The sequence below is a fragment of the Streptomyces sp. NPDC097129 genome (assembly GCF_055668065.1).
Window position 1 is genome coordinate 53,753 of sequence record NZ_JBVOQE010000001.1, and the last position, 114,246, is coordinate 167,998.

96 protein-coding genes, 1 tRNA gene and 1 pseudogene (2 of these 98 only partly in view) are annotated in these 114,246 nt (G+C 71.5%); 44 read left to right on the top strand and 54 right to left on the bottom strand.

Annotated features, from left to right (window positions below):
- Positions 1 to 953: the 5' portion of a heme o synthase gene (locus AC0B9F_RS00300; protein WP_471997925.1), read on the bottom strand. Its footprint begins 49 nt before the window's first position; only the first 953 of its 1,002 coding nucleotides appear in the window; it begins with the start codon at positions 951 to 953; the stop codon falls past the left edge of the window.
- Positions 954 to 1,412: 459 nt separating this feature from the next.
- Here AC0B9F_RS00300 and tkt point away from each other — a divergent pair, with 459 nt between their 5' ends.
- From tkt to AC0B9F_RS00330, 6 genes are all read left to right on the top strand, one after another.
- Entirely contained in the window at positions 1,413 to 3,500 is a 2,088-nt protein-coding gene (gene tkt, locus AC0B9F_RS00305) for a transketolase (protein ID WP_471997927.1), read from the top strand.
- Positions 3,501 to 3,534: 34 nt separating this feature from the next.
- Positions 3,535 to 4,653 carry a transaldolase gene (gene tal / locus AC0B9F_RS00310; protein WP_471997928.1) on the top strand — a complete coding sequence of 373 codons (1,119 nt, stop codon included), beginning with the start codon at positions 3,535 to 3,537 and terminating at the stop codon, positions 4,651 to 4,653.
- 4 nt (positions 4,654 to 4,657) lie between these two features.
- A complete protein-coding gene (gene zwf, locus AC0B9F_RS00315) occupies positions 4,658 to 6,202 on the top strand; it encodes a glucose-6-phosphate dehydrogenase (RefSeq protein WP_471997930.1) in 1,545 nt (514 codons plus the stop codon).
- Complete coding sequence (gene opcA / locus AC0B9F_RS00320; protein WP_471997931.1) at positions 6,199 to 7,323, top strand: glucose-6-phosphate dehydrogenase assembly protein OpcA; 1,125 nt, start codon at positions 6,199 to 6,201, stop codon at positions 7,321 to 7,323. The genes zwf and opcA overlap by 4 nt, the downstream gene beginning before the upstream one ends.
- The gene (gene pgl, locus AC0B9F_RS00325; protein ID WP_471997932.1) at positions 7,320 to 8,102 is read left to right on the top strand and encodes a 6-phosphogluconolactonase; all 783 of its coding nucleotides are present in this window, start codon (positions 7,320 to 7,322) and stop codon (positions 8,100 to 8,102) included. Before opcA ends, pgl begins: the two co-directional genes overlap by 4 nt.
- A 97-nt stretch (positions 8,103 to 8,199) precedes the next feature.
- Positions 8,200 to 8,757: a DUF7336 domain-containing protein gene (locus tag AC0B9F_RS00330; RefSeq protein ID WP_471997933.1), complete on the top strand. Its 558-nt coding sequence runs from the start codon at positions 8,200 to 8,202 to the stop codon at positions 8,755 to 8,757.
- 37 nt (positions 8,758 to 8,794) lie between these two features.
- Here the strand turns inward: AC0B9F_RS00330 and AC0B9F_RS00335 are convergent, their stop codons facing one another.
- The 5 genes from AC0B9F_RS00335 to AC0B9F_RS00355 all read right to left on the bottom strand — a co-directional run bounded on the left by AC0B9F_RS00335 (position 8,795) and on the right by AC0B9F_RS00355 (position 15,380).
- Positions 8,795 to 9,634, bottom strand: coding sequence for a carbohydrate ABC transporter permease (locus AC0B9F_RS00335; protein ID WP_471997934.1), 840 nt, complete (start codon positions 9,632 to 9,634; stop codon positions 8,795 to 8,797).
- Positions 9,631 to 10,992 carry an ABC transporter permease subunit gene (locus AC0B9F_RS00340; protein ID WP_471997936.1) on the bottom strand — a complete coding sequence of 454 codons (1,362 nt, stop codon included), beginning with the start codon at positions 10,990 to 10,992 and terminating at the stop codon, positions 9,631 to 9,633. The genes AC0B9F_RS00335 and AC0B9F_RS00340 overlap by 4 nt, the downstream gene beginning before the upstream one ends.
- A 6-nt stretch (positions 10,993 to 10,998) precedes the next feature.
- Positions 10,999 to 12,327 carry an ABC transporter substrate-binding protein gene (locus AC0B9F_RS00345; protein ID WP_471997937.1) on the bottom strand — a complete coding sequence of 443 codons (1,329 nt, stop codon included), beginning with the start codon at positions 12,325 to 12,327 and terminating at the stop codon, positions 10,999 to 11,001.
- Positions 12,328 to 12,359: 32 nt separating this feature from the next.
- Positions 12,360 to 13,973 (bottom strand): glycoside hydrolase family 13 protein, encoded by a 1,614-nt coding sequence (locus tag AC0B9F_RS00350; protein ID WP_471997938.1) that lies wholly within the window; start codon positions 13,971 to 13,973, stop codon positions 12,360 to 12,362.
- Positions 13,974 to 14,108: 135 nt separating this feature from the next.
- Positions 14,109 to 15,380, bottom strand: a complete 1,272-nt coding sequence (locus AC0B9F_RS00355) for an ABC transporter substrate-binding protein (RefSeq protein WP_471997939.1) — start codon at positions 15,378 to 15,380, stop codon at positions 14,109 to 14,111.
- A gap of 123 nt (positions 15,381 to 15,503) precedes the next feature.
- On the opposite strand from AC0B9F_RS00355, the gene AC0B9F_RS00360 reads away from it, so the two are divergent.
- From AC0B9F_RS00360 to AC0B9F_RS00370, 3 genes are all read left to right on the top strand, one after another.
- Positions 15,504 to 16,019 carry a PadR family transcriptional regulator gene (locus AC0B9F_RS00360; RefSeq protein ID WP_471997940.1) on the top strand — a complete coding sequence of 172 codons (516 nt, stop codon included), beginning with the start codon at positions 15,504 to 15,506 and terminating at the stop codon, positions 16,017 to 16,019.
- Positions 16,016 to 16,777: an ABC transporter ATP-binding protein gene (locus AC0B9F_RS00365; protein ID WP_471997941.1), complete on the top strand. Its 762-nt coding sequence runs from the start codon at positions 16,016 to 16,018 to the stop codon at positions 16,775 to 16,777. Before AC0B9F_RS00360 ends, AC0B9F_RS00365 begins: the two co-directional genes overlap by 4 nt.
- A gap of 775 nt (positions 16,778 to 17,552) precedes the next feature.
- Positions 17,553 to 19,835 carry an FtsX-like permease family protein gene (locus AC0B9F_RS00370; protein WP_471997942.1) on the top strand — a complete coding sequence of 761 codons (2,283 nt, stop codon included), beginning with the start codon at positions 17,553 to 17,555 and terminating at the stop codon, positions 19,833 to 19,835.
- Between the two features lie 263 nt (positions 19,836 to 20,098).
- On the opposite strand, the gene AC0B9F_RS00375 is transcribed toward AC0B9F_RS00370, so the two are convergent.
- From AC0B9F_RS00375 to AC0B9F_RS00425, 11 genes are all read right to left on the bottom strand, one after another.
- Positions 20,099 to 20,434, bottom strand: a complete 336-nt coding sequence (locus tag AC0B9F_RS00375; RefSeq protein WP_398981054.1) for an RNA polymerase-binding protein RbpA — start codon at positions 20,432 to 20,434, stop codon at positions 20,099 to 20,101.
- Between the two features lie 217 nt (positions 20,435 to 20,651).
- Positions 20,652 to 20,888: a preprotein translocase subunit SecG gene (gene secG, locus AC0B9F_RS00380; protein WP_471997943.1), complete on the bottom strand. Its 237-nt coding sequence runs from the start codon at positions 20,886 to 20,888 to the stop codon at positions 20,652 to 20,654.
- Positions 20,889 to 20,996: 108 nt separating this feature from the next.
- Positions 20,997 to 21,773 carry a triose-phosphate isomerase gene (gene tpiA, locus AC0B9F_RS00385; RefSeq protein WP_471997944.1) on the bottom strand — a complete coding sequence of 259 codons (777 nt, stop codon included), beginning with the start codon at positions 21,771 to 21,773 and terminating at the stop codon, positions 20,997 to 20,999.
- Positions 21,774 to 21,779: 6 nt separating this feature from the next.
- Complete coding sequence (locus tag AC0B9F_RS00390; protein ID WP_471997945.1) at positions 21,780 to 22,991, bottom strand: phosphoglycerate kinase; 1,212 nt, start codon at positions 22,989 to 22,991, stop codon at positions 21,780 to 21,782.
- Positions 22,992 to 23,137: 146 nt separating this feature from the next.
- Complete coding sequence (gene gap / locus AC0B9F_RS00395; protein ID WP_471997947.1) at positions 23,138 to 24,145, bottom strand: type I glyceraldehyde-3-phosphate dehydrogenase; 1,008 nt, start codon at positions 24,143 to 24,145, stop codon at positions 23,138 to 23,140.
- A 358-nt stretch (positions 24,146 to 24,503) separates the two neighbouring features.
- Positions 24,504 to 27,452: a M14 family metallopeptidase gene (locus AC0B9F_RS00400; RefSeq protein WP_471997948.1), complete on the bottom strand. Its 2,949-nt coding sequence runs from the start codon at positions 27,450 to 27,452 to the stop codon at positions 24,504 to 24,506.
- A gap of 157 nt (positions 27,453 to 27,609) precedes the next feature.
- Positions 27,610 to 28,599, bottom strand: coding sequence for a DNA-binding protein WhiA (gene whiA / locus AC0B9F_RS00405; protein WP_471997949.1), 990 nt, complete (start codon positions 28,597 to 28,599; stop codon positions 27,610 to 27,612).
- Positions 28,590 to 29,657, bottom strand: coding sequence for a gluconeogenesis factor YvcK family protein (locus AC0B9F_RS00410; protein WP_471997950.1), 1,068 nt, complete (start codon positions 29,655 to 29,657; stop codon positions 28,590 to 28,592). The genes whiA and AC0B9F_RS00410 overlap by 10 nt, the downstream gene beginning before the upstream one ends.
- Positions 29,654 to 30,661: an RNase adapter RapZ gene (gene rapZ, locus AC0B9F_RS00415; protein ID WP_471998967.1), complete on the bottom strand. Its 1,008-nt coding sequence runs from the start codon at positions 30,659 to 30,661 to the stop codon at positions 29,654 to 29,656. The genes AC0B9F_RS00410 and rapZ overlap by 4 nt, the downstream gene beginning before the upstream one ends.
- Before the next feature lie 2 nt (positions 30,662 to 30,663).
- The gene (gene uvrC / locus AC0B9F_RS00420; RefSeq protein ID WP_471997951.1) at positions 30,664 to 32,757 is read right to left on the bottom strand and encodes an excinuclease ABC subunit UvrC; all 2,094 of its coding nucleotides are present in this window, start codon (positions 32,755 to 32,757) and stop codon (positions 30,664 to 30,666) included.
- A 155-nt stretch (positions 32,758 to 32,912) separates the two neighbouring features.
- Positions 32,913 to 33,320 carry a Rieske 2Fe-2S domain-containing protein gene (locus tag AC0B9F_RS00425; protein ID WP_471997952.1) on the bottom strand — a complete coding sequence of 136 codons (408 nt, stop codon included), beginning with the start codon at positions 33,318 to 33,320 and terminating at the stop codon, positions 32,913 to 32,915.
- A gap of 205 nt (positions 33,321 to 33,525) precedes the next feature.
- Between AC0B9F_RS00425 and AC0B9F_RS00430 the strand changes: the two genes are divergently transcribed.
- Both AC0B9F_RS00430 and AC0B9F_RS00435 read left to right on the top strand, forming a co-directional pair.
- A complete protein-coding gene (locus AC0B9F_RS00430) occupies positions 33,526 to 34,554 on the top strand; it encodes a LacI family DNA-binding transcriptional regulator (protein WP_471997954.1) in 1,029 nt (342 codons plus the stop codon).
- A gap of 38 nt (positions 34,555 to 34,592) precedes the next feature.
- Positions 34,593 to 35,501, top strand: a complete 909-nt coding sequence (locus AC0B9F_RS00435; protein ID WP_471997955.1) for a carbohydrate kinase family protein — start codon at positions 34,593 to 34,595, stop codon at positions 35,499 to 35,501.
- 142 nt (positions 35,502 to 35,643) lie between these two features.
- Here the strand turns inward: AC0B9F_RS00435 and uvrA are convergent, their stop codons facing one another.
- The gene (uvrA, locus tag AC0B9F_RS00440; RefSeq protein WP_471997956.1) at positions 35,644 to 38,679 is read right to left on the bottom strand and encodes an excinuclease ABC subunit UvrA; all 3,036 of its coding nucleotides are present in this window, start codon (positions 38,677 to 38,679) and stop codon (positions 35,644 to 35,646) included.
- Positions 38,680 to 38,901: 222 nt separating this feature from the next.
- Between uvrA and AC0B9F_RS00445 the strand changes: the two genes are divergently transcribed.
- The 5 genes from AC0B9F_RS00445 to AC0B9F_RS00465 all read left to right on the top strand — a co-directional run bounded on the left by AC0B9F_RS00445 (position 38,902) and on the right by AC0B9F_RS00465 (position 43,077).
- Positions 38,902 to 39,657 (top strand): maleylpyruvate isomerase family mycothiol-dependent enzyme, encoded by a 756-nt coding sequence (locus tag AC0B9F_RS00445; protein ID WP_471997958.1) that lies wholly within the window; start codon positions 38,902 to 38,904, stop codon positions 39,655 to 39,657.
- A 48-nt stretch (positions 39,658 to 39,705) separates the two neighbouring features.
- On the top strand, positions 39,706 to 40,362 hold the full coding sequence (locus AC0B9F_RS00450; protein WP_471997960.1) for an MBL fold metallo-hydrolase: 657 nt from the start codon (positions 39,706 to 39,708) through the stop codon (positions 40,360 to 40,362).
- Between the two features lie 153 nt (positions 40,363 to 40,515).
- Positions 40,516 to 41,403, top strand: a complete 888-nt coding sequence (locus AC0B9F_RS00455) for an ABC transporter substrate-binding protein (protein ID WP_471997962.1) — start codon at positions 40,516 to 40,518, stop codon at positions 41,401 to 41,403.
- A 10-nt stretch (positions 41,404 to 41,413) separates the two neighbouring features.
- On the top strand, positions 41,414 to 42,328 hold the full coding sequence (locus AC0B9F_RS00460; protein ID WP_471997963.1) for an amino acid ABC transporter permease: 915 nt from the start codon (positions 41,414 to 41,416) through the stop codon (positions 42,326 to 42,328).
- Positions 42,329 to 42,348: 20 nt separating this feature from the next.
- Complete coding sequence (locus AC0B9F_RS00465) at positions 42,349 to 43,077, top strand: amino acid ABC transporter ATP-binding protein (RefSeq protein WP_471998968.1); 729 nt, start codon at positions 42,349 to 42,351, stop codon at positions 43,075 to 43,077.
- A gap of 117 nt (positions 43,078 to 43,194) precedes the next feature.
- Here AC0B9F_RS00465 and aroQ read toward each other — a convergent pair whose 3' ends face one another.
- Positions 43,195 to 43,668: a type II 3-dehydroquinate dehydratase gene (gene aroQ / locus AC0B9F_RS00470; RefSeq protein WP_471997964.1), complete on the bottom strand. Its 474-nt coding sequence runs from the start codon at positions 43,666 to 43,668 to the stop codon at positions 43,195 to 43,197.
- Positions 43,669 to 43,890: 222 nt separating this feature from the next.
- Between aroQ and AC0B9F_RS00475 the strand changes: the two genes are divergently transcribed.
- Positions 43,891 to 45,165 carry an MFS transporter gene (locus AC0B9F_RS00475; RefSeq protein ID WP_471997965.1) on the top strand — a complete coding sequence of 425 codons (1,275 nt, stop codon included), beginning with the start codon at positions 43,891 to 43,893 and terminating at the stop codon, positions 45,163 to 45,165.
- Positions 45,166 to 45,242: 77 nt separating this feature from the next.
- Here the strand turns inward: AC0B9F_RS00475 and AC0B9F_RS00480 are convergent, their stop codons facing one another.
- The 6 genes from AC0B9F_RS00480 to AC0B9F_RS00505 form a co-directional block, all read right to left on the bottom strand.
- The gene (locus AC0B9F_RS00480; RefSeq protein ID WP_471997966.1) at positions 45,243 to 46,343 is read right to left on the bottom strand and encodes a calcium:cation antiporter; all 1,101 of its coding nucleotides are present in this window, start codon (positions 46,341 to 46,343) and stop codon (positions 45,243 to 45,245) included.
- A 352-nt stretch (positions 46,344 to 46,695) separates the two neighbouring features.
- Entirely contained in the window at positions 46,696 to 47,697 is a 1,002-nt protein-coding gene (locus AC0B9F_RS00485) for a TerC family protein (RefSeq protein ID WP_471997967.1), read from the bottom strand.
- 223 nt (positions 47,698 to 47,920) lie between these two features.
- Positions 47,921 to 50,002, bottom strand: a complete 2,082-nt coding sequence (locus AC0B9F_RS00490; RefSeq protein ID WP_471997968.1) for a TerD family protein — start codon at positions 50,000 to 50,002, stop codon at positions 47,921 to 47,923.
- Positions 50,003 to 50,077: 75 nt separating this feature from the next.
- Positions 50,078 to 50,656: a TerD family protein gene (locus AC0B9F_RS00495; protein WP_471997970.1), complete on the bottom strand. Its 579-nt coding sequence runs from the start codon at positions 50,654 to 50,656 to the stop codon at positions 50,078 to 50,080.
- A gap of 177 nt (positions 50,657 to 50,833) precedes the next feature.
- Entirely contained in the window at positions 50,834 to 52,981 is a 2,148-nt protein-coding gene (gene uvrB / locus AC0B9F_RS00500) for an excinuclease ABC subunit UvrB (RefSeq protein WP_471997971.1), read from the bottom strand.
- A gap of 40 nt (positions 52,982 to 53,021) precedes the next feature.
- A complete protein-coding gene (locus AC0B9F_RS00505; RefSeq protein WP_471997972.1) occupies positions 53,022 to 53,888 on the bottom strand; it encodes an MHYT domain-containing protein in 867 nt (288 codons plus the stop codon).
- A gap of 291 nt (positions 53,889 to 54,179) precedes the next feature.
- Here AC0B9F_RS00505 and AC0B9F_RS00510 point away from each other — a divergent pair, with 291 nt between their 5' ends.
- Together AC0B9F_RS00510 and AC0B9F_RS00515 are read left to right on the top strand one after the other, a co-directional pair.
- Positions 54,180 to 55,052: a glycerophosphodiester phosphodiesterase gene (locus AC0B9F_RS00510; protein WP_471997974.1), complete on the top strand. Its 873-nt coding sequence runs from the start codon at positions 54,180 to 54,182 to the stop codon at positions 55,050 to 55,052.
- 65 nt (positions 55,053 to 55,117) lie between these two features.
- Positions 55,118 to 55,672 carry a methylated-DNA--[protein]-cysteine S-methyltransferase gene (locus AC0B9F_RS00515; protein ID WP_471997975.1) on the top strand — a complete coding sequence of 185 codons (555 nt, stop codon included), beginning with the start codon at positions 55,118 to 55,120 and terminating at the stop codon, positions 55,670 to 55,672.
- Positions 55,673 to 55,720: 48 nt separating this feature from the next.
- Here the strand turns inward: AC0B9F_RS00515 and AC0B9F_RS00520 are convergent, their stop codons facing one another.
- Positions 55,721 to 56,149, bottom strand: a complete 429-nt coding sequence (locus tag AC0B9F_RS00520; RefSeq protein ID WP_471997977.1) for a VOC family protein — start codon at positions 56,147 to 56,149, stop codon at positions 55,721 to 55,723.
- 98 nt (positions 56,150 to 56,247) lie between these two features.
- On the opposite strand from AC0B9F_RS00520, the gene AC0B9F_RS00525 reads away from it, so the two are divergent.
- Both AC0B9F_RS00525 and AC0B9F_RS00530 read left to right on the top strand, forming a co-directional pair.
- Entirely contained in the window at positions 56,248 to 57,156 is a 909-nt protein-coding gene (locus tag AC0B9F_RS00525; protein WP_471997978.1) for a pseudouridine-5'-phosphate glycosidase, read from the top strand.
- A 77-nt stretch (positions 57,157 to 57,233) separates the two neighbouring features.
- On the top strand, positions 57,234 to 58,124 hold the full coding sequence (locus AC0B9F_RS00530) for a carbohydrate kinase family protein (protein WP_471998969.1): 891 nt from the start codon (positions 57,234 to 57,236) through the stop codon (positions 58,122 to 58,124).
- Between the two features lie 50 nt (positions 58,125 to 58,174).
- Here the strand turns inward: AC0B9F_RS00530 and AC0B9F_RS00535 are convergent, their stop codons facing one another.
- Entirely contained in the window at positions 58,175 to 58,972 is a 798-nt protein-coding gene (locus AC0B9F_RS00535) for a methyltransferase domain-containing protein (RefSeq protein ID WP_471997979.1), read from the bottom strand.
- A 227-nt stretch (positions 58,973 to 59,199) separates the two neighbouring features.
- Here AC0B9F_RS00535 and AC0B9F_RS00540 point away from each other — a divergent pair, with 227 nt between their 5' ends.
- The gene (locus AC0B9F_RS00540) at positions 59,200 to 60,327 is read left to right on the top strand and encodes a magnesium and cobalt transport protein CorA (protein ID WP_471997980.1); all 1,128 of its coding nucleotides are present in this window, start codon (positions 59,200 to 59,202) and stop codon (positions 60,325 to 60,327) included.
- A 130-nt stretch (positions 60,328 to 60,457) separates the two neighbouring features.
- Here the strand turns inward: AC0B9F_RS00540 and AC0B9F_RS00545 are convergent, their stop codons facing one another.
- Entirely contained in the window at positions 60,458 to 60,877 is a 420-nt protein-coding gene (locus AC0B9F_RS00545) for a CBS domain-containing protein (RefSeq protein ID WP_471997982.1), read from the bottom strand.
- 191 nt (positions 60,878 to 61,068) lie between these two features.
- Positions 61,069 to 61,710, bottom strand: a complete 642-nt coding sequence (locus AC0B9F_RS00550) for a nucleoside/nucleotide kinase family protein (RefSeq protein ID WP_471997983.1) — start codon at positions 61,708 to 61,710, stop codon at positions 61,069 to 61,071.
- A gap of 261 nt (positions 61,711 to 61,971) precedes the next feature.
- Between AC0B9F_RS00550 and AC0B9F_RS00555 the strand changes: the two genes are divergently transcribed.
- From AC0B9F_RS00555 to AC0B9F_RS00565, 3 genes are all read left to right on the top strand, one after another.
- Positions 61,972 to 62,691, top strand: coding sequence for a DUF2293 domain-containing protein (locus AC0B9F_RS00555; RefSeq protein WP_471997984.1), 720 nt, complete (start codon positions 61,972 to 61,974; stop codon positions 62,689 to 62,691).
- Positions 62,692 to 62,846: 155 nt separating this feature from the next.
- Positions 62,847 to 63,326 (top strand): anthrone oxygenase family protein, encoded by a 480-nt coding sequence (locus AC0B9F_RS00560; protein WP_471997985.1) that lies wholly within the window; start codon positions 62,847 to 62,849, stop codon positions 63,324 to 63,326.
- 183 nt (positions 63,327 to 63,509) lie between these two features.
- Positions 63,510 to 64,997: a glutamate synthase subunit beta gene (locus AC0B9F_RS00565; protein WP_471997987.1), complete on the top strand. Its 1,488-nt coding sequence runs from the start codon at positions 63,510 to 63,512 to the stop codon at positions 64,995 to 64,997.
- 128 nt (positions 64,998 to 65,125) lie between these two features.
- Here AC0B9F_RS00565 and AC0B9F_RS00570 read toward each other — a convergent pair whose 3' ends face one another.
- The 3 genes from AC0B9F_RS00570 to AC0B9F_RS00580 form a co-directional block, all read right to left on the bottom strand.
- The gene (locus AC0B9F_RS00570; RefSeq protein WP_471997988.1) at positions 65,126 to 65,938 is read right to left on the bottom strand and encodes an SAM-dependent methyltransferase; all 813 of its coding nucleotides are present in this window, start codon (positions 65,936 to 65,938) and stop codon (positions 65,126 to 65,128) included.
- A 123-nt stretch (positions 65,939 to 66,061) separates the two neighbouring features.
- The gene (locus AC0B9F_RS00575; RefSeq protein WP_471997989.1) at positions 66,062 to 66,337 is read right to left on the bottom strand and encodes a DUF397 domain-containing protein; all 276 of its coding nucleotides are present in this window, start codon (positions 66,335 to 66,337) and stop codon (positions 66,062 to 66,064) included.
- Positions 66,338 to 67,198, bottom strand: coding sequence for a helix-turn-helix domain-containing protein (locus AC0B9F_RS00580; RefSeq protein WP_471997990.1), 861 nt, complete (start codon positions 67,196 to 67,198; stop codon positions 66,338 to 66,340).
- A 219-nt stretch (positions 67,199 to 67,417) separates the two neighbouring features.
- On the opposite strand from AC0B9F_RS00580, the gene AC0B9F_RS00585 reads away from it, so the two are divergent.
- A complete protein-coding gene (locus AC0B9F_RS00585; protein ID WP_471997992.1) occupies positions 67,418 to 68,089 on the top strand; it encodes an ATP-binding protein in 672 nt (223 codons plus the stop codon).
- Between the two features lie 32 nt (positions 68,090 to 68,121).
- Positions 68,122 to 68,529 (top strand): hypothetical protein, encoded by a 408-nt coding sequence (locus tag AC0B9F_RS00590; RefSeq protein ID WP_471998970.1) that lies wholly within the window; start codon positions 68,122 to 68,124, stop codon positions 68,527 to 68,529.
- A 306-nt stretch (positions 68,530 to 68,835) separates the two neighbouring features.
- On the opposite strand, the gene AC0B9F_RS00595 is transcribed toward AC0B9F_RS00590, so the two are convergent.
- The 4 genes from AC0B9F_RS00595 to AC0B9F_RS00610 form a co-directional block, all read right to left on the bottom strand.
- A complete protein-coding gene (locus tag AC0B9F_RS00595; protein ID WP_471999016.1) occupies positions 68,836 to 68,997 on the bottom strand; it encodes a hypothetical protein in 162 nt (53 codons plus the stop codon).
- A 169-nt stretch (positions 68,998 to 69,166) separates the two neighbouring features.
- Positions 69,167 to 69,811, bottom strand: coding sequence for a DUF899 domain-containing protein (locus tag AC0B9F_RS00600; RefSeq protein WP_471997993.1), 645 nt, complete (start codon positions 69,809 to 69,811; stop codon positions 69,167 to 69,169).
- Positions 69,812 to 69,867: 56 nt separating this feature from the next.
- The gene (locus tag AC0B9F_RS00605) at positions 69,868 to 71,952 is read right to left on the bottom strand and encodes an FUSC family protein (RefSeq protein WP_471997994.1); all 2,085 of its coding nucleotides are present in this window, start codon (positions 71,950 to 71,952) and stop codon (positions 69,868 to 69,870) included.
- Between the two features lie 380 nt (positions 71,953 to 72,332).
- Entirely contained in the window at positions 72,333 to 73,097 is a 765-nt protein-coding gene (locus AC0B9F_RS00610) for a nucleotidyltransferase domain-containing protein (protein WP_471997996.1), read from the bottom strand.
- Between the two features lie 135 nt (positions 73,098 to 73,232).
- Here AC0B9F_RS00610 and AC0B9F_RS00615 point away from each other — a divergent pair, with 135 nt between their 5' ends.
- Complete coding sequence (locus AC0B9F_RS00615; protein ID WP_471997998.1) at positions 73,233 to 73,355, top strand: hypothetical protein; 123 nt, start codon at positions 73,233 to 73,235, stop codon at positions 73,353 to 73,355.
- 28 nt (positions 73,356 to 73,383) lie between these two features.
- Here AC0B9F_RS00615 and AC0B9F_RS00620 read toward each other — a convergent pair whose 3' ends face one another.
- Positions 73,384 to 74,148, bottom strand: a complete 765-nt coding sequence (locus AC0B9F_RS00620) for a uracil-DNA glycosylase (protein WP_471997999.1) — start codon at positions 74,146 to 74,148, stop codon at positions 73,384 to 73,386.
- A gap of 71 nt (positions 74,149 to 74,219) precedes the next feature.
- Here AC0B9F_RS00620 and AC0B9F_RS00625 point away from each other — a divergent pair, with 71 nt between their 5' ends.
- Positions 74,220 to 74,918 (top strand): RNA-binding S4 domain-containing protein, encoded by a 699-nt coding sequence (locus AC0B9F_RS00625; RefSeq protein ID WP_471998001.1) that lies wholly within the window; start codon positions 74,220 to 74,222, stop codon positions 74,916 to 74,918.
- Between the two features lie 41 nt (positions 74,919 to 74,959).
- On the opposite strand, the gene AC0B9F_RS00630 is transcribed toward AC0B9F_RS00625, so the two are convergent.
- Positions 74,960 to 75,424, bottom strand: a complete 465-nt coding sequence (locus tag AC0B9F_RS00630; protein WP_471998003.1) for a DoxX family protein — start codon at positions 75,422 to 75,424, stop codon at positions 74,960 to 74,962.
- 275 nt (positions 75,425 to 75,699) lie between these two features.
- Between AC0B9F_RS00630 and AC0B9F_RS00635 the strand changes: the two genes are divergently transcribed.
- On the top strand, positions 75,700 to 75,966 hold the full coding sequence (locus AC0B9F_RS00635; protein ID WP_471998971.1) for a DUF6343 family protein: 267 nt from the start codon (positions 75,700 to 75,702) through the stop codon (positions 75,964 to 75,966).
- A 12-nt stretch (positions 75,967 to 75,978) separates the two neighbouring features.
- On the opposite strand, the gene AC0B9F_RS00640 is transcribed toward AC0B9F_RS00635, so the two are convergent.
- The 4 genes from AC0B9F_RS00640 to rpsA all read right to left on the bottom strand — a co-directional run bounded on the left by AC0B9F_RS00640 (position 75,979) and on the right by rpsA (position 79,891).
- Entirely contained in the window at positions 75,979 to 76,359 is a 381-nt protein-coding gene (locus AC0B9F_RS00640) for a tetratricopeptide repeat protein (RefSeq protein WP_471998005.1), read from the bottom strand.
- Between the two features lie 151 nt (positions 76,360 to 76,510).
- Complete coding sequence (coaE, locus tag AC0B9F_RS00645; RefSeq protein WP_471998006.1) at positions 76,511 to 77,116, bottom strand: dephospho-CoA kinase; 606 nt, start codon at positions 77,114 to 77,116, stop codon at positions 76,511 to 76,513.
- A gap of 45 nt (positions 77,117 to 77,161) precedes the next feature.
- On the bottom strand, positions 77,162 to 78,100 hold the full coding sequence (locus AC0B9F_RS00650; protein WP_471998007.1) for a PAC2 family protein: 939 nt from the start codon (positions 78,098 to 78,100) through the stop codon (positions 77,162 to 77,164).
- A 297-nt stretch (positions 78,101 to 78,397) separates the two neighbouring features.
- Positions 78,398 to 79,891, bottom strand: a complete 1,494-nt coding sequence (gene rpsA / locus AC0B9F_RS00655; RefSeq protein ID WP_471998009.1) for a 30S ribosomal protein S1 — start codon at positions 79,889 to 79,891, stop codon at positions 78,398 to 78,400.
- 313 nt (positions 79,892 to 80,204) lie between these two features.
- Between rpsA and AC0B9F_RS00660 the strand changes: the two genes are divergently transcribed.
- Entirely contained in the window at positions 80,205 to 81,122 is a 918-nt protein-coding gene (locus AC0B9F_RS00660) for a class I SAM-dependent methyltransferase (protein ID WP_471998010.1), read from the top strand.
- Between the two features lie 80 nt (positions 81,123 to 81,202).
- On the top strand, positions 81,203 to 83,710 hold the full coding sequence (hrpB, locus tag AC0B9F_RS00665) for an ATP-dependent helicase HrpB (protein ID WP_471998011.1): 2,508 nt from the start codon (positions 81,203 to 81,205) through the stop codon (positions 83,708 to 83,710).
- Between the two features lie 239 nt (positions 83,711 to 83,949).
- Here the strand turns inward: hrpB and AC0B9F_RS00670 are convergent, their stop codons facing one another.
- The gene (locus AC0B9F_RS00670) at positions 83,950 to 85,746 is read right to left on the bottom strand and encodes a lytic transglycosylase domain-containing protein (RefSeq protein ID WP_471998012.1); all 1,797 of its coding nucleotides are present in this window, start codon (positions 85,744 to 85,746) and stop codon (positions 83,950 to 83,952) included.
- 315 nt (positions 85,747 to 86,061) lie between these two features.
- Here AC0B9F_RS00670 and AC0B9F_RS00675 point away from each other — a divergent pair.
- Positions 86,062 to 86,814 (top strand): annotated as a pseudogene (locus tag AC0B9F_RS00675) (DUF4184 family protein).
- Here AC0B9F_RS00675 and AC0B9F_RS00680 read toward each other — a convergent pair.
- The gene (locus AC0B9F_RS00680; RefSeq protein ID WP_471998014.1) at positions 86,777 to 87,208 is read right to left on the bottom strand and encodes a hypothetical protein; all 432 of its coding nucleotides are present in this window, start codon (positions 87,206 to 87,208) and stop codon (positions 86,777 to 86,779) included. The pseudogene AC0B9F_RS00675 and the gene AC0B9F_RS00680 sit on opposite strands and share 38 nt — an antisense overlap.
- 312 nt (positions 87,209 to 87,520) lie before the next feature.
- Positions 87,521 to 90,247 carry a DNA polymerase I gene (polA, locus tag AC0B9F_RS00685; protein WP_471998015.1) on the bottom strand — a complete coding sequence of 909 codons (2,727 nt, stop codon included), beginning with the start codon at positions 90,245 to 90,247 and terminating at the stop codon, positions 87,521 to 87,523.
- A gap of 802 nt (positions 90,248 to 91,049) precedes the next feature.
- Here polA and AC0B9F_RS00690 point away from each other — a divergent pair.
- From AC0B9F_RS00690 to AC0B9F_RS00720, 7 genes are all read left to right on the top strand, one after another.
- A complete protein-coding gene (locus tag AC0B9F_RS00690; RefSeq protein WP_471998016.1) occupies positions 91,050 to 93,329 on the top strand; it encodes an FdhF/YdeP family oxidoreductase in 2,280 nt (759 codons plus the stop codon).
- Between the two features lie 80 nt (positions 93,330 to 93,409).
- Positions 93,410 to 93,901, top strand: a complete 492-nt coding sequence (locus AC0B9F_RS00695) for a hotdog fold thioesterase (RefSeq protein WP_471998018.1) — start codon at positions 93,410 to 93,412, stop codon at positions 93,899 to 93,901.
- Positions 93,902 to 94,533: 632 nt separating this feature from the next.
- On the top strand, positions 94,534 to 95,769 hold the full coding sequence (locus AC0B9F_RS00700; RefSeq protein ID WP_471998020.1) for a branched-chain amino acid ABC transporter substrate-binding protein: 1,236 nt from the start codon (positions 94,534 to 94,536) through the stop codon (positions 95,767 to 95,769).
- A 121-nt stretch (positions 95,770 to 95,890) separates the two neighbouring features.
- On the top strand, positions 95,891 to 96,823 hold the full coding sequence (locus AC0B9F_RS00705) for a branched-chain amino acid ABC transporter permease (protein ID WP_471998021.1): 933 nt from the start codon (positions 95,891 to 95,893) through the stop codon (positions 96,821 to 96,823).
- A 5-nt stretch (positions 96,824 to 96,828) separates the two neighbouring features.
- Complete coding sequence (locus tag AC0B9F_RS00710) at positions 96,829 to 98,655, top strand: branched-chain amino acid ABC transporter permease (RefSeq protein ID WP_471998022.1); 1,827 nt, start codon at positions 96,829 to 96,831, stop codon at positions 98,653 to 98,655.
- Positions 98,656 to 98,661: 6 nt separating this feature from the next.
- Positions 98,662 to 99,558, top strand: coding sequence for an ABC transporter ATP-binding protein (locus AC0B9F_RS00715; RefSeq protein ID WP_471998023.1), 897 nt, complete (start codon positions 98,662 to 98,664; stop codon positions 99,556 to 99,558).
- A complete protein-coding gene (locus tag AC0B9F_RS00720) occupies positions 99,555 to 100,271 on the top strand; it encodes an ABC transporter ATP-binding protein (RefSeq protein WP_471998024.1) in 717 nt (238 codons plus the stop codon). Before AC0B9F_RS00715 ends, AC0B9F_RS00720 begins: the two co-directional genes overlap by 4 nt.
- A 66-nt stretch (positions 100,272 to 100,337) precedes the next feature.
- Here the strand turns inward: AC0B9F_RS00720 and AC0B9F_RS00725 are convergent, their stop codons facing one another.
- Entirely contained in the window at positions 100,338 to 100,991 is a 654-nt protein-coding gene (locus AC0B9F_RS00725) for an ANTAR domain-containing response regulator (protein ID WP_361635311.1), read from the bottom strand.
- Positions 100,992 to 101,095: 104 nt separating this feature from the next.
- Between AC0B9F_RS00725 and AC0B9F_RS00730 the strand changes: the two genes are divergently transcribed.
- Positions 101,096 to 101,170: transfer RNA gene (locus tag AC0B9F_RS00730), tRNA-Leu, on the top strand.
- Between the two features lie 106 nt (positions 101,171 to 101,276).
- Positions 101,277 to 102,065: a helix-turn-helix domain-containing protein gene (locus tag AC0B9F_RS00735; RefSeq protein WP_471998025.1), complete on the top strand. Its 789-nt coding sequence runs from the start codon at positions 101,277 to 101,279 to the stop codon at positions 102,063 to 102,065.
- A 5-nt stretch (positions 102,066 to 102,070) separates the two neighbouring features.
- On the opposite strand, the gene pyk is transcribed toward AC0B9F_RS00735, so the two are convergent.
- Entirely contained in the window at positions 102,071 to 103,507 is a 1,437-nt protein-coding gene (gene pyk, locus AC0B9F_RS00740; protein ID WP_471998026.1) for a pyruvate kinase, read from the bottom strand.
- Positions 103,508 to 103,689: 182 nt separating this feature from the next.
- On the bottom strand, positions 103,690 to 104,391 hold the full coding sequence (locus AC0B9F_RS00745) for an SIMPL domain-containing protein (protein ID WP_471998027.1): 702 nt from the start codon (positions 104,389 to 104,391) through the stop codon (positions 103,690 to 103,692).
- Between the two features lie 170 nt (positions 104,392 to 104,561).
- Here AC0B9F_RS00745 and AC0B9F_RS00750 point away from each other — a divergent pair, with 170 nt between their 5' ends.
- A complete protein-coding gene (locus AC0B9F_RS00750) occupies positions 104,562 to 106,361 on the top strand; it encodes a bifunctional metallophosphatase/5'-nucleotidase (protein WP_471998028.1) in 1,800 nt (599 codons plus the stop codon).
- A 56-nt stretch (positions 106,362 to 106,417) separates the two neighbouring features.
- Here the strand turns inward: AC0B9F_RS00750 and AC0B9F_RS00755 are convergent, their stop codons facing one another.
- From AC0B9F_RS00755 to AC0B9F_RS00780, 6 genes are all read right to left on the bottom strand, one after another.
- Positions 106,418 to 107,824: a lysine N(6)-hydroxylase/L-ornithine N(5)-oxygenase family protein gene (locus tag AC0B9F_RS00755; RefSeq protein ID WP_471998030.1), complete on the bottom strand. Its 1,407-nt coding sequence runs from the start codon at positions 107,822 to 107,824 to the stop codon at positions 106,418 to 106,420.
- Positions 107,821 to 109,194, bottom strand: coding sequence for a pyridoxal phosphate-dependent decarboxylase family protein (locus AC0B9F_RS00760; RefSeq protein WP_471998031.1), 1,374 nt, complete (start codon positions 109,192 to 109,194; stop codon positions 107,821 to 107,823). Before AC0B9F_RS00760 ends, AC0B9F_RS00755 begins: the two co-directional genes overlap by 4 nt.
- Positions 109,195 to 109,398: 204 nt before the next feature.
- Entirely contained in the window at positions 109,399 to 109,554 is a 156-nt protein-coding gene (locus tag AC0B9F_RS00765; RefSeq protein ID WP_471998032.1) for a hypothetical protein, read from the bottom strand.
- Positions 109,555 to 109,760: 206 nt separating this feature from the next.
- The gene (locus AC0B9F_RS00770) at positions 109,761 to 110,252 is read right to left on the bottom strand and encodes an SDR family oxidoreductase (protein ID WP_471998034.1); all 492 of its coding nucleotides are present in this window, start codon (positions 110,250 to 110,252) and stop codon (positions 109,761 to 109,763) included.
- Between the two features lie 30 nt (positions 110,253 to 110,282).
- Positions 110,283 to 112,772: an aminopeptidase N gene (gene pepN, locus AC0B9F_RS00775; protein WP_471998035.1), complete on the bottom strand. Its 2,490-nt coding sequence runs from the start codon at positions 112,770 to 112,772 to the stop codon at positions 110,283 to 110,285.
- Between the two features lie 440 nt (positions 112,773 to 113,212).
- Positions 113,213 to 113,587 (bottom strand): chorismate mutase, encoded by a 375-nt coding sequence (locus tag AC0B9F_RS00780; RefSeq protein WP_471998037.1) that lies wholly within the window; start codon positions 113,585 to 113,587, stop codon positions 113,213 to 113,215.
- A 124-nt stretch (positions 113,588 to 113,711) separates the two neighbouring features.
- Here AC0B9F_RS00780 and AC0B9F_RS00785 point away from each other — a divergent pair, with 124 nt between their 5' ends.
- On the top strand, positions 113,712 to 114,246 hold the 5' portion of the coding sequence (locus tag AC0B9F_RS00785; RefSeq protein WP_471998039.1) for a zinc ribbon domain-containing protein. It continues 362 nt past the right edge of the window; the window shows 535 of its 897 coding nt (coding positions 1-535); its start codon is at positions 113,712 to 113,714; its stop codon lies off the right edge, out of view.

The following is a 114,246-nucleotide window of genomic DNA, read 5'->3' on the forward strand; positions in this document are numbered from 1 at the left end:
TAGGTGATGGACCAGTGGAACAGCCGCATCTCCTTCAGCTTCCCGCCCGTCACCTCGGCCTTCGCCCGGTTCTGCAGGGCGTGCGCCTCCCACAGCCACCAGCCGCCCGAGGCCAGCGCGACCGCCGTGTAGAACCAGCCGGTGTAGCCCAGCGGGGTCAGCAGCAGCGAGACGGCCACCATGACCCAGCTGTAGATCACGATCTGCCTGGCGACGACCTTGTTGGAGGCGATCACCGGCAGCATGGGCACGCCCACGCGCGCGTAGTCGTCCTTGACCTTCATGGACAGCGGCCAGTAGTGCGGCGGCGTCCAGAAGAAGATGACCAGGAAGAGGATGGCCGGCGCCCAGGACAGGGAGTCCTTCACCGCCGTCCAGCCGATCAGCACCGGCATGCAGCCGGCGATGCCGCCCCAGACGATGTTCTGCGCGGTGCGGCGCTTGAGGATCATCGTGTAGACGACGACGTAGAAGAGGAGGGCGCCCAGGGAGAGCCAGGCGCTCAGCCAGTTCACGGTGAGGCCGAACAGCAGCGTCGAGACCACCGCGAGGGTGATGCCGAAGGCCAGGCACTCCGGGGGGCTCACCATGCCCGTGACCAGCGGACGCTGCGAGGTGCGGTCCATCAGCGCGTCGATGTCGCGGTCGATGTACATGTTGAGCGCGTTGGCGCCGCCGGCGGACAGGTAGCCGCCGAGGCAGGTGAGCAGCACCAGCTTCAGGTCGGGCACACCCTGCTGCGCCAGGAACATCACCGGGACGGTGGTGATGAGCAGCAGTTCGATGATCCGCGGCTTGGTCAGCGCCACGAACGCCTTGACACGGGCCCCGAACGGCCGGGGGGTCGGGCGCTCATCACTCCCAAGCACCCCCTCCCCCAGAGCCTTAACGGCCTGGGAGGCGCCCCCAGGACGGGATTCAACGGCCGTCACGCACACCCCTGACAGAGACATCCCAGCGAGCCCGACCGTGTGAAGTGGCGGTAAAGGCTCACGCGTACCACGCCACTTTAGACGTTGCCCATACCCCGGCCGTCGCGGGGGTCGGGTCGTGTTGGCACGGGTGATCGTTCCAGTGGCGGCGCGCATGATCGTTCCGGGCCCGGCGCCGCCCCGCCGCGGGACGATCGTTCCCGGCCTCCTCCGCGCATTTGCGGAATGCGTTCTTCCGGGCGAACCGAAGCTCGATTGAGCGGTCAGATGAGCGCCTCCGTATTCATGTGCTGAATGCCTTACGGCCCAGTCAGGAGGCGGATCGCGCTCGGTCCCGGCAGTCTGTAATGACGGGGAAAAACGCACGTCTTTACGAGGGTAGGCTCGACAGCGGCCGGTGGGCGCCCAGTGCACCGGCGACCGGTGGGCATACGCCCGACCAGACCGGTATTCGACATGTGGAGAGGAGCCCTGAAAAGGGTGAGCACCAAGCCGACCACCACAGACTTCGAGTGGACCGAACTGGACCAGCGGGCCGTGGACACCGCCCGCGTCCTGGCCGCCGACGCCGTACAGAAGGTCGGCAACGGCCATCCCGGCACGGCGATGAGCCTGGCTCCGGCCGCCTACACCCTCTTCCAGAAGGTGATGCGGCACGACCCCGCCGACGCGGACTGGGTCGGGCGTGACCGCTTCGTGCTGTCCGCCGGACACTCCTCCCTGACCCTGTACACCCAGCTGTACCTGGCCGGCTTCGGCCTGGAGCTGGACGACCTGAAGTCGTTCCGCACCTGGGGCTCGAAGACCCCGGGTCACCCGGAGTACGGCCACACCACCGGCGTGGAGACCACCACCGGCCCGCTCGGCCAGGGTGTCGCCAACGCGGTCGGCATGGCGATGGCCGCCCGCTACGAGCGCGGTCTGTTCGACCCGGAGGCCGCCCCCGGCACCTCCCCGTTCGACCACTTCATCTACTGCATCGCCGGTGACGGCTGCCTGCAGGAGGGCATCTCCGCGGAGGCGTCCTCGCTGGCCGGCCACCAGAAGCTCGGCAACCTGGTCCTGCTGTGGGACGACAACCACATCTCGATCGAGGGCGACACCGAGACGGCCGTCTCCGAGGACACCTGCAAGCGCTACGAGGCGTACGGCTGGCACGTGCAGCGCGTGGAGGCCAAGGCCAACGGCGACCTGGACCCGGAGGCGATCTTCGCCGCGATCCAGGAGGCCAAGGCGGTCACCGACCGGCCGTCCTTCATCGCCATGCGCTCGATCATCGCCTGGCCCGCCCCGCACGCGCAGAACACCGAGGCCGCCCACGGCTCGGCGCTCGGCGAGGACGAGGTCGCGGCCACCAAGCGGGTCCTCGGCTTCGACCCGGAGCAGACCTTCGAGGTCGCCGACGAGGTCATCGAGCACACCCGGCAGGCCCTGGAGCGCGGCCGCCAGTTCAAGGCGGAGTGGGAGAAGTCCTTCCAGGAGTGGCGGGACGCCGACGCCGAGCGCGCGGCCGAGTTCGACCGGATCGCCAAGGGCGAGCTGCCCACCGGCTGGGAGGAGAAGCTCCCGGTCTTCGAGACGGGCAAGGGTGTCGCCACCCGCGCCGCGTCCGGCAAGGTGCTGCAGGCGCTCGGCGCGGTGATCCCGGAGCTGTGGGGCGGCTCGGCCGACCTCGCCGGCTCCAACAACACCACGATCGACAAGACGTCGTCGTTCCTGCCCGAGGGCAACCCGCTGCCCGAGGCGAGCCCGTACGGCCGCACCATCCACTTCGGCATCCGCGAGCACGCGATGGCCGCGGAGATGAACGGCATCGCCCTGCACGGCAACACCCGCATCTACGGCGGCACCTTCCTGGTGTTCTCCGACTACATGCGCAACGCGGTGCGCCTGTCGGCCCTGATGCACCTGCCGGTGACGTACGTGTGGACGCACGACTCCATCGGTCTCGGTGAGGACGGCCCGACCCACCAGCCGGTCGAGCACCTCGCCTCGCTGCGCGCGATCCCGGGCCTGAACATCGTCCGCCCGGCCGACGCCAACGAGACCGCCATCGCCTGGCGCGAGATCCTCAAGCGGTGGACGAAGGAGTTCGGCAAGGGCCAGCCGCACGGCCTGGTCCTCACCCGCCAGGGTGTGCCGGTCTACGAGTCGAACGAGGACGCGGCCCGGGGCGGCTACGTGCTGTTCGAGGCCGAGGGCGGCGACGCCCAGGTGCTGCTGATCGCGACCGGCTCCGAGGTGCACGTGGCCGTGGAGGCGCGTGAGCAGCTCCAGGCCGCGGGCATCCCCACGCGGGTCGTGTCCATGCCGTCGGTGGAGTGGTTCGAGCAGCAGGACCAGGGGTACCGGGACAGCGTGCTGCCCCCGTCCGTGAAGGCCCGTGTCGCCGTGGAGGCGGGTGTGGGTCTCACGTGGCACAAGTACGTCGGGGACGCCGGCCGCATCGTTTCCCTGGAGCACTTCGGTGCTTCCGCGGACGGCAAGCTGCTCTTCCGCGAGTTCGGCTTCACTGCCGAGAACGTGGCCGCCAAGGCCAGGGAATCGCTCGAAGCCGCTCAGCGCTGACGCTCACATACGACACGTAGGAGATGTAATTTCCATGACAGACGCACTCAAGCGCCTCTCCGACGAAGGCGTCGCGATCTGGCTGGACGACCTGTCGCGCAAGCGGATCACGTCCGGCAACCTCGCCGAGCTGATCGACGAGCAGCACGTCGTGGGCGTCACCACCAACCCGACGATCTTCCAGAAGGCGATCTCCGGGGGCGACGGCTACGACCAGCAGCTGTCCGACCTCGCCGCCCGCAAGGTCACCGTCGAAGAGGCCATCCGCATGATCACCACGGCGGACGTCCGGGACGCCGCCGACATCCTGCGCCCCGTCTTCGACGCGACGGACGGCCAGGACGGCCGGGTCTCCATCGAGGTCGACCCGCGCCTCGCGCACGACACCAAGGCGACCGTCGCCGAGGCCAGGCAGCTCGCCTGGCTGGTGGACCGCCCCAACACGCTCATCAAGATCCCGGCCACCGAGGCGGGCATCCCGGCGATCACCGAGGTCATCGGCCTCGGCATCAGCGTCAACGTCACGCTGATCTTCTCGCTGGAGCGCTACCGCAAGGTCATGGACGCCTACCTCTCCGGCCTGGAGAAGGCCAAGGAGCGCGGCCTGGACCTGTCGCAGATCCGCTCCGTGGCGTCCTTCTTCGTGTCCCGCGTGGACACCGAGATCGACAAGCGGATCGACGCGCTGGGCACCGACGAGGCCAAGGCGCTGCGCGGCAAGGCCGCCATCGCCAACGCCCGCCTGGCCTACCAGGCGTACGAGGAGGTCTTCTCCTCGGACCGCTGGCAGGCGCTGGAGAAGGCGGGCGCCCGCACGCAGCGTCCGCTGTGGGCCTCCACCGGGGTGAAGGACAAGGCGTACAAGGACACGATGTACGTCGACGAGCTGGTCGCCCCGAACACCGTGAACACGATGCCGGAGGCCACCCTCTTCGCCACCGAGGAGCACGGCGAGATCACCGGCAACACCATCGCCGGCACCTACGAGCAGGCCCGCGCCGACCTCGACGCCATCGAGAAGCTGGGCATCTCGTACGACGAGGTGGTGCAGCTGCTGGAGGACGAGGGCGTCGAGAAGTTCGAGGCGTCCTGGAACGACCTGCTCAAGTCGACGCAGGCGGAGCTCGAGCGCCTGGCTCCCTCGGAGGGCTGAGAACTTGTCAAGCAGCAACCCGCTGCTCTCGGGCAGCAACCCGCTGCGTGACCCCGCAGACCGACGGCTCCCGCGTATCGCGGGGCCGTCGGGTCTGGTCATTTTCGGCGTCACGGGCGATCTGTCGCGCAAAAAGCTCATGCCGGCCGTGTACGACCTCGCCAACCGGGGTCTGCTGCCGCCGGGTTTCGCGCTGGTCGGCTTCGCCCGCCGCGACTGGGAGCACGAGGATTTCGCCCAGGTCGTGCACGACGCCGTCAAGGAGCACGCGCGCACGCCGTTCCGCGAGGAGGTCTGGCAGCAGCTGATCCAGGGCATGCGGTTCGTCCAGGGCACCTTCAACGACGACGAGGCCTTCGAGCGGCTGCGCGGCACGATCGAGGAACTGGACAAGGCGCAGGGCACGGGCGGCAACTTCGCCTTCTACCTGTCGGTGCCCCCGAAGTCCTTCCCCGTCGTGATCCAGCAGCTGAAGAAGCACGGCCTCGCGGACCAGAAGCAGGGCTCCTGGCGGCGCGCGGTCATCGAGAAGCCCTTCGGCCACGACCTGAAGTCGGCCGAGGAACTCAACGGGATCGTCCACGAGGTGTTCGCCTCGGACCAGGTCTTCCGCATCGACCACTATCTGGGCAAGGAGACCGTCCAGAACATCCTGGCGCTGCGCTTCGCCAACCAGATGTTCGAGCCGATCTGGAACCGGTCCTACGTCGACCATGTGCAGATCACGATGGCCGAGGACATCGGCATCGGCGGCCGCGCCGGCTACTACGACGGCATCGGCGCCGCCCGGGACGTCATCCAGAACCACCTGCTCCAGCTGCTCGCGCTGACCGCCATGGAGGAGCCCGCCTCCTTCGGCGCGGACGCGCTCGCGGCGGAGAAGACCAAGGTGCTCGGCGCGGTCCGGCTGCCCAAGGACCTGAGCCGGGACACCGTGCGCGCCCAGTACACGGCCGGCTGGCAGGGCGGCGCGCAGGCGGTCGGCTATCTGGAGGAGGAGGGCATCGACCCCGCCTCCACCACCGACACCTACGCCGCGCTCAAGCTCGGCATCGACAACCGCCGCTGGGCGGGCGTCCCCTTCTATCTGCGTACCGGCAAGCGGCTCGGCCGCCGCGTGACGGAGATCGCGGTGGTCTTCCAGCGCGCCCCGCACTCCCCCTTCGACACCACGGCGACGGAGGAGCTCGGCCAGAACGCGATCGTCATCCGCGTCCAGCCGGACGAGGGCGTGACGGTCCGCTTCGGGTCGAAGGTTCCGGGCACCTCGATGGAGATCCGGGACGTGTCCATGGACTTCGCCTACGGCGAGTCCTTCACGGAGTCCAGCCCCGAGGCGTACGAGCGCCTCATCCTGGACGTGCTGCTCGGCGACGCCAACCTCTTCCCGCGCACGGAGGAGGTCGAGCTGTCCTGGAAGATCCTCGACCCGATCGAGGAGTTCTGGGCGGCCCACGGCAGGCCGGCGCAGTACGAGGCCGGCACCTGGGGTCCGGCCGAGGCCGACGAGATGCTGAAGCGGGACGGACGGAGCTGGCGCCGGCCATGAGGATAGACCTGACGGACACCACGGCCAGCAAGGTCAACAAGGCACTGGTGCAAGGCCGCCGCGCCATCGGCACACCGGCCGTCGGCATGGTGCTGACCCTCGTCATCGTCACCGACGAGGAGAACGCCTACGACGCGCTGAAGGCCGCCAGCGACGCCTCGCGTGAGCATCCCTCGCGCACGCTCGTCGTCATCAAGCGGGTCTCGCGCACCCCGCGCGACCGCACCCAGTCCCGCCTGGACGCCGAGGTGCGGGTGGGCGCGGAGGCCGGCAGCGGCGAGACGGTCGTGCTGCGTCTGTACGGCGAGGTCGTCGACCAGGCCCAGTCGGTGGTCCTGCCGCTGCTGCTGCCGGACGCGCCGGTCGTCGTGTGGTGGCCGGTGAACGCCCCGCTCGACCCGGCGAACGACCCGCTCGGCACGCTGGCGCAGCGCCGGGTGACGGACTCCTACGCGGCGGAGGAGCCGGTACGGGAACTGGCGGAGCGCGCCCGGGCCTACGCGCCCGGCGACACCGACCTGGCCTGGACCCGGCTCACACCGTGGCGTTCGATGCTGGCGGCAGCGCTGGACCAGGTCACCTGCACGGTGCAGGCGGTCGAGGTGGAGGGCGAGGGGTTCAACCCGAGCTGCGAGCTGCTGGCGATGTGGCTCGCGGACCGGCTGGACGTGCCGGTGAAGCGGTCGGTGTCGGCCGGCCCCGGGCTGACCGCGGTCCGGATGGACACCGACTGCGGTCCGGTCACGCTGGACCGCGCGGACGGCACGCTGGCGACGCTGTCCGTCCAGGGCCAGCCGGACCGGGCGGTGGCGCTCAAGCGCCGGGAGACCTCCGAGCTGATCGCGGAGGAGCTGCGCCGGCTGGACCCGGACGACACGTACGCGTCCGCGCTGCGGTTCGGGGTGGAGAAGCTGAACACCGCCCCTGCCTCCGCGGAACCGGCTGCCGCCGAGGAGAGCGCCGCCTCGGACGAGCCCTCCGCCGAGCCCTCCCCCGCGGAGGGTTCCGAGGACGCCGCCGCCGTCGAGACTCCCGTCGAGGAGGCCGCGAAGGCGCCGGCGAAGAAGGCGGCGGCCAAGTCGGCACGGAAGTCCCCGGCGAGGAAGGCGGCGGCGAAGTGAGCACTCCGCAGCTGGTCGTGCACCACGACAAGGAGCTGATGGCGCAGGCCGCCGCGGCCCGCCTCATCACGAAGATCGTGGACGCGCAGACGTCCCGCGGCTCGGCGTCGGTCGTCCTGACGGGCGGCCGCAACGGCAACGGCGTCCTCGCGGCGCTCGCCGCCGCGCCGGCGAGGGACGCGATCGACTGGGCCCGCCTCGACCTGTGGTGGGGCGACGAGCGGTTCCTGCCCGAGGGCGATCCGGAGCGCAACGTCACCCAGGCGCGCGAGGCCCTGCTGGACGCCGTACCGCTGGATCCGAAGCGGATGCACGCCATGCCCGCCTCGGACGGCCCGTACGGCACCGACGCGGACGCGGCGGCCGCCGCCTACGCGGAGGAGCTGGCGCGGGCGGCGGGCCCGGAGAACCATGGCCCCGTCCCGGTGTTCGACGTGCTGCTGCTGGGCGTCGGCCCGGACGCCCACGTGGCGTCGCTGTTCCCGGAGCTGCCGGGGGTCCGGGAGACCGAGCGGACGGTGGTCGGGGTGCACGGCTCGCCCAAGCCGCCGCCGACCCGGATCTCCCTGACGCTGCCGGCGATCCGGGCGGCCCGGGAGGTCTGGCTGCTGGCGGCCGGCGAGGACAAGGCGCAGGCCGCGGCGATGGCGCTGTCGGGCGCGGGCGAGATCCAGGCCCCGGCCGCGGGCGCCCGGGGCCGCGCCCGCACCCTGTGGCTCCTGGACACGGCGGCCGCCTCGCAACTGCCGAGGTCGCTCTACCCGCCGGCGTCACCGTGAGCGCGGGTTCCTGACACAGGACGCCGGGCGGGCCGGAGTACCGGCCCGCCCGGCGTCTTTTTCCCTGGGAAGGGGCCGACCGTTCTTGGAGAACAACATGTCCGGGCCTGCCACGGTGTACCTGCTCTCGCACGTGCACCACATGGCTGACGACGCCGGCGAAGTCCTGCACTTCCAGGGCCCCGACGACAACTGGTGCGACGACGGCGTCGACGACCGGAAGGACCTGGGCACCTACGCCGGCCGGGAGAAGGCGCTGCACCGCATCGAGCGGGCACGGCAGCTCCCGGGGTTCGCCGACGAGCCGAACTGCTTCCACATCGAGGAGGTCACCGTCGACGAGGACGACCGGCGGGACGGTGACGACACCACGCTGTCCTCCGGAAGCGTCTACGAGGTGTGGCACGTCCGCCACAGGGCCGAGGAGGACGGTGAGGTCCGGCACTTTCAGGACCCCGACGACTTCTGGTGCGACGAGGAGTTCGACGACGTGCGGCTGCTGGGCGTCTACTCGACCCCGGAGAAGGCGCGGGCCCGCGTCGAGCGGTCCCGTCCGCTGCCCGAGTTCGCCGACGAGCCGAACTGCTTCTCGGTCATCGAGGTGACGCTCGACCAGGACGACTGGACCGACGGGTTCATCACCGTGTGGTCGTGACCCGCCCGGCCCGCCGCGCGGACCCGCCCAGTGCCGCCTACTTCACCGACCCCGCCATCACGCCCTGCACGAAGTGCCTCTGGAAGGCGAAGAAGACCACCACGGGCACGATCAGGGAGAGGAACGCGCCGGGTGCCAGGACGTCGATGTTGCTGCCGAACTGCCGGATCTGGGACTGGAGTTGCACGGTCAGCGGCTGCGAGGAGCTGTCCGCGAAGAGCAGCGCGACCAGCATGTCGTTCCACACCCACAGGAACTGGAAGATGGCCAGCGACGCGATCGCCTGGCGGCCCACCGGCAGCACGAGCCGGGTGAAGATGCGCCACTCGCTGCCGCCGTCCATCCGGGCGGCCTCCAGCATCTCCTTCGGCATCTCGGCGAAGTAGTTGCGCAGCAGGAACACGGCGAACGGCAGCCCGTAGGCGACGTGGAAGAGGACGACGCCGGGGATCGTGCCGAACAGGCCGAGCTTTCCGAAGAGTTTGGCGACCGGCAGCAGGCCGATCTGCACCGGCACCACCAGCAGTGCCACCACCAGCAGGAACAGCGGTTCGCGCAGCGGGAAGTCCAGCCAGGCGAAGGCGTATCCGGCGAGCGCCGCGAGGACGACGACGAGCACCGTCGTCGGCACCGAGATCAGGACGGTGTTCCAGAACGCCTGGGTGATGCCGGCGTTCTTCAGCAGTGCCGTGTAGTTGTCGAAGGAGAGCTGGCCGGGGCTGGTGAACGCCGTCCACCAGCCGCCCTTGGCCGTGTCGGAGGCCGACCTGAGCGAGGACAGGAACAGTCCGGCGAGCGGTGTCACCCACACCAGGGCGATCACCACGAGGAAGGCCTGCACCGCGGCGCTGCCGAGGCCCCGCCTGACCGCGTTCATCGCTGACTCCTTTTGAAGCGGCGGACGTTGAAGACCATCGCGGGGACGACCAGGAGCAGCAGCAGGACGCCGAGGGCGCTGCCGAGGCCCTGGTTGTTGCCGCCGCCGAAAGACACCAGCCACATCTGGGTGGCGAGCACGGTCGCGTCCTCCTGCACCGGTCCGGGCGCGATGATGTAGACGAGGTCGAAGACCTTCATCACGTTGATGACGAGGGTGACGAAGACGACCGTGAGGACCGGCGCGAGCAGCGGCACGGTGATCCGGCGGAAGATCTGCCACTCGTTCGCACCGTCCATCCGCGCCGCCTCCAGCGCGTCACGGGGCAGCGTGGACAGCCCGGCGCCGATGAGGACCATCGCGAAGCCGGTCCAGATCCACAGGTAGGCGCCGATGATCGCCGGGGTGACCAGGGTGGGCCCGAGCCAGGAGACGCCCTGGTAGGGCGGGGCGAAGTTCGACTTCGGCAGCTTCAGGGTGTACGTGCCGTCGTCGAGCCCCGCGAAGCGGAACGAGCCGTCGGACCCGGTCGTCGCGCTCGCCACCGTACGGCCGTCGCGCAGCGCCTCGACCTTCATCCCGGGCAGGCCGCTCTCCTTGGGGTCGACCCGGCCCTGCCGCCCTCCCCCGCCGGGCGTGAAGTCGAGGTAGACGACGCCGCGCACCTCGTCGGCGGCGGCCGTGCGGGCGGCGGCCCCGTAGGCCGGGCGGACGTCCTTCGGCAGGTCCTTGGGCGCCACGCCGACCAGGCCGAGCGCCGCCGACTGTCCCGGCCGCACGCTCCCGGTCGTCAGGTAGGAGCCGTCCCGCCCCTGTTGGAGGCCCTGCCCGTCGCGGACGCGGGCCGTCGGGTAGGTGGAGGTGCCCGTGAACGCGTCGTGGACGGAGACGACGGCCGCGTTGAGGACGCCCTTGCCGGGGTCCTCGTCGTAGGCGAGGCGGAAGATGATGCCCGCGGCGAGGAAGGACACGGCCATCGGCATGAACAGCAGCAGCTTGAAGGCGGTGGCCCAGCGGACCTTCTCCACCAGCACGGCCAGGATCAGGCCGAGTCCGGTGAGCAGCGCGGGGGCCACCACCACCCAGATCGTGGTGTTCCGGATGGCCTTCAGGGTCGCCGGGTCGCGGAACATCTCGGCGTAGTTGCCGCCGCCGACGAAGCGGGTGCCGGAGGCGTCGAAGAAGCTGCGGCCGACGGAGAACAGCACCGGGTAGACGACGAGCGCGCCGAGCAGCAGCAGCGCCGGGAAGACGAACAGCAGGGCGACGATCCGCCCGCGCCGCTTCAGCCGCCGCGCGCGGTCGGCGGGCGGCGCGGTGCGCGGCGGGCCCGCCTCTTTCGTGAGGGTGGCGGTCATCGGTGATCAGCCCTGGTACGCCTTGGCCGCCGCGGCCTCCAGCTTGGCGGCGGTGCCCTGCGGGTCGGACGGGTCGCGCAGGAAGTCCTGGAGCAGCTTCCACTCGCCGACACCCTTGGTGCCGCCGAAGGAGGCGGGCGCCTGGTCGGACATGTCGAAGCGGACCGAGTCACCGGCGGCGATCAGCGACTTGGCGGTGGCGCGGGTGACGTCGTCGCCGTAGTCGGCGAGGTCGAGCTTCTTGTTCGGGGACAGGAAGCCGCCGGCCTTCGCCCACACGGCCGCGGCCTCCGGGGTGGCCAGGTACTCCAGCAGCTTCATGCCGGCGTCGGCGTTCTTGCCGTCCTTGAGGACGACGGCCGCGTCGCCGCCGCTGACGACCGGGGCCTTGCCGCCGTCAACTGAGGGGAACGGGAAGAAGTTCGCGTCCGCGCCGATGTTCTTGCCGAACTGGTCGTGCGCGACACCGGCCACGAAGTCGCCCTCGTAGACCATGCCGGCCTGGGGCTTGGGCCCGAACACCTTCTCCACCGAGCCGGGGAAGTCGGTGTTCAGGGCCTCGTTCTGCCCGCCGGCGATGAGCTGCTTGTCCTTGAACAGCTTGCCGAGCGTCCCCAGCGCCTTGACCACGCTCGCATCCGTCCACTTCAGCTTGTGGGCGGCGAGGGCGTCGTACTTCTCGGGTCCGGCCTGGGAGAGGTAGATGTTCTCGAACCAGTCGGTGAGGGTCCAGCCGTCCTGCCCGGCGACCGCGAACGCGGCGAGCCCGGAGTCGGAGACGGTGTGCCCGGCCTTGAGCATCTCGTCGTACGTGGCCGGCGGCTTGACGCCGGCCTGGGTCAGCGCGCCGGGGCTGTACCAGACGGTGGACTTGTGGGCGGCCTTGAAGTACAGGCCGTACAGCGCGCCGTCGACGCTGCCGTAGGTCTTCCACACAGGCGCGTAGTCGGCGGTGATGGTCTGCTGGGCGGTCTGCGACAGCGGCTTGAGCCAGCCCTTCTTCGCGAACTGCTGGAGCACGCCGACCTGCGGGACCATCACGACGTCGGGGGCGTTGCCGCCCTCGATCTTGCTGCCGACGACCGTGGAGACGTTGTCGCCGGTGGAGACGAACTGCGTCTTCGCGCCGGTCTTCTCGCTGAACGCGTCCAGCACCTTCTGGAAGTTCTTCTGCTCGCTGCCGGACCAGACACCGGCGACGGTGACGGTCTTGCCGCTGAGCGCCTTGTCGCCGCCGCCGGCCGCGACCGGTCCGCCGCCCGAGCAGGCGGTGGCGCCGAGGGCGAGGGCGAGCGCGGTGCAGCCGGTGAGCAGGGTGGTACGTCGTCGCATCATCGTTGATGTCCCTTCGAGGGGGTGAGCGGGTTTCAGAGGTCGGCGATCCACCAGGCGGCCGTGGAGCCGGGCAGTTCGCCGGGGACGGGGCAGGGGCCGCTGGAGAGCAGCGGCGTGCCGGGCGCCGGTGCGGCGGTCGGGGCGGTGGTGAAGTTGACGGCGCAGACCAGGCCGTCGCCGCGGGTGAAGGCGAGCACGCCGGGCGGGGTGTCCAGCCAGCGCAGCTCCCCCTCGCCCAGCTGCGGGAGGTCCTTGCGCAGCTGGAGGCCGTCGCGGTAGAGGTGCCAGAAGGAGCGGGTGTCGGCGAGGGCGCGGTCGGTGGCGTACTCGGCGAAGTAGTCCGGCTGCGGCAGCCAGGGCCTCGCGCTCTCGGCTCCGGAGGTGAAGCCGAACGGGGACGCCTGCCCGGACCAGGGCAGCGGCACCCGGCAGCCGTCGCGGATGCGGGCCCGGCTGCCGGTGCGGCGGAAGATCGGGTCGGTGAGCACGTCGTCGGGCAGATCGACGACCTCGGGCAGACCCAGCTCCTCGCCCTGGTAGATGTACGCCGCGCCGGGCAGCGCCAGCATCAGCAGCGCGGCGGCGCGGGCTCGGGCCGCGCCGAGGCCGCTGCCGTGCGGGGTGGGCTCTCCGTAGCGGGTGACGGTGCGGACCTGGTCGTGGTTGTTGAGGACCCAGGTGACCGTGGAGCCGGTGCCGGCGATGTCCTGCATGGCCTCGGAGATGACCTTGCGGAAGGCGTCGGCGTCCCAGGGAGCGCCGAGGAGGTCGAAGAAGAAAGCCTGGTGCAGCTCGTCCGGGCGCACGTACTGGGCGTGTTCACGGGCGGTGGGCACGGACACCTCGCCGACGAGGAGGCGTTCGCGCCCGTCGCGCCGCGCGTACTCCTCGCAGACGGAACGCCACTGCCGCCATACGTCGTGCACCTCGGGCTGGTTCCAGGCGAGCGGGTTGACCGAGTCGCGGGTGCGGGCGTCGGCCTCCGGGTCGTCGGAGTCGGGCAGTTCGGGGTGCTTGTACAGGCCGGCGGCCACGTCGATGCGGAAGCCGTCGACGCCCCGGTCCAGCCAGAAGCGCAGGACGCGCTCGAACTCGGCGGCGATCTCGGGATTGCGCCAGTTCCAATCGGGCTGCTCGGGCGTGAACATGTGCAGGTACCACTGGCCGTCGCCGGTCCGGGTCCACGCCGGGCCGCCGAACATGGCGTGCCAGTTGTTGGGCGGCTCGCTGCCGTCGGCGCCTCGGCCGTCGGCGAAGTGGAACCGGGCGCGGGCCGGGCTGCCGGGCGCGCTCGCCAGCGCCTCGCGGAACCACGGGTGCTCGCTGGAGCAGTGGTTCGGCACGATGTCCAGCAGGACCTTGACGCCGAGGCGCCGGGCGGCCGCGATCAGCAGGTCGAACTCGGCGAGGTCGCCGAAGAGCGGGTCGACGTCGCAGTAGTCGGCGACGTCGTAGCCATGGTCGTGCTGCGGCGAGGGGTAGAAGGGGCTCAGCCAGATCCCGTCCACGCCGAGCTTCTTCAGATACGGCAGTCCGGCCCGCACGCCCGCGAGATCGCCGATGCCGTCGCCGGTGCTGTCCAGGAAGCTGCGGACGTACACCTGGTAGATCACCGCGTCACGCCACCAGCGGTACTTACTCAACATGCATGCATGTTAGGTAGCCGTGTCGCGGAGGTGTCAATGAAAAGAACGGAGGCTACTGCCTAGTTGGTGCGACAAAAGCGGACAGATCAGGGCATCCGGCGGCCAGATGAGATGTCCGCGTTACCTAACAGGTAACTATCCGCGGGAGGTGGCGGCCAGCTCCCGGGCCAGTCGCCGTACCGCCGCGGCGGGCGTCTGGCGCCCGGTCAGCGCGTCGTGCACGACCGCCTGCACTACCAGGCTGACCTGGTCGTAGTGCGGACTCTTGGGGCGCGGCGCGGCGTTCAGCACGCTCTCGCGCAGGGTCGGCAGATAGGGGAAGCGCCGCACCAGGGCCGGGTCGTCGTACAGATCGGCGCGTACGGGCGGCAGCGCACCCTGCGTCAGGACCTGGCGCTGGACGCGCTCGCTGGTCAGGTACGCGATCAGGCGCTCGGCTGACTCCGGATGCCGGGCGTGGGCGTTGACGGCCAGGTTCGACCCGCCGAGGACACTGGTGCCGGGCCCGTCCGGCCCCGGCAGCGGTACGACGCCGATCTTCCCGGCGACCTTCGAGCCGGGCGCGGAGGCGACGGCGTAGGCGTAGGGCCAGTTGCGCAGGAAGAGCAGCCGGCCGTCCTGGAACGCCTGCTTGGACTCCTCCTCCTTGTAGGTCAGCGCCGCCTTCGGGATCCAGCCTTCGCGCAGGCCCCGCACCAGGAAGCCGATGCCCTCGCGGGCGGCGGCGGAGTCCACGGTGACCCGGGCGCCCTCGTCGCCGAGGATGGTCCCGCCGGCCGAGTACACCGCCTCGGCCGCGTTCACGGTCAGCCCCTCGTACGGCAGGAACTGGCCCGCGTAGCCGTCGAGGCCGTACTTCGGCGCGACCGTCTTCGCCTCGCGTTCCAGCTCGGCCCAGGTACGCGGCGGCGGCAGGCCCTCCTTGGCGAGGACGTCCTTGCGGTACAGCAGCAGACCGGCGTTGGTCACATACGGCACGGCGTACAGCCGGCCGTCGTAGGTGGCCGTGTCCACGACCGGCGGCAGGAAGGCGCCGAGCGGGAAGCGGGCGCGCGGCAGCGGGGCGATCCAGCCGGCCGCGGCGAATTCCGAGGTCCAGTCGACGTCGATGTTGAGCACGTCGAACCGGCCCCGGTCACCGCCGCGCAGGTCGGTGACCATCTGCGCGCGGGTCTCGTCGGCGGAGTCGGGCAGCTCGACGAGCGTGACCCTCTCACCGGGATGGCTGTCGTTCCAGCCCTTGAGCAGGGGGCCCAGATAGCCGGTGAGATCCCCGGCCGTGGCCAGGGTGAGCGGCCCGCGGCCACCCGCACCACCCTCACCGGCGCGGGCTCCGGAAGCGAGGTAACCGGTGAGTACGACGGCGAGAACGAGGAGGCCCCTACCGGCGGCGCGTATCCACCGCATAGGTTCCTCCCTGTACACCGGCCACGGGCACCCTCGCCCGGAGTCAGAGGCCATGTATACCTGTTAGGTAATGCGCGATACTAGGGCCTGGAGCACATTGGGCGAGACAGGAGGAGTGACGGCGTGCGCCTGCCCCTCCTGGCACTCCTGGCCCGTGGTCCGGCCCACGGCTACGAGCTGAAGCAGGACCTTGAGCAACTGCTGGGCTCCGCGTACCCTCAGCCGAACATCGGCCAGATCTATGTGACCCTCGGCCGTCTCGAGAAGCAAGGGCTGATCGAGGGCGAGGAGGTCGAGCAGTCCAGTCGGCCGAACAAGAGGATCTACCACCTCACCGACGCCGGTCGCGAGGCGCTGAGCACCTGGTTCGAGGACACCGAGGACGAGCCGCGGGTGCGGGACGAGTTCTTCATGAAGCTCGCGCTCGCCCCGCAGACCGGACTCGCCGACCAGATCGCCCTGATCAACCGCCAGCGACGCCAGTACCTGAACACCATGCGGAGCCTGTCGAAGCTGGCGGCGTCGGAGAGCCGGGAGAACCGTATCGCCCAGCTGCTGATCGAGGGCGCGATGCTGCATCTGCAGGCCGACCTCGACTGGCTGGAGCGGTGCCAGGAAGAGCTGGAGGAGCTGGAGTGAGCGAGGGTACGCAGACTTCGGCCTCCGTGCTGCGCGCCGAGGGGCTGGTGAAGACCCACCACGGCGAGGGCGCCCCCGCGCATGCCGTGCGCGGCGTCGACCTGAGGGTCGCGCCGGGCGAGTTCGTGGCGGTCACCGGGCCCTCCGGAGCCGGCAAGTCGACGCTGCTGCACCTGCTGGGCGGGCTCCAGCGGCCGGATCAGGGGAGCGTATGGCTGGGCGAGGCCCGCACGGACACCTGGAGCGAGGCCCGCTGGGCGGTGGAGCGGCGCAAGCGCATCGGCATCGTCTTCCAGTTCTTCAACCTGGTGTCCAACCTGTCGGTCGCCGACAACGTCGAGCTGCCCGCGCTGCTGGCCGGTGTGCCGCCGAAGCGGGCCCGCGCCGAGCGGGAGGAACTGCTGGGCGAACTGGGGCTCGCCGGCAAGGAGCGCAGCATGCCGGGCGAGCTGTCCGGCGGCGAGCAGCAGCGCGTCGCCCTCGCCCGGGCCCTGGTCAACCACCCGCCGCTGCTGCTGGCCGACGAACCCGCCGGCAGCCTGGACAGCAAGGGCACCCGTGAGGTGATGCGGCTGCTGTCCCGCTTCCACCAGCGCGGCCAGACGATCGTGCTGGTCACCCATGACGCCCGGCTGGCCAGCGCCGCGGACCGCGTGATCAGCTTCTTCGACGGCCGGATCGCGGACGACGCAACCCTGGACAGCACCCCGCCGGCCCACGGCCGCGGCACCTCGGGCGTACTGGAGCTGACGGAATGAGCCCGGTGAACGAACGGGTGAGCGACGAGGCAACGAGACGTCCCGTGCTCCAGCCAGCCGGGGCCGGGGCTCGGGTCGGGCGCCGGCCCGCCGGGTCCGTCGGAGCAAGGACGCGCGCCGGAATCCAGCCCGACGGGGCCCGAGTGCGGGCCGGATACCGGCCCACCGGGGCCCGGGCGCCGGTCGAGTACCGGCCCACTGCGGCGCGGGTACCGGTCGAGTGTCGGCCCACCGCCGCCCGGGTGCCGGTCGAGTGCCGGCCAACCGGGGCGCGGGTGCCGGTCGAGTACCGGCCCACTGCGGCGCGGGCGCGAGGCGGGCTCCGGCCCACTGGGGCGCGGGTACCGGTCGCGTGCCGGCCCACCCAACCGCTGACGCGAGCCTGCCTCCGGCCCGCCAGGGCCCGGAGGCAGGTGGGCTGTCTGCCGGCCGGGGCGCGAGCCGGGCTCCAGTCCGGCGGGGCCCGGGTGCCGGTCGAGTGCCGGCCCGCCGGGGCACGGGCGCGGGGCGGGCTCCGGCCCACTGCGGCCCGATTGGGGGCCGGGTGGCGGCCCACCGTGGCGCGGGTGCCGGTCGCCTATCGGCCCACCCGAGCACAGACGCGAGGCGTGCTCCAGTCCGACGGGCCCCAGGTGCCGGTCGGGGGCCAGCCCGCCCGAGCACGGACGCGCGCCGGGCTCCAGTCCGGCGGGGTCTGGGTGCGGGGTGGCTTTTCGGGCGGCGGGGCAGTGGTGCGGGGCGGGCTTCGGGCCGCCGGGGTGAGGGGCTGAGGGCGGTGCGAGCGACTCTGCGCTGGGCGCACTCCGATCTGCGCGCGCACCGCGGCGAGGCCCTGTTCATCGTGCTGGCCACCGCCGGGATCGTCGCGTCGCTGCTGCTGGCCACGGCCCTGTTCGGGTACGCCACCAACCCCTGGCAGCGCGTGTTCACCCAGTCCCGCGGCGCCCACGTGTGGCTGCACACCACCGCCACGGCCGACACCCACCGGCTCGCCGCGCTCGACGGCGTCGCCGCGGTCGCCGGGCCCTACGCCACCGAGTCGGTCACCGTCGCCGCCCGCGGCACCCGCGCCGCCGTCGAACTGCGCGCCACGGACGGACGCCCCGCGGTGGGCCGCCCGCTGCTCACCTCCGGGCAGTGGCTGCGGCCCGCGGACCCCGACGGCGTGGTGCTGGAGAGCCGGCTCGCCCACGCGCTGCTGGCCGAACCCGGGGACACGCTCACCGTGCCGGGCACCCACCGCACCCTGACCGTCGTCGGCGTCGCCGACAGCGCCGAGCCCGGCTACCGCCCCGGTGAGCGGCCCGGCCTGGTCTGGGCCCCGCCGGCCGCCGTCCACGCCCCCTTCGGACGGGTCGTCGGGCTGCGGCTGACCGACCCGGCTGACACGGACTACGCCGTGCAGCGGGCAGTGACCGCGCTCGGCGCCGGCACGGTCGGCGAGGTCGCCACCTGGCAGCAGGCGCGCGCCGAAGCGCAGGGCGGCACCCGGCTGCTGGGCCAGGTGCTGGGGCTGTTCGGCCTCGGCGCGCTGCTCGCCGCGGGTCTGGCGGTGCACGGCGCGCTGGCCACCCGTATCCGCGGCCATCTGCGGGACATCTCGGTGCTGAAGGCGATCGGCTTCACGCCCGCCCAGGTGGTACGGATCTTCCTGCTCCAGCACGTGGCCTACGCGCTGCTCGGCGCGGTGGCGGCGGCCGTGCTGGTGCAGGGCCTCGGCAACGGCGTGCCGGGCCGGCTGGGCGACGCGGTCGGCGTGTGGCAGGGCCTGCCCGGTCACACCGCGGCGCTGGCCGGGGTGCCGGTCGCGGCGGTGCTGTTCATCGCCGCGGTCACGGGGCTCGCGGCCTGGCGGGCGGGCCGCGTCCCGCCGGTGCCGGTGCCGCGCCCGGCGTCCCCGGCGGCCGGCCGGCTGACGGGCCCGGCCCGCCGCGCGCTGGGTCTGGGTGTGCCGCCCGGCCTGGTGCTGGGCTGGCACCGCGCGTTCACCCGGGGCCCGCGCAGCGCGGCGACGATCGCCCGCCTGACGCTCCCGCTGCTGCTGATCGTGGTGGCGCTGGGCGCCTGGACGACCATCGACCGTTTCCACACCGCCCCCGAGCGGATGGGCCTGCCCGCCGCACTGACCGTCCGCACGGACGCGAGGATGACCGACGCCGCCACGCGGGCCCTGCTGGAGCGCACCCCGCAGGTCGCGGCGGCCTACCCGGGGGTCGAGGTGGCGGCGCTGGTCCCCGGCCAGACCGCGACGATCGCGCTGCGCGGCCTGGGCACGCACGCCTCCCCCTACCCGTACACCCTCGCCGAGGGCCGCGCCGCGCACGGCCCGGACGAGGCAGTGGCCGGTCAGGGCCTGCTGGACCTGCTGGACGTCCGCGTCGGCGACTGGGTCCGCATGACCGTCGGCGACCAGCCGCAGATCCTGCACATCGTGGGCCGCAGCATCGAGCCGGAGAACGCCGGCCGGGTCATCTCCACGTCCCTGGACACCCTGCGCGAGAACGACCCGGGCCTGCGCCCGAGCCTGTACCAGCTCCGGCTGCGCGCGGGCGCCGACCCCGGCGCGGTCGCGGCCTCGCTGACGGCGGCCGGCCACGGCCATCTGGACGTGCACCGGGTGACGAACCCGGCGGACGGCCTGTCGCCGCTGCGTGGCGTGGTGGCCGGGCTGATCGCGATCCTGGCCCTGATCGGGGTCGTCGAACTGCTCACCGCGATCGGCGCCACGGTCCGTGAGAGCGAGCGGGACCTGCTCGCGCTGAAGGCGATCGGCCTCTCCCCGCGTCAGATCACAATGATCACGGTGACGGCGACGGCCCTCACCACCCTCACGGCGGTCCTGGTGTCGCTGGCCCTGGGCGTCCCGCTGTCCCACTGGCTGGTCGACGTCCAGGGCACGACGAGCGGCATCGGCGCGGGCATCGCCCAGACCCCGTCGCCGACGGTCCTGCTCCTGCTGACGGCGACCGCGACGGCGGGCGCCGTCGCCCTGGCCGCGCTGCCGGCGGCCCGCGCGGCGCGCCGGCGCCTGGCGGACACGCTGAGCGCGGTGGCGTAAGCGCCACCACCGCCGCACCCATTGCCTCGTGCAGGTCGGCGCCGTCCTCGTGGGACACCAGCCGTCCTGGTGGGACACCAAACGGAACGTCAACTCGCGCGCGCTGCGGGCCCGCAGCACCTGTCGAGCACCGCGTGCATCTGCGGTCGTCCGGGCGCGGCAACGGGAAGGTCCGGTCGGCGCGCGGGTGCCGGGGAGGCGGCCGCCGGGGCGGCACAGACGTCCGGCCGGGCGCCCCGAGGTGCCCGGCCGGTCGTCAAGTGCTAGATCTCGCCCCGCAGTTTGGCGAGCGCCTCGGCGAGGATCGCCTCGCCGTCCGCGTCGCTGCGCCGCTCGCGCACATACGCCAGGTGCGTCTTGTACGGCTCGGTGCGCGGCGGGTCCGGCGGGTTGTCCCGGTCCTGCCCGGCCGGGAAGCCGCAGCGCGGGCAGTCCCACATGTCGGGCACCTGCGCGTCGCTGGCGAAGCTCGGCTGCGTCTCGTGCCCGTTGGAACACCAGAAGGAGATGCGCAGCCTGGGCGCGGACTCGCCGCGCTCGGCCTCGCCCATCGGCCCAGCCCCGACCCGGCTTCCTCGGATCGCGTTGCCACTTGCCACGGTCGTAACTCCCTGCGTGATGGTGCCGCGAAGCGAGTCGGCGTTTCGCTTCGCCGCGAGCGCCTCAGTGTACGTAAGGCCCAACGCGCGTCCAGTGAGGGGAGTTACAGCCCCCCGGCACGCAGACGCAAGCCCCATGATAGGCCGCGCTCCGGGGCGCGGACCGGTCATGGGGCCTTACGTAGCGGAATGTGCGTGATGTGCGTGATGTGTACCGTCAGCTGTTCGACTTCATGACGATGCCGAGGACGATGATGCTCGCGAGCCACAGCAGACCGACCACCACGGTGATGCGGTCGAGGTTGCGCTCGGCGACCGAGGAGCCGCCGACGGAGGACTGCACGCCGCCACCGAACATGTCGGAGAGGCCGCCGCCCTTGCCCTTGTGCATCAGCACCAGCAGCATCAGCAACAGGCTGAAGACGATCAGGGCGATCGAGAACCCCAGAACCACGGCTGGACCAACTTCCTCGGAATCGGATGGACGACGGGGGCCGGCGGACATGCACCGGCCCCCGCAAGGGTACGACGAAACGCCGTCACCGCATACTCACAGCTCGCCTCACTGATCGCGGAAGCGCACGATCTTGACGAACTCGTCGGCGTCCAGCGAGGCGCCGCCGACCAGGGCGCCGTCGATGTCGGCCTGGGCCATGATCTCGGCGACGTTGCCGGCCTTGACGGAGCCGCCGTACTGGATGCGGACCTTGCCGGCCAGCTCCTGCGAGTACAGCTCGGCGAGCTTGGCGCGGATCGCGGCGCAGACCTCCTGGGCGTCCTCGGCGCCGCAGACCTTGCCGGTGCCGATGGCCCACACCGGCTCGTAGGCGATCACGACGGTCTCGGCCTGCTCGGCCGGGACGTCCTTCAGACCGCCCTCGACCTGGGTGAGCGTGTGGGCGACGTGGTTGCCCGCCTCACGGACGTCCAGTTCCTCGCCGACGCACAGGATCGGGGTCAGGCCGTGCTTGAAGGCGGCCTTGACCTTGGTGTTCACGATCTCGTCGGTCTCGTGGTGGTACTGGCGGCGCTCGGAGTGGCCGACGGCCACGTACGTGCACTTCAGCTTGGCCAGCATGGACCCGGAGATCTCACCGGTGTAGGCGCCGGAGTCGTGCGCCGAGATGTCCTGGGCGCCGTACTTGATCTTCAGCTTGTCGCCGTCGACCAGGGTCTGCACGGAGCGCAGGTCGGTGAAGGGCGGCAGGACGGCGACCTCGACGGCCTCGTAGTCCTTGTCGGCCAGGGCGAAGGCGAGCTTCTGGACGTGCGCGATGGCCTCGAGGTGGTTGAGGTTCATCTTCCAGTTGCCCGCCATCAGCGGCGTGCGAGTGGTCATACGGGGTCAGTCCTCCAGTGCGGCGAGGCCGGGGAGCGTCTTGCCCTCGAGGTATTCGAGGGAGGCGCCGCCGCCGGTCGAGATGTGGCCGAACGCGTTCTCGTCGAAGCCGAGCGTACGCACGGCGGCGGCGGAGTCACCGCCGCCGACGACGCTGAAGCCCTTGGACTCCACGAGGGCCTGGGCGACGGCCCGGGTGCCTCCGGCGTAGTCGGGGTGCTCGAAGACGCCCATGGGACCGTTCCAGAAGACGGTCGCGGCGTCGGCGAGCTTCGAGGCGTACAGCTCTCGGGTCTTCGGGCCGATGTCCAGGCCTTCCTGGTCGGCCGGGATGGCGTCGGCGTCGACGGTGGTGTACGTCGCCGGGGCCTTGGTCTTCAGGTCCGGGAACTGGGTGGAGACCAGGACGTCGACCGGCAGGACCAGCTCGACGCCGCTCTTCTCGGCCCGCTCCATGTACTCCTTGACGACCGGTACCTGGTCCTCCTGAAGGAGGGAGATGCCGACCTCGTAGCCCTTGGCCTTGAGGAAGGTGTACGCCATGCCGCCGCCGATCAGGAGGCGGTCGGCCTTGCCGAGGAGCTGGTCGATGACGGCGAGCTTGTCGGAGACCTTGGCGCCGCCGAGGGCGACGACGTAGGGCCTCTGCACGTCCTCGGTGAGCTTCTTCAGGACGCCGACCTCGGTGGCGATGAGGTAGCCGGCGTAGTGCGGGAGCTGCTTCGGCAGGTCGAAGACGGAGGCGTGCTTGCGGTGCACGGCGCCGAAGCCGTCGCCGACGTAGGCGTCGGCGAGCGCGGCGAGCTGCCCGGCGAAGGCGGCGCGCTCGGCGTCGTCCTTGGACGTCTCACCGGCGTTGAAGCGCAGGTTCTCCAGGACGGCGACCTGGCCGTCGGTCAGGCCCGCGACGGTGGCCTTGGCGGAGTCGCCGACGGTGTCCGTCGCGAAGGCGACGTCGGCGCCGAGCAGCTCGCCGAGGCGCGCGGCGGCCGGGGCGAGGGAGAAGGCGGGGTCCGGCGCGCCCTTGGGGCGGCCGAGGTGCGAGGCGACGACCACCTTGGCGCCCGCGTCGGCGAGGGCCTTCACGGTGGGCAGCACGGCGCGGATGCGGCCGTCGTCGGTGATGGTGTCGCCGTCGAGCGGCACATTGAGGTCGGCGCGGACGAAGACCCGCTTGCCGCTCACGCCGTCGGCGAGAAGTTCGTCGATCGTCTTCATTGCTGGGGACTCTCCTGAGGAGGGCTCGTGGTGCTCCGTGATCGTAAAGGGGGCCGGTCCCGTACGTGCGTCAGGGCCCGGCCGGTACGCGACGGTGCGCACCGACCGAGCCCTGCTGGCGCATCGAGATGCCTACAAAGAGGCGATCAGAGCTGGTTGCCGACGAAGACCGTGAGGTCGACGAGGCGGTTGGAGTAGCCCCACTCGTTGTCGTACCAGCCGATGACCTTCACGTTCTTGCCCTCCTGGACCATGGTCAGGGAGGAGTCGAAGGTGCAGGACGCCGGCTCGTTGACGATGTCGGAGGAGACGATCGCGTCCTCGGTGTATTCGAGGATGCCCTTGAGCTCGCCCTCGGCGGCCTTCTGGAAGGCGGCGTTGACCTCTTCCTTGGTGACCTCGCGGGACAGCTCGACGACGAGGTCGGTGACCGAGCCGGTCGGGACCGGGACGCGCATGGCCATGCCGTCCAGCTTGCCCTTGAGCTGCGGCAGCACCAGGGCGGTGGCCTTCGCGGCGCCCGTGGTGGTCGGGATGATGTTCTCGGCGGCGGCACGGGCGCGGCGCAGGTCCTTGTGCGGGAAGTCCAGGATGCGCTGGTCGTTCGTGTACGCGTGCACCGTCGTCATCAGGCCCTTGACGATGCCGAAGTTCTCGTCGAGCACCTTGGCCATCGGCGCCACACAGTTGGTGGTGCAGGAGGCGTTGGAGATGACGTTGTGGTTCGCCGGGTCGTAGGCGTCCTGGTTGACACCCATGACGATGGTGACGTCCTCGTTCTTCGCCGGGGCGGAGATGATGACCTTCTTGGCGCCGCCCGCGATGTGCTTCTCGGCGTCTTCCTTCTTGGTGAAGATGCCGGTCGACTCGATGACGATGTCGACGCCCAGCTCGCCCCACGGGATGTCGGCGGGGTTGCGCTCGGACAGGACCTTGATGGTCTTGCCGTCGACGGTGATGGTGTCCTCGGTGTGCGTGACCTCCTGCTTGAGGCGGCCGAGGATGGTGTCGTACTTCAGCAGGTGTGCGGTGGTCGCGGTGTCACCCAGGTCATTGACAGCCACGATCTCGATGTCGGCGCCCTGCTCAAGCAGCGCGCGGAAGTAGTTCCGACCGATGCGGCCAAACCCGTTGATGCCTACGCGGATCGTCACGAACCGATCTCCTCGCTGGGTACGCCGGCCATGCGGAGCCGGCGAGCTCTGTTTGGGATGTCCCCGACCACCCCCGACCCTACCTCTCCGAGACCCCCGCAGTGACATCGAGATGCCACATACGCGGGCAGGCGGTCCGTACCCGCCGGTAGGGGTACGGACCACGTGGATCGGCGATGGTTTTGCCGGGGTTTACTGCGAAATGCCTACCCCTGTTGACGCCGTTGTCACTCGTTCGTGAGCGCGTCGGCTCACCTGATGCGGCCCCTTTTCGTGCACCCCTGAGACGGGCTGCGCTCACCTGTGGAACAAGCGGGGCCGCATCTGTCAACGTTGCCTGCGTCACGCGCTCGAAACGTCAGCCGCGCAGGGCGGCGAACGCCTTCTTCACGAGCGCCGCGCGGTCGGCCGCGGACGTGAGGTGCTCCAGTCCGAAGCCCAGCAGCACGGTGTCCCCGGTGGTGACCGCGCCGTAGGTGCGGAACAGCGTTCCGGTGCGGGCCCAGTCCTTCAGGACGGCCGGGCTGCCCGCCGGCGGGCCGGCGGCCTTCCAGGCGCCCAGCGACGTCTCGAACCCCTCGGTCTCGCGCACGCTCCCGCCGGCGACGAGCTGCACGTCGTCGGCGAGCACGCCGTGGCCGCCGGTGCCCGGGTCGGTGACGTAGGCGAGCGAGACCTCGACCGTGCGCCCGGCGTAGGCGCTGAGGTCGAAGCTCACCTGCTGCCAGCCGCTGGAGGAACCGGTGAGACTGTTCCAGGTCCCGGTGGTGCCGGTGGCGGTGCAGCCGTTCCCCGTCAGGGTCAGGTAGTGCTTCAGCCACGGGTGCTCACCGACGTAGAACCCGCCCCCGCACTCCTCGGGCACCTTCTGGCTGGTCGCCCCGCCGGACTCCGGCAGCGTCGTCCAGTCGTCGGCGCCCACGCCGTGCGCCTCGACAAGCGCGTGGTCGTAGCCCGGTTCGGTGTCCCACAGCAGCCGCATGCGCAGGGCGGGCTGCTCGGCGGCGGTCACACCGGTGAGGTCGATGGTGCGGGTGAGCCGCTTGTAGGCGTCGTCGGTGTGCACGGCGGCCGCCATCGCCGCGCCCGCGTACGGCCCGTACGGGTTGACGGTCCCGGCGAACTGGCCCGCGCCCGCGCTCGCGAACTGCGGATAGGTTCCGACGGGCAGCTCTTCGGAGGTCACGCCGTAGGTCCCCGCCTTGTCCAGCGGGTTGCCGGGCGCCGCGGCCAGCGGACCGGAGATCCCGCTCAACGCGCCGGAGCCGGTGAATCCGGTGGCGCCCGGGGTCGACGTCCGCGAGTACGCGCCCAGGTAGTACTGGCTGAAGTCGTCGGACAGGGTGCCGCCGCCGAGGTCGACGCTGCCGCCGGCCTGCTCCCCCGCCTCGATCAGCTTGCCGCCCTCGTTGAGGTAGGCGCGCAGCTGGAGCCGGGTGGCGTTGCCGGGCACGGCGGCGCCCGTGTAGTGCACGACGGTCCGGAAGTGCTTCAGTACGCCGAGCGCGTCGGGGGCGCCCTGGGTGGCCACGTCCCAGACGGCGGCCCGGTGCCCGGCGGCCTTGAGGGCGTCCACGTAACTCTGCGCCTGCGTGGCCCTCGCGCCCTCCTCCGCGACGACGAGGGTGTCGGCGCGGGGCCGCTCGGCGACGGTGTAGGTGAAGTGCTCGCTCGACGTGGGCCTGCCGGGCTTCGTCTCGCCGGTGAACCACACCTCCACGTTGTCGCCCGGGTCGCCGTCCTTGACCGTGGCCCGGTACTCGTCGAAGTACAGGTTGTCGGCGCCGCCGTAGCGCTCGCCGCCCTTCCACGGCCGCAGCGCCATGTCGTGCACCCGGCCGCCGTCGACGCGGTACTTCAGCTCCTTGTCCCGCACGGACTTGCGTACGACGACGGAGACCTCCTGGTCCGCGCCGCGGGAGTACGACGTGGTGAACGGCGCCGGAGTGAAGTCGGCGGCGCTCAGGCCGACCGAGGACGACGGGCGGTCGGGGTGGGCGGCCGTCTCGGCGACGGACAGCGCGAACGGGACGTTCTTGGCGAACTCCTGCTGGATCAGCTTCTCGTCGTCCGGGAAGGTGAAGACCGAACGGCAGTCGGCCGCGTTCCAGGCGTCGTTCGGGTCGGCGTCCGACGCGGTCTGGCAGGTCGACATCTCCGGGGTGAACATCGCCGTGCCGTTGACGTTCTCCGCGTGGCCGTCCGCCTCGCCGTTGGTGGTGTACAGCTCCGAGGAGACCTGCGGGTGGTAGCCGGGGATCGCGGAGTGCTCCGGCGTGCCCGCGAGCGCCTTGTACAGGACGTCGTCCGGGGTGGGGGTGGCCACCTGCCAGCCGACGCCGTAGAGCAGCAGCTCGGCGGCGGAGTGGTAGTTGATCGCGTACCGGAAGCCGACGCGCTTGACGAAGGTGTCCAGGGCCCGGGTCTCGGGCTCGGAGGCCGGGGCGGCGCCGCGGTAGGTCTCGCTGGTGGGGTTCGGGGACGAACCCTCGTCGTCGTAGCCCCACTTGTAGGGGAAGTTGCGGTTGAGGTCGACGCCGTCGCCGGTGGAGATGACGCCGTCGCCGTTGACGTCCCGCAGGTTCTTGCGCCACAGACGCGTGCTCGCGTCCTTGAAGGTGTAGTCGTAGCCGTCGGGGTTGGCGGAGAGCACGAACCACAGCTCGGTGGAGTCGACGATGTCCCTGATGCGCCGGTCGGTGGCGTAGTGGTCCAGGTAGTGGTGGAGCAGCCGCCGGGTCATCTCCGTCGTGATCCACTCGCGCGCGTGCTGGTTGGACATGTAGAGCACGGCGGGCCGGGAGCCGTCCCGGGTGCGCTGCGCGTTCCTGGTGAGCTTGAGCGCGAGAATGTCCTGGCCGTTGACCGTCTTGCCGATGGAGACGACCTTGGTCAGGCCCGGGTGCTGCCGCGCGGTCCGCAGGATCTCCTCCTTGAGACCGCCGGGCCCGCTGTACGGCCGGAAGACGCCCTGGGCGGCGCTCTCGGCGCGCTGTGCGGCGCGGGCGGACACGATGTGCTCGGTGAGCGTGACGCCCTGCTCGCGCAGCTTGCGGGCCTGCTCGTCGGTGAGCTGGACCTCGACGGCGGTCCTGCCCCGCTGCGGGGCGCGGGCGCCGAGTTCGTGGGCGTCCTGTCCGGCGGCCAGCAGCAGGGGTACCTGCTCCTCGGTGACGTCGGCGCGGAAGACCTTGATCTGGTCCGTGTCGTGGGCGGGTGACGGTTGTGCCTGGGCGACGGGTGCGAGGCTCGCTCCGCCGAGCAGGAGCGCGCCGGCAGCGAGGATCGATCTCGCTCTGGGTCTCATGAACCCCCCTAGCAGTGGTTCGCCACAGCGACGAATGGTTGCCAGGCTCATGTCACTGCATGATCGAGTCAAGAGCGCGGAAGAGACACGCGAACGCCGGTGCCTTGGCCCCGAACGGACCAAAACACCGGCGTCCCGCCGCCTTGTTGACGGACCGTCAGCCCACGAGGTTGTCGGCCAGCTCCTCGCTCAGATTGGCGTCCGTGCCCGGGATGCCGAGGTCGGCGGCCCGCTTGTCCGCCATGGCGAGCAGCCGGCGGATACGGCCCGCCACGGCGTCCTTGGTCAGCGGCGGGTCGGCCAGCGCGCCCAGCTCCTCGAGCGAGGCCTGCTTGTGCTCCATGCGCAGCCGGCCCGCGGCCGCGAGGTGCTCCGGCACATCGTCGGCGAGGATCTCCAGGGCGCGCTGCACCCGGGCGCCGGCGGCGACCGCGGCGCGGGCGGAGCGGCGCAGGTTGGCGTCGTCGAAGTTGGCCAGCCGGTTCGCCGTGGCGCGCACCTCGCGGCGCATCCGGCGCTCCTCCCAGGCCAGCACCGACTCGTGCGCGCCGAGCCGGGTCAGCAGCGCGCCGATCGCGTCGCCGTCGCGGACCACGACCCGGTCCACGCCGCGCACCTCGCGCGCCTTCGCGGCGATCGACAGCCGGCGGGCGGCGCCGACCAGGGCGAGCGCGGCCTCGGGGCCGGGGCAGGTCACCTCCAGGGAGGAGGAGCGACCCGGCTCGGTGAGCGAGCCGTGCGCCAGGAAAGCGCCGCGCCAGGCCGCCTCCGCGTCGCAGGTGGCCCCCGAGACCACCTGCGGGGGCAGGCCGCGGATCGGCCGGCCGCGACCGTCCACCAGGCCGGTCTGGCGGGCCAGCTGGTCACCGCCCGCGACGACCCGCACCACGTAGCGCGAGCCGCGGCGCAGCCCGCCCGGTGCCATCACGATCAGTTCCGAACTGTGGCCGAAGATCTCCAGGATGTCCCGCTTGAGCCGGCGCGCCGCCATCGCGGTGTCCAGCTCCGCCTCGATCACAATGCGCCCGCTCACCAGGTGGAGGCCGCCGGCGAACCGCAGAATGGCGGAGACCTCCGCCTTCCTGCAGCAGGTCCGGGTGACGGGAAGCCGGGAGATCTCATCCTTCACCGCTGCCGTCATCGCCATGGGCCGATCCTTCCATGCATCCGAAAAATACGGTCGTACGCGGCGGCCAGCAGCTCGGGGTCGTGCCGGGGAGTTCCGTCCGTCCGCGCCACCGGCGCCAGCTCGACCGCGGCGCCGAGCCGCTTGGCTGCCTCGGTGAGCGAGTCGCGGTCGGGCACGGCGGCCTCGTCGGCCAGCACCACGTCGAGGGCGAGTTTAGGGGCGTGTCGCCCCAAAACCTCCAAATGACGCTGCGGTGAGAAGCCTTCGGTTTCGCCGGGCTGCGGAGCGAGGTTCAGCGACAGCACACGGCGCGCCTTGGTCTGGGTGAGCGCGTCGAGCAGTTCGGGCACCAGCAGATGCGGGATGACCGAGGAGAACCAGGAGCCGGGGCCGAGCACCACCCAGTCCGCGTCCAGGACCGCCTCGACGGCCTCGGGCACGGCCGGCGGGTCGTGCGGCACCAGATGCACCGACTGCACCTCGCCCGGGGTGAGCGCCACGGTGGCCTGCCCGCGCACGGTGTCCACGTCCTCCGGGCGCTCCGGGTCGTGTCCCTTGACCAGCGCCTGCAGTTCCAGCGGCACGGCCGACATGGGCAGCACGCGGCCGTGCGCGCCGAGCAGCTTGCCGACCAGGTCGAGGGCCTTGACGTGGTCGCCGAGCTGCTCCCACAGGGCGACGATCAGCAGGTTGCCGACCGCGTGTTCGTGCAGGTCGCCCTGGGACTGGAAACGGTGCTGGATGACCCGCGCCCAGGTCTGCCCCCACTCGTCGTCGCCGCACAGCGCGGCCAGCGCCTTGCGCAGGTCGCCGGGCGGCAGCACGCCCAGCTCGTCGCGCAGGCGGCCGCTGGAACCGCCGTCGTCGGCGACGGTGACGACGGCCGTGAGGTCGCCGGTGATCCGGCGCAGTGCGGCGAGCGAGGCGGACAGGCCCATGCCGCCGCCCAGGGCGACCACCTTGGGCTGGGCGCCCCGGCGGCGGGGCCGGGCGCCGCGGACCTCGACGGACCGGCTCGCCCGCCCGTCCGGCATCACCTGGCGCAGCCGGCTCAGCCGCGGAGTACGTCGTGTCATTCCCGTCCCATGTCCCGGTGTACGACCACCGTCTCCACACCCTCGGCGGCGAGCCGCGCGGCGAGCTTCTCCGACATGGCCACCGAGCGGTGCTTGCCGCCGGTGCAGCCGACCGCGATGGTCACGTACCGCTTGCCCTCGCGCCGGTAGCCGGCGGCGACCATCTGGAGCAGCTCGGTGTAGCGGTCCAGGAACTCCTTGGCCCCGGGCTGGTTGAAGACGTAGGCGGCGACCTCCTCGTTGAGCCCGGTGAACGGGCGCAGCTCGGGCACCCAGTGCGGGTTGGGCAGGAACCGCATGTCCACGACCAGGTCGGCGTCGACCGGGAGGCCGTACTTGAAGCCGAAGGACATCACGGTGGCCCGCAGCTCGGGCTCCTCCTCACCGGCGAACTGGGCGTCCATCTTGGCGCGCAGCTCGTGCACGTTGAGGCTGGAGGTGTCGATCACCAGGTCGGCGTCGCCGCGCAGCTCGCGCAGCAGCTCCCGCTCGGCGGCGATGCCGTCGACGATCCGGCCGTCGCCCTGCAGCGGGTGCGGGCGGCGCACGGACTCGAAGCGGCGCACCAGCGCCTCGTCGGAGGACTCCAGGAAGACGATCCGCCGGGTCACTCCCTTGCTGTCGAGGTCGGCGAGGGATTCGCGCAGGTTGTCGAAGAAGCGCCGGCCGCGTACGTCGACGACGACGGCGATCCTCGCGACGTTGCCCTGCGAGCGCGCGCCGAGCTCCACCATCGTGGGGATCAGCGCGGGCGGGAGGTTGTCGACGACGAACCAGCCGAGGTCCTCCAGACACTTGGCCGCGGTGGAGCGGCCCGCTCCGGACATGCCGGAGATGATCACCAGCTCGGGGATGGCCGCGTCGGGGACCCCGGGCGTCTCGCCGTTCGTGCCCGTACTCACGTGTGCTCCGTCTCCGCCTTGGCCCTGTTGCCCGTCGTGGCCCTGTTGCGCGTCGTGGCCCTGTTGCGCGTCGTGGCCCTGTTGCCCGTCGTGCTCGTTCACGCTCATGTCTCCTGCCCCCGTCGGTCGTCCGGGGCCCCCGTCGTCACGGGTTCCCCGTCGGAACCCATGCTGCCGGGTTCCTCTTCAATGATCTCTCCGGTCGCCGTGTTCACGGCGGGTGCGGCCGGGGACGCCTGGGCGAGGGCCACGGCGACCGTCTCGGCCGTCTTGCGGCCTATGCCGGGGACCTCGCAGATCTGGTCGATGGTGGCGGAGCGCAGCTTCTTCAGCGAACCGAAGTGCTTCAGCAGGGCCTGCTTGCGCGTCTCGCCGAGGCCGGGCACGTCGTCCAGGGGGCTGGAACGGAAGCGCTTGGCCCGCTTGGTGCGCTGGTAGGTGATCGCGAAGCGGTGCGCCTCGTCGCGGACGCGCTGCAGCAGGTAGAGGCCCTCACTGGTGCGGGGCAGGACCACCGGGTCGTCGTCGTCCGGCAGCCAGACCTCCTCCAGGCGCTTGGCGAGGCCGCACACGGCGACGTCGTCGATGCCCAGTTCGTCGAGGGCCTTCTTGGCGGCCGCGACCTGCGGCTGCCCGCCGTCGACGACGACGAGCTGGGGCGGGTAGGCGAACTTCCTGGGCCGGCCTTCCTCGTCCTTGAGGCCGTTCGCCTCACCGGGGCTCTCGGGCAGGCCGTCCGGGCCGTCCGCCCGGTCGGCGCCGCCGTCGCCGTCCTGGTCGGCCCACTCGCCGGTGCGCTCCTTCTCGGCGAGGTAGCGCCGGAAGCGGCGGCCGATCACCTCGTGCATGGAGCGGACGTCGTCCTGGCCCTCGAAGCCCTTGATCTGGAAGCGGCGGTATTCACTCTTGCGGGCGAGTCCGTCCTCGAAGACGACCATGGAGGCCACGACGTCCTGCCCCTGCAGGTGCGAGATGTCGTAGCACTCGATCCGCAGCGGGGCGCTGTCGAGACCCAGCGCCTCGGCGATCTCCTCCAGCGCGCGCGAGCGCGTGGTGAGGTCGGAGGCGCGCTTGGTCTTGTGCAGCACGAGCGCCTGCTGGGCGTTGCGCTGGACGGTCTCCATCAGTGCCTTCTTGTCGCCGCGCTGCGGGATGCGCAGCGACACGTTCGACCCGCGGCGGCCGGTCAGCCACTCCTGCACCGGCTCCAGCGGGTCGGGCAGCGCCGGGACGAGGACCTCCTTGGGCACGGCGTCCCCGCTCTCCTCGCCGTAGAGCTGCTGCAGGGCGTGCTCGACGAGGGCGCCGGTGGTGATCTCCTCCACCTTGTCGGTGACCCAGCCGCGCTGGCCGCGCACGCGTCCGCCGCGCACGTGGAAGATCTGTACGGCCGCCTCCAGCTCGTCCTCGGCGACGGCGATGAGGTCGGCGTCGGTCGCGTCCGCGAGCACGACCGCGTTCTTCTCCATGGCCTTCTTCAGGGCCCCTATGTCGTCCCGCAGCCGGGCGGCCCGCTCGTACTCCATCTCCTCGGCCGCCTCCATCATCTGCTTCTCCAGACGACGCAGGTAGGTGCCCGTGCGGCCGGCCATGAAGTCGCAGAACTCCTCGGCCAGATCCTGGTGGTCCTCGGGCGTGATCCGGCCGACGCACGGGGCGGAGCACTTGCCGATGTAGCCGAGCAGACAAGGGCGGCCGGTACGGGAGGCGTTCTTGAAGACGCCGGCCGAGCAGGTGCGCACCGGGAAGACGCGCAGCAGCAGGTCGACGGTGTCGCGGATGGCCCACGCGTGCGCGTACGGGCCGAAGTAGCGCACGCCCTTCTTCTTGTGACCGCGCATCACCTGCACCCGCGGGAACTGCTCGTTCATCGTCACCGCGAGGTAGGGGTAGCTCTTGTCGTCGCGGTACTTGACGTTGAAGCGCGGGTCGTACTCCTTGATCCAGGAGTACTCCAGCTGCAGCGCCTCGACCTCCGTGGACACCACCGTCCACTCCACGGACGCGGCCGTGGTCACCATCGAACGGGTGCGGGGGTGCAGGTTCACCAGGTCCTGGAAGTAGTTCGCCAGGCGCTGGCGCAGGCTTTTCGCCTTTCCGACGTAGATCACCCGGCGGTGCTCGTCGCGGAACCGGTACACCCCCGGGGAGTCCGGGATCTCACCCGGCCTGGGGCGGTAGCTGGAGGGGTCGGCCATGTCTCACACCCTACTGGCGCGCACCGACAGCGCGGCGCGGCTGTGGACAAGGCCGGGCGGGGTGTCCGGGGCGGCGCAGGGGGGTCCCGGGGCAGCGGGCGGCGGGTGCCGGGGGCCCAACGGAGAGCGGCGTGCGGGCGGGGCCGTCCCTGGGCTCAGGCCGAGGGGTTCGCCACGATCCGGCCGTTCTTGACCTGGACCGGCAGCTCCTTGAGCGGCTCGGTGGCCGGCGAGTGCAGCACCTTGCCGTTGGTGGCGTCGAACTGGCTGCCGTGGCAGGTGCAGGTCAGCCTGGTGCCGTCGAGCTGGCCGATGGGGCACTGCGCGTGCGTGCAGATCGTGCTGAACGCCTTGAGTGTGCCCGCGGAGTCCCGGCTGACCACCACGTTGTGCTTGCGGTCCAGCTTCGCGCCGCCCTGGGGCACCTCGCTCTCGGGGCCCACGTCCACCGGGCCCTGGGACTCGGACTGTCCGGAGCAGGCCGCGAGGCCCAGCCCGGCGGCGGGGACGGCGGCGGCGCCCTTGAGCAGGGTGCGGCGGCTGGGGACCGGACTGCCGGACATGAGGTTCTCCACGGGTTCGGACGGTCTGCGTGCCGCACGATACCGCCCTCGAGCGGGCCGCCGGTCGCCGGCTCCGGGGCGGGCGGGGCGCCGGATCAGGGGCAGCGGGGCGCGTAAGCGTTTACGCAAGCGTTTACGTGTGGCCCCTGCATCGGATAGCTTCCCTCCCAGGCCCGCACCGAGAGCCGGGAAGGGAGCCCCTTGCATGCCCACCATGGCCGATGTCGCACGCTCGGCCGGGGTGTCCGTAGCGACCGTCTCGCACGTCCTGAACGGCACTCGGCCGGTGCTTCCGCGGACCCGTCAGGCGGTCCTCGACGCCATCGACGCGCTGGGCTACACCCCGAACACCCTGGCCCGCTCACTGGTGACGTCCCGTACCCGGTCCATCGGCCTCGCGGTCTCCGCGATCAGCAACCCGTACTTCACCGAGATCCTCCAGGGCGTCGAGGCGGCCGCGCTGGAGGAGGGCTACAGCCTGCTCATCGCCGACCCGCACGACGACCCCGGGCACGAGCGCCGGGTCGTGCAGCTGCTGCACGAGCGCCGCGTCGACGGCGTGATCGTCGCGCCGTCCGCCCGCCCCGACGACCTGACCGCCTATCTCGCCCGGCACGCCGTGCCCACGGTCTTCCTGGACCGCGTCGTCGACTCCCCGGCAGACCCGGCCTTCCGCTTCGACCAGGTGCGCGCCGAGAACGCGGCGCCGACCGCCCGGCTCGTCACCCATCTCACCGAGCTCGGTCACCGCCGTATCGGTCTGGTCGCGGGGCTGCCGGGGCTCAGCACCACCCGGGAGCGGATCAGCGGCTACCGGCACGGTCTCGCGGCCGCCGCTCTGCCCTACGACGAGCGCCTCGTCGTCCACGGCGACTCCGCGACCGGCGGGGCCGAGCGGGCCACCGCGGACCTGCTGGCGCTCGCCGCGCCGCCCACCGCGCTGATCAGCGCCAACAACGCGATGACCATCGGTGCGCTGCGGGCCCTGCGCACCCGGGGGCTCACCGTGCCCGGGGACATCGCGCTGTGCTGCTTCGACGACTTCGACTGGGCGGACGTGTTCTCGCCCCGCCTGACCGCGATCGCGCAGCCCAGCAGGGAGCTGGGCGCCACCGCCGTCCGCGTGCTGCTGGAGCGGCTCGCACAGCCGGAACGGCCCGCGCGGACCGTGCGGCTGCCGTGCTCCTTCGTCCACCGCACCTCGTGCGGCTGCCCTGAGCAGCCGGACGCGTGAAAGTCCTGCACCGAAGAGCCCAGAGAGGAACCCGTCGCATGATCGTCGTCGCCGGTGAGGCCCTGATCGACCTGGTACCGCAGGGCACGGGTGCCCTCGCCGCCCTCCGGCCGGTGCTCGGCGGCGGGCCGTACAACACGGCGGTCGCCCTCGGGCGCCTCGGCTCCCCCACCGCCTTCTGCTCCCGGGTCTCGCGGGACGCCTTCGGCGAGGCCCTGCTCGACGGGCTGAGCGCGGCCGGCGTCGACGTGTCGGCCGTACAGCGCGGCTCCGAGCCGACGACTCTGGCCGTCGCCACGATCGACCCGGACGGCTCGGCCGCCTACTCCTTCTATGTCGAGGGCACCGCCGACCGGCTCTTCTCGACGCCGCCCGCGCTGCCCGCCGGGACCGGCGCCGTGTCCTTCGGCACCTGCTCACTGGTGCTGGAGCCGGGCGCGAGCGCGTACGAGGAGCTGATGCGCAGTGCCGCCGCACAAGGTGTGTTCACCGCCCTCGACCCGAACATCCGCCCGGGGCTGATCCCCGACGCGGACGCCTACCGGGCCCGGTTCAAGAGCTGGCTGCCGTCCGTGACGTTGCTCAAGCTGTCCGAGGAGGACGCCCTGTGGCTGGGCGGCACCCCGCGCGAGTGGCTGTCCGCCGGTCCGTCGGCTGTGGTGATCACTCAGGGCGGCGACGGTCTGACCGCGTTCACCGCGGACGGCGCGGTGCACTCCGTGCCCGGCGAGCCGGTGGACGTCGTGGACACGATCGGGGCGGGCGACACGGTGAACGCGGCCCTGCTGCACGGCCTGGCCACCCACGACGCCCTCTCCCCCACCGCCCTGGCCGCCCTGGGCCGCGACGGCTGGCAGGAACTGCTGCGGTACGCGGCCCGCGCGGCGGCGCTCACCTGCTCCCGCGCGGGCGCCGAACCGCCGTACGCCCGGGAGCTGGAGGGCTGACCGGCGCCACGCCTGGGGCCGGCACCCCGTCTCCAGCTGTGATCCGGCGTGAGCCCAGCAGCTTTCCCGGCGGCCGGAACGACAACGGGCGGCGCCGCCGCGGAGGAGTTCCGCGGGGGCACCGCCCGTCGGTGGGCGAGCGTCAGGCCTTGCGCGCCCGCGTCGTCTTCGCCGCGGCCGTCTTCTTGGCGGCCGTCTTCCTGGCCGTGGCCGCCGTCTTACCGGTGTCCGTGCTGTCGACCGTCCTGGTGGCGGTCTTGCGGGCCCCCGCTGCCGCCGCCACGGCCTTCGCCGACGTCTTCCGGCGGGCCGCGGGCACGGTCGCATCGCTGATCCGGTCCGCGTCGAGGATCTCCCGCAGGAACTTGCCGGTGTGGCTGGCCGGCACGGCGGCGACCTCCTCGGGCGTGCCCTCGGCGACCACCAGACCACCGCCGGCGCCGCCCTCGGGACCCATGTCGACGAGCCAGTCCGCGGTCTTGATCACATCGAGGTTGTGCTCGATGACGATGACCGTGTTGCCCTTCTCGACCAGGCCGGAGAGCACCGTCAGCAGCTTGCTGATGTCCTCGAAGTGCAAGCCCGTGGTCGGCTCGTCCAGGACGTAGACCGTGCGGCCGGTGGAGCGCTTCTGCAGCTCGCTGGCGAGCTTGACGCGCTGCGCCTCACCACCGGACAGCGTGGTCGCCGACTGGCCGAGGCGGACGTAGCCGAGACCGACGTCGTTGAGCGTCTTCAGGTGGCGGTTGATCGCGGGGACGGCCTCGAAGAAGTTCATGGCTTCCTCGATCGGCATGTTCAGGACCTCGGCGATGGACTTGCCCTTGTAGTGGACCTCCAGGGTCTCCCGGTTGTACCGGGCGCCGTGGCAGACCTCGCACGGGACGTAGACGTCCGGGAGGAAGTTCATCTCGATCTTGATCGTGCCGTCGCCCGCGCAGTTCTCGCAGCGGCCGCCCTTGACGTTGAAGGAGAAGCGGCCCGGCATGTAGCCGCGGACCTTCGCCTCGGTGGTCTCGGCGAACAGCTTGCGGATGTGGTCGAAGACGCCGGTGTAGGTCGCCGGGTTCGAGCGCGGGGTGCGGCCGATCGGCGACTGGTCGACGTGCACGACCTTGTCGACGAGGTCGTCGCCCTCCACGCGCGTGTGCCGCCCGGGGACGCCCCGCGCGCCGTTCAGCTCGCGCGCCAGGTGCGTGTACAGGATGTCGTTGACCAGGGTCGACTTGCCGGAGCCGGACACGCCGGTGACCGCCGTGAACAGGCCCAGCGGGAAGGACACGTCGATGTCCTGGAGGTTGTTCTCGCGGGCGCCGTGCACGGTGAGCTGCCGGGACGGGTCGCGCGGGCGGCGCACGTCGGGCAGCGGGATGGCCTTGCGGCCGGACAGGTACTGACCGGTCTGCGACTCCTTGTTGGCGAGCAGCTCCTTCAGGGAGCCGCTGTGCACGACCTTGCCGCCGTGCTCACCGGCGCCGGGGCCGATGTCGACGATCCAGTCGGCGACCTTGATGGTGTCCTCGTCGTGCTCGACGACGATGAGCGTGTTGCCCATGTCGCGCAGCCGGACCAGGGTCTCGATCAGCCGGTGGTTGTCGCGCTGGTGCAGGCCGATGGACGGCTCGTCGAGGACGTACAGGACGCCGACGAGGCCGGAGCCGATCTGGGTGGCCAGCCGGATGCGCTGGGCCTCGCCGCCGGAGAGGGTGCCGGCCGCGCGGTTGAGCGAGAGGTAGTCCAGGCCGACGTCGACGAGGAACCGCAGCCGCTCGTTGACCTCCTTCAGGACCCGCTCGGCGATCTTCTTGTCGCGGGCGGTCAGCTTGAGCCGCCCCAGGAAGTCCGCGCAGTCGCTGATCGACATCGCGGAGACCTCGGCGATCGACTTCTCCATGACCGTGACCGCGAGGACGACCGGCTTCAGGCGCGTGCCCTCACAGGAGGGGCAGGGCACCTCGCGCATGTAGCCCTCGAAGCGCTCACGGCTCGCGTCGGACTCGGCCTCGCTGTGCCGGCGCTTGACGAAGGGCACCGCACCCTCGAAGGGCGTGGTGTACACGCGCTCGCGCCCGTAGCGGTTGCGGTAGCGGACCTCGATCTGCGTCTTGTGGCCGTACAGCAGGGCCTTCCTCGCGCGCTGGGGCAGGCCCGCGAAGGGGATGTCGGTGCGGAAGCCGAGGGCGTCGGCGAGCGCGCCGACCAGACGGTCGAAGTAGTCCTTGGTGTGACCGTGCGACCAGGGGTGGATGGCGCCCTCATCGAGACTCTTGTCGGGGTCCGGGACGATCAGCTCCGGGTCGACCTCCATGCGCGTGCCGATGCCGGTGCACTCGGGGCAGGCGCCGAAGGGCGAGTTGAAGGAGAAGGAGCGCGGCTCCAGCTCCTCGAAGGAGAGGTCGTCGTACGGGCAGTACAGGTGCTCGGAGTACATCCGCTCGCGCTCGGGGTCGCCCTCGGGAAGGTCGACGAAGTCGAGCACGACCATGCCGCCGGACAGCCCGAGGGCGGTCTCCACGGAGTCCGTGAGCCGGCGCTTGGCGGAGTCCTTCACCGTGAGGCGGTCGACGACCACCTCGATGGTGTGCTTCTCCTGCTTCTTCAGCGTGGGCGGGCTGGAGAGCTGGACGGTCTCGCCGTCCACACGCGCGCGGGAGTAGCCCTTGGCCTGGAGGTCGGCGAAGAGGTCGACGAACTCACCCTTGCGCTCGCGCACCAGCGGCGAGAGCACCTGGAAGCGGCTCCCCTCCGGCAGCTCCAGGACCCTGTCGACGATGGCCTGCGGCGACTGGCGCGTGATGGGGCGGCCGCACTCGGGGCAGTGCGGCTTGCCGATGCGCGCGAACAGCAGACGCAGGTAGTCGTAGACCTCGGTGATGGTGCCGACCGTGGAGCGCGGGTTGCGCGAGGTCGACTTCTGGTCGATGGAGACGGCCGGGGACAGGCCCTCGATGAAGTCGACGTCCGGCTTGTCCATCTGGCCGAGGAACTGGCGGGCGTACGAGGAGAGCGACTCCACGTAGCGCCGCTGACCCTCGGCGAAGATCGTGTCGAAGGCCAGGGAGGACTTGCCCGACCCGGACAGGCCCGTGAAGACGATGAGCGAGTCACGGGGCAGGTCGAGCGAGACGTTCTTCAGGTTGTGCTCGCGCGCGCCACGGACGATGAGACGGTCGGCCACGCCGGTCCGCACCTTTCTTGAGAGAAGTGACAGGGGCGGGGACCCCGTCTTTCTCAGACTAGGGGGAGCCACTGACAACGCCGGTCGGATTCATGTGTTGCCAACAAACCCCGGCTCTCCAGCATGCCCGACGCCACGATCGACCATATAGCACGTGCTTTCGATTTACGGCACTGCTTCACCGGCTTCACCCGAAGGTGTGGCGCAGCTAATGTCAGCACCATGATTGATCACGCGCATGACCTGGCGTCTGTACGTGACGCCACCGACCGGCTGCTCAGCGCAGTCGCCGAACTGGACAACGCGTCGGTGGCCGCGCCGTCACGGTTGCCCGGCTGGAGCCGGGGCCATGTCCTTGCTCACATCGCCCGCAACGCCGACGCTCTCGTGAACGTCCTGCAGGGCCGTCCCATGTACGTCTCCGCCGAGGCCCGGGACGCCGACATCGAGCGGGACGCCCCTCGGCCCCTGGACGCCCAGCTCGCCGACGTGCGCGAGAGCGGCGCGCGCTTCCAGGCGGCGGGAGCCGCGCCGCAGGACTGGTCGCGGACCGTCGAGCTGCGCAACGGCGTGACCGACGACGCGGCCCGGGTGCCGTTCCGGCGCTGGGCCGAGGTGGAGCTGCACCACGTGGACCTCGGGATCGGCTACGAGCTGGAGGACCTGCCGGAGGAATTCACCGAGCGGGAGATCGACTTCCTCGCCGACCGGTTCAGCGGGCACCCCGCGGTGCCGACGACCCGGATCACGGACGGCACGCGCGTGTGGCGCACCGGCCGGGACGGCGGGCAGGGCACGGACGCCGAGGCCACGGAAAGCAAGGGCACGGACAGCGAGGTCACGCACAGCGAGGTCACGCTCCCCAAGGTCACCGTCTCCGGGAAGCCGGCCGATCTGCTGGGCTGGCTGGCGGGGCGTCGCGACGGGGCCGCGCTCAGCGTGGAGGGCGGTGCGCTGCCGGCCCTGCCACCCCTGTAGGAGCGGCTCCGCGGTCTCCCGTGGCGTCCCGGCGATAGGCTGACGGTCATGACGTACAGCGGACAGGTGACGGTCGGCGGCCCGGCGGACGTGCACGAGCTGAAGGACCTGATGATCACCAAGATCGCGGTCGGCCCCATGGACAACAACGCCTATCTGCTGCGCTGCCGGGCCACGGACGAACAGCTCCTGATCGACGCGGCAGCCGACGCGCGGACACTGCTCGGCATGATCGGTGACGACGGCATCGCGTCCGTCGTCACCACCCATCAGCACGGCGACCACTGGCAGGCCCTCGCGCAGGTCGTCGAGGCCACCGGCGCCCGCACCTACGCCGGCCGCGACGACGCGGAGGGCATCCCCGTGCCCACCGACGTCCTGGTGGACGACGGCGACACCATCCGGGTCGGACAGGTGGAGCTGACGGCCCGCCACCTCGTCGGGCACACGCCGGGCTCGATCGCGCTCGTCTACGACGACCCCCACGGGCATCCGCACGTCTTCACCGGCGACTGCCTCTTCCCCGGCGGGGTGGGCAACACCCGCAAGGATCCGAGGGCGTTCGCCAGCCTCATCCACGACGTGGAGACGAAGATCTTCGACGTCCTGCCCGACGAGACCTGGGTCTACCCGGGCCACGGCAACGACACCACGCTGGGCACGGAGCGGCCGCATCTGCCGGAGTGGCACGCGCGGGGCTGGTGACGGACGTCGAGGGGCGGCGCGCGGAGGTCCGTGCGCCCCTCGTGAACGCCGTGCACGCGAGGCCGTTCACGCGACTGCAACACCCCCTCCCAGCATGCGGACAAACGTCGACGTGACCTCGACAAACACGGTGATCGCTGCCACTCTCCCGCCATGCACCCTGCCTTGCGCGTCCTGCGCGGCGCCGTCGCCGCCGCCTCCGTAGCCCTCCTCGCCACCGCCGTCGGCTGCGCGCCGCAGCCGGAGGGAAACGCCGCGGCCAAGCCGTCGGGCTCGGCCGGCGGTTCGTCCTGCGCCCCGGGGAAGCTGGCCACGAAGACGACGGGCAAACTCACCGTCGCCACCGACGAGCCCGCCTACGAGCCGTGGTTCAAGGACGGCAAGCCCGCGAACGGCGAGGGCTTCGAGTCGGCGGTCGCCTACGCCGTGGCACAGCGGCTCGGCTACGGCAGGGACGCCGTGGTGTGGCAGAGCGTGCCGTTCAACAAGGCGTTCGCGCCCGGCGAGAAGACCTTCGACTTCGACGTCAACCAGGTCTCCATCAGCGACGAGCGCAAGCAGGCCGTGGACTTCTCGTCCGGCTACTACGACGTCCGCCAGGCCGTCATCGCGCTCAAGGACAGCAAGGCCGCGAAGGCGACGAGCATCGCCGACCTGAAGGGCCTGAAGCTGGGCGCCCAGGTCGGCACCACCAGCCTGAACTACATCGACGACGTCGTGCGGCCGACCCGGGCCCCGGCCGCGTACGCCAAGAACGACCAGGCCAAGTCCGCACTGAAGAACGGTCAGGTCGACGCCATCGTCGTCGACCTGCCCACCGCCTTCTACATCACCTCCGCCGAGGTGACGGACGCGAAGATCGTCGGGCAGTTCGAGAACCAGGGCGCCGCGCGGGAGCAGTTCGGCCTGGTCCTCGACAAGGACAGCGCGCTCACCGGGTGCGTGACCAGCGCCGTGGACGCCCTGCGCAAGGACGGCACGCTCGCGAAGCTGGAGCAGCAATGGCTCTCCGACGCCGTCGACGCGCCGGTGCTGAAGTGACGGAGCCGCGATGACCGTCATGAAGGAGGAGTCGGGAGAGGACTCCGGCAAGGACTCGGGCGGCGACGGCATGCCCGACGGGTACACCCCGTCGGGGCGCCGGCTGGAGCGGGAGCGGTTCCGGCGCGCCCGCGCCCGGCGCGCCACGGCCGTCGCGGCACTCTCCACGCTCGTCACGGGCGTCCTGCTCTACCTCGTCGTGGTGAACGCGCCCGGCTGGCCGCGCACCAAGGAGACCTTCTTCAGCGCGCGGTACGCGCGCGAGGCGCTGCCGAAGGTCCTCGACGGGCTGTGGCTGAACGTGCGCCTGCTGCTGGTCTGCGGGGCCGCCGTGCTGGTCCTCGGCATGCTGATCGCCATCGCCCGCACGCTGCGCGGCCCGGTGTTCTTCCCGCTGCGGGTGCTGGCGGCGGCGTACACGGACTTCTTCCGCGGGCTGCCGCTCATCATCAACCTGATGATCGTGGTCCTCGGGGTGCCCGCCCTGCGACTGCAGGGCGTGAGCGTCGATCCGGTCCTGCTGGGCGGTACGGCGCTGACGCTGACGTACTCGGCGTACGTCGCCGAGGTGTTCCGCGCCGGCATCGAGTCCGTCCACCCCTCACAGCGCGCCGCCGCCCGCTCCCTCGGCCTGACCAATCGTCAGGCGCTGCGGTACGTCGTGCTGCCGCAGGCCGTGCGCCGCCAGGTGCCGCCGCTGCTGAACGACCTGGTGTCGCTGCAGAAGGACACCGGGCTGGTGTCGATCGGCGGCGCCGTGGACGCGGTACGGGCCGCGGACATCATCGTGGGCCGCAGCCTCAACTACACGCCGTACATCGTCGCGGGGCTGGTCTTCGTGGCGCTGACCATCCCGATGACCCGCCTCACGGACTGGGTGACGGCCCGGACGGACCGGCAGCGGGCACAAGGAGGTTCCCTGTGAGCGACGCACCCGTGCTGCGTATGGAGTCCGTCCGCAAGACCTTCGGCGGTTCGGTCGTCCTTCGGGACGTGGACCTGGAGGTCGCGCCGCACACGGTGACCGCGCTGATCGGCGCCTCGGGCTCCGGGAAGTCGACGCTGCTGCGGTGCGCCAACCTGCTGGAGGAGATCGACGACGGGGCGATCTGGCTGGACGGCGAGGAGATCACCGACCCGCGGGTGGACCAGGACGCGGTACGGCGCCGGATCGGCGTGGTCTTCCAGGCGTACAACCTCTTCCCGCACATGACCGTGCTGGACAACATCACCCTCGCCCCGCGCCGGGTGCACGGCGCCTCCCGCACCGACGCCGAGGCACACGCGCGTGAGCTGCTTCAGCGGCTCGGCCTCGGCGACAAGGCGGGCGCCTACCCGGACCGGCTGAGCGGCGGCCAGCAGCAGCGCGTGGCGATCGTGCGCGCCCTGGCCGTACGGCCCCGGCTGCTGCTGCTCGACGAGATCACCGCGGCCCTCGACCCGGAACTGGTCGGCGAGGTGCTCGACGTGGTGCGCGGGTTGAAGGACGAGGGCATGACCATGGTCCTGGCCACCCATGAGATGGGATTCGCGCGCGACGTCGCCGACCAGGTGTGCTTCCTGGACGGCGGGGTCGTCCTGGAGCGCGGCACCGCGGAGGAGGTCTTCGGCGACCCCCGGCAGGAGCGAACCCAGCGCTTCCTGCGGCGGATCGTGGAGGCGGGGCGGCTGTAGCGGGGCAGCTGTAGCGGGGCGCCTTTTGGGGTGCCGCCGAACGCCGGGCGCCGGTCGGCGGATGCGGGTCGGCGATCCGGCGTCCGGTAAGGGGCGCCCCGCCATGGCAGGCGGGGCTTACGCGTCGGCCTGTGCGGCCCCCACCAGCGCGGCGACCCGCTCCACGCCGAAGACGTACCCCTGCACCCCGCACCCGGCGATGACGCCGTCGGCGCGCAGCGTGACGTAGGAGTGGTGCCGGAAGGACTCCCGCTGGTGGATGTTGGAGATGTGCACCTCGATCACCGGCAGGCCGTCACAGGTGTTGAGGGCGTCGAGGATCGCGACCGAGGTGTGGGAGTAGGCGGCCGGGTTGATGACGATCCCGCAGTGGTTCAGCCGTGCCTCGTGGATCCAGTCGACCAGCTCGCCCTCGTGGTTGGACTGCCGGAAGTCGACCGTGCCGCCGTGCGCGGCCGCCGCCTTGGCGCACAGGGCCTCGATGTCGGCGAGCGTGTCGGAGCCGTAGATCTCCGGCTGGCGCTGCCCGAGCAGGTTCAGATTGGGGCCGTTGAGAATCATGATCGGGGCGTTGGCCAGGGTGCGGGGCACGGTTCCTCCGGTCCGGTCGGGGGTGGGCGGCCCAGCAGGACCGCCGCTCGCTCCTCGGTTTATCACGGTGCGCCGGCCCGCCGACGGGCCCTCCCCTCCCCCTGCCGGCGCGTATCGCCTTCGTCCCCTGAGAGCCCAGTGCCTCCGCGCGCCCCGTAACCGTCGGTGACGGCGGGCTGTTGACGCGGCATGCACGACGTACGCAGCGTGGGGACACCGTCCATGCCACGGCTCGCGGCCGCCTCGCTCGCGGGCACGGCCATCGAGTTCTACGACTTCTTCGTCTACGGCACCGCGGCCGCCCTGGTCCTCGGCCCGCTGTTCTTCCCCGCGTTCTCTCCGCTGGCGGGCACCCTGGCCGCCTTCGCGACGTTCGGCGTCGGGTTCGTCGCCCGCCCGCTCGGCTCGGTGCTCTTCGGGCACATCGGGGACCGGCGCGGGCGGCGGCCGGTGCTGATCGCCTCCCTGCTGCTCACCGGGGCGGCGACGGTGGGCGTCGGCTGTCTTCCGACGTACGGCTCGATCGGCGCCGCCGCCCCGGTGCTGCTGGTCGTGCTGCGGTTTGTGCAGGGGCTCGGGCTCGGCGGCGAGTGGGGCGGTGCGGTGCTGCTCACCGCGGAGCACGCCCCGCCGGAGCGCCGGGCGCTGTGGTCGAGCTTCCCGCAGGTGGGGCCGGCGGTCGGGTTCCTGCTCGCCAACGCGATGGTGCTGGCGTCGACTGCCGTGCTGACGGACGCCGAGTTCGCCGCGTGGGGATGGCGGGTGCCGTTCTGGGCGGCGGGTGTGCTCGCGCTCGGCGGGTTGTGGCTGCGGTCGTCGCTCGCAGAGAGCCCGCGATTCCTGGAGATCGACGACCACGCGCGCGTGCCGCTCGCCGAGATCGTGCGCCACCACGGGCGGCTCGTCCTGCTGACGGCCGGTGCGCTCGCCGCCGGTTACGCGATCTTCTACGCCGTGACGACGTGGTCGCTGGCCTACGCGACGGAACGGCTCGGGGTGAGCCGCCCCGTGATGCTGGGCTGCATCATGGCGGCCGTCGTGCTCAAGGGCGCGCTGACGCCGCTGGTGGCGATGCTGGGCGACCGTTTCGGGCGGCGGCCGCTGTGCCTGGCGGGGTGTGCGGCCTCCGCGCTGTGGATGTTCCCGATGGTCGCGCTGCTCGCCACGGGTGAGCCGCTGCCGATGTTCCTCGGCATCGCGGGCGCCCTGATCGCCTTCGTCACCATGTTCGCCGTCATCGCCGCCTACCTGCCCGAACTCTACGAGCCGCGGGTGCGCTGCACGGGCGCGGCGGTCGGCTACAACCTCGGCGGGGTCCTCGGGGGCGCGCTGACCCCGATCGTGGCGACCGCGCTGGCCGAGCAGGGCGGGCGGGTGCCGTGGGGCGTCGGCGCGTATCTGACGGGGATCGCGCTGCTCAGCCTCGGCTGCTTCGCCCTGCTGCCGGAGACCCGCCCGGTGCCGGCGCCGGTCATCCGCCCGGCCGCGGTGGACTGATCGCCGGCCGGCGCGAGGGGGACGCTTCCCAAGGGGTTGCCAGGGGTTCCAGAGGTCCTAGGGACTCCTAGGAACTCCTAGGGGTTGATCGCCAGCTCCAGATACGCCGCGAAGAGCACCAGGTGCACGCCGCCCTGCAGCGGTGTGGCCCGGCCCGGTACGACGGTCAGCGAGGCGACCACCACGGTCAGGGCCAGCAGCACCATGTGGAGGGAGTTGAGACCGAGAACCAGCGGTCCCGACAGCCAGACGGACGCCAGGGCGACCGCGGGAATGGTCAGGCCGATGCTGGCCATGGACGAACCGAGGGCCAGGTTGAGGCTCGTCTGCACCCGGTCGCGGCGCGCGGAGCGCACCGCGGCGATCGTCTCGGGCAGCAGCACCAGCAGCGCGATGATCACGCCGACGACGGCGTGGTGCAGCCCGGCGGCGGCCACGCCCTTCTCGATCGTCGGCGACACCCCCTTGGCGAGACCCACCACGCCGATCAGCGCGAGGCCCAGCAGACCCAGGCTGATCATCGCGGTACGGGCCGAGGGGGCCTGCGCGTGGTCGTCCTTGGTGATGACCTGGCCCTCCCGGGTGAGCGGGAGGAAGTAGTCGCGGTGTCTCAGGGTCTGCGTCGCCACGAACAGCCCGTACAGGATCAGCGAGGACAGTGCGGCGAAGGTGAGCTGCGCCGTGGAGAACTCCGGCCCCCGCTTACTGGTGGTGAACGTCGGCAGCACCAGGCTGAGCGTGGCCAGGGTCGCCACCGTGGCGAGGGCGGCCCCGGTGCCCTCCGGGTTGAAGATCGCGGTGCCGTGGCGCAGCGAGCCGACGAGCAGGCTGATTCCGACGACGCCGTTGCAGGTGATCATCACGGCGGCGAACACCGTGTCCCTGGCCAGGGTGGAGTACTTGTCTCCGCCGTCCGCCATCAAGGTGACGATCAGCGCGACCTCGATGATCGTGACGGCGACGGCGAGGACGAGTGAGCCGAAGGGTTCGCCGACCCGGTGGGCGACCACCTCGGCGTGGTGCACGGCGGCCAGGACGGAACCGGCGAGGACCACCGTCATCAGCGCGACGACCGCGCCGGGCATGTCGCGTCCCCAGGTGAAGACCAGCAGCACGACCGCGAGGAGGGGCACGAGGAACGTCCACTGGGCGGTGAGCGACCTGAGCCGAACGATCATGGGCCGATCGTCGCAGAGGGGGGCGGGCTTCGCATTCCGGTGGTCCGGCGTGTGCGCCGGTCCGGTGTCCTCCGGTGCCGGGGTTCGGGTGGTGGCGTTCTTGCCGCGCGGGATAGGGCGTCTCCTCTCGGTCGGTCGTGGGCGGTGGGGGGCGGTCTCGGTCGGTGGGGGTCGGTCCCGGTCGGTGGGGTGCGGTCTCGGTCGGTGGGGCACGGAGGGCGAAGGGCCGGACGGGACCGGGGGCGAGGCTCGGGCGGGACCGGGGGCGGGGGCCACGGCCGAGGGCGCGGTGCGTCCGCTCGCCCGCTCCCCCGGCCGTCCTGCGGCTCGTCAGGTGGGCCAGCCGCCGTCGTCAGGCCTGGACGTTGTCCTTCGGGGCGTCCGCGCTGTGCGACTCCGCCGCCTCGACGGCCGCCTGCTTGCGGGAGGCCCGCAGGCTGGTCAGCGTCGTGACGAGCAGGACGGCGAGGATGACGCCGAGGGAGACCGGGATGCTGATCTCCGGGACGTGGACGCCCGACTCGTGCAGCGCGTGCAGCACCAGCTTGACGCCGATGAAGCCGAGGATGATCGACAGGCCGTAGCTCAGGTGCACCAGCTTCCTCAGCAGGCCGCCGATGAGGAAGTACAGCTGCCGGAGGCCCATCAGCGCGAAGGCGTTGGCGGTGAAGACGATGTACGGGTCCTGGGTCAGGCCGAAGATCGCGGGGATGGAGTCCAGGGCGAACAGCACGTCGGTGGTGCCGATCGCCAGCATGACCACAAGCATCGGGGTCATGATCCGCTTGCCGTTCTGCCGGATCCACAGCTTGGTGCCGTGGTAGCGGTCGGCGACGCCGAACCTGCGCTCGACGGCCTTCAGCAGCTTGTTCTCCTCGTACTCCTCGTCCTCCTGGTCGGCTCGGGCCTCCTGGATGAGCTTCCAGGCGGTCCAGATCAGGAAGGCCCCGAAGAGGAAGAAGACCCACGAGAAGCTGGCGAGGATCGCGGCGCCCGCGGCGATGAACAAGGCCCGCAGGACCAGGGCTATGAGTACACCGAAGAGAAGCACCCGCTGCTGGTACTGCGAGGGCACCGCGAACTTCGCCATGATCAGGACGAAGACGAAGAGGTTGTCGACGCTCAGCGACTTCTCGGTGACGAAGCCGGCGAAGAACTCGCCGGCGGGCTGTCCGCCGCCGAACACGAGCAGGCCGAGTCCGAAGAGCGCGGCGAGGGCGATCCAGACGACCGTCCAGATGCCGGCTTCCTTGATGGACACGTCGTGCGGCTTGCGGCCGATGAAGAAATCGACCGCGATCAGGGCGGCGAGGCCCACGATGGTCAGGACCCACAGGGTCATTGAAACGTCCACTGCACCTCCGGCAGTCATCACGGCACGTAGCCGGCGTCATCGCTACCGGAGGTCTCTTCCACCCGCGTACGGGCCGACGCCCCGGGATCAGTGGTGATCCGTATTGACGGGAACGCCGCAGTGACAGGGAGTACTCCCCTCCGTGCCATCAACCGTACCCAATCACCAAGGAAAGGTAAAGTGATTGGCAAAGAGAAGCTCAAAATCCCAGATGGGAGGTTCTTTACACGTACTTGGTCCGCTCCGCCGCCACCTGGTTCAGGACCTGGCGGAGCACCTGGCTGCCGACCGGTACGAGCGAGGGCTCGTACGTCCAGGCATGCCCGACCCACGGGTCGGCCAGGTGGTCGTCGGGTACCGGGGTCAGCCGCAGCAGGGCCCGCCACAGCGGATCCAGCAACGGACCGTAACCGGCGGCGTCCTCACGGTCGGCGACCATCATCAGATGCAGACCGACAGAGGGCCCCTCGTCGGCGAGATAGCGCAGCTGGGTCACGGCGCGGTCGTCGAAGCCGTGCGGGAAGTCGTTGACCACCAGCAGTTGCTGGGCGGTGTCGAAACCGGGCGGCAGGGAGTCGGCCACGCCGCCGCGCACCGCCATCTGCAGCAGGTCCACCCGCTGCGTCAGCCGCCCCAGCACGTCCGCCACACCGGCGGCACCCACGGCGGGCGGCCCGGCCAGCACACCGGTGTCCGTCAGCGGCGCCAGGGCGTGCGCCGCCGCACCGGCCGGGTCGATCACATGGACGGCGAACTCCCCCGCCGGATGCACGGCGAGCAGCCGCGCGGCATGCGCGACCGCCGCCTCCATGGCGAGCCGTCGCCTGTCGTGTTCGTCGGTGAAGACCCCGGCCTCCGAGGCCACGCGTCCGCTGTCGATCCACAGCCCGCGCTCCAGCGGCAGCCGCACCAGCATCGGGATGCGCAGCCGGTCGCTCTCGGGCAGGGTCAGATCGCCCAGACGCAACGCCATCGGCATCTCCATCGGCACCCGGTAGCCGTGCCAGACCGGGCTGTCCCAGCGGGCGTACGCGGGCGGCAGGGCGGGTTCCACGACCTCGGCCTCCGCCTTCAGCTGGGCCTCGTCCCGGTCGAACGCCTGCCGGGCCTGCTCGACGAGCGCGCCGTACCGGGCCCGCGTCTCCTCACGGGCCGCGTCCCCCTGACCGCCGATCCGGCCGCGCGGGTCGGACAGGATCCCGTCGAGCTCCTTCTCCTGCCGGCTCTCCGCGAAGTCGACGGCACTGCGGTAGGCGGCGGCGGTGCGGGCGAAGTCCTCGAACATGCCCCACACCTGGTTGTAGAGCCGCTCGTCCATCGTCCAGCCGGTCGCGTCACCTGCGACGGGCTGGGCGGACTGCCCGGGCGGCGGGACGGGGGCGCTCGGCGCGGGCGGCGGCGGGGCGGTGCGCCGCCGCCCCGGATGCGTGTAGTCGATCGGGCCGCCGGGTGGGGACGGTGACGGCCGGTCCGATACGGCAGCCGCATCGCCCTCGGCCCCGGGGACATCAGGGGGGACAGCGACAGGCTGCCGGGGTACGCCGGCGGGCTGCGGGGGTACGGCGCCGGGCGCGCCCTGCGGGGCGGGGCCGCCCTGAAGGGTGGGGCCGCCGTGCGAAGCCGAGCCGTCGTGGGTGGCCGAGCCGTCGTGGGTGGTCGGGTCGTCCTGGGTGGTGAGGCCGCCCTGTGCGGGGGGCGCCGGTTGACGGCCGGGCGTGCTGCCGGGGAGGCGCGGCGCCTGGACGGAGCGGGTGAGCCCCGCGGACACCGCCTCGTTGATGTCGCTCGCCAGCTGCCGGGCCTCGGCCAGTCCCTGGTCGGCGAAGAGCTCCGCGAGACCGCCGGCGTATCCCTGGCCGACCGCGCGGACCTTCCAGGCGCCCTGTCTGCGGTACAGCTCCAAGGCGATGACCGCGCACTCGGCGTCCAGGCCGGTGAGGGTGAAGGTGGCGACCTCCGAGCCGTCGAGGCCGGTGACGGCGACGAACGGGGCGGCGACGGCGCCGAAGCGGACCGGGCCGCCTCCGCCCGCGGGCAGGGCGAGCAGCACGTTGACGCGGTGCACGGCTTCCGGTAGCGCGCCCAGGTCCACCGCGAGACGGTGGGCTGCGGCCGCCTGCCGGGGGACCTCGAGGCCGGGCAGTGCGGGAGCGCCGGGATGGACCACGGACTCGGGTCCGCGCACCCTGCCGGCCTCGTCGACGAGCGTCGCGGCGGCCACGACCGGGGCGGTGGCCGAGACCCGGATCTCCAGGCGCACCTGGTCCAGCGGGTGGTTCTGCCCCCGCACCAGCTCGGCCGTCATCGCTCAAGTCCCCCGTGGTGTCACCGTGTCGTGGTGTCGTGTGGCGCGACGCCCGCGCCTGCCGCCGTTACGCGCCTAGAGCAGCGGCCAGATGGTCGGCATCAGGTCCTGGAAGGTGCGGCCGTTGGCCGGGGAGCCCAGGGCCGTCATCGTCCAGCCGGCGCCCGACCGGTGCACCTTCGCCATGATCTGAGCCGTGTACGCGCCGCCGCCCGCGAGCGTGTAACGGGCCAGCTCCTGACCGTTGGTCTCGTCGACCAGGCGGCAGAACGCGTTCTGCACCTCCTGGAAGGTCTGACCGGTGAAGGAGTTCACCGTGAAGACGATCTGGTCGATGTGGACCGGGACGCGCTGCAGGTCGACGAGGATGGCCTCGTCGTCGCCACCCTGGCCGACGCCGCCGACGAGGTTGTCGCCCGTGTGGCGCACGGATCCGTCGTCGCTCACGAGGTGGCGGAAGAAGACGACGTCGACGGGCTGCTTGTCCGCGAAGAGAACGGCGGAGGCGTCGAGGTCGATCTCGCGGGTGCGGGAGCCGAACAGGCCGCGACGGGGGGCCGCCTGCCAGCCGAGGCCCATGCGCACCGCGGACAGGCTGCCACCGTCGTTCTTCTGCAGACTGATGGCCTGACCCTTGGTCATGTTGACGGTCACGCGCTGATTCCCCTCTCGAGCAGTCCCCTGTTGCCGCACGCTTCGCGGTTGATCAGAACCCTACGCAGCGGCACTGACAGTGCCGAACCCCGGCGCATGCTTTGTGTCGGTCTTGCAACACAGCGCGTGCACACCGGGGTCCGGGCGAGGGGCCGGGGCCCGGCTCGGCCACGGCCGTCAGGCCAGGCCCGCCTCCTTCATCTGGCGCAGCTCCTTCTTCATCTCGGAGACCTCGTCACGCAGCCGTGCCGCGATCTCGAACTGCAGGTCCGCGGCCGCGGCGCGCATCCGCTCGGTGAGCTCCTCGATCTGCCCCGCGAGTTCGGTGGCCGGCTGGTCGGTCGGCACGGTCTCCTTGGCCTTGCCCTTGGCGGGCCTGGTGCTCTTGGCCCCCTTGGCCGTGTGCGCGCCGAGGGAGGGCACGGGCGCCTTGGTGCCGCGGCCGTCCTTCTTCGCCCGGTAGCCGGTGCCGAGGAGCTGCTCGGTGTCGACGCCCTCACGGGCGATCTGCGAGACGATGTCGTTGATCTTCTTGCGCAGCGGCTGCGGATCGATGCCGTTCGCCGTGTTGTAGGCGACCTGCTTCTCCCGGCGGCGGTTGGTCTCCTCGATGGCCTTCTCCATCGCCGGCGTGATCTTGTCGGCGTACATGTGGACCTGGCCGGAGACATTGCGCGCGGCACGGCCGATGGTCTGGATCAAAGAGGTGCCCGAGCGCAGGAAGCCCTCCTTGTCGGCGTCGAGGATCGCCACCAGCGAGACCTCGGGCAGGTCCAGGCCCTCACGCAGCAGGTTGATGCCGACCAGGACGTCGAACTCGCCGGACCGCAGCTCGCGCAGCAGTTCGACGCGGCGCAGGGTGTCGACGTCGCTGTGCAGATAGCGCACCTGGATGCCGAGCTCCAGGAAGTACTCCGTGAGGTCCTCGGCCATCTTCTTGGTGAGCGTGGTGACCAGGACGCGCTCGTCCTTCTCGACCCGCTGGCGGATCTCGTGCACCAGGTCGTCGATCTGTCCCTCGGTGGGCTTGACGACGACCTCGGGGTCGATGAGGCCGGTGGGGCGGATGATCTGCTCGACGACGCCCTTGGACCGCGACAGTTCATAAGTGCCGGGGGTGGCCGACAGGTAGACGGTCTGCCCGATGCGCTGCTGGAACTCCTCCCACTTCAGCGGCCGGTTGTCCAGCGCGGAGGGCAGCCGGAATCCGTGTTCGACGAGGGTGCGCTTACGGGAGGCGTCGCCCTCGTACATGGCGCCGATCTGCGGGACCGTGACATGCGACTCGTCGATGACCAGGAGGAAGTCCTCCGGGAAGTAGTCGAGCAGCGTGTTCGGCGGGGTACCCGGGGCTCGGCCGTCGAAGTGCATCGAGTAGTTCTCGATGCCGGAGCAGGTGCCGATCTGGCGGAGCATCTCCAGGTCGTAGGTGGTGCGCATGCGCAACCGCTGCTCCTCCAGGAGCTTGCCCTGCTTGCGCAGCTCGGTCAGGCGTTCGTCGAGCTCGGCCTCGATGCCCTTGATGGCGCGCTCCATGCGCTCGGGCCCTGCGACGTAGTGGGAGGCGGGGAAGACGTACAGCTGCTGCTCGTCGCTGATGATCTCGCCGGTGATCGGGTGCAGGGTGGTGAGCGCCTCGATCTCGTCACCGAACATCTCGATGCGGACGGCCAGCTCCTCGTAGACCGGGAAGATCTCGATGGTGTCGCCGCGGACCCTGAAGGTGCCGCGGGTGAAGGCCATGTCGTTGCGTGTGTACTGGATGTCGACGAAGCGGCGCAGCAGCTCGTCGCGGTCGATCTCCTCGCCGACCTTCAGCGGGACCATGCGGTCCACGTACTCCTGCGGCGTGCCCAGGCCGTAGATGCAGGAGACGGAAGCGACCACGACGACGTCGCGCCGGGTGAGCAGCGAGTTGGTCGCGGAGTGCCGCAACCGCTCGACCTCCTCGTTGATCGAGGAGTCCTTCTCGATGTACGTGTCCGACTGCGGGACGTACGCCTCGGGCTGGTAGTAGTCGTAGTACGAGACGAAGTACTCGACCGCGTTGTTCGGCAGGAGCTCGCGGAACTCGTTCGCCAGCTGGGCGGCCAGCGTCTTGTTCGGCGCCATCACCAGGGTGGGGCGCTGGAGCTTCTCGATCATCCACGCCGTGGTGGCGGACTTGCCGGTGCCGGTCGCGCCCAGCAGGACGACGTCCTTCTCGCCGGCCTGGATGCGCTGCGCCAGGTCGGCGATGGCCGTCGGCTGGTCGCCGTTGGGCTGGTAGGGGCTGACGACCTCGATGGGCGCCACCGTGCGTTCGATGTGGGAAACGGGCCGCATGACATCAACCGTACGACCCACCACTGACAACGGGGTCCGGTCAGTGGTTCTGCGGGGCCCGCGAGCGGGGTCGGCCGAGGTCGCGTCCGGGGCGCAGGGGCGCGCGGCGGCCGGGCCGGTGGGCGGTCGGGTGGGCGGGGACCCCGGGCTCGGGCACGGGGGCGGGGCGGGCCGGCCGGCCCGCGACCATCTGCGGATCGAAGATCACCACGACCGCGGCCAGGCAGAGGAAGCCGAGCGGCCCGATCAGCATCGGGGCGAGCAGGGACGCGGGCGAGTCGCCCTCGCCGGGGGCGCCGGTGCCGTGCAGGTGGACGCTGAGGGCGGCCATGCCGGTGTAGTGCATGCCGCTGACGGCGAGGCCCATGACAAGGCTGGCGCCGATGCTCCACACAAGGCCCCGGACCTGCCCGGCGGCCCACAGGGCGGCGGTGGCGGCGGCCATGCCTATGACGACGGAGGCCGCGACGGTGAGGGTGTTGTACTCCAGCCGCCCGTCGAACCGCAGGCCGGCCATGCCGAGGTAGTGCATGGAGGCGATGCCGAGGCCGGTGATGGTGCCGCCGGTGAACAGCGCCGTCCCGGTGGCGCCGCGGTAGCCGACGATGAAGATCCCGATGCCGACCATGACGACGGCGACGGCGAGGCTCGCGTAGGTCGTGGCTTTGTCGTAGTGGATCGGGGCCTGGTCGATGCTGAAGCCCATCATCGCCACGAAGTGCATCGTCCAGATGCCGGAGCCGATGGCCGCCGAGCCGAGGGCGAGCCAGCCCGGGCGCCACGAGTGGGCGAAGAGCAGGGCGCGGGTGGTGCAGCGCAGCCCGAGGGCGCCCCCGAGGCAGGCCATGAGATAGGCCACCACCGGTGTGACGAGTCCGTAGCTGAATCCGTCGACCGTGCCCTGCATGCGCGGCTGCCTTCCACCCTGTTCCGCCCGGGAATCTCCTGAAACGCACCCCCTCCCGGGCGCGCACCAGCGGCCAGGGTTGAGGCAGAGAGTATGACCCCCACCGGAATGGTCGAACGATTTTCCGGCAAAGAAACACACCCTTGCCCCAGATGTGCGCCCACAGTGAGCGGACTTGGGCAACTCCATTCAATTTGTGGCCATTCTGCGCTCCCCCGTCGTTGACGCTCTGCTGTCAGAGTTGAGCTGTCTGTGATCGTTGTCTGTGATCGTCCGACGCGAGGAGTCCGCATGCACGCGCGCGCACTTGCCGCCACGACCACCGCGCTCCTGGCCAGCGCCATCCTCCTGCTCACCGCGCAAGGCACCCAAGCCGGGACCAGCGACGAGCCGCCCGTGGTGATCGCACACCGCGGCGCCTCGGCCTACGCCCCCGAGAACACCCTGCCCGCCATCGACAAGGCGGCCGCACTCGGCTTGCGCTGGGTGGAGAACGACGTCCAGCGCACCAAGGACGGCAAGCTCGTGGTGATCCACGACGACAGCCTCAAGCGCACCACGAACGTCGAGGAGCTCTACCCCGACCGCGCACCCTGGAAGGTGAAGGACTTTACGGCCGCCGAGATCGCCCGTCTGGACGCGGGCAGCTGGTTCGGCCCCGAGTTCGCGGGCACGCGCGTGCCGACGCTCACGCAGTACATGCGCCGGGTCGAGCACAACCATGAGCGTCTTCTGCTGGAGCTGAAGAACCCGGAGCTCTACCCGGGCATCGAGCGGCAGACCCTCAAGCTCCTGGCCAACGAGGGCTGGCTCGACGCGCCGCACGTGGCGAACCGCCTGGTGATCCAGAGCTTCAGCGCGGACAGCGTGCGCACGGTGCACCAGCTGAAGCCGGCGGTGAAGACCGCGTTCCTCGGCACCCCGCACGTGGCGGACCTGCCGGGCTACGCGGGCTACGTCGACGAGATCAACCCGACGTTCAGCTCCCTCTCCACGTCCTACGTCGACGCCGTCCACGCCCTCGTCGGCGCGCACGGCAAGCCGCTGGAGGTCTCGACCTGGACCGTCGACGACGCGGCCAGCGCCCGCAAGGCCGCCGGTTACGGCGTGGACGGCGTCATCTCCAACAAGCCCGACGTCGTGCGCGCGGCGCTCGGAGGGTAGGCGGGCCGGGCGGCCCGGGTCCGGTCCCGCGGGGCGTTGTCAGTGGCGGGTCGTACGGTGGTCGCATGAACAGCCATGGGGGTGACGAGCAGCGGGTCGTGTGGGCCGTCGTGGACACCGGCATCGGCCCGCTGCTGCTGGCCGCGACCGGTGAGGGCCTGGTCAGCGTCGTGTTCCACGCGAGCGAGGCGGTCCGCGAGCGGGCGCTGGAGCGGCTGGCGGACCGGCTCGGCGCCGAGCCCGTCGAGGCGCCCGGCTCGCCGCTGCTGGCCGAGGCGATACGCCAGGTCGAGGAGTACTTCTCCGGTGCCCGACGGGACTTCGCCCTGCCCTTGGACTGGTCGCTGATCTCCGGCTTCAACCGCCAGGTGCTGCGCGAGCTGGCCGACGGCGTGCCCTACGGGCAGGTCGTCGGGTACGGCGACCTGGCCCGGCGGGTCGGCCAGCCGGGCGCGGCCCAGGCGGTCGGGATGGCGATGGGGGCCAATCCGCTGCCGGTCGTGGTGCCCTGCCACCGGGTGGTGGAGAGCGACGGCGGGATCGGCGGCTTCGGGGGCGGACTGGAGACCAAGCGCAAGCTGCTCGCTCTGGAGGGAGTGCTGCCCGAACCGCTCTTCTGAGGGCGCGGGCGGCTGGGGCGCCGGCGCTATGGTGGCGCCGGTCGCGGCTCAGTCGTAGTGCCGGGCCTCGAAGACGTTGCCGTCCGGGTCGCGGAAGTAGAAGCTGCGTCGGGCCGCGCCGCGGGCGCCGAAGGAGTCGTGGGAGAGGTCGGACACCGGGACGGCGCTTTCCTGGAGACGGGCGCGCAGGGCGTCGAAGGCGTCCCGGGGCAGGGACAGGCAGATGTGGTTCACCGGGTGGCCCGCGCTGTCCGCGGCGCCGGGCAGCATCGTCATCCGCGGGGCCGTGCTCAGCGGCATCAGGTCGATGATCGTCTCGTCGTTGACCCGTACGGAGGGAAAGGGGGCCCGCCCCGCGGAGAACTCGGCGAGCCGGACCGGTGCGAGGCCGGCCGCCTTCTCGTAGAAGCCGGCTGCGGCGACCGGGTCGCGCACCCACAGGACGACATGGTCGAGACGCGGCGAGTTGTCCGTCATGCGTCCAGGTTGATCGTGGTCCGCGAGCGGCGCAAGGGTTTGACCGGGGCCGCCGCCCGCCAGAGATGAGGCAGGACCGACAGACAGGAGGCTCATCCGTGGTGCTGGTGGTGTCCGAAGAGGTACGGGAGGCGCTCGCCGCCCGTCGGCCGGTGGTGGCGCTGGAGTCCACGATCATCGCGCACGGGCTGCCACGGCCGCGCAATCTGCAGGTGGCGCTGGAGCTGGAGGCCGCCGTGCGGCAGCAGGGCGCGGTCCCTGCGACGATCGCCGTGCTGGACGGCACGCCTCATGTCGGCCTGGACAAGGAGCAGCTGGAGCGGATCGCGAACGAGGACGGTATCCGCAAGCTGGGCCACCGCGATCTGCCGCTCGCCATGGCGTCCGGGGTGAGCGGGGCGACCACGGTGTCGGCGACCGCCCAGCTCGCGGCGCTGGCCGGACTGCGCGTTTTCGCCACGGGCGGGCTCGGCGGTGTGCACCGGCAGTGGACCCTCACCCAGGACGAGTCTGCAGATCTGGGACTTCTGGCCCGCACACGGATCACGGTGGTGTGCGCGGGCGTGAAGTCGATCCTGGACGTCCCGGCGACGTTGCAGCGGCTGGAGACGCTGGGTGTGGCGGTGGCCGGGTACGGCACGGATCGCTTCCCCGGCTTCTATCTGTCCGACTCCGGCCATCCCGTCGACTGGCGGCTGGACACGCCCGAGCAGGTGGCCGCCGTGATGCGGGCGCAGGACGCGCTCGCGGCGCAGGAGTCCGCGCTGATCGTCGCCAACCCGGTGCCCGAGGCGGAACAGCTCGATCCGCAGCTGCACGCGCGGGTGCTGGCCGAGGCGCTGCACGCGTGCGAGGCGGAGGGCGTCACCGGGCAGGCGGTCACGCCGTTCCTGCTCGACCACCTGGTGCGGCACACCGACGGCGCCTCGCTGAGCGCCAATCTCGCGGCCGTGCGCGGCAATGTGCGACTGGCGGCGCGCATCGCGGCGGCGTGGACCGGGGCGTGAGCGAGGCGGGCGGGGCGGCCCCGGCGGGGGCGAACGGATCGGATCACGGCAGCCACGGGCAGGCACGGCCGGGTGGGCTGCTGGTCGTGGGCGACGTGGTGACGGACGTCGTCGCCCGGCACCACGGGGCGCCGGCCCGGGGCACCGACACGGCCGCCGCGATCCGGATCGTGCCCGGCGGCGCGGGCGCCAACGTGGCCTGCTGGGCAGCCAGTCGGGGATGGCACGACGTGCGGCTGCTCGGCCGCGTCGGATCGGACACGGCCGAGTGGCACGCGCGGGAGCTCGAGGCGTGCGGGGTGCGGCCGCGGTTGGTCCTCGACCCGGAGGCGCCGACCGGGACGGTGATCTGTCTGGTGGACACCAGCGCCGCGGCGGAGCGGACGTTCCTCACCGACAGTGGCGCCTCGCTGCGCCTGGACCGCGGCGACTGGTCGGACGCGCTGCTGGACGGTGTGGCGTGGCTGCACCTGTCGGGTTATCTGCTGTTCTCCGAGCCGAGCCGCGGGCTGGTGGCGGCCGCTCTCGCTGCGGCACGCGCGCGGGGTGTGCCGGTCAGCGTGGATCCGGCGTCGGCCGGGTTCCTTCAGGAGCTGGGGGTGGACCGGTTCCTGACGCTGGTGGACGGGATCGACGTGCTGCTGCCCAGCCGGGACGAGGCGTGCCTGCTCACCGGGCTGCCCGACGCGGCCGACGCCGCGGCCGAGCTCAGCCGCCATGTCCCGCTGGTGGTGGCGACATCGGGCGTCGAGGGAGCGCTGGTGGCCAGGTCCGGCGCCGTGCGCGCCCGCGTTCCGGCCCTGCCGACGCAGGCCCGGGACACCACCGGCGCCGGGGACGCCTTCACGGGCGGTTTCCTGGCCGCGCTGCTGGCCGGTGCCGCCCCGCAGGAGGCGGCGGCGGAAGGCTGCCGGGCGGGCGCGCTCGCGGTGACGCGGACAGGCGGTCGCCCCGGGCGGCGCACCTGACGGGAACTCAGGCTCTCCCCGGCGCTGTCCCGGCCCGCCCGGGCGGGTGGCTACGCCCTGCGCCCCGATGCCGAGATCATCGGAGCCGTCGCCAGGTCCATGTCGCCGGAGGCGACGTTGGCCAGGTGGCGGTCGATGTCCTCGTCCGTGGCGAGGCCGGCCTCGACGAGCCGTGAGCGGATCTGGCGGACGGTGGCGGCCTCCAGGGCGGCGCAGGCGGGCGAGGCGAGCGGGAAGTAGGCGTCCGCCTCGACCTGGCGCAGACCCGCCTCGCGCAGCAGACGCGGCAGTTTACGGCCGTAGGACAGGTCTGCGCCGCGGTCGGCCAGCAGGGAGCGGAAGCCCTGGCGCAGCCGGTTGGCCAGTTGCTGCTCGGGACCGTGCTCGTCGGGGCAGACCAGCGGTTGCAGGGCGGGGTCGGCGTCCTCGATCAGGAGCCGGCCGCCGGGGCGCAGGGCCCGCACCATGGACGCCAGCGCCCGCTCACGGTCCGGGACATGGACGAGGACGAGACGGGCGTGGACGAGGTCGAAGCCGTCCCCCGGCGGTTCCTCGGCGCCCACGTCGTGGACGCGGACCTCCACCGGGGACCGGGCCGCGGCGGCGAGCCGGGTGGTGTCGATGTCGGTCGCGAGGACCGTACCGGTCGGGCCGACCTTCTTGGCCAGCCAGGAGACCACGGAGGTGCCGCCGGCGCCGACCTCCCAGCAGCGCCAGCCGGGCCCGACGCCGAGGCGCTCCAGGTGCCGGAACGTGACGGGGTCGAAGAGGTCGGTGAAGGCGTCGAAGCGCTCCGCCGCCTCACTCTGCCGGTTGTCGAGGAGGTAGCCGTCGTCGGTTCGCGTCATGCCGCGATCATCCCAGTTGTCCGGCTCGCGCGGAGCTCTCGACGCCCGGGGCGCCGACCGCGTCCGTGCATCTCGCCGTCCACAGGCGGGAACCAAGCGGAATGTCCGCCTCCCACAGGCCCGTCCGCCGGTCGCACCGTACTGGCACACTGGCGGCTCCGGCGCGGTCCTCGCGCCGGGAAGGGGCGCGGCGATGCGGCGCGGGAGATCCACCCGAGGAGATCCATATGTCGATGGCAGGGAATCTGCGGAAGGTCGCGAGGCTGGACAGGGTCAGCGGGCTGCGCGGGGTGGCACGGCTGGCCCGGCGGCGACCGAAGGTGGATCTGAGTCATCCGGCGCGGTCCCCGCTCGGCTCCTCGGTGGTCAACTGCGTGACGTACCGCGGCGGGGTGCGCGCACCGTCCGCCTCGGATCTGGTGGAGGCCGTGCGGCAGGTGCGCAAGAGCGGGGACGGTTTCGTCTGGCTCGGTCTGCACGAGCCGACGGACCAGGAGTTCGCGGGCATCGCCGAGCTGTTCGACCTGCACCCGCTGGCGGTGGAGGACGCGGTCGAGGCGCACCAGCGCCCGAAGGTGGAGCGGTACGGCGACGTGCTCTTCGCGGTGTTCAAAACGGTCTGCTACGTCGAGCACGAGGAGCTCACGGCGACCAGTGAGGTGGTCGACACCGGGGAGCTCATGGCGTTCGTGGGCGCCGATTTCGTCATCACGGTGCGGCACGGCCGGCACGGCTCCCTGGGACCGGTGCGCGAGGGGCTGGAGGCCGACCGGCAGCAGCTCGCCAAGGGGCCGTCCGCGGTGCTGCACGCGATCGCGGACCATGTCGTTGACGACTACCTCGGCGTCATCGACTCCGTGCAGGCGGACATCGACCAGGTGGAGACGGACGTGTTCGCGGAGACCGGCGCACGCGTCGATCCCGGACGCATCTACCAGCTCAAGCGCGAGCTGCTGGAGCTGAAGCGGGCCGTGGTGCCGCTCGGCCGGCCGCTGCTGGAGCTCGCGGACCGGCCGATGCGGGTGATCGAGCCGGAGATACAGGCCTACTTCCGGGACGTCTCCGACCATCTGCTGCGTGCCACGGAGCAGATCGCCGCCTTCGACGAGCTGCTGAACTCGATCCTCCAGGCGCACCTCGCGCAGGTCAGCGTCGCGCAGAACGAGGACATGCGGAAGATCACGGCATGGGCCGCGGTGATCGCCGTACCGACGATGGTGTGCGGCGTGTACGGCATGAACTTCGACCACATGCCCGAGTTGCACTGGAGGTTCGGCTATGGACTGGCCATCGGGGTGATATCCGTCGCCTGCCTGGCGCTGTACCGGGGCTTCAGGCGCAACGGCTGGCTGTGACGGCGGCCGTCACGGCCCGCAGCGGCAGCGGCGAGCGGTGCACGGGGCCCGCGACGACCGGTTCCCGGGCAGGTGCGGCGGATACCCGGGCCGGTGTGGCGGATACCTCGGCAGGTGCGGCGGGTACGGCTCACCCGCGGGCGTAGACGCGCTCGGCCCAGGACGCGATCTGTCCCTCGGACAGGTGCCGGACGAGGTCGGCCTCGCTGATCATGCCGACCAGCCTCTTGTTGTCGATGACGGGGAGCCGGCGGATCCGGTGCTCCTGCATCTCGCGCAGGACCTCGCTGATGTCGGCGTTCGCGTCGATCCAGCGCGGGGTGCCCTTGGCCAGGTCGCCGGCCGTCACGCGGGCGGGATCGTGGCCCATCGCCACGCAGCCCACGACGATGTCGCGGTCGGTGAGGATGCCGCACAGCCGCTCGTTCTCGTCGCTGATCGGCAGGGCGCCGACGTCGAGTTCGCGCATCAGCTGGGCGGCGCGGTCGAGGGTTTCATGGGCGGGGATCCACTGGGCACCGGGGTGCATGATGTCTCCGGCAGTGGTCATGGAGTACCTCCCTGAGCCGGACGGCCGGCGCGGCACGGGACGCACCGCGGTTCCGGCGTCGTCCATTCTCTCCACGCCCGCCGCGGGCCGCACCTTCGGCCGTCCGGCCCGGACCCCTCGCGTGACCCGCCCGGCCCCGACCCGCCCGGTTCCGACCGCCCGATTCCGACCGCCCGGTTCCGGTTCGTCGCTCACCCGCCCCACGCCGGGTGACGCGGGTCGTCGGCGCGCACCAGGACGTCGGCCGTACCCGCCGGGTCGGTCTCCTCGGCGTAGCGGTCGAAGGCGGGGAGGGTCCAGTGCTCGGCCTCGGGGGTGCGGCGGCGCAGCGCTCCCGGGGAGAGGAGGACGTGAACGGTGAGATCGAAGGGGAACCAGTGCCGAAGGAGGAGGGGACCGTGCAGCAACAGCACCGCACCGGGCGGGAGTTGGATGTAGGGGCTGCGGGTCGCGCGGTCGGCGACCGGGTCCCACAGGTCCGGCAGGACGCGTCCGCTCCCGCCGGGTTCGAGCGGCCCGAACACCTCGCGCCACAGGGCGCCGGTGTCCACCCAGCCGTCGTAGTACGCCTCCAGGTCCTGGCGGCCGTACTCCAGGCGCAGGGACGCAGGGCGCAGGAAGTCCTCGGTGCCGACGACGAGGGAGGAGCGACCGTGGACCCGCAACGCCTGGCTCACGCGCTCGGCGAGGTCGCCCGGGCGGGCGGCCGGGGCGCCGTCGAAGGCGATCCGCGGCCAGGGGCCGCCGTCGGCACGGGTCAGGTCGAGCAGCCGCTCCGCGAGCAGGTCGGCGAGCCGGTCCCAGGTGATCGCTTCGAGTCGCACAGGGCCCATGATGCGACACCCGCCGCTGCGGCCGCGGCGGAGCCCCCGGGAAAAGGCGGGCATGGGAGGCAGGGCCCCTTCGCGCACGCCACGCGGCACCAGCGCCCACTCCGCGCGGCATGTGCGCCCGGCTCGCCGGGCGGGTTCATCCCGGTCCGCACGGCATGTTCGCCCGGGTCCGCCCGGCATGTTCGCTCCGGTCCGCACGGCATGTGCGCCCGGATCGACGGGGTGCGTGGCGTCGCGGCCGGGGGCGGGCATGAACCGGGTATGTCTCCCGCGACTCCCCCGACCGGTCCCGGCCCCGGCCCCGGTCCCGGCCCCGGCCCTGTCGTCGTACAGCCGTTGCGGCACAAGCGGTGCGCGTCGTGCCGGCGTGGTCCGTTGCCGATGCTCGTCCTGGAGAGCGGCGTACCGCGCTGCCTGGACTGCGCCGACCTGGGACACCTGGTGTTCCTGCCGCGCGGGGACACGGCGCTGACCCGGCGCTCGCGAGAGGCGAGCGGCCTGTCGGCGGTGGTCGTGCGGTTCAACCGGCGCAAGGCGCGCTACGAGCGGCAGGGCGTCCTCGTGGAGGAGGCGGCGCTGGCCCGGGCCGAGGAGCGCTGTCTCGCGGACGCGGAGGCTCGGCGGCGGCGCCGGACACGGGACGCCCGCAGACGGGCAGCCGAGGACACTCGGTTCACGGCGGCGTTCGCGGCCGAGATCCGGCGGCTGTTCCCCGGCTGCCCGGCGGAGCGGGCCCAGGCCATCGCCGCGCATGCCTCGGTGCGCGGCAGCGGGCGGGTGGGGCGCAGCGCGGCGGGCCGGGCACTGTCGGAGAACGCGGTGGCCGCGGCGGTGCGGGCCGCCGTACGGCATCTGAACACGCCGTACGACCGGCTGCTGATGAGCGGGGTGCCGCGCCACGAGGCACGCCGGCGGATCGCACCGCACCTGGAGGCGGTCCTCGCGCGGTGGCGGCACGGGGAGCTGCCGTCCGCCGGGTGAGCCGTGCCCCCACCCGCTCCCTGGACGCATGCACATGTGTCCGCGCGGCTCGGCCATGGGCGTGCCCGGGCCGTGGAGCTTGACTGGGGATGACGGCGGGCGTTGGCCCGGGCAGGATCTACGGCGTTTGCTGCGTGACGTGAGGTGGGGGAGCCATGATCGAGGGACCGTACCTGGTGCTGGCGGTGGTGGGCGCGCTGGCGACGGCAGTGATGGCCGGCGTCTTCTGTGCCTTCTCCGTGCTCGTGATGCGCGGGCTCGCCGCGCTGCCGCCCGCGCAGGGCGTCGCCGCGATGAACGCGATCAACCGGGCGGCGATGACACCGGCCTTCATGGTGGTGTTCGTCGGGGCGGCGCTGGTGTGCGCGGTCCTCGCGGTCGTCACCTTCGTGCTGTGGCCGCGGGAGGGAGCCGTGGAGCTGCTGCTGGGCAGCGCGCTGTATCTGTTCGGGGCGTTCGGTGTGACGGCGGCGGCGAACGTGCCGCGCAACGACGCGCTGATGCGGCACACGGCGGGCACCCCGGAGGCGGCCGCGTACTGGCCGTCGTACGTGCGGGAATGGACGCGGTGGAACCACGTCCGGGCGATCGCCTCGGCCGCATCGGCCGTGACCTACATAGTGGCGTTCCTCTGAGCACGCCGGCGCTTCGCTGAGCCCGAGCGGGACCGCCCCCGCCCCGGCTCGCTCCCTCCCTCCTCCCACCCCCACCCCGCCCGTTCTCCACCCTGCGTGCCCGACCGTCCGGACGTATCGTGGCCGCAGGATGTGCCGCCCCGTGGCGCACGGCCTGTCGTACGCGACGCGAGGAAGACGGCCATGGCCGATCCCAAGGGATTCATGACGACCCCCCGCCAGGACTGGCCGCGCCGGCCCGTGGAGGAACGGGTGCGGGACTGGGACGAGGTGTACGTCCCCGGGGCGCTGTTGCCGATCATCAGCAAGCAGGCCGACCGGTGCATGGACTGCGGTGTCCCGTTCTGCCACCACGCCTGCCCGCTCGGCAATCTCATCCCCGAGTGGAACGACCTGGTCTCCCGTGAGGACTGGCGGGCGGCGAGCGACCGGCTGCACGCGACGAACAACTTCCCCGAGTTCACCGGCCGGCTGTGCCCGGCGCCGTGCGAGGCGGGCTGTGTGCTGGCCATCGACCAGCCCGCTGTGACGATCAAGAACGTCGAGTGCGCGATCGCCGACCGGGCCTGGGAGGAGGGGTTCGCGCCGCCCCGGCCGCCGGAGCGGCTGTCCGGCAGGACGGTGGCGGTGATCGGCTCCGGCCCCACCGGGCTCGCCGCGGCGCAGCAGCTCACCCGGGCCGGGCACACCGTCGCCGTGTACGAGCGGGACGACCGGCTCGGCGGACTGATGCGGTACGGCATCCCCGCGTTCAAGATGGAGAAGCGCCATCTGGAGCGGCGGCTGGAGCAGATGCGGGCGGAGGGCACCAAGTTCCGCACGTCGACGGCCGTCGGACGGGATGTCGGGGCCGACGACCTGCGGTCTCGCTATGACGCGGTCGTGGTCGCGACCGGCGCCACGGCATGGCGGGAACTCGGCGTGCCGGGGCGTGAGTTGGCCGGGATCCACCAGGCGATGGAGTACCTTCCGCAGGCCGACCGGGTGTGCGAGGGCGACCTGGAAAGGTCACCGCTGTCGGCCTGCGGGCGGCATGTCGTGATCGTCGGCGGCGGGGACACAGGCGCGGACTGCCTGGGCACGGCGGTGCGGGAAGGCGCGGCGTCCGTCACCCAGCTGGACATCTACGGCAGGCCCGGCGCCGAGCGCGACGAGGACGCCGAGCCGTGGCCGACGTACCCGAAGATCTATCGGCTGTCCGGCGCGCACGAGGAGGCTCGCGAGCTGCGGACGGCGCCCGCGGCGGACGCGGACGCGCGGCTGTTCGCGGCGTCGACCCTGCGCTTCACCGGGGACGCGCGGGGGCACGTGCGCTGCCTGCATCTGGTGGAGGTGGACGCGGACCGCCGCCCGCTGCCCGGCACCGAGCGGACCCTGCCCGCGGACCTGGTCCTGCTCGCCCTCGGTTTCACGGGCCCGGACCGGCACGACGGTCTGATCGACCAGCTCGGCCTGGCGATGGACCCGCGCGGCACGATCGCCCGGGACGCGGACTTCGCGACGAACGCCCCCGGCGTGTTCGCCGCCGGTGACGCGGCACGCGGACAGTCCCTGATCGTGTGGGCGATCGCGGAGGGCCGCGCGGTGGCGGCCGCGGTCGACCGCCACCTGACGGGCAGCACTCGCCTCACGTCACCGATCGGCCCGTACGACCGCCCCCTGACCGCATGACCATGCGAGACGCCGCCGCGCGTGACCCCGTGACCTTGGAAGACGCCACCACCCCCGGGCCCCGCGACCCGGAAAGACGCCGCCATCCCCTGGCCCCGTGACTGCGCAGGATGCCCCCTCCTACCCCGTCAGGGCTTCCGCGCCACCGCCCCGTACCCCGGAATGACCCCGTCGTCCTGTCCCGGCACCGGCTCCCCGAGTTCCGGATGCCACCGGTGGACGATCTCGACGCCGGGGTCGACGAGTTCGAGCCCGTCGAAGAAGCGGGCAAAGTCCTCGCGGGAGCGTAGCGCCAGCGTGACGCCGGCGGCCTTGAGTGTGGCCGTGGCCGCCGCCGACTCCTCCGGCGTGAAGTCGGCGGTGGCGTGGGTCATCACCAGGTAGCTGCCGCAGGGCAGTTCGGCCAGCAGGCGGCGCACCAGTTCGTGCGCGCCGTCCTCGTCGGGGACGAAGTGCAGCAGCGCGACCAGGGAGAGCGCCACCGGGCGGGTGAGGTCGAGGACCTTGGCGGCCCCCGCCACGATGGTGGCCGGATCGCGTACATCGGCCTGGAGGTATTCGGTGATCCCTTCGGGCGTGCTGCGCAGCAGGGCGGCGGCGTGGGCCAGCACGATGGGGTCGTTGTCGCAGTAGACGACACGGGCGTCGGGGGCGACCTGCTGGGCGACCTGGTGCAGGTTGGGCTCGGTCGGTATGCCGGTGCCGACGTCGAGGAACTGGCGGATGCCCGCTCCGGCCAGCCACCGGGTGGCGCGGTGCATGAAGGCGCGGTTAACCCGGGCCATCACCGGCACCCGCGGGTCGAGGGCCAGCATCTGCCGGCCCATCGCCTCGTCGACCGGGTAGTTGTCCTTGCCGCCGAGGTACCAGTCGTACATCCGCGCGGGATGCGGCCTGCTGGTGTCGATGCCGATGGTGCCGTCGCGGTCCTGCCCGGTCATGAGGCGCTCCTGTAAGCGTCTGGCGGGGTGGGGGAAGCAGTAAGTGATCAAGCTCCTACCAAGATCTCCTGACAAGATCTCGTACCAGGATCAGGAAGGGGGAGGAAAAAACAACACAGACGTTCAGGACAGCAGGAAGTCCGCCGCCCCCGCCTTCGCGCCCTCGATGAACGCGGTCATCTCGTCGGAGGTGTAGATCAGGGCCGGCCCGTCGGGGTCGGTGGACTGGCGGACGGCGATCCGTCCGTCGGCGAGCTTCATCGCCTCCAGGCAGTTGCCCCCGTTGCCACCGCTCCAGGGCTTGTGCCAGCCCTCACTGCCCAGCTCCCGCGCGGGCATGCCGTTGTAGATCCCCTCGGCGCGGGCCCGCGGGCGGGACGGGGAAGTGGTGTGATCCATTCACAGCTCCTTGCGGAGATCCTGGAGGATCTCCTTCGTGCGTTGTGCAGTCGCGGCATGTGCCGCCATGCGGTCCATGACCTCGAGATGGGTGGCCACCTCGGGGCGCGCGTCGAGATAGACCGCGCCGGTCAGGTACTCGCTGTAGACCATGTCCGGGAGTTCCGGCATGGCGAATCGGAAGAGCACGAACGGCCCGTACGTGCCAGGGTGCGGGCCGGCGGAGAACTCGGCGACCTGCAGCGTCACCTGGGGCAGCTTCGTGGCCTCGAGCAGCCTGTCGATCTGCGCGCGCATCACGTCCGGGCCGCCGACCGGGCGGCGCAGGGCGGTCTCGTCCATGACGACCCACAGCCGGGGGGCGTCCTCACGGGTGAGCAGTTGCTGGCGTTGCATGCGCAGGGCGACGTGCCGCTCGATGTCCTCGGGCCGGGTCTGGCCGATGGCACCCGAGCGCAGCACACCGCGCGCGTAGTCCTCCGTCTGCAGCAGGCCAGGCACGAAGTGCGGCTCGTACTGGCGGATCAGCGACGCCGCGCCCTCCAGGCTGACGTGCAGCGAGAACCAGCCGGGCAGGATGTCGTGGAAGCGCTGCCACCAGCCGGGCCGGTTGGCGTCCTCGGCGAGCTGCACGAAGGCCTCGGCCTCGCCGTCGTCGACGCCGTACGCCTTCAGCAGGAGCTGGAGATACGGGATCTTCAGGGCGACCTCGGCGGTCTCCATGCGGCGGATGGTGGCGGGGGCGACACGGAGGATACGGGCGGCTTCCTCGCGCTTGAGCCCGGCGCGTTCCCGCAGGTCCAGCAGGCGCCGGCCGAGGACCACCTGACCCACGGTCGGCGCGGACCGCGGCTCGCTCACGCTCCACCTCCAGGAAAGCCACTGATCGACGAAAGGCATGCCGACAGCCCTGCGGCGCCATTCGAAGATCCATTCGAAGGCCCGGGCAGACCTCCGGCGATCCGAATTGGCGCCGCTCGACGTGCTGACGCGAGCAGTGTGCCACGACCTGTCCAGTCAGCACACGGCACTCTGCAATTTTCAGAGTGACCCTTGCCAAGTGTTCCGGGCGGGGCGATAGTGGCAAGCGTGATTCCGTCCGCGCCCTTAGGAACAGACGCCGCAGACCCGATCGGTCTCGGTGCCGCCGCGGGAGCGAACCCCACGGGGAACGCCGCCGAGCGCCGGTTCCGGTTCGAGCTGGCCGCGCACCCGGGCTCCCCGGCGCGGGCCAGACATCTGACGCGGGCGCGGCTGACCGGCTGGTCGGTGGGCGAGGACGCTTGCGACACCGCGGAACTGGTCATATCCGAGCTGGTCACCAACGCCATCGTGCACACGGCGAGCAGCCGTGTCGTGTGCGAGCTGCACGACCACGACGACACCGTGCGCATAGCCGTGCGCGACGAGGGCTGCGCGCCCGGCGATCCGCTTGCGGCCCCGCAGCGGGGCGAGGCGGAGCACGGGCGGGGACTGCTGCTGGTCGACGCCGTGTGCCGGGCCTGGGGAGCCCAGGAGCACGGCCCCGGACTGCTGGTGTGGGCCGAGGTGCCCCGCCGGGCCGACACGCCGGGCACCCCGTGGGAGCCGTGCAACGACCTGGGCTGGGGCACCCGTCCCAAGCCGGGCCCGGCCGGCTCCGGGGAGGGCGGCGACGGCGACGAGGAGAAGACCGGCGCCGGGCAGCTGAGCCGCACACCGGACGGCCCGCGGGTGGCCGAGCCGGACAGCCGCGAGAGGGGGAGGCCGTGAGCGCCGCATCAGGCAACGGCCGGCTACTGACCATGAACACGCTCGTCCAGCTCGCCCGCCGTCTGCACCCGCCCGCCGCACCACGCCGGCTCCCCGTGCCGGAGGGCATGACCGCCCCGCTCGGCTGCGACGCGGTGGCCGTCCCGGCGCGCTTCGGCCCGCTGCTCCTGCCCCGCCTGCCGCGCGTCGGGTGCGTGTACGCCGACGAGGCGCGCTGGTGGTGGATCGTCCCGTCCGATTCCGACTACGCCGTGGAGTGGCCCGCCCCGGCCCAGTACGCCACCGGCGCGGTCCTGCCCGACTCCGGCGCCCCGCACACTCCCGGCCTCATCCACCGGCCGGACGGCACTGTTCCGTACACCCCGCCGATCCCGCTCTACCTGGCGGTGTGCCGCCTGACGGGCACGGTGCCCACCTGGTCGCGCCCGGTCAGCGCGTAACGCCGGCGGCTCGTCCTCCACAGAACCCGGATCGGTCACCGCGGCAAGCCACACACCGGCCGGCGTCGGTGCGCCACGCGGACCTGGGTGCACGTCCTGGACCAGGGGCGCCTGGTGGAGAGGGCACTCCGCAGGAGCTGCCGGCCAAGGGCGGGGTGTACGCGGAGCTGTACGCGCTCGAGGCGGAGCCGTTCACGATGAAGGTGCCGGGAACGCCGGCAGCCGAGCCCCCGCGGACCGGTGGGACGGCGGTGCCCGCCCCGAGCGATACGGCGGCGGGCTGAGCCATGCCATACGGCGGGGTCGTCACTCCATGGCGTTCGCGCTCCGGACGATCACGAGGAACGTGTCGGTCGCGAGGTCCATGACAACCTCAGCGGCCAGACCCTCCTGTCGCCGCGCGTGCGCGAACTCCTCCGCGGGCCATGATCCGCGCGGCCCACCTGCGGGAAAGCGTTCGAGCACCATTCGCCCGTTCACCATCTCGCACCTCCATGAAGCGTTGTCCGTGTAGGAGTTAACGCCCTGCGGAGGCCTTACGGCTCGCTCAGTCACCCGACTGAGACGTAGGTGACACAAGTTCACCGCGGACCGTGAGATTCCGTGCACGGAACGCACGCGTCCGGTACAACCCGTGTCAGTTCTCGTACTCATCGTGATAGCGCACGGGCGCCCTCTTCTCCTGCCGGCCGAGCGCCGTGAGGTCCAGCAGACTGCCGGTCGAGCCGATGCCGTCGAGCGCGCCCTCGTACGCCGAATAGGTATGGAAGACCCGGTCGCGCTCCCGCAGGAAGCAGCTGAGCCCCGGCCGCTCGGCGAGCGAGCCGTCACCCTGCTCCAGGGTCACCTCGAAGTCGTGGTTGAAGTCCGTCTCGCACGATGAGTACCAGGGCACGGTCCACCCCATCCGCGCCTTGAACGGCAGGATCCGGGTGAACGGCGCCCGCGACACCGCCGCGAACGACGTGCCCCTGGCATGGAGATGGGCAAGTTGCCCCACTTGGTCCATAAATGCGGAGCAGTGCCGGGAGCCGCCTTTCCACTCCGGCGCGAACATGAAGTGGTAGACGACGAGTTGGTCGCGTCCCTCGAAGAGGTCGAGCAGGGTCGCCTTGCCGTCGCCACCCTCGAAGACGTACTCCTTGTCGATCTCCACCATCGGCAGCCGGCGCCGCTCCGCGCTCAGCGCTTCCCGCGCGCGCGTGACCGCCTTCTCCTTGACCAGCAGTTCCTCGCGCGCCGCGCGCCACTGCTCGCGCGAGACGACCTCCGGAAGCGACATGAGCCCTCCTGTGCAACGGTCCGTTCCCAGGAGGTGACCGGCGGCCGGCGCGGAACTCATCGGTGCGGGAGAGGAATTTCCGGAGCCGGGCGAGCGGCCGTGCGCCGGTCGAGTTCGTCGCGCAGGCTCAGTTCGTCGAGTTCGCCGAGGAGTTCGGCGAGCCGGCGCTCGTGCCGCGGGCTGAGGCGACCGGTGTCGTCGAGGTGGACCGCGCAGGCGGTGGTGGTGTCGACGAGGCGTTCGAGGACGGCGGCGACCTCACCGGTACCCGCCGTGCGCCGGGCCAGCGGGGGCAGTTCGGCGGCGGCGAGGGCGCTGGCGGTGCGGGCCTCGGCCAGGGTGCGGTAGGCCTCTCGGCGCAGGGTCCAGCGGGCGGCGCGGGAGCCGGGGTCGGTGAGGACGTGCGTGAGGTAGGCGTCCGCGGCGCCGGCCGCCACGGCGAGCCGGTCGCGCACCGCCCCGCCCCGCTTCCCGGGCATCGGCAGATGGCCGACGATCAGGACGATGACACAGGCCAGCAGCGTCTCCCCGATCCGGCTCAGGGACGCCTGCGGCTCGCCGCCCACCATCACCAGGGCCAGCACCAGGACGGTGACGACGGCGGTCTGCGCGGCGAAGTGCCGGGTGGCGACGGGCACGAGCGCGCCGCACACGGCGACGAGGACGACAAGTCCGGCCGGCCGGGGCAGGAGGACGGCGAGCGCGGCGAAGACCACGGCCCCGAGCACGGTCCCGGCGGCCCGGCACAGCACCCGCGACGCCAGCGGCCCGAGATCGGGCTTGACCAGGAAGACGGCGGTGGCGGGCAGCCAGTACCAGTGGCTGTGCCGCCCGTACCAGTGCGCGTGGTGCAACGCCTGCGCCACGGCCGACGCGGCGCCGAAGCAGACCGCGACCCGCAGCCCGTATTCGCGCCCGCCGGTGCCGAAGGCGGTCCGCAGGAGCTGCCGTGCCGTCCGCCGCCGCTGGTGCAGTGTGGTGCCGTGTCCGCGGTCGAACACCTCGGCGGCCTGCAGCAACGCGTCGTCGAGGGCCCGCAGCGCGGGTTCCGCCCGGCTCGGTGCGGGCAGCGGTCCGGTGGGGGCGTTGTCCCGTACCGCGGCGGCGAGCCGGCGCGGCCCCGCACCGGCCCGCGCCCCGAGGGGCTCCCCGGCCCAGGCGAGCGCGGTCGCGGCCTCGGCGAGCGGCAGGGCGGCGGCGTACTGCGCGTGCAGCCGCCGCTCGGCGGCGCAGGAGGCGTACCGCCGCAGCCGGGGCCCGGACAGACAGTCCTGGGCATGGTCGAGAGCGGCGGTGAGGGCGGCCCGCCGGGCGGTGGCGAGCGGCCCACCGACCGCGTCGAGCAGCGCGGCGATCGCGTCGTAGACGCCGGCGACGGCGTCCCGCTCCCCGTCGAACCGGAAGTCGAAGCGGGAGGCGAAGCGGGAGGCGAACCGGGAATCGCAGCGGGAATCGAGCCGGAGGGTGGACCGGAGGCCTGGTCGGGGGTTGAGGCGGGAGGCGGGCCGCAGGGCCGATCGGAGGCCGGGTCCGGGGTCGATGCGGGAAGCGGGCCGCAGGGCCGACCGCAGGCCGGGGCGGGAGGCCGGGCGGAGGGCCGATCGGGGGTCGCCGGTGAGGGATCCGGGCGTGGGCAGCGCGAGCCGCAGTGCCAGCAGCCAGCCGGCCCCGGCGAGGAAGCCGAGCGCTCGCAGCCATCCGCTCTCCGGCGACGGCATCCCGGCCCCTACGGCCGACGCGACCAGGAGCTGGGTTCCCGCCGCTGACGCGACCGGCCCGACCGCACTGGCCCCGCCGACGACCAGCCCGAGGACGGTGAGCGCGGCGGTGAGCAGGACGGGGCCGGCGTACTGCCCGGCGTACGTCCCGGCGACCAGCCCGGCGGCCCCCGCGAGCGCGGGCGCCCCGATGCGCTGGACCGAGGCCCTGCGGCTGCCGGGGCGGTCGTTGATCCCGGCGAACATGGCAGCGAGGGCGGCGACGACACCGAGCGACGCACGGTGGGCGGCGAGCGCACCGAGCAGCAGCGGTCCGGCGGCCAGCGCTCCCCGCGTGACCGCGCTCCAGGGCAACGGACCCCGCTGGGCGCGCAGGGCGTGGGCGAGCCAGGGCGGAAGCGCGGGGGTGGTGCGGCGGAACACGGGGCTCCTTTTCGGACGAGGGCGGGGTGTGCCTTCGGGCGACGGTGGCCGGGTGGGTGTGTACCCACCGTAGAGCGGGTTCTTGGAGGAGAGGGGACAGCCGTGTTTCACCCATGTGACAGTTCGGGCGGCCGGAACCCGCGGGGCCGGATCAGCACAGGGCCATGGCGTCGGCCGTCCCCGCCGGCGCGGGGGCCGCATCAGCACAGGGCCGTGGCGTCGGCCGTCCCCGCCGGTTCAGTGCAAGGCGCCCCGTCGGAGTGCTCCCGCCTGGTCCGGCAGGGGGCCCCGTCGGAGTGCTCCCGCCTGATCCGCGCAGGGGCGCCCCGTCGGAGGTTCCGCCCGGTCAGCGCAGGCGCCCGTCGGAGCTCCCCATCCGGTCAGCGCAGGGCGCCCAGGTAAAGAGCCTCCGCGGCGGCGACGGCTGCGGCCAGGGGGCCCGGTTCCGGTACGAGGCCCGTCAGGAGGCCGTCGGCCCCGCGCAGTCCCGCCCGCTCCAGCAGCCGCTTCTCATTGGTGACCCACTCGCCGCGCGCGGCCATCACCGCGTGCCCGGCTTGGACCGCGGCCGTCGCGACGGCCCCGGCCACCTCCGTCAGGCGCCCGGCCGGGGCGTGGTTGTCCCGGGCGTACGCCAGGGTGAGGCGGGCGCAGCCGAGCCAGTGCTCGCGCGCGGTGTGCCGCAGCGGCTCCGGGTAGGCGGCCGGCTTCGGCATCTCGCCGCGCAGCACCTGGTTGACGGCCAGCTCCGCGACGACCAGGTAGGTGGGGATGCCGGCGAGGTGGAAGAGGAGCGGCTCGACGCGGAAGCGGCCCTGTTCCGCCTCGGCCAGTTCGTGCTCGACGACCTCCAGATCGCGGTAGTGGACGTCGACTCGGCGGCCCTCCACGGTCAGCCACGCGCCGCCGTTGAAGACGCCGCCACCCCAGCCGCCGACGTCCGACACCTCGCCCTCCCAGCCGAGGGCGCGCAGGTCGGCGGGGTCGAAGGGGCCGCGGTAGTAGACGGCCAGGTCCCAGTCGCTGTCGGGGCGGTGCGTGCCCTGGGCCCGTGAGCCGCCGAGGGCGACCGCGCGGACGGTGGGGAGGGCGGCGAGGCGGTCGGCGGTGCGGTCGAGGAAGGCCTGGTCGGAGACGGACGACACGGCTGCGGCTCCAGCGGGACGACGGATCCGGGTCGGCCGCAGCGTACGCGGGTTGCACCGGGGGCGCCCGGCAATAAAGACGCGTGCGGCCGCCCTGCGACGAGGGGGTGCGGCGCTGGGGGTGCGGACCGCGAGTTGCACGAGGCCATCGCCTCCGGCGAACCGGAACGCGCCCGCGAGCACACCTGGGCCTACGTCCGCGTCGCCAGCTACCGCTCCACGGTGCAGGACCTGTTCGGGGGCGAGCCCAGCGGCTGAGCGGCGTCGACCCGCCACACCGCGTGGATCACCCGGTGTGCGGCAACCCGGCTGCCTCCGCCGCCGTGCGCAGGACGTCCCGCAGCATCTCGGGGGTGAGCCGCCCGGTGAAGGTGTTGCGCTGACTGACGTGGAAGCAGCCGAAGAGCTGGAGCGGGGCCCTGCCGTCCCTGCTGCCCTCTCCGCTCCCGTCGCCCCCTAGGTCCCCGCCGTCCAGTGTCAGTCGGGCGCCGTGGGCGAAGGCCGGCCGCGGGCGGGGTACCGCCCAGCCGGCCTCGGTGAACGCGGGCAGCGCCGCCTGCCAGCCGAACGCTCCCAGCACCACCACCGCCCGCAGCGTCGGCCGCAGCAGCGTCAGCTCCTGCACCAGCCAGGGCCGGCAGGTGTCCCGCTCCTGCGGCGTCGGCTTGTTCGCCGGCGGGGCGCAGTGCACCGGCGAGGTGACCCGCACGCCGTACAGTTCCAGCTCGTCGTCCGCGCTGACCGCCGTCGGCTGCGAGGCCAGCCCCACGTCGTAGAGCGCTTGGTAGAGCACGTCACCTGAGCGGTCCCCGGTGAACATCCGCCCGGTCCGGTTGCCGCCGTGCGCGGCGGGCGCGAGCCCCACGATCAGCAGCCGCGCATCGGCCGGTCCGAACCCCGGCACGGGTCGCCCCCAGTACGTCCAGTCGGCGAAGGCGGCCCGCTTGGTCCGCGCCACCTCCTCCCGCCAGGCGACAAGCCGTGGGCAGGCCCGGCAGCCTGCGATCCGCTGGTCCAGGTCGGGGAGGCCGGAGGGTGCGCTCGGGGTCATGACACCCACGGTATGCCGGGGCCCGGGAAACCCGTGGGGCGCACCCCCGGCGCGGAGTTAAGGTCGAGAACATGGTTGCTGAAGGTGCGGACCACCAGACGACGGACACCACGGGCCCGGACGCGGAACCGTCGGTCGCCGCACCGGTGGCGGACGCCCCCGCCGCCACGCGGGAGCCCGCCGACCCGTCGACCGCGGCCGCGCGGGAGCCGGCCGGCCCGGCGACCTCCGCCGCGCAGGAGACCCCCGACCCCACGACCCCCGACCCGAAGATCGCCGCTGCCATCGCCGCCGCCGAGGCTGCCGCGCCTGCTCCCGGGGAGTCCGTACGGATCGACAGCTGGATCTGGGCCGTACGTCTGATCAAGACCCGTTCGCTCGGCGCCGCCGCCTGCCGGGGCGGCCATGTGCGGGTGAACGGCGAGCGCGTGAAGCCGGCGTACAACGTGCGCGTCGGCGACGAGGTGCGACTGCGCAGCGAGAACCGGGAGCGTGTCGTGGTCGTCAGGCGCCTGATCCGCAAGCGGGTCGGAGCGCCCGTGGCCGTCCAGTGCTACATCGACAACAGCCCGCCGCCCCCGCCCCGCGAGGCCGTCGCCCCCGCCGGCATCCGCGACCGCGGCGCGGGCCGCCCCACCAAGCGCGACCGCCGCGAACTCGAACGCTTGCGGGCCCTGCGCGGCCTGCCGAGCCTCGGCGGTCCTGGCCCGGGCCCGGGCCCGGGCCAGGACTCCGGCGGGGGCAGTCGCAGAGGATCCGGCCACCGGTGACACCTGCCGTCTCGGGGCCCTTGCCGTCCCGGGGCCGCATCTCACGCCCGGCGGCGCAGCATCGCCGCCAGATCGGCGTTGTGCTTGCGGCGGGCCCAGGCTATGAGGACGAGCGGCACCATGAGGATCAGCGGGGTGGCCGCGTTCTGACCGTCGAAGACGGTCATCTGGACGATGAACGCGCCCACCATCAGTGCGCTCAAGGACACCGCGGCGACCGACTGCAGCACCGGGACCAGCAGGGCTATGGCCCCCGCCAGCTCCAGCAGGCCGATGGCGTACATGCCTGCGCTGCCCCATCCGATCCGGTCGAAGGACTCCACCGCCGTGGGGTGCGCGATCAGCTTCGGAAGGGCACTGGCCAGGGCGTAGAACAACGCGAGCAGCACCTGAACGCTCCGCAGGGCGATCCGGGCGTACCTGCCCCGCCTGGCCGTGGAGTTCGACGCGGTGCCGGAGGTCGCCGCGGTGGGGAGTGAGCCGGCGGGAGCGGTGGTCTCGGACATGAGGGTCTCCTGGGTTCGCGTGCCGTGTGATGTCACCGGGATAGACCTGGCCGAGGCCCGAAAGTCAGCGGCCGCAGCGCAATCCGCTGGATCGTCGGGGTGTCCTGCTCGTTTCCTCAGCTCCATGCCCCTTGAACGGCCCGCTCCAGCACGGCCGTTCCCCCACTCCCGTCATTCACCTGTTCGAGCGAAGACCCTTCCTTCGGCAGTCGAAGCAAGGCCGCTTGGGGAACGTCCTCGCCCGGAGTACGTTGCAAGCAGGAGTGGTGATGGCCATGCGTACAGGCAGTGAGCCGACGACAGCACGCAGTGCGCTGCGGATGCGCTTCTGGCTGAGCGTGTTCGGTCTGATCTGGGCGATCGCGGGCACGGTCGGGTTCGCGCTCGCCGGGCAGCCCGGCTGGGCGGCCGCGTTCGGTGTGCTGTGGCTGGTCGTCACCGTCGACATGGCGGTGATCCTGCGGCACATCCGGCAGGGCCCGCACTTCCAGCCGGGCCCCGACGTCCCGCCCTACCGGCCACCGGAACACCGCCGGCCATGAGCCGGGGGCGCCTCACAGGTCGAAGCGCGCCGCCTTGAGGTACTGCGGGTTCGGGTCGAGCGCGGCCGCCAGCCGGAAGTGCCGTCGGGCCTGACCGTCGCGGCCCTGGCGCTCGTAGGTGCGGGCGAGCGCGTAGTGGACGTAGGCGTTGTCCGGTTCCCGCTCCAGGACGATCGTGAACTCCAGCTCGGCGGGACGCAGTTGCGCGGCGGCGAAGAAGGCGCGGGCACGCAGCAGCCGTGCGGCGGTGTTCTCCGGGTGAGCGGCGATCACTCCGTCGAGCAGCTTCACCGCGCCCCGCGGATCGCGGGCGGCGAGCAGCTGCTCAGCGGCACGGAAATCGATGACGTGCGTCTCCGGAGTCCCTCCGGTAGAACCGCTGGTCTGGGGCACGGAACATTCCTTCCCTCACTCGAGGGCTTCAACGCCCCGACCGAGTACCCCTATTCCAGCGGTGGCAGGCCGCGACGAGGGCGATGGCCGCGTCGCCTGTGGCCGTCCCGGGCCCCGGTAGCGCCCGCGTGGCCCGTGGCCGTCCCGGGTGCTACCGGGGGTCCCGCGCTCTGCGTGCCAGATCCGCCCATACCTCCCGCACTCGCGCTTGCAACCGCTCCAGTGGCACGTCGTTGTCGATCACGATGTCGGCGATCTCCAGGCGCTTCTCGCGCGAGGCCTGCGCGGCCATGCGGGCGCGTGCGTCCTCCTCCGTCATGCCGCGCAGCCGGACGAGCCGGTCGAGCTGCGTGGCCGGGCTCGCGTCGACGACGACCACGACGTCGTACAGCGGGGCCAGACCGTTCTCGGTGAGCAGGGGGACGTCGTGGACCACGACGGCGTCCTCGGCCGCGGCCTGTTCCAGCTCGCGGGAGCGGGCGCCGACCAGCGGGTGCACGATCGCGTTCAGCACGGCCAGCTTCTCGGGGTTGGCGAAGACGATCGAGCCGAGCTTGGGGCGGTCGAGTCTGCCGTCGGGCGTGAGCACCTCGGGCCCGAAGGCCTCGACGACCGCCGCGAGGCCGGGCGTGCCCGGCTCCACGACGTCACGGGCGATACGGTCGGCGTCGATCAGCACGGCCCCGCACTCGACGAGCAGCCGCGACACCTCGCTCTTGCCGGCACCGATGCCGCCGGTCAGGCCCACTGTCAGCATGAGCGGAAGCTTAGGGCCTGGCACCGGCAACGGGACTGGCGGAGGTCAGTTGTCGCCCTCCCGCTCCGCCAGGAAGCGCTCGAACTCGCGGCCGATCTCGTCCGCCGACGGGATGTCGACCGGCTCGGCCAGCATGTTGCCGCGCGTATCCGCGCCGGCGGCGGCGTCGTACTGGTGCTCGAGCCCCTGGACCAGGGCGGTGAGTTCCTCGTCGCCCTCTCTGATCTGGCGGTCGATCTCGGTCTGCGTGCGGTGGGCGTCGTTGCGCAGGGCGTGCGCGATGCTCGGCAGCACCAGGCCGGTGGCGGCGGTGATGGCCTCCAGCACCGTCAGTGCCGCGTCCGGGTAGGGCGAGCGGGCGATGTAGTGCGGAACGTGGGCGGCGACACCGAGGACGTCGTGGCCGGCCTCCATCAGCCGGTACTCGACGAGTGCCTCGGCGCTGCCGGGCACCTGGGCCTCGTCGAACGGGCTGCTGTGGCCCGGGACGAGGTCGGTGCGGTTGCCGTGCGGGGTGAGGCCGACCGGGCGGGTGTGCGGGACGCCCATGGGGATGCCGTGGAAGTTCACCGACAGCCGGACTCCGAGCCGTTCCACGATCTGCCGCACGGCTGCGGCGAAGCGCTCCCACTCCACGTCCGGTTCGGGCCCGGACAGCAGCAGGAAGGGTGCGCCGGTGGCGTCCTGGACGATCCGCACGGTGATGTCCGGATCCTCGTAGTCGGTCCAGCGGTCGCGGCGGAACGTCAGCAGCGGGCGCCGGGCGCGGTAGTCGACCAGCCGGTCGTGGTCGAAGCGGGCGACGACCTGGTGGGGCAGCGAGTCGAGGAGCCGCTCGACGATCTGGTCGCCGGTCTCCCCCGCGTCGATGTATCCGTCGAAGTGGTAGAGCATGACAAGTCCGGCCGACTCCTGGGCGAGCGCCATGTCGACGACGGCCAGCCCCTTCGGCTCCCACGTGTACAAACCCTGCGGATCAAGCACAGTGACCGCTCCTCCTCGTGTCCGTAGACAACAACGAGAAACGCAGCGTGAGCATTCCCGCGATCACGCCGCAGGCGGAACCGGGGTTCATGAAACGCCGGGCGCCGGCAACGCCTCGCAGGGGCGCGGGGAACTGCGCGACCCCCCCCCACGAGCCGTCCCCCTGAACGACCCGCACCCCGAACAACACGCCCCCGCTGAACAACACCCCCCGGCACAGCCGGCGCGCACGACTGAGGGGCCGCACCTCGAAAGGTACGGCCCCTCAGCTACCGGCTGAGCATCAGCGGCAAGCGATCAGCTCTGGCCTCCGGCCAGCTTCTCGCGCAGAGCCGCCAGCGCCTCGTCCGACGCCAGGGCGCCGGAGGTGTCGCCACCCTCGGAGGAGTACGAGCCGCCACCGGTCGCGGCCGGAGCGGCAGCCTCGCCACCCTCGGCAGCGGCCTTCTCGTCCGCCTCGCGGGACTTGATGACCTGCGCCTGGTGCTGCTCGAAGCGCTGCTGCGCCTCGGCGTACTGGGTCTCCCACGCCTCGCGCTGGGTCTCGTAGCCCTCGAGCCAGTCGTTGGTCTCGGGGTCGAAGCCCTCGGGGTAGATGTAGTTGCCCTGGTCGTCGTACGACGCGGCCATGCCGTACAGCGTCGGGTCGAACTCGACCGACGACGGGTCGGCACCGAAGGCCTCGTTGGCCTGCTTCAGCGAGAGGCTGATGCGGCGACGCTCGAGGTCGATGTCGATGACCTTGACGAAGATCTCGTCGTTGACCTGGACGACCTGCTCCGGGATCTCCACGTGGCGCTCGGCCAGCTCGGAGATGTGGACCAGACCCTCGATGCCCTCGTCCACGCGGACGAACGCACCGAACGGAACCAGCTTCGTGACCTTACCGGGCACGACCTGGCCGATCTGGTGGGTGCGGGCGAACTGCTGCCACGGGTCTTCCTGGGTCGCCTTCAGCGACAGGGAGACGCGCTCGCGGTCCATGTCGACGTCGAGGACCTCGACCGTGACCTCCTGGCCGACCTCGACGACCTCGGAGGGGTGGTCGATGTGCTTCCAGGAAAGCTCGGAGACGTGGACCAGACCGTCGACGCCACCCAGGTCCACGAAGGCACCGAAGTTGACGATCGAGGAGACGACGCCGGAACGGACCTGACCCTTCTGGAGGGTCGTGAGGAACGTCTGGCGGACCTCGGACTGGGTCTGCTCCAGCCAGGCACGGCGGGACAGGACCACGTTGTTGCGGTTCTTGTCCAGCTCGATGATCTTGGCCTCGAGCTCCTTGCCCACGTAGGGCTGGAGGTCGCGGACACGGCGCATCTCGACGAGGGAAGCCGGCAGGAAGCCACGGAGGCCGATGTCGAGGATGAGACCACCCTTGACGACCTCGATGACGGTACCGGTGACGATGCCGTCCTCTTCCTTGATCTTCTCGATGGTGCCCCAGGCGCGCTCGTACTGGGCGCGCTTCTTCGAGAGGATCAGGCGGCCTTCCTTGTCCTCCTTCTGGAGAACAAGGGCTTCGATCTCGTCGCCGACCTTGACGACCTCGTTCGGGTCGACGTCGTGCTTGATCGAGAGCTCGCGGCTCGGGATGACACCTTCGGTCTTGTAACCGATGTCGAGCAGGACCTCGTCCCGGTCGACCTTCACGATGACGCCGTCGACGATGTCGCCGTCGTTGAAGTACTTGATCGTCTCGTCGATCGCGGCGAGGAAGGCTTCCTCGTTACCGATGTCGTTGACCGCAACCTGCGGGGTGGTGGCGGTGGTCTCGGTGCTGCTCGTCATGTGGGAAAGGGCTCCGGTACGGACGGTGAGTCGTAGGTACTGCTTACGCCGGGAGCCCGTTTCGCTCTGCAGAAGGCCGGACAGCCAAGGAAGCGCCACACTGCGAGCACCAGGTGCTCCGTGGCGCCTCGAGAACCGAGGGGACATACATACAGATGCGAGCGCAGCCTGCTACGTCTGAGGTGCGCAGGCCCGCAGCGCAACTTGTAGCATACGGGGGCAGCCGGGCAGGGTCAATGCGCGAAGCCGCACACCCGGGGCAGATCACCGCATTTCCGGCACAAAACCTGTCTCGCGAGGCCACAAGGGCCGTTTGGGGCCCTGCCGTGCCACCCGGGACGGGCCGGTTTCGAAGAGTACGACGAGGGAGCCGACCATCCAAGAGCCCGTATCCGTCCAGCCCGCCTCCGCTTCCGCTTCGGCCTCCGCCGTGCCCGAGGACGAGGCGGAGGCCACGCGGCGTGCCGCCGGAGTCACCGAGAGCGCACGCGCCAACCGGGGCTGGTGGGACCGCAACGCCGACGAGTACCAGACCGAGCACGGCACCTTCCTGGGCGACGACCGCTTCGTGTGGGGGCCCGAGGGCCTGGACGAGGTGGAGGCCGAGCTGCTCGGGCCGCCGGAGGAGCTGAAGGGCCGGCAGGTGCTGGAGATCGGCGCCGGCGCGGCCCAGTGCGCGCGCTGGCTGGCCGCGCAGGGCGCCCACCCGGTGGCCCTGGACATCTCCCACCGCCAGCTCCAGCACGCGCTGCGGATCGGTTCTCCCTTTCCTCTGGTGTGCGCGGACGCGGCCGCGCTGCCCTTCGCGGACGCCTCCTTCGACCTGGCGTGCTCGGCGTACGGGGCGCTGCCGTTCGTGGCGGACCCGCGGCTGGTGCTGCGGGAGGTGCGGCGCGTGCTGCGGCCGGGCGGGCGGTTCGTCTTCTCCGTGACCCACCCGATCCGCTGGGCCTTCCCCGACGAGCCGGGTCCGGAGGGGCTGACGGTCGCGGCGTCCTACTTCGACCGCACGCCCTACGTCGAGCAGGACGAGGACGGCAACGCGGTGTACGTCGAGCACCACCGCACGCTCGGCGACCGGGTGCGGGACGTGGTGACGTCCGGCTTCCGCCTGGTGGACCTGGTCGAGCCGGAGTGGCCGGACTGGAACACCTCGGAGTGGGGCGGCTGGTCGCCGCTGCGCGGGCATCTGATCCCTGGCTCGGCGATCTTCGTCTGCGAGCGGGACTGAGGCCACACTTCCCGCCGGTCCCGGCGGGAAGTTGTCCACAGGCCCGGATGGTGCTCGCGCGCACGTAAGAAACTGGATGCGTGATCCGTTACGACGCCCTGGACGCGCTGCCCGTGCGCAGCGCCCTGCCCGCGCTGGACGACGCCCTCGACGGCCACGGTGCCGCCGTGCTCGGCGCGCCGCCCGGCACGGGCAAGACGACGCTGGTGCCGCTCGCCCTGGCCGGACTGCTTCACGGCGGGGCCGAGCGGCGGGTCGTGGTGGCCGAGCCGCGGCGGATGGCGGCGCGTGCCGCCGCACGGCGGATGGCGTGGCTGCTGGGCGAGAAACCCGGGCAGAGCGTCGGATACACCGTGCGCGGAGAGCGGGTCGTGGGGCGGCACACGCGCGTGGAGGTCGTGACGACGGGTGTGCTGCTCCAGCGGTTGCAGCGGGACCAGGAACTGCCGGGCGTCGATGTCGTGCTGCTGGACGAGTGCCACGAGCGGCATCTGGACGCGGACACGGTCGCCGCGTTCCTGTGGGACGTGCGGGAGGCACTGCGCCCGGAGCTGAAGCTGGTGGCGGCGTCGGCGACGACGGACTGGGCCGAGTGGGCGCGGCTGCTCGGCGGGGCGCCGGTGGTCGAGGCGCAGGGGTCCGCGCATCCGGTCGGCATCGTGTACGCGCCGCCGGCCCGTCCGGTGCGGCCGTCGCACGGCACGTGGGTGGACCCGGCGCTGCTGGCGCATGTGGCGTCGGTGGTACGGCGGGCGCTCGCCGAGCGGGAGGGGGACGTGCTGTGCTTCCTGCCGGGCGTCGGCGAGATCGCACGCGTGGCGGGGCTCCTCGGTGGCCTCGGCGAGGTGGACGTGCTCCAGGTGCACGGGCGGGCGCCGGCCGCGGTGCAGGACGCGGTGCTGTCGCCCGGGAAGCGGCGCCGGGTGGTGCTGACGACGTCGGTCGCGGAGTCCTCGCTGACGGTGCCCGGGGTGCGGGTGGTCGTCGACTCGGGGCTGGCGCGGGAGCCGCGGGTCGATCACGCGCGCGGGCTGAGCGCGCTGGCGACGGTGCGGGCGTCGCACGCGGCCGGGCGGCAGCGGGCGGGGCGGGCCGGGCGTGAAGCGCCGGGGATCGTCTACCGCTGCTGGCCGGAGGCGGACGAGGGGCGGCTGCCGCGGTTCCCGTCGCCGGAGATCAAGGTGGCCGACCTGACGGCGTTCGCCCTGCAGGTGGCCTGCTGGGGCGATCCCGACGCGTCCGGTCTCGCGTTGCTGGACCCACCGCCGGCCGGGCCGATGGCGGCCGCTCGGGAGGCTCTGGCGGCGCTGGGAGCGGTGGACGCGGCCGGCCGGGCCACGGAGCGCGGGCGGGTGCTGGCCCGGCTCGGCGTGCATCCCCGGCTGGGGCGGGCGCTGCTGGACACCGAGGGAGCGGGGGCCGAGGTGGTGGCGCTGCTGTCCGAGGAACCGCCGCGGGAGTACGGGGACGATCTGGCCGGAGCGCTGCGGACGGCCCGGCGTGGCGGTGACGGCTACGCCGCGCGGTGGCGCACGGAGGTGCGACGGTTGCGGGCCGTCGTCGGGGAGGTGTCCCGGCCGGCCGGCGTGAGCGTCGACAGCGGTGCGCTCACCGGTGACGACAAGGCGGCCGGTGTCGTGGCCTCGCTCGCCTTCCCCGAGCGTGTCGCCAAGCTCGACGGCGGTTCGTATCTCATGGCCTCCGGCACGCGTGCCGAGCTGCCCGGCGGCTCGCCTCTGCACGGCGCCCGCTGGATCGCCGTCGCCGTCGCCGACCGGCCTCTGGGCAGGGGGCACGCGCGCGTGCGGCTGGGCGTCGCCATCGACGAGGACGTGGCCCGGTCGGCCGCCGGGTCGCTGCTCGACGCACGGCAGGAGGTGCACTGGGCGGGCGGGGACGTCGTCGCGCGGCGGGTCGAGCGGCTCGGCGCGATCGAACTGGCGGCGCGGCCGCTCACCGACGCCGACCCCGGCGCCGTACGGCAGGCGTTGCTGGAGGGGTTGCGGCAGGAAGGGTTCGGGCTGCTGCGCTGGTCGGCGGAGGCCGTCGTGCTGCGGCAGCGGCTGGCGTTCCTGCGGGCGCACCTCGGGGAGCCCTGGCCGGACGTGTCCGACGAGGCGCTGCACACGCGCGTGGAGGAGTGGCTGGAGCCGGAGCTGAGCCGGGCCCGGCGGCGGGCGGACCTGGCGCGGATCGACGCGGGGCAGGCGCTGGCCCGGTTGCTGCCCTGGGCGTCCGGTGAGGCGGCCCGGCTGGACGAGCTGGCCCCGGAGCGGATCGCCGTGCCCAGCGGGTCCAGGGTCCGGGTCGACTACGCCGATCCGGAGCGACCGGTGCTCGCGGTGAAGCTCCAGGAGATGTTCGGGCTGCAGGAGTCCCCCTCGCTCGCCGGGGCGCCGGTGCTGGTGCATCTGCTGTCCCCGGCCGGGCGGCCGGTGGCCGTCACCGCCGACCTCGCCTCGTTCTGGCGCGACGGGTACAAGGGGGTGCGGGCGGAGCTGCGCGGCCGCTACCCGAAGCATCCGTGGCCGCAGGACCCGGCCGCCGCGGAGCCGACCCGGCACACGAACGCACGGCTCAGACGATGACCTGCGCCCGGGGCGTCGGCGGCCGGCACGTGCGCGACCGATGCGGCACGCGCCCGTGCGGCGAGGACGGAGTACGGGCGGCGGCCAGGACGGCGTCCGTGCGGCGAGGACGGCGCGAGCGGGCGCCCGCGCAGGCCGCATCGTGAGCGGCTCGTGCGCGGGACGAGCAGGAGAGCGGATCGTACGCGTGAACGCGCGGCGCGCCTCGCGAGGAGGGGCGCCGCGCGCAGCGGGACGAATCAGGCGCTCGGGCTCGCCGACGGGGAGGGCGACGGCGACGGCGAGGAGGAGGAGCCGCCCGAGGGGGACGGGGACGGAGTGCCGGTCGTCTCGGGTGCTGTCACGGTGAGTTCGACGGTCAGCGTCGCCCCGCCCGCAGTGGTGATGCGCAGCAGGAACGTACCGGTGGTGTCGTCCGCGTACAGCTTCGGCAGCGCCAGCAGGCCGTTCCCGTCGGTCTGCAGGCCCTTCAGGGTGCGGACGGTCTTGCCGTCGGCGTCCTTGAAGTAGGGGCCCTTGTCGTTCTCGGACGGGTCGTCGCCCGACTTGATCAGGGTGGCGGTGGTGGCGACCTTGCCGGCGGCCGCGCCCTTGTAGGTGGCCTTGACCTCGACCTGGTCGGCGAACGTGCCGCCCGCGACGCAGGTCAACTTGGTGTCGCCGGTGCGGGCGAGGGTGTCGGCGGCGCGCTCGGTCACGGCGGCGGTGTAGGCGAGCGCGGGGACCATCCGGCCAACGACGGCCGCGTGGACCGTGAAGTCGCCGGTCTTCTCGCCCGCCTGGAGGGCGGGGGCGAGGGCGACGCCGGAGCCGTCGGTGAGGACGGTGGCGACCTTCTCGCCGCCGGCGAAGGCGGTGTCGGTGGCACCGTCGATGGTGAAGCGGACGCGCACCTTGGCGACGGTCTTGCCGGCCTTGGTCTCGGCGCGGGCGCCGATCCGCTGGGTGAAGGCGTCGCCGGCCATCGCGGTGGGCTTGGCGGCGTTCGTCCGCTCCAGGTGGTCCACCGTGTCGGTGGGGGTTGGCTTCGGGGTGGGGGTGCCGGGGGTGGTGGGCTTGCCGGGCGTGGTCGGCGTGGTCGGCTTGCCCGGCTTCGGCGGCGTGGTGCCGCCGGGTGTGGGCGTCCCGGGCGACGGGTGCGGCGCGGGGGGCGTCGTCGTCGGACGCGGGTTCGGGCGGGAGGTGCCGGTGTCGCTGGGGTGCGAGGGCAGGGCGCCCGTGCCGTCCGGGATCTGGTGGGTGCCCTTGCGGTAGTACTCCAGCCACGTCAGGACCGTGTTCAGGTAGTCCTGTGAGTTGTTGTAGCTGAGGATCGCGCTGTTCATGTCCTGCTGGGTGGACAGGTCCCAGCCGTTGCGGCACAGGTAGTGGCCTGCGGCGAGGGCGGCGTCGTAGACGTTGTTGGGGTCCTTGAGGCCGTCGCCGTTGCCGTCGCGGCCGGCCCACGCCCAGGTGGACGGGATGAACTGCATGGGCCCCACGGCCCGGTCGACGGTGGTGTCGCCGTCGTACGCGCCGTGGTCGGTGTCCTTGATGAGCGCGAAGCCGTTGCCGTTCAGGGCGGGGCCGAGGATCTTGCCGATCGTCGTGCCGTTCGCGTCGACGCGGCCGCCACGGGCCTGGCCCGACTCGACCTTGCCGATGGCGGCCAGCAGTTCCCAGGGCAGGTTGCAGCCGGGCTTGGAGGTGCGCAGCTCGGCCGCCGCCTTCTGGTAGGCGTCGAGGACGGTCGCGGGGATGCCGGACTCGGTCGTGCCCGTGCCCGTGGCCGCCGGCGGGACGGGGCCGGTGGTCGGCGCCGGGTTGGGGCTGTTGAGCGGCGGCAGGTCAGTGTAGTACCGCGAGTTGCCCGTGGCGGTGCCGGTGTCGTCCGCCTGCACCTCGGGGGTGGGCGCGGTTCCGGCGGCGGACTGTCTGCCCTGGTCGTCGACCGTGACGCCGGGAGCCTGGGAAGCGGAGAGCGCCGCGACCGCCGCAGCGGCCACGGCGGTGGTGAACGCTCCCTTGCGCAGCCTGCTGCCGAATTGCGCCGCCATGTGGTGAACCCCTCCCGTGGACGCTCGGGCGTCCGTTCTGCTGTTGTGCCGTTCCGTCGTGTCGTGCCCGGTGTGGCGTACTCGCCTTGGTGTGACGACCGAACCACCGCTCCGGTTGCCCCTCCTGGGGCAATTGGTCTGTCCGGCGCGGCATCCCCGTGACCCTACGACAACTTCCTTTCCTCGGGCACCTGTTCGTGCCCGATTTTTACCGGTTGGCCATGTGCCGTTCGAGGACTTGTGCCGCACCGCATACTGGACGCCGCTGATCACCCACCGGTCGCGCCCGGTCAACACGACTCAGGGGGGCCCTCATTGCCGTTCACGCTGAGCCACGCGGCCGCCGTGCTGCCCGCCGTGCGCACCGACGGCTCCGGCCGGGAGCGGCTCGTGCCGGCCGTCCTGGTGGCGGGTTCCTTCTCGCCCGACATGACCTATTACGCGGCGAGTGTCGTGCCCGGTGCGATGGAGTTCGGCGACGTCACGCACCCCTTCCCAGGGGTCGCCAGGGGTCGCCACCGTCGACGCGCTCATCGCCTGGCTGCTGGTGCGTGAGCCACTGGTGGCGCTGCTGCCGCGGGCCCGGCAGGGCCGGTGGGCGGCGCTGCTGCGCTGCGGGGCGCCACGCGCGCGCGTGCAGCCCGCCGTGGTCCTGTGGTGGTACGCCTCGGCGGCGGTCGGAGCGCTGACGCACGTGGTGTGGGACGCATTCACGCACCTGGACCGGTGGGGGATGCGCGTGTTCCCGTCCTGGGGCGCCGACTGGCAGGCGCACCGCTGTACTGGTACCTGCAGTACGGCGGCTCGGCGGTGGCCGCGCTGGTGATCACCGCGCTGCTCGGCGGCTGCGCGCTGGCGGGCGCGGTCCAGCGGGCCACGCGGTGGTGGGCCTACCGGGGGGCCACCGCCAAGCCGTGGGAGCTGATCCCGACGGTGTGTTTCGGCTCCGGCGCCGGCCTGCTCCTCGGCCTGCTGGCGTACGCCGCCGGGGCGCGGGCGCGGCGGCCGGTCACCGTCGGTGCGGGCGAGGTCAGCGGCGGCGTCGAGGAGATCCGTCCGGTGCGGTGACCGTGGGGGCCGGAGGCAGCGACACCACGAACACCGTGAAGCGGCGGGCGGGGCGGGACGGGCGCGGCAGTCTGCTGAGCAGCAGCGCCAGGTAGCTCAGAGCCAGCTCGGTCCACAGCCGCCGGCGGGAGGCCTCACCGGGCGCTTCCGTTACGGCGCTGTCGTCGGCCTCGGTCGGCGCGCCCCGGCGGGTGAGGCGACGGACGAGGGCTGCGGTGCCGTGGCGCAGGGCCTCGGCGCGGGTGGTGGGGACGCGGCCGGTACTGGCGTCCGCCGCGAAGGGCGGAAGGGCCGGGTGCGGCGCGGAGAGATCCGCCGTGGCGTCGGCTCGGGCCGGTGCCTGGTGCTGGGCCTGAGCTCGTGCCGTGCGGCGGTGGAGCATGCGTATACCCATGCCCGCATCCTGGCGGCAGGGCACCGGGGGCCGCGTTTCTGCGGGGGCCAGCCGAGTGACGGTCCCTGCGGGGACCGGCCGGGGTTGCGGAACGGCGGAACCGTACTTCCGACGGCGCCCCCCGCGCCCCTGCGGGTAGGAAATGACCCCTGCAGCTCATATGGCACCGGCGCCTGGAAACTGGAATGGCACCGGTGCCTGGAAAGAGGGAGTGACCGGGGAGGTCGGCCCGGGGGAGGTCGGACCAGCGGCTCACGCCGCTCGCCGCTCCCCCGGCCCTGCCACCGGCGGCCACCGGCGGCCACCGGCGGGCTAGTGCGCTGCCGACTCCCAGTCCGGGCCGACGCCGACCGAGACGCCCAGGGGGACGCGGAGCTGGACCGCGGCCGCCATCTCGCGCCGGACCAGCTCCTCCGCCTGCTCGCGCTCGCCGGGGGCGATCTCCAGGACGATTTCGTCGTGGACCTGGAGCAGCATGCGGGAGGTCAGGTTCGCCTCGCGCAGCGCCCGGTCCACGTTCAGCATCGCGATCTTCACGATGTCGGCCGCCGTGCCCTGGATGGGCGCGTTCAGCGCCATCCGCTCGGCCGCCTCACGACGCTGGCGGTTGTCGCTGTTGAGGTCGGGCAGGTAGCGGCGGCGGCCGAACAGCGTCGCCGTGTAGCCCGTCGCCCGCGCCTCGTCGACGACCCGGCGCAGATAGTCCCGCACGCCGCCGAAGCGGTCGAAGTAGGCGTCCATCAGCGTGCGCGCCTCGGCGGCGTCGATGTTCAGCTGCTGGGACAGGCCGAACGCCGACAGGCCGTACGCCAGGCCGTAGGACATCGCCTTGATCTTGCGGCGCATCTCGGCGTCCACGGCGGTGTGCTCCACCGCGAAGACCTGGGAGGCGGCGGTCGTGTGCAGGTCCTCGCCGGAGGTGAAGGCCTCGATCAGGCCCGCGTCCTCCGACAGGTGGGCCATCACGCGCAGCTCGATCTGGCTGTAGTCCGCGGTCATCAGCGACTCATAGCCCTCACCGACGACGAAACCACGGCGGATCGCGCGGCCCTCGTCGGTGCGGACCGGGATGTTCTGCAGGTTCGGGTCCGTGGAGGACAGCCGGCCGGTCGCCGCGACCGTCTGGTTGAACGTGGTGTGGATCCGGCCGTCCGAGGCGATCGTCTTGATCAGGCCCTCGACCGTGACACGCAGCTTGGCCTGCTCACGGTGGCGCAGCATGATCACCGGCAGCTCGTTGTCCGTCTGGCCGGCGAGCCAGGCCAGGGCGTCGGCGTCCGTGGTGTAGCCGGTCTTGGTCTTCTTCGTCTTCGGCAGGCCCAGCTCGCCGAAGAGGACCTCCTGGAGCTGCTTGGGCGAGCCGAGGTTGAACTCGTGCCCGGCCGCCGCGTGCGCCTCCTTCACCGCCTGCTGCACAGCGCCCGCGAACATCTGCTCCATGGCCTCCAGGTGCGCGCGGTCGGCGGCGATGCCGTGCCGCTCCATGCGCGCCAGCAGCGCGGAGGTGGGCAGCTCCATGTCACGCAGCAGGTCCGCGGCGCCGACCTCCTCGAGCTTGCCGCCGAAGGCCTGCCCCAGGTCGAGGACGGCGCGGGCCTGGATCATCAGCGCCTCGGCCTCGGCGCCGTCGTCCGCGCCGAAGGCCAACTGGCCGTCGGCCGCGGCGGCGGGCGCCAGCTCGCGGTGCAGGTACTCCGTCGACAGCGCGTCCAGGTCGAAGGAGCGGCGGCCCGGCTTGACCAGATACGCGGCGAGCGCGGTGTCCATGGAGACACCGGCGATGCTCCAGCCGTGCTCGGCGAAGACCCGCATGGCGCGCTTGACGTCGTGGAACACCTTCGGCCGCCCGGCGTCGGCGAGCCACGCCGCGAAGGCGTTCTCGTCGGCCTCGTCGAGCTCGGAGGGATCGAACCACGCGGCCGGACCGCCGGCGGTGGCCAGCGCGATCTCGGCGACGGAGCCGGCGCCCAGCGCCCACGTGTCGACGGCGGCGACGCCGAGCGGCTCGCCGCCGTGCTCGGCGAGCCAGCCCGTCAGCTCGCCGCTGCCCAGCACGGTGCCGTCCAGCTCGACGCCGTCGGCGATGACCGGGGTCGTCTCGGCCTCCGCCGCGCCGGGGTCGACGGCGAGCAGACGCTCACGCAGCGACGGGTTACGGATCTCCAGCGTGTCCAGGATCATCGCGACGGCCTTGCGGTCGTAGGCCGGGCGCTCCAGGTCGGCGACCGCCTTCTCCAGCGGCACCTGCCGCTCCAGCTCGGTGAGCCGGCGGTTGAGCTTGACGGCCTCCAGGTGGTCGCGGAGGTTCTGCCCCGCCTTGCCCTTGACCTCCTCGACCCGCTCGACCAGCTCCGCGAACGAACCGAACTGGTTGATCCACTTCGCGGCGGTCTTCTCGCCGACGCCGGGGATGCCGGGAAGGTTGTCCGACGGGTCGCCGCGCAGCGCCGCGAAGTCGGGGTACTGGGCCGGCGTCAATCCGTACTTCTCGAAAACCTTCTCCGGGGTGAACCGGGTCAGCTCCGAGACGCCCTTCGTCGGATACAGCACCGTGACGTGGTCGCTGACCAGCTGGAAGGAGTCGCGGTCGCCGGTGACGATCAGCACCTCGAAGCCCTGGTCGGCCGCCTGAGTGGCGAGCGTGGCGATGATGTCGTCCGCCTCGAAGCCGTCGACGGCGAAGCGGGACACGTGCATCGCGTCGAGCAGCTCACCGATCAGCTCGACCTGGCCCTTGAACTCGTCCGGGGTCTTGGAACGGTTCGCCTTGTACTCCGTGAACTCCTGCGAACGCCACGTCTTGCGGGAGACGTCGAAGGCGACCGCGAAGTGCGTGGGCGCCTCGTCGCGGAGCGTGTTCGCCAGCATCGACGCGAAGCCGTAGATCGCGTTCGTCGGCTGGCCGGTCGCGGTGGTGAAGTTCTCCGCGGGCAGCGCGAAGAACGCGCGGTAGGCCAGGGAGTGCCCGTCCATGAGCATCAGGCGCGGGCGGCTGCCGCCGGGGGTGCTGTCGGTCTTCTTCGCTGCTGTCTCTGCCACGCCCCCGATCCTGCCACGCCCCACTGACACCGAGCCGCCACCGGGTGGCTGCCGCCGGCTGTAGAGGGCGGCCACCTCCAGCGCCGCCGGGCCGCCGTCCCCGGGTGCACCGCCGCGGCCCTCGACCGGCCCGGCCCGTCGTTCCCGGCCCTCTCCGCCGTCGCCGGGTTCGGCGCCCCGCCCGCCGACCTCGCGGCGACGGGTGATCGCCGCCGGGGCGCAATGTGAGGGGCGGCACAGGAGCGGGGCCGTACAGGGAGGGAGGGCAGGCGGCTAGCGACGCGCTGCGGTGCCAGGCGGGGGGGCGGGACGAGACGGGCGGCGACGGGCCGTCGAGGCGAGTCGGGGGGCGACGGGGGGGGGCGACCGGCGGTCGAGCCGCGGCGGGGGGACCGGCCATCGAGACGAGTCGGGGGCGGCCGGCCGTCGAGGCGCGACGCGCGGCGGGCAACGGGCGCAGGCCTCAGCCCAGGCGAACGAGGGCAACGCGCGCGGGCCGGAGCCCAGGCGAAGGAGGGCAACAGGCACAGGCCCGAGCACACGCGAACAGCCGGCCACAAGCACAGACCCGAGCGCACGCGAACAGCAGGCCACAAGCCCAGACCCGAGCACACGCCCACAGCGGGCGCAGTGGCGAGGCGGTGGGGGCGACCTGCGGCTGTCGTCGGGCCGCGGCGGAGCATCGCGCAACCGAGGCCGCCGCCCGCTCCTCCGCCCCCCGCCCAGGGGGCTGATCGGTGTCAGTGGGCCGTGCGAGGATCTGGGGTCGTACCACCGACGTGTACCCGAAGGAGAGTGCGCGATGGCGACGAAGCCGCCGAAGGCCGACCCTGTCCAGGACGCGCCGCAGGTCGTGGAGCGCAAGCACGCGGCGGCGGGGCTGCCGGCCATCGCGCACACGCTGCGCGTCGCCCAGCAGCAGATGGGCGTGAAGCGCACCATGCTGACGCTGCTGAACGTGAATCAGAAGGACGGCTTCGACTGCCCGGGCTGCGCCTGGCCCGAACCCGAGCACCGGCACAAGGCGGAGTTCTGCGAGAACGGCGCCAAGGCGGTCGCCGAGGAGGCCACGCTGCGCCGGGTCACCCCCGAGTTCTTCGCCGCGCACCCCGTCTCCGACCTGGCGACCCGCAGCGGGTACTGGCTGGGTCAGCAGGGCCGCCTCACCCACCCCGTGTATCTGCCCGAGGGCGCCGACCACTACGAGCCGGTCACCTGGGAGCGCGCCTTCGACATCGTCGCCGAGGAGATCGCCGCGCTCGGCTCTCCCGACGAGGCCGTCTTCTACACCTCGGGCCGTACCAGCAACGAGGCCGCGTTCCTCTACCAGCTCTTCGCCCGCGAACTCGGCACGAACAACCTGCCGGACTGCTCCAACATGTGCCACGAGTCCTCCGGCTCGGCCCTCGTCGAGACGCTGGGCGTCGGCAAGGGCAGCGTCCTGCTGGAAGACCTGTACCAGGCCGACCTGATCATCGTCGCCGGGCAGAACCCGGGCACGAACCATCCGCGCATGCTCTCCGCGCTGGAGAAGGCCAAGGCGAACGGCGCGAAGATCATCAGCGTGAACCCGCTGCCCGAGGCCGGCCTGGAGAAGTTCCACAACCCGCAGACCCCCAGGGGCCTCGCCGCGGGCACCGCGCTCACCGACCTGTTCCTGCAGATCCGCCTCGGCGGCGACCAGGCCCTCTTCCGCCTCCTCAACAAGCTGATCCTCGAGACCGAGGGCGCGGTGGACGAGGCGTTCGTCCGCGAACACACCCACGGCTACGAGGAGTTCGCACAGGCCGCCCGCGCCGCCGACTGGGACGAGACGCTCACCGCGACCGGCCTGACCCGCGAGGACATCGAGCGGGCCCTCGCCATGGTGCTCGCCTCACAGCGCACCATCGTGTGCTGGGCGATGGGCCTCACCCAGCACAAGCACTCCGTGCCGACGATCAGGGAAGTCGTCAACTTCCTGCTGCTGCGCGGCAACATCGGCCGTCCCGGCGCGGGCGTGTGCCCCGTGCGCGGCCACTCCAACGTGCAGGGCGACCGCACCATGGGCATCTTCGAACGCCCGGCGCCCGCCTTCCTGGACGCGCTGGAGAAGGAGTTCGGCTTCGCTCCCCCACGCGAGCACGGCTACGACGTCGTCCGGGCCATCCGCGCGCTGCGCGACGGCGAGGCGAAGGTGTTCTTCGCGATGGGCGGCAACTTCGTCTCCGCCTCCCCCGACACGGAGGTCACCGAGGCGGCCATGCGGCGCGCCCGCCTGACCGTGCACGTGTCGACGAAGCTGAACCGCTCGCACGTGGTGACGGGCGCGCGGGCGCTGATCCTGCCGACGCTCGGCCGCACCGAGCGGGATGTGCAGGCAGGCGGGGAGCAGTTCGTCACCGTCGAGGACTCCATGGGCATGGTGCACGCCTCCCGCGGCCGCCTGGAGCCGGCGAGCCGGCACCTGCTGTCCGAACCGGCCATCGTGTGCCGTCTGGCCCGCCGGGTGCTCGGGGAGCGGACGGTCACGCCCTGGGAGGAGTTCGAGAAGGACTACGCGACGATCCGCGACCGCATCGCCCGCGTGATCCCCGGCTTCGAGGACTTCAACGCGCGCGTGGCCCGCCCTGCCGGCTTCGCGCTGCCGCACGCCCCGCGCGACGAGCGCCGCTTCCCGACGGCCACCGGCAAGGCCAACTTCACCGCGGCGCCGGTGGAGTTCCCGAAGCTGCCCGAGGGCCGGCTGCTGCTGCAGACGCTGCGCTCGCACGACCAGTACAACACCACGATCTACGGCCTCGACGACCGCTACCGGGGCATCCGGGACGGCCGCCGGGTGGTGCTGGTCAACCCCGGCGACGCCGGCGCCCTCGGCATCGCCGACGGCTCCTACGTCGACCTGGTCAGCGAGTGGCGGGACGGGGTGGAGCGGCGGGCGCCCGGCTTCCGGGTGGTGCACTACCCGACCGCGCGGGGCTGCGCGGCCGCCTACTACCCGGAGACGAACGTCCTGGTGCCGCTGGACGCCACCGCGGACACCAGCAACACCCCGGCCAGCAAGTCCGTCGTGGTGCGTCTGGAACAATCGGCCACCGACTGAGCGTTCGCTTAAGTCAGCAGGGCTCAGGTGTCCGCCTGAGCCGGCAAGGACGTGTCACGACCACGAACGGAGCAGGGCCCATGGGCGAGCAGCAGCAGGTGAAGTTCCCGCAGGAGGTCCTCGACGAGTACGCGGCACTCGGCATCGACCTGCCGGCCCTCTTCTCCGCGGGCCACCTCGGGACGCGCATGGGCGTACAGGTCCTGGAGGCCTCGGCCGAGCGGGTGGTCGGCACCATGCCGGTGGAGGGCAACACCCAGCCCTACGGCCTGCTGCACGGCGGCGCGTCCGCGGTGCTCGCGGAGACGCTGGGCTCGGTCGGCTCGATGCTGCACGGCGGCAGCACCAAGATCGCCGTCGGTGTCGACCTCAACTGCACCCACCACCGCGGGGTGAGCTCCGGCCTGGTCACCGGCGTGGCGACACCCGTCCACCGGGGCCGCTCGACGGCGACGTACGAGATCGTCATCTCGGACGAGCAGGGGCGGCGTGTGTGCAGTGCGCGACTGACCTGCCTGCTGCGCGACGCCAGGCCGGGCGGCAACGAAACCTCCGCACGCCGGACCGACTGACCGCCCCCCGCCCCACGCGAGGCCCGCCCGCCGCAATACGCGAGGCCCGCCCCCGCCCTACGCGAGCCCCCGGCCCGGCGCGAGCCGCCCGTCCGCCCCGGACGGGCGGCTTCCCCTTTTGTGGGCGCATCACGGACAAAGAAGCCGCTTCCCCCGCGCAAGATCACGATCACCCCTGCACGGCCCAATGCGGAAATCTGGCGAGGAACCCACGATTCCTTTTCCTGATCCGTAACCGTGCGTAATGCGAGCGCAATAAACGATCACTCATTCCTCTTGATCATCTTCAGCGTCCCACCCCGGCCCGGCCCCGCCCGTGGCCCATGGCAACGATTCCCGGTAATCAGCAAAAACGCCGAGACGCCTGAACGCGCCCCGTCGAGTCCTGCGGGTTCTCAGAATCCGGACGGGGCGAATCGGCCCGAATTCCGCTGTTCCCCCCACTCAGTACCGCTGTGCATTACGTCGTGTCATAACAAGAGCGTCACAGCATGGGACAGACTCTCCTCCACGTTGTCCACACACGCCTAGAGTCACGGCCAGTCACCGCGCCGTCGGATTGTCACTTCGGCCCAGCGCTCGACTCAGCCGTTTCCACGGGGATTCGGCTGTGCCAGGGGAAAGGACTGATCGTGCGTCAACGTTCGCTCATCGCCATCACCGCCTCACTGGCGGCGGGAGCACTCACCCTCACCGCTTGCGGCTCCCGTGGCGGCGACGGCGGCTCCGACTCCGGAAACGGCGGCGGCACCAAGGTCGTCATCGGCGTCGACGCCCCCCTCACGGGCGACCTCTCCGCGATCGGTCTCGGCATCAAGAACTCCGTCGACCTCGCCGTCAAGCAGGCCAACAAGAACAAGACCGTCGACGGCATCACGTTCGAGACGCAGGCCCTGGACGACCAGGCCCAGCCCTCCTCCGGCCAGCAGAACGCCACCAAACTCGTCGCCAACAAGGACGTCCTCGGCGTCGTCGGCCCGCTGAACTCCTCCGTCGCCGAGTCGATGCAGAAGGTCTTCGACGACGCCAAGCTGGTCGAGGTCTCCCCCGCCAACACCAACCCCTCCCTCTCCCAGGGCACCAACTGGCAGACCAGCAAGGCGCGCACGTACAAGTCGTACTTCCGCACCTCCACCACGGACGCCGTGCAGGGCCCCTTCGCCGCCCAGTACGTCTTCAACAAGGCCAAGAAGAAGAAGGTCTTCGTCATCGACGACAAGAAGACCTACGGCGCCGGCCTCGCCGCCACCTTCACCGACGAGTTCAAGAAGCTCGGCGGCACCGTCGCGGGCACCGAGCACATCAACCCCGACGCCAAGGACTTCTCCGCCGTCGCCACCAAGGTGAAGAACTCCGGCGCCGACGTCGTCTACTACGGCGGCGAATACCCGCAGGCCGGCCCGCTCAGCAAGCAGATCAAGGCCGCCGGCGCCAAGGTCCCGGTCGTCGGCGGCGACGCCATCTACGACCCCACCTACGTCAAGCTCGCCGGCGCCGCCAGCAACGGCGACCTCGCCACCTCCGTCGGCGCCCCCCTCGACGAACTCCCCTCCGCCAAGCAGTTCCTCGACAACTACAAGGCGGGCGGCTACAAGGAGGCCTACGGCGCGTACGGCGGCTACGCCTACGACTCCGCCCAGGCCATCATCGAGGCCGTCAAGAAGGTCGTCGCCGACAACAACGGCAAGCTGCCCTCCGACGCCCGCGCCAAGATCGCGGAGGCCATGCAGAACGTCTCCTTCGACGGAGTGACCGGCAAGGTCTCCTTCGACCAGTACGGCGACACGACCAACAAGCAGCTCACCGTCTACGCCGTCGAGAACGGGACCTGGAAGACCGTGGAGTCCGGCACCTACAACGGCCGCTGACCCACACCTCCCGCACCACCCAAGAGCCGCGCGGGGCGCTGTTCCACTGGCGCCCCGCGCGGACCCACATCCGGACATCCGGCACATCCGTCGAACATCCGAACGTCTCGGAGGACATGCGGTGAACGAACTGCCGCAGCAGCTGGTCAACGGCCTGCTACTGGGATCCATGTACGGGCTGGTCGCCATTGGCTACACGATGGTCTACGGCATCGTCCAGCTCATCAACTTCGCCCACGGCGAGATCTTCATGACCGGGGCCTTCGGCGCCCTCACGGTCTACGCCTACGTCCTGCCCGACGGCACCAGCATGTGGATAGCCCTCCCCCTCATGCTCATCGGCGGCATCGTCGTCGCCGTCCTCGTCGCCGTCGCAGCGGAACGATTCGCCTACCGGCCCCTGCGCACCGCACCCCGACTGGCACCCCTCATCACCGCCATCGGCCTCTCCCTCGCGCTGCAGCAAGCCGTCTGGGCCTGGTACCCCGAGGCCAAATCCGCGCGCACCTTCCCACAGATCGACGGCGGCCCCTTCCACATCGGCAGCGTCACCATCCAGACCGGCGACATCTTCCTGCTCATCGCCGCCCCCCTCAGCATGGCCGTCCTCGCCTACTTCGTCATGAAGACCCGCACCGGCCGCGGCATGCAGGCCACCGCCCAAGACCCCGACACCGCCAAACTCATGGGCATCAACACCGACCGCATCATCGTGATCGCGTTCGCCCTCGGAGCCACCTTCGCCGCCGTCGCCGGAGTCGCCAACGGCCTCAAATACGGCCAGATCGACTTCAAAATGGGCTTCATCCTCGGCCTCAAGGCCTTCACCGCAGCCGTCCTCGGCGGCATCGGCAACATCTACGGCGCCATGATCGGCGGCATCGTCCTCGGCGTCGCCGAAACCCTCGCCGCCGCCTACATCTCCGACCTCCCCGGCATGGACAAGTTCGGCAGCCAGTCCTGGGCCGACGTCTGGGCCTTTGTACTCCTCATCCTTGTTCTGCTGCTCAGGCCCCAAGGCCTGCTCGGCGAGCGCGTCGCGGACAGGGCGTGACACCGATGACCACACAGACCACCGCACCCGAAACCCCCAGCACCCCCACCGCCGGCACCCCCACCGGCCTCATCGGCATCCCCGCCACCCTCGGCCGCGCCCTCGCCACCGCCGGCGCCGTCCTCACCATCGCCGCCACCTTCCTCGCCTGGACCTGGACCAAGCAATTCCCCGGCGACCTCACCGTCTACGGCTACCCGGGCGGCCTCCAAGTCCTCGTCCTCATCGGCGCCATCCTCACCACCGTCCTCGCCCTCGCCTCCTACGACGTCAAACAGCTGCGCTGGCTCGTCCCCGCCGGCGCCGACGCCGCCCTGAAGTTCGCCGCCCTCGCCACCTTCGCCACCGCCTGGTACACCGTCATCTCCATCAGCGTCGAACTCCACGGCGTCGTCAACCTCGAACCCGGCGGCTACATCGTCGCCGTCACCAGCCTCCTCACCCTCCTCGGCACCCTCGCGCTGCCCTTCCAGCGGCCCGAACCCGACCCCATCGACCCCGACGACAACGGCTGGGAACACTTCAAGAACCGCGCCGCACACAGCCGCGCCACCCTCAAAGCCGCCTTCACCGGCGGCAGCGCACGACCCGCGCCCAAGCTCCCCGCCATCGCCGAGATCCTCGTCATCGTCGCCGTCCTCGCCGTCGCCCTCATCGTCTTCACCTACGGCATCGGCACCGAATACGACGAACTCTTCGTCGGCTTCCTCATCACCGCAGGCCTCGGCTTCGCCGCCCTCACCAAGGCCGGCCTCGTCGCCCACGCCTCCGAAATCACCGCACGACACCAGAACATCACCATGGTCGGCGCCTTCGTCACCGCCGCCCTCTTCCCCTTCACCCAGACCGACGACCAATACGCGACCCTCGGCGTCTACATCCTCATCTTCGCCACCGTCGCCCTCGGCCTGAACATCGTCGTCGGCCTCGCCGGCCTCCTCGACCTCGGCTACGTCGCCTTCCTCGGCGTCGGCGCCTACGCCGCGGCCCTCGTCTCCGGCTCCCCCAGCTCGCCGCTGCACGTGCACTTCCCGTTCTGGGCCGCCGTGCTCGTCGGCGCCGCAGCCTCCCTCGTCTTCGGCGTCCTCATCGGCGCCCCCACCCTGCGACTGCGCGGCGACTACCTCGCCATCGTCACCCTCGGCTTCGGAGAAATCTTCCGCATCACCGTCAACAACCTCGACGGCACCTCCGGACCCGACATCACCAACGGCTCCAACGGCATCTCCTCCATCCCCAACCTGAACATCCTCGGCTGGGACCTCGGCGCCCCCCACACCATCGCCGGCTTCACCATCGGCCGCTTCGCCAACTACTTCCTGCTGATGCTGCTCATCACCGCCGTCGTCGTCCTCGTCTTCCGACGCAGCGGCGACTCCCGCATCGGCCGCGCCTGGGTCGCCATCCGCGAAGACGAAACCGCCGCCCTCGCCATGGGCATCAACGGCTTCCGCGTCAAACTCATCGCCTTCGCCGTCGGCGCCTCCCTCGCCGGACTCGCCGGCACCGTCCAAGCCCACGTCACCTACACCGTCACACCCGAGCAGTACCAGTTCGCCGGACCCATCCCGCCCAACAGCGCCTTCCTGCTCGCCGCAGTCGTCCTCGGCGGCATGGGCACCATCGGCGGCCCCCTCATCGGCGCCTCCCTGCTCTACCTCATCCCCAACAAGCTGCAGTTCCTCGGCGACTACCAGCTCTTCGCCTTCGGCGTCGCACTCATCCTCCTGATGCGCTTCCGCCCCGAAGGCCTCGTCGCCAACCGGCGCCGCCAGCTCGAATTCCACGACGAGGCCGACGCGCCCGCAGTCCTCGGCAAGACAGGGGCCTGACACACGATGACCACCCAGACCATCACCAGCGGCGACACCGTCCTCGACGCACGCGGCGTCACCATGCGCTTCGGCGGCCTCACCGCCGTACGCGACGTCGACCTCACCGTCGGCAGCGGCGAGATCGTCGGACTCATCGGCCCCAACGGCGCCGGAAAAACCACCTTCTTCAACTGCCTCACCGGCCTGTACGTCCCCACCGAAGGCGAAGTCCGCTACAAGGGCAACGTCCTGCCGCCCAAATCCTTCAAGGTCACCGCGGCCGGCATCGCCCGCACCTTCCAGAACATCCGCCTGTTCGCCAACATGACGGTCCTCGAAAACGTCCTCGTCGGCCGCCACACCCGCACCAAAGAAGGCTTCTGGTCCGCCGTCCTGCGCGGCCCCGGCTTCCACAAAGCCGAAAAGGCCTCCCGCGAACGCGCCATGGAACTCCTCGAGTTCGTCGGCCTCGCCAACAAGGCCGACCACCTCGCCCGCAACCTCCCCTACGGAGAACAACGCAAGCTCGAAATCGCGCGAGCACTCGCCAGCGAACCCGGCCTGCTCCTCCTCGACGAGCCCACCGCCGGCATGAACCCGCAAGAAACCCGCACCACCGAGGAACTCGTCTTCGCCATCCGCGACCAAGGCATCGCCGTCCTCGTCATCGAGCACGACATGCGGTTCATCTTCAACCTCTGCGACCGCGTCGCCGTCCTCGTCCAAGGCGAAAAACTCATCGAGGGCGACAGCGCCACCGTCCAGGGCGACGAACGCGTCATCGCCGCCTACCTCGGCGAACCCTTCGAAGGCGACCCCGGCGCAACCGAAGCCGCCGAAGTCGAAGCCGCAGAAGCCGAAGCCGCCGAAGCCCAGGCGACGCAGGAAGACGCCGCGCCCGGCAAGGAGAACGACCGATGACCGCACTGCTCGAAGTCGAAGACCTCCGCGTCGCCTACGGCAAGATCGAAGCCGTCAAAGGCATCTCGTTCACGGTCGAAGCAGGCGAAGTCGTCACCCTCATCGGCACCAACGGCGCCGGCAAAACGACCACCCTGCGCACCCTCTCAGGACTCCTCAAGCCCGTCGGCGGCCAGATCAAATTCAACGGAAAATCCCTCAAAAAGGTCCCCGCCCACCAGATCGTCTCCCTCGGACTCGCCCACTCCCCCGAAGGCCGGCACATCTTCCCGCGCATGACCATCGAGGACAACCTCCGCCTCGGCGCCTTCCTGCGCAGCGACCGACCCGGCATCGAAAAAGACATCCAGCGCGCCTACGACCTCTTCCCCATCCTCGGCGAACGACGCAAACAAGCCGCCGGCACCCTCTCCGGCGGCGAACAGCAAATGCTCGCCATGGGCCGCGCCCTCATGTCCCAGCCCAAACTGCTCATGCTGGACGAACCCTCCATGGGCCTCTCCCCCATCATGATGCAGAAAATCATGGCCACCATCGCCGAACTGAAATCCACCGGCACCACCATCCTGCTCGTCGAACAGAACGCCCAGGCCGCGCTCTCCCTCGCCGACCACGGCCACGTCATGGAAATCGGCAAGATCGTCCTCTCCGGCACCGGACGCGACCTCCTCCACGACGAATCCGTCCGCAAGGCCTACCTCGGCGAAGACTGAAGCCCGCATACGACAGAGGCCCGCGCCCCTCTCCACGGGACGCGGGCCTCACATTGCTCCAGGGCCTCAGCCCTTCGCCGCCTTCTTCTCCTCCGCGTCCTGAATAACCGCCTCCGCAACCTGCTGCATCGACATACGGCGATCCATCGACGTCTTCTGAATCCACCGGAACGCCGCCGGCTCCGTCAGCCCGTACTCCGTCTGAAGAATCGACTTCGCCCGGTCCACCAGCTTCCGCGTCTCCAGACGCAGAGTGAGGTCGGCGACCTCCTTCTCCAGCGTCTTCAACTCCGTGAACCGCGAAACAGCCATCTCGATCGCCGGAACCACGTCACTCTTGGAGAACGGCTTCACCAGGTACGCCATCGCCCCCGCGTCCCGCGCCCGCTCCACCAGGTCACGCTGCGAGAACGCCGTCAGCATCAGCACCGGCGCGATGCCCTCCTCGGCGATCTTCTCCGCCGCCGAGATGCCGTCGAGCTTCGGCATCTTCACATCCAGGATCACCAGGTCCGGCTGGTGCTCGCGGGCCAGCTCGATCGCCTGCTCGCCGTCACCGGCCTCACCGACGACGGAGTAGCCCTCCTCCTCCAGCATCTCTTTGAGGTCGAGCCGGATCAGGGCCTCGTCCTCGGCAATGACGACACGGGTCGTCAGCGGAGGCACGTGCGACTTGTCGTCGTCGGTCACGTCAGCGGGCTGGGGCGACTCGGCGGTCACGGGGGCGCTCCTTGTTCCGGGGCAGGCTGGTACTGCTCCCAAGAGCCTACCTAGCTGCGGTAAGGTAGGGGGCACGGAGTCGTGGTCAACCTTCGATTCCATGGGCCCCGGTAGTCCAATTGGCAGCAGACGATGGTCTCAAACACCATACAGTGTGGGTTCGAGTCCCACCCGGGGCACTTTTCCTTAGTTTCCAAGGTCTCAGACTGTGAGCGGAGGGTCACGTTCGCGTGATCTTCCGCATTTTGCTGCCCAGCGTCGCGATCAGTGACCCACAGTGGTCGCATGATCTTCCATGGCACTGACGTGCGACAGAAGGCGCTCACACTGCTCCGCAGCGGAGCGAAAAACGCGGACGTGGCTCGCAAGCTAAATGTGCCAACAGGCACCGTCAGCTATTGGAAGCACATGGACCGAGCCAAGCGCGGCGAGTGCCCGGGACGTCACGGTCCACCATGTCCGCGGTGCCACGGACGCGAGCTCGACGAAGCCGCGTACAGCTATCTACTCGGCCTCTACCTCGGCGACGGGCACATCAGCCACTACTCGCAGCACCATGTCCCCAACCTCATGATCACCTGCACCGAGTCGTGGCCGGGTCTCATGGACGCCTGCGAGGAGGCGATGCTTGCCGTCTTCCCGGGCAACGCGGTGTGCCGGGTTCGCAAGATCGGTTGCCGCAACGTGAAGATCTACTCCAAGCACTTACCTTGCCTCTTCCCCCAGCACGGTCCCGGCAAGAAGCATGACCGCAAGATCGCCCTCGAACCCTGGCAGCAGGCCATCGTCGACGCGCACCCCTGGGACTTCATCCGGGGCCTGATCCACTCCGACGGGTGCCGGATCACCAACTGGACCACCCGGCTCGTCGGCGGTGAGCGCAAGCGGTACGAATATCCGCGCTACTTCTTCGCCAACAAGTCGGACGACATCAGGGACCTCTTCACCGACACTCTCCGCAAGGTGGGCGTCGAGTGGACCACTCTGGCTCGCGGGGCCGACCCGTTCAACATCTCCATCGCCCGCAAAGCCTCCGTCGCCCTCATGGACGCCCACGTCGGCCCCAAGTACTGACCCCGCTACTTCGGGCTGTCGTCCTCGCCGATGTGGTGGACGCGGACCAGGTTGGTCGAGCCGGAGACGCCGGGCGGGGAGCCGGCCGTGATGACGACCACGTCGCCCTTCGCGCAGCGGCCGTACTTGAGCAGCAGTTCGTCCACCTGGTCGACCATCGCGTCGGTGGAGTCGACGTGGGGGCCGAGGAAGGTTTCCACGCCCCAGGTCATGCTGAGCTGGGAGCGGGTGGCCGGGTCGGGGGTGAAGGCGAGGACGGGGATCGGGGAGCGGTAGCGGGAGAGGCGGCGGGCGGTGTCGCCGGATTGGGTGAAGGCGACGAGGAACTTCGCGCCGAGGAAGTCGCCCATTTCGGCGGCGGCGCGGGCGACGGCGCCGCCCTGGGTGCGGGGTTTGTTGCTGTCGGTGAGGGGCGGTAGGCCGGGGGCGAGCATGTCTTCCTCGGCGGCGGCGACGATCTTGGCCATGGTCTTGACCGTGTCGATGGCGTGTTTGCCGACGCTGGTCTCGCCGGAGAGCATCACGGCGTCGGTGCCGTCGAGGACGGCGTTGGCGACGTCGCTGGCTTCGGCGCGGGTGGGGCGCGAGTTCTCGATCATGGAGTCGAGCATCTGGGTGGCGACGATGACCGGTTTGGCGTTGCGTTTGGCGAGTGTGATGGCGCGTTTTTGGACGATGGGGACTTGTTCGAGGGGCATTTCGACGCCGAGGTCGCCGCGGGCGACCATGATGCCGTCGAAGGCGGCGACGATGTCGTTGATGGCGTCGACTGCCTGGGGTTTTTCGATTTTGGCGATGACGGGGAGGCGGCGGCCTTCTTCGTCCATGATGCGGTGGACGTCGAGGATGTCCTTGCCGGAGCGGACGAAGGAGAGGGCGATGGTGTCGAAGCCGGTGTGCAGGGCCCAGCGGAGGTCGTCTTCGTCTTTTTTGGAGAGGGCGGGGACGGAGACGGCGACGCCGGGGAGGTTGAGGCCTTTGTGGTCGGAGACCATGCCGCCTTCGATGACGCGGGTGTGGACGCGGGGGCCGTCGATGCCGGTGACTTCGAGGCAGACTTTTCCGTCGTCGACGAGGATGCGTTCGCCGGGGGTGACGTCGTCGGCGAGGCCGTGGTAGGTGGTGCCGCACTGGTCGTGGTTGCCTTCGGCGCCGTCTTCGACGGTGATGGTGAAGGTGTCGCCGCGTTCAAGGAGTACGGGGCCTTCGGTGAAGCGGCCGAGGCGGATCTTCGGGCCCTGAAGGTCGGCGAGGATGCCGACGCTGCGGCCGGTTTCGTCGGCGGCCTTGCGCACGTGGTGGTACCGCTCCTCGTGTTCGGCGTGGCCGCCGTGGCTGAGGTTGAAGCGGGCGACGTCCATTCCGGCGTCGACCAGGGCTTTGATCTGGTCGTATGTGTCGGTGGCGGGGCCCAGGGTGCAGACGATTTTTGCTCGGCGCATGAGTCGAGCCTATGACTTACCGGTGGGTAGAGAATTGGCCGGGCGTGACTACTCGACAACCTTTGGGTGAAGCGCTTTGGACAAGTGTTGAATTGTGCGCCGGTGCGCTCTGATGAGCGGGGAGGGGTCATTCTTTCGGGTGGTCCGGCCGTTTTTTCGAATGCCGGAATTCCGGGGGAGCGTCACAGGCGCGGTGGGTTCATCGTGAAGCGTGCGGTGATCTCGGCGTGGACGTGCTGGCGCTGGGGTTGGAGGTCGAGGGGTGCGGGTTCGGTTTCGGCGGGGCCGGCGAAGGACATGGAGCGCATTCGGCCGGGGGTGCGGGGTTGCGGGGTGTCGTCGGTGCCGGTGTCGGCGAGTTCGACGAGGGCGGCGAGGGTGGTGCCGAGGGCTTCGGCGTATTCGCGGGCGCGTTGGACGGCGGCTTGGACGGCCTGGGTGCGTGCGGTGCGGTGGAGGGGTGAGTCGGGGCGCAGGGACCACCAGGGGCCGTCGATGCGGGTGAGTTCGAGGTCGGCGAGGCGGGTGGTGAGTTCGCCGAGTGCGGTGAAGTCGGTGAGTTCGGCGGTGTGGTGGATGGCGCCGTGGTGGGTGCGGATGTGTTCGCCGCGGCCTTTGTGGGTGAGTTCGGGGGTGAGGGTGAGGGCGCCGGTCTCGATGTGTGCGACGGCGTCGCCGTAGGACTTGATGAGGTCGAGGGCGGCGGTGTTGCGGCGGGTGAGGTCGTCGAGGGTGGTGCGGCGGTCGCGGCCGCGGGCGGTGACGGTGATGCCGATGCGGGCGAGTTCGGGGTCGGTTTCGAGGTGGGCTTCGCCGCGGACGGAGATGCGGGGTGCGTCGGGGGTGCCGTAGGGGAGGGCGGGGGTGGCTGAAGTGGGGGTCATACGGGTCACTTTGGCAGTTGTGGTCACCAGATCGAAACCTTCGGGCCCTGTTGCGTGGTGGCGTGTGCGGGTCAGAATCTACGCGTGTTATCTACGCGCGTCGTTTTCGTTCGCGTGGTGCGCGTCGGTGTCCTGTTCCGTGTGGACGTACTGCGAGGAGAGGCAGCCCCATGGCGTTGAACCGCCGGAAGTTTCTGGAGAAGTCGGCCGTGACCGGGGCGGGGGTGGCGGTGGCGGGCGCGGTGGCGGCGCCGGCCGCGCAGGCGGCACCCGCTCGGCGGCCGGGCGAGAAGCGGTATGCGCTGACCGTGATGGGGACGACGGACCTGCACGGGCACGTCTTCAACTGGGATTATTTCAAGGACGCGGAGTACGCCGACAAGGCGGGCAACGCGCTGGGCCTGGCGCGTATCTCGACGCTGGTGAACGAGATCCGTGCGGAGCGGGGCCGGGAGAACACGCTGCTGCTGGATGCGGGTGACACCATTCAGGGCACGCCGCTGACGTACTACTTCGCGAAGGTGGATCCGATCACCGCGAAGGGTGGTCCGGTGCATCCGATGGCGCGGGCGATGAACGCGATCGGGTACGACGCGGCGGCGCTGGGCAACCATGAGTTCAACTACGGCATCGAGACGCTGCGCAAGTTCGAGGAGCAGCTGGACTTCCCTCTGCTGGGTGCGAACGCGGTGGACGCGAAGACGTTGCGGCCGGCGTTTCCGCCGTATGTGATGAGGACGTTCCACGTGAAGGGCGCCCGCCCGGTGAAGGTGGCGGTGCTGGGGTTGACCAATCCGGGGATCGCGATCTGGGACAAGGCGTATGTGCAGGGGAAGCTGGCGTTCCCGGGTCTTGAGGAGCAGGCGGCGAAGTGGGTGCCGAAGCTGAGGTCGATGGGTGCGGACGTGGTGATCGTGTCCGCGCATTCGGGTACGTCGGGGACGTCGTCCTACGGTGACCAGGTGCCGTATGTGGAGAACGCGGCGGCGAACGTGGCGAAGCAGGTGCCGGGGATCGACGCGATCCTGGTGGGGCACGCGCATCTGGAGATTCCGGAGCTGCGGGTCGTCAACGAGCAGACGGGGAAGACGGTCGTGCTGTCGGAGCCGCTGTGCTACGCGGAGCGGCTGACGGTGTTCGACGTCGAGCTGGTGTTCCGCCGGGGCTGCTGGGAGGTGGAGTCGGTCGCGGCGTCGCTGCGTGACTCCAAGAGCGTGGCGGACGATCCGCGGATCACGAGGCTGCTGGCGGAGCAGCACGCGAAGGTCGTGACGTACGTCAACCAGGTGGTCGGCAAGGCGACTCAGACGCTGACGACGGTGGAGGCGCGGTACAAGGACGCGCCGATCATCGACCTGATCACGAAGGTGCAGGAGGACGTGGTGAAGGCGGCGCTGGCGGGGACGCAGTATGCGTCGCTGCCGGTGGTGGCGCAGGCGTCGCCGTTCTCGCGGACGTCGGAGATCCCGGCGGGGAATGTGACGATCCGGGATCTGTCGAGTCTGTATGTGTACGACAACACGCTGGTCGCGAAGTTGATGACGGGTGCGCAGTTGCGGGCGTATCTGGAGTTCTCGGCGGAGTACTACGTGCAGACGGCGCCGGGTGCGCCGGTCGACGTGGAGCAGTTGACGAACGCGGGTGGGCGTCCGGACTACAACTACGACTATGTGTCGGGTCTGGTGTACGACATCGACGTCGCGCAGCCGGCCGGGTCGCGGATCAGGAATCTCACCTTCAATGGCGCTCCGCTGGATGATGCGCAGCAGTTCGTGCTGGCGGTGAACAACTACCGGGCGAATGGTGGTGGTGCGTTCCCGTTCGTGGCGTCGGCGAAGGAGTTGTGGTCGGAGTCGACGGAGATCCGTACGCGGATCGCGGAGTGGGTGACGGCGAAGGGTGTGCTGGATCCGAGGGACTTCGCGTCGGTGGACTGGAAGCTGACGCGTGACGGGGTGCCGATGTTCTGAGGTCGGTGGGGTGTCGCGGGGCGGGTCGGCGGGGTGCCGGCCCGCCCTGGTGTGTTTCAGCGGCTGTCGGTGAGGGGGGTGAGTTCTTGTGGGCGGCGGGCGGTGGGTACCTGCGGGGTGGGCTGGAGGCCGAAGGTGGTGAAGGCGGTGCGGGTGGGGAGGGGGTAGGTCTCTTTGCCGGTGAGGGAGTTGAGGATGGTGGCGCTGCGCCAGGCGGCGAGGCCGAGGTCGGGGGCGCCGACGCCGTGGGTGTGGCGTTCGGCGTTCTGTACGTGGATGGAGCCGGTGACGGAGGGGTCGAGGACGAGGCGGTAGTGCTCGTCGATGCGGGGGCGGTCGCCGCTGTCGCGGCGCAGGTAGGGGTCGAGTCCGGCGAGGAGGTGGTTGAGGGGGCGTTCGCGGTAGCCGGTGGCGAGGACGACGGCGTCGGTGGTGAGGCGGGTGCGGGTGCCCTGCTGGATGTGTTCGAGGTGGAGTTCGACTTTGGTGGTGGCGAGGCGGCCGGCGGTGCGGACGCGGACGCCGGGGGTGAGGACGGCGTCGGGCCAGGTGCCGTGCTGGGTGCGGCGGTAGAGCTCGTCGTGGACGGCGGCGAGGGTGTCGGCGCTGATGCCTTTGTGGAGTTGCCATTGGGCGGCGACGAGTTGGTCGCGGACGGGTTCGGGGAGGGCGTGGAAGTAGCGGGTGTAGTCGGGGGTGAAGTGTTCCAGGCCGAGTTTGGAGTACTCCATGGGGGCGAAGGCTTCGGTGCGGCCGATCCAGGTGAGGCGTTCGCGTCCGGTGGGGCGGTGGCGGAGCAGGTCGAGGAAGATTTCGGCGCCTGACTGGCCGGAGCCGACGACGGTGATGTGGTCGGCGGTGAGGAGGGTGTCGCGGTGGTGGAGGTAGTCGGCGGCGTGCAGGACGGGTACGCCGGGGGCGTCGGCGAGGGGTTTGAGGGGTTCGGGGACGTACGGTTCGGTGCCGATGCCGAGGACGATGTTGCGGGTGTGGGTGCGGCCGAGGGCTTCGGCTTCGCCGTCGGTGTCGAGTTGGGTGTAGTCGACTTCGAAGACGTCGCGTTCGGGGTTCCAGCGCACGGCGTCGACCTGGTGGCGGAAGTGGAGTGCGGGGAGGTGGGCGGCGACCCAGCGGCAGTAGGCGTCGTATTCGGTGCGCTGGATGTGGAAGCGTTCGGCGAAGTAGAAGGGGAAGAGCCGGTCGTGGGCCTTGAGGTGGTTGAGGAAGGTCCAGCGGCTGGTGGGGTCGACGAGGGTGACGAGGTCGGCGAGGAAGGGCACTTGGACGGTGGCGCCGTCGAGGAGCAGTCCGGGGTGCCAGGTGAAGCCGGGGCGCTGTTCGTAGAAGGCGGTGTCGAGTTCGGTGAGTGGCTGGGCGAGGGCGGCGAGGGAGAGGTTGGCGGGGCCGATGCCGATGCCGACGAGGTCGCGGGGGGTGCCGGGGGCGGTGGGGGGCGGGGTCATCGGGGGGTGGTTCCTTCCACGAGTGCGTCCTGGACGTGGGTGAGGAGTGTGGCCAGGTCGCCGGTGTCGGTGCGGGGGTTGAGGAGGGTGGCTTTCAGCCAGAGGCGGCCGTCGGGTTTGGCGCGGCCGAGGACGGCGCGGCCCTGGTCGAGGAGGGTGCGGCGCAGGGCGGCGACGGTGGTGTCGGGGGCGCCGGTGGGGCGGAACAGGACGGTGCTGAGGGTGGGGGTGTCGTAGAGGTCGAGGGCGGGGTGGTCCTTGACGAGGGTGGCGAGTTCCTGGGCGAGGTCGAGGACTGTGTCGACGAGGGCGCCGAGGCCGTGCCGGCCGAGGGTGGTGAGGGTGGCGGCGATTTTCAGTGCGTCGGGGCGGCGGGTGGTGTGCAGGGAGCGGCCGAGGAGGTCGGGCAGGCCGGCGTCGGTGTCGTCGGCGGCGTTGAGGTAGTCGGCGCGCTGGTCGAGGGGGGTGAGGTCGGCTGGGTCGCGGACGGCGAGGACTCCGGCGGGGACGGGCTGCCAGCCGAGTTTGTGCAGGTCGAGGGTGATGGTGTGGGCGGCGTCGAGGCCGGTGAGGCGGTGTCGGTGGCGGTCGCTGAAGAGGAGTGCGCCTCCGTAGGCGGCGTCGATGTGGAGGCGGGCGCCGTGGGCGGCGCAGCGGGCGGCGATGTCGGTGAGGGGGTCGATGAGGCCGGCGTCGGTGGTGCCGGCGGTGGCGGCGACGAGGTGGGGGCCGGGTAGTGCGGTGAGGGCGTCGTCGAGGGCGGCGGGGTCGAGGGTGCCGCCGGGTGCGGGGACGGTCACGGGGTCGGGCAGGCCGAGCAGCCAGGCGGCGCGGGTGAGGGAGTGGTGGGCGTTGGCGCCGGTGAGCAGGCGTAGGGCCGGGCCGTGCTGCTCGCGGGCGAGGAGCAGGGCGAGGTGGTTGGATTCGGTGCCGCCGCTGGTGATGAGGGCGTCGGCGGTGCCGGCCAGGCGGGCGAGGGCTTCGGTGACGAGGGTTTCGAGGGCGGTGGCGGTGGGGGCCTGGTCCCAGGAGTCGAGGGAGGGGTTGAGGGCGGACGCGGCGAGGTCGGCGGCGGTGGCGACGGCGAGGGGTGGGCAGTGCAGGTGGGCGGCGCACAGGGGGTGGGCGGGGTCGGCGGCTCCGGCGGCGAGGGCGGTGATGAGGGTGTGCAGGGCGGCCGGGTCGCCGTGGTCGGGCAGGATGTCGCCGAGGGTGTCGCGCAGGCGGGCGGTGACCTGGTGGGGGCCGCCGGCGGGCAGGGGGCCGGGGCGGGCGCGGGTGCCTTCGGTGAGGGCGTCGAGGACGGTGTCGAGCAGGGGGCGCAGCTCTTCGGGGCCGTTGGGCCCCGAGGCGAGGGGCGGCGTGCTCATGGTGATCCTCCGGTCGGCCGCGGGACGGGGCTTCCAGCTTGTACGCGGAAGGTTGGGGCACGCCCGGAATATCCAACGATCGCCACCCTGAAGGGGGTACGTCCTTGCGGGGGTGGCGTGTTGGGGGTACGGGCGGTGTCCTGCGGCCGTGGAGGGGGGTGGGGCGGGGGTCAGGGGTGGGGGGCGGCCGGGTAGGCCGGGGGGTCAGGCGTGGAAGTCGGCGGCGTGGTCGGTGGCCCACTCGGTGAAGGTGCGGGCGGGGGTGCCGGTGATCTTCTCGACGGTGGGGGTGATCCCGGGGGGTGTGCCGACGGTGTCGGCGAAGGTGCGCAGCAGCCGGTCGAGCATCTGTGGCGGCACGTGCGGGAAGAGTTCGGCGCCGGCCTCGTGGGGCGGGATCTCGACGAAGCGCAGGTCGCGGCCGGCGGCCCGGCCGATGGCGGTGATCTGGTCGGCGTTGCTGATCGCCGTGGGGCCGGTGAGGCGGTGGACGGCGCCTTCGTGGCCGGTGTCGAGGAGGGCGCGTTCGGCGACGGCGGCGATGTCGTCCTCGTGGAGGGGCGCGGTCAGGCCGTCGGCGTGGACGCCGCGGACGGCGGTGTGTCCGGCACGGACCTGGGTGGCTCCCCCAAGCTCTTCGAGCAGGGAGGTACCCCCAGGAGGGCGTTGGTGGCGAAGGCGCCGGGGCGCAGGAGGGTGAAGCCGAGGCCGCTGTCGCGCAGTTGCGCTTCGACGTGGGCGTGCATGGCGTGGATGGGGTGGGTGGGGTCGTCGGCGCCTTCCTGGATGATGCTGGAGGACAGCAGTACGACGTGGCGTGCGCCGGCGGCGCGGATCGCGGGGAGCAGGTCCGCGGCCTGGGCGTAGAGGAACACGCGGGTGACGCCGTCGAATGCGGCGGTGGGCTCGGCGGGGTCGCTCCGGGGGGTGCGGACGACGTCGGCGCCTTCGGGGAGGTCGGCGCGCTGCGGGTCGCGGGTGAGCGCCCTGACGGGGGCGCCGGCGGCGAGCAGGCGGTGGACGAGGGCACGGCCGACGTTGCCGGTGGCGCCGGTCAATGCGACCAGCCGTGCCCTACGCCTGTGGTCCTACTCCTCCGCCTTGGCCCTCACCCGCAGGGCCCTTGCGAGGTCGTCGAGTTGGTCGGCGAGCTTGCGGCGCAGCGCCGGGATGGGGTCGGCGTGGCGCAGGCACTCCTCGCCGAGGCGGAGGGTGTCGGTGTCGACGGCGTGGACGGGGAACGCCCAGCGGCCGGCGGCGTCGGCCATGGCGGGGCCGCGGCGGGCGGCGACGGCGACCGCGTCCTCGTAGTAGCGCTCGACGTAGGGCCGCACGAGGCCGACTTGTTCGGGCTGCCAGAAGCCCTGGGCGGTGGCGATGAAGAGGTAGTTGGACAGGTCGTCGCCGCCGAACATGGTGTGCCAGGCGTGGGCCTTCGCGTCGGCGTCGGGGAGGGCGGCGCGGCAGCGGGCGGCGCCTTCCTGGCCGGTGGCGGAGGGGTCGCGGTCGAGTTCGGCGGCGATGGCGGCTTCGTCGGTGGCGCCGAGGACGGCGAGCCGGGTCAGTACGCGCCAGCGCAGGTCGGGGTCGAGTTCAGGGCCGCCGGGCACGATGCCGTCGGTGAGCCAGGCGGCGATGGTGTCGGGGTGGGCGGCGGTGTCGATGCAGTGGCGTACGGCGATCAGGCGCAGGCCGGGGTGGTCGCCGTCCTCGGTACGGCGGATGAGGTCGCGGCACAGGTCGGTGAGGGTGGCCAGGGCGGCGGGCCGCTGCCGGGGGGTGACGTAACGGTCGGTGATCTGGCCGGAGGCGAAGGCGAGGACGCCTTGGACGAGGGCGAGGTCGCGCTCGTGCGGCAGGTGGGTGCGGGCGGTGTCGAGGTAGGCGGTGGGCGGCAGTTCGCCGTCGCGGACGGCGTCGCGCAGCGCGTTCCATACGACGGCGCGGGTGAGCGGGTCGGGCAGGCCGGCCAGGGTGGTGCGTACGGCGTCGAAGGAGTCGGCGTCGAAGCGGACCTTGGCGTAGGTGAGGTCGCCGTCGTTGAGGAGCAGCAGGGCGGGCTTCTTGCCGAGGGGGTGGGGGGTGGTGAGGGGGACGTCGATCTCGACGCGTTCGCGCAGGGTGAGGCCGTTGTCGTCGGTGAGGTCCTGGTCGTAGAGGCCGACGGCGATGCGGTGCGGGCGGCTGCCGGTGTGGGTGACGGTGAGTGTGCGGTCGCCGTTGCTGCCGTTGATGTGGGGGGTGAGGGTGTCGACTCCGGTGGTGCGCAGCCAGGCGTCGGCCCAGGCGTGGACGTCGCGGTCGGTGGCGGAGGCAAGGGAGTCGATGAAGTCGGCGAGGGTGGCGTTGGCGAACTTGTGCCGGGCGAAGTGGGTGTTGATGCCGGCGAGGAAGTCCTTCTCGCCGAGCCAGGTGACGAGCTGGCGGAGCGCCGAGGCGCCCTTGGCGTAGGAGATGCCGTCGAAGTTGAGCAGCGCGGAGGCGGTGTCGGGGACGGCTTCGGGGGCGACGGGGTGGGTGGAGGGGCGCTGGTCGGCGTCGTAGCCCCAGGCCTTGCGGGTGACGCCGAACTCGACCCAGGGCTGGGTGAAGCGGGTGGCTTCGAGGGTGGTCTGGTAGCCCATGTACTCGGCGAAGGACTCGTTCAGCCAGATGTCGTCCCACCACTGGAGGGTGACGAGGTCGCCGAACCACATGTGGGCCATCTCGTGGGCGATGACCATGGCGCGGATCTGCCGTTCGGTGTCGGTGACGGCGGAGCGGTAGACGAACTCGTCGCGGAAGGTGACCAGTCCGGGGTTCTCCATGGCGCCGGCGTTGAACTCGGGGACGAACGCCTGGTCGTAGGAGTCGAACGGGTAGGGCTCGGCGAACTTCTCGTGGTAGCGGTCGAAGCAGGCGCGGGTGATGTCGAGGATCTCCTCGGCGTCGGCGTCGAGGTAGGGGGCGAGCGAGCGGCGGCAGTGGATGCCGAAGGGCAGGCCGCGGTGTTCGGTGCGCAGGGTGTGCCAGGGGCCGGCGGCGACGGCGACGAGGTAGGTGGAGATCGGCGGGGTGGCCGCGGCCTTCCAGCGGCCTGCGCCGAGGTGTTCGGTGATGCCGTTGGCGAGGACGGTCCAGTTTTTGGGCGCCGTCACGGTCAGTTCGAAGACGGATTTGAGGTCGGGCTGGTCGAAGGCGGCGAAGACGCGTTGGACGTCCTCCATGAACAGCTGGGTGTAGAGGTAGGTCTCGCCGTCGCTGGGGTCGGTGAAGCGGTGCATGCCCTCGCCGGTGCGGGAGTAGCGCATGGCCGCGTCGATGTGCAGCTCGTGCTCGCCGGCGGTGAGGTTCTTCAGCGGCAGGCGGTTGCCGTCGAGGGTGTCGGGGTCGAGGGGCTGTCCGTCCAGGGTGACGGTGCGCAGCTCGGCCGGCTTCAGCTCCACGAAGGTGTCCGCGTCCGTCCGGGCGGTGAAGCGGATCCGGGTGCGGGAGTCGAAGGTCTCGTCGCCGGTCGTCAGATCGAGGTCGATCGTGTACCGCTGGACGTCGAGGAGCTGGGCACGGGTCTGCGCTTCGTCGCGCGTGAGTACGGACATGCAGGACATGCTGCCTGATGGCACCGGCATCGCACAGGGGCGGTTCGCTTCGCGGCGTATGTCTCGTCGCCTGTGGTACGGCGGCCGGGCGGGCGCGCAGCCGGCGCAGCTCCTTCTCCAGGGCGAGGCGGTGCTGGCCGGCGACGCGGAGGCCGCCACGATGAGGATCTCGGCATCCGACGGCACGGCCCGGCGTCCCTCCCGCGCGCTGAGGGGTCCAGCTCACGTCGGGGTGCTGACGCGGGGTGCCGGACGGATCACCTGCCGTGCACGCCGTGACCGGATCGGTGCGGCCGGGGGTGTGGCGGATCGGTGCGGGAGGTGGGGCCGGGTCGGTGTGGCGGATCGGTGCGGGAGGTGGAGTCGGGTCGGTGTGCCGGTTCGGTGCGGGAGGTGGGGCCGGGTCGGTGTGGCGGATCGGTGCGGGAGGTGGGGCCGGGTCAGTGGGCGGCGTCGGGGGCGGGGCCGGTGGCCGGGCCGGCCGTGCCGTTCGCGGTGTCCTCGGCGATGCGCTCGTGGTGGCGGATGACCTCGCCCACGATGAAGTTCAGGAACTTCTCGGCGAACGCGGGGTCGAGTTTGGCGCTCTCGGCGAGGCCGCGCAGCCGTGCGATCTGGCGGGCCTCGCGGGCGGGGTCGGCCGGCGGCAGCTGGTGGGCGGCCTTGAGGTGGCCGACCTGCTGGGTGCACTTGAAACGCTCGGCGAGCATGTGGACGACGGCGGCGTCGATGTTGTCGATGCTGTCGCGCAGCCGGGACAGCTCGGCGCGGACGGCCGGGTCGACGTCACCGGTTCCGGTGTTGCTGATGGTCATGGCCGTCCACCCTAGTGCGTGCCGGGTGCCGCCCGACCAGCGAGGATCCGCGGAGCCGGCCTGGCGGAGGTCCGGCCCGGTCTGCGTACAGTGGAGGCGGGCTCCAGCGACTTGGGGGTTGGGCGTGGCCAACGGCGGACCGGTCCGGCACGGCTACCCGCATCTGTACACGGTGCGGGCCGCCGTCACCGCGCTGTACAAGCGCCTGTCGTACGACACGATCGCCACGTTCGCGACGAGTGTGGCGCCGGTGGACGTGGCGTTCTGCGACACCGACGACCTGTATCTGGGGGCGCAGCGGGTGGCGCGGGAGCTGGTGCGGCACTACCGGCTCCCCGACGCGCGGCTGATCGTCTCCTTCCGTGAGATGACCCATGCGGCGAACGTCGAACTGACCGCCGGGCCGGAGTACTTCGTGGAGCTGAATGACCGGTTCCGGACGCATCGGCGGGACATCGGGGCGGCTCTCGCGCACGAGATCATGCATGTGTATCTGCACCGGCTGGACCTGGCGTTCCCGGGCACGCGGGAGAACGAGATCCTCACCGACACGGCGACGACGTATCTGGGTGCGGGCTGGCTGCTGCTGGACGCCTACCGGGAGGACGGGGCGTCGTCGCAGAAGCTGGGCTATCTCACGCCGGAGGAGTTCGGGTACG

Bases quoted from the DNA above. Each gene is read 5' to 3' on its own strand.
- AC0B9F_RS00460 (WP_471997963.1), top strand. From the start codon at position 41,414: ATGACCGTCATGAAGGAGGAGTCGGGAGAGGACTCCGGCAAGGACTCG.
- AC0B9F_RS00560 (WP_471997985.1), top strand. From the start codon at position 62,847: ATGATCGAGGGACCGTACCTGGTGCTGGCGGTGGTGGGCGCGCTGGCG.
- tpiA (WP_471997944.1), bottom strand. From the start codon at position 21,773: ATGACCACTCGCACGCCGCTGATGGCGGGCAACTGGAAGATGAACCTC.
- AC0B9F_RS00695 (WP_471998018.1), top strand. From the start codon at position 93,410: ATGGGCGAGCAGCAGCAGGTGAAGTTCCCGCAGGAGGTCCTCGACGAG.
- AC0B9F_RS00520 (WP_471997977.1), bottom strand. From the start codon at position 56,149: ATGACGGACAACTCGCCGCGTCTCGACCATGTCGTCCTGTGGGTGCGC.
- AC0B9F_RS00425 (WP_471997952.1), bottom strand. From the start codon at position 33,320: ATGTCCGGCAGTCCGGTCCCCAGCCGCCGCACCCTGCTCAAGGGCGCC.
- AC0B9F_RS00510 (WP_471997974.1), top strand. From the start codon at position 54,180: ATGCACGCGCGCGCACTTGCCGCCACGACCACCGCGCTCCTGGCCAGC.
- AC0B9F_RS00755 (WP_471998030.1), bottom strand. From the start codon at position 107,824: ATGACCCCGCCCCCCACCGCCCCCGGCACCCCCCGCGACCTCGTCGGC.
- AC0B9F_RS00630 (WP_471998003.1), bottom strand. From the start codon at position 75,424: ATGTCCGAGACCACCGCTCCCGCCGGCTCACTCCCCACCGCGGCGACC.
- AC0B9F_RS00335 (WP_471997934.1), bottom strand. From the start codon at position 9,634: ATGAACGCGGTCAGGCGGGGCCTCGGCAGCGCCGCGGTGCAGGCCTTC.
- AC0B9F_RS00680 (WP_471998014.1), bottom strand. From the start codon at position 87,208: ATGGGTATACGCATGCTCCACCGCCGCACGGCACGAGCTCAGGCCCAG.
- AC0B9F_RS00455 (WP_471997962.1), top strand. From the start codon at position 40,516: ATGCACCCTGCCTTGCGCGTCCTGCGCGGCGCCGTCGCCGCCGCCTCC.
- AC0B9F_RS00535 (WP_471997979.1), bottom strand. From the start codon at position 58,972: ATGACGCGAACCGACGACGGCTACCTCCTCGACAACCGGCAGAGTGAG.
- AC0B9F_RS00550 (WP_471997983.1), bottom strand. From the start codon at position 61,710: ATGGGCCCTGTGCGACTCGAAGCGATCACCTGGGACCGGCTCGCCGAC.
- AC0B9F_RS00745 (WP_471998027.1), bottom strand. From the start codon at position 104,391: ATGACCCCCACTTCAGCCACCCCCGCCCTCCCCTACGGCACCCCCGAC.
- AC0B9F_RS00555 (WP_471997984.1), top strand. From the start codon at position 61,972: ATGTCTCCCGCGACTCCCCCGACCGGTCCCGGCCCCGGCCCCGGTCCC.
- AC0B9F_RS00760 (WP_471998031.1), bottom strand. From the start codon at position 109,194: ATGAGCACGCCGCCCCTCGCCTCGGGGCCCAACGGCCCCGAAGAGCTG.
- AC0B9F_RS00720 (WP_471998024.1), top strand. From the start codon at position 99,555: ATGACCGCACTGCTCGAAGTCGAAGACCTCCGCGTCGCCTACGGCAAG.
- tal (WP_471997928.1), top strand. From the start codon at position 3,535: ATGACAGACGCACTCAAGCGCCTCTCCGACGAAGGCGTCGCGATCTGG.
- AC0B9F_RS00475 (WP_471997965.1), top strand. From the start codon at position 43,891: ATGCCACGGCTCGCGGCCGCCTCGCTCGCGGGCACGGCCATCGAGTTC.
- AC0B9F_RS00515 (WP_471997975.1), top strand. From the start codon at position 55,118: ATGAACAGCCATGGGGGTGACGAGCAGCGGGTCGTGTGGGCCGTCGTG.
- pepN (WP_471998035.1), bottom strand. From the start codon at position 112,772: ATGTCCGTACTCACGCGCGACGAAGCGCAGACCCGTGCCCAGCTCCTC.
- AC0B9F_RS00480 (WP_471997966.1), bottom strand. From the start codon at position 46,343: ATGATCGTTCGGCTCAGGTCGCTCACCGCCCAGTGGACGTTCCTCGTG.
- AC0B9F_RS00625 (WP_471998001.1), top strand. From the start codon at position 74,220: ATGGTTGCTGAAGGTGCGGACCACCAGACGACGGACACCACGGGCCCG.
- AC0B9F_RS00590 (WP_471998970.1), top strand. From the start codon at position 68,122: ATGAACACGCTCGTCCAGCTCGCCCGCCGTCTGCACCCGCCCGCCGCA.
- AC0B9F_RS00430 (WP_471997954.1), top strand. From the start codon at position 33,526: ATGCCCACCATGGCCGATGTCGCACGCTCGGCCGGGGTGTCCGTAGCG.
- uvrB (WP_471997971.1), bottom strand. From the start codon at position 52,981: ATGCGGCCCGTTTCCCACATCGAACGCACGGTGGCGCCCATCGAGGTC.
- opcA (WP_471997931.1), top strand. From the start codon at position 6,199: ATGAGGATAGACCTGACGGACACCACGGCCAGCAAGGTCAACAAGGCA.
- AC0B9F_RS00540 (WP_471997980.1), top strand. From the start codon at position 59,200: ATGTCGATGGCAGGGAATCTGCGGAAGGTCGCGAGGCTGGACAGGGTC.
- AC0B9F_RS00750 (WP_471998028.1), top strand. From the start codon at position 104,562: ATGGCGTTGAACCGCCGGAAGTTTCTGGAGAAGTCGGCCGTGACCGGG.
- AC0B9F_RS00710 (WP_471998022.1), top strand. From the start codon at position 96,829: ATGACCACACAGACCACCGCACCCGAAACCCCCAGCACCCCCACCGCC.
- AC0B9F_RS00620 (WP_471997999.1), bottom strand. From the start codon at position 74,148: ATGACCCCGAGCGCACCCTCCGGCCTCCCCGACCTGGACCAGCGGATC.
- AC0B9F_RS00780 (WP_471998037.1), bottom strand. From the start codon at position 113,587: ATGACCATCAGCAACACCGGAACCGGTGACGTCGACCCGGCCGTCCGC.
- AC0B9F_RS00505 (WP_471997972.1), bottom strand. From the start codon at position 53,888: ATGCAGGGCACGGTCGACGGATTCAGCTACGGACTCGTCACACCGGTG.
- pyk (WP_471998026.1), bottom strand. From the start codon at position 103,507: ATGCGCCGAGCAAAAATCGTCTGCACCCTGGGCCCCGCCACCGACACA.
- AC0B9F_RS00635 (WP_471998971.1), top strand. From the start codon at position 75,700: ATGCGTACAGGCAGTGAGCCGACGACAGCACGCAGTGCGCTGCGGATG.
- AC0B9F_RS00445 (WP_471997958.1), top strand. From the start codon at position 38,902: ATGATTGATCACGCGCATGACCTGGCGTCTGTACGTGACGCCACCGAC.
- rpsA (WP_471998009.1), bottom strand. From the start codon at position 79,891: ATGACGAGCAGCACCGAGACCACCGCCACCACCCCGCAGGTTGCGGTC.
- AC0B9F_RS00545 (WP_471997982.1), bottom strand. From the start codon at position 60,877: ATGACCACTGCCGGAGACATCATGCACCCCGGTGCCCAGTGGATCCCC.
- AC0B9F_RS00565 (WP_471997987.1), top strand. From the start codon at position 63,510: ATGGCCGATCCCAAGGGATTCATGACGACCCCCCGCCAGGACTGGCCG.
- AC0B9F_RS00330 (WP_471997933.1), top strand. From the start codon at position 8,200: ATGTCCGGGCCTGCCACGGTGTACCTGCTCTCGCACGTGCACCACATG.
- AC0B9F_RS00595 (WP_471999016.1), bottom strand. From the start codon at position 68,997: ATGGTGCTCGAACGCTTTCCCGCAGGTGGGCCGCGCGGATCATGGCCC.
- AC0B9F_RS00575 (WP_471997989.1), bottom strand. From the start codon at position 66,337: ATGGATCACACCACTTCCCCGTCCCGCCCGCGGGCCCGCGCCGAGGGG.
- AC0B9F_RS00350 (WP_471997938.1), bottom strand. From the start codon at position 13,973: ATGTTGAGTAAGTACCGCTGGTGGCGTGACGCGGTGATCTACCAGGTG.
- AC0B9F_RS00570 (WP_471997988.1), bottom strand. From the start codon at position 65,938: ATGACCGGGCAGGACCGCGACGGCACCATCGGCATCGACACCAGCAGG.
- AC0B9F_RS00715 (WP_471998023.1), top strand. From the start codon at position 98,662: ATGACCACCCAGACCATCACCAGCGGCGACACCGTCCTCGACGCACGC.
- AC0B9F_RS00355 (WP_471997939.1), bottom strand. From the start codon at position 15,380: ATGCGGTGGATACGCGCCGCCGGTAGGGGCCTCCTCGTTCTCGCCGTC.
- AC0B9F_RS00490 (WP_471997968.1), bottom strand. From the start codon at position 50,002: ATGACGGCCGAGCTGGTGCGGGGGCAGAACCACCCGCTGGACCAGGTG.
- AC0B9F_RS00450 (WP_471997960.1), top strand. From the start codon at position 39,706: ATGACGTACAGCGGACAGGTGACGGTCGGCGGCCCGGCGGACGTGCAC.
- AC0B9F_RS00670 (WP_471998012.1), bottom strand. From the start codon at position 85,746: ATGGCGGCGCAATTCGGCAGCAGGCTGCGCAAGGGAGCGTTCACCACC.
- AC0B9F_RS00390 (WP_471997945.1), bottom strand. From the start codon at position 22,991: ATGAAGACGATCGACGAACTTCTCGCCGACGGCGTGAGCGGCAAGCGG.
- AC0B9F_RS00735 (WP_471998025.1), top strand. From the start codon at position 101,277: ATGATCTTCCATGGCACTGACGTGCGACAGAAGGCGCTCACACTGCTC.
- AC0B9F_RS00465 (WP_471998968.1), top strand. From the start codon at position 42,349: ATGGAGTCCGTCCGCAAGACCTTCGGCGGTTCGGTCGTCCTTCGGGAC.
- AC0B9F_RS00345 (WP_471997937.1), bottom strand. From the start codon at position 12,327: ATGATGCGACGACGTACCACCCTGCTCACCGGCTGCACCGCGCTCGCC.
- whiA (WP_471997949.1), bottom strand. From the start codon at position 28,599: ATGGCGATGACGGCAGCGGTGAAGGATGAGATCTCCCGGCTTCCCGTC.
- AC0B9F_RS00435 (WP_471997955.1), top strand. From the start codon at position 34,593: ATGATCGTCGTCGCCGGTGAGGCCCTGATCGACCTGGTACCGCAGGGC.
- AC0B9F_RS00400 (WP_471997948.1), bottom strand. From the start codon at position 27,452: ATGAGACCCAGAGCGAGATCGATCCTCGCTGCCGGCGCGCTCCTGCTC.
- AC0B9F_RS00410 (WP_471997950.1), bottom strand. From the start codon at position 29,657: ATGACACGACGTACTCCGCGGCTGAGCCGGCTGCGCCAGGTGATGCCG.
- AC0B9F_RS00600 (WP_471997993.1), bottom strand. From the start codon at position 69,811: ATGTCGCTTCCGGAGGTCGTCTCGCGCGAGCAGTGGCGCGCGGCGCGC.
- coaE (WP_471998006.1), bottom strand. From the start codon at position 77,116: ATGCTGACAGTGGGCCTGACCGGCGGCATCGGTGCCGGCAAGAGCGAG.
- uvrC (WP_471997951.1), bottom strand. From the start codon at position 32,757: ATGGCCGACCCCTCCAGCTACCGCCCCAGGCCGGGTGAGATCCCGGAC.
- AC0B9F_RS00340 (WP_471997936.1), bottom strand. From the start codon at position 10,992: ATGACCGCCACCCTCACGAAAGAGGCGGGCCCGCCGCGCACCGCGCCG.
- AC0B9F_RS00690 (WP_471998016.1), top strand. From the start codon at position 91,050: ATGGCGACGAAGCCGCCGAAGGCCGACCCTGTCCAGGACGCGCCGCAG.